Below are 115,343 nucleotides of genomic sequence, written 5' to 3' on the forward strand. Positions count from 1 at the left end.
ACCTTGATCGACGATTCGCGCGATTGGTGGGTCGGCACCCGCGATCTCTACTGGCGCTTCAACGCCCGCCTGAATCCCAAGGCCATGCAGAGCGTGAAGGTGCAAATGATGGTGGGGGAAGAGGACACCGACCGCTGGGAGGACGAGATCGAGAAAGGCTCCCCTTACCGCATGCCCGACACCCCGGGTGCCAGCTACAACGCCGCAGGAAACGACCGCATCGAGCGGCTGAAGACCCTGCGCGATAATTTCAAGGAACACGGCATCGACGTGCAGTTCGACCTGATCCCCGAAGCCGGGCACGACGAAACTCAGATGTTCCCGACCATGCAAAAATTCTTCCAGAAGCATTTGGAAGCGTCCCGCTCGTCAAATGCTGATCCAGCGAAGTCCGACACGGAAGGCGCTGAAGACTGATATCCGTGATTGGCCGCCTGAACGGATGCCGCTCTTGCATTATTTTTGTTATTGCACTCTGTTTGCGTTTGGTGAATTCATGGGTTCAGTCCGCGACGCGACACCGTCCATGATTTTTCCACCACTCCTTCCCTCGGCCTTCGCTGGTCCGCACTCGTCGGCCGCCAAGTCAGCAACCAAAGCCCCCTCGAAGCGCAACGACCGGATCGGGGTTATTGCCTCGGCATTGTGCGCGGTGCACTGCGCTCTGACACCGGTGCTGCTGCTCGCGCTTCCCTCCTTCGGGCAGATCTGGGCCCATCCGCTTTCCCACTGGGCAGCGGCTCTGCTGGTGGTTCCGCTGGCTGCGTGGTCGATGCTGAAGGGCTACCCCCGCCACCGCAGGAAATGGGTGGTCGCCGCTGGCATGAGCGGAATCGCGTTGGTCTTACTCGGCGCCGCCGCACCCTGGCTTTTCAGCGATCCGGCACCCGCAGCGGCCACTTGCACCGACGCGTGTTGCCCCTCCACTTACCTGGGAGACGACGGCAGTCAGCGCCTCCACATTCCCCTGGCAAGCATCCTCACCACCATCGGCGGCCTGTTTCTTATCATCAGTCATATCGGCAATCTGTGTCGCTGCAAATGCTGCGCACCGAAGCCTGCCAGCGAAAGACGATTCGGGATCTCATGAGCCGGACCGGCATCCCCGTTCTCATCGTCGCAGGCTTCCTCGGAGCGGGAAAAACCACCTTCATCCGAGACCTGCTACCGCGTCTTGCAGGCGGTCCGCTCAAGCCCTTCGTCATTCTCAATGACCACCTCAATGCCGAGATCGACGCCATCCGCCTTCGGAATCTTGGCGCTGAAATTGAGACGCTGCCTGCCGGCTGTGTGTGCTGCGAGGATTCCAGTGGACTGAGCGAGGCGGTGCTTGCCATTCCACCTTCTAACAATCCGCTGCTCATCATCGAAGCCAATGGGACCACCGACCCCTATCGACTGATCGAGATCCTCACCCTCACGCAGGCCCTGCGCGAGCGGGTCGGTCCGATCCTTCAACTCACGGTGCTCAACGAAGCCCGCTTTGGAAAGCGGCTCATGCAAGTCGATCAGCACCTCGAGAAGCTCCAGATCCGCACTGCCAGCGCGATTCTCACCACCCGCAGCGGAAGGGCATCCGAGGCCCAGAAGCAAAAGCTCCGCGAGACGCTCACAGCACTCAATCCCCACGCGCCTCTGCTCGGAGTCGAAGCTCTCGCCAATCTCCTTCGTCAGGAGAGCCACCAACTGCCCGCACCGGACATCCGTGCCGCACAGGAGCACACCCACCACCACATCGCATTGCGTGTCGATGTTCCAAGGATGAGCAAGGAGCGCCTCCACCGCTGGTTGCTTTCCCTGCCACCTGAAATTCTTCGGGCCAAGGGCGTCGTCCAGGTTTCCGAGGAACAGATCTGCTACTTCCAGCGCACCGACGATGCCATGGAATCCCCCACCTATCACCTCGCGCGCATCCCGAAAAATTATCGGGCCTGCGCCGTCTTCATCGGTCATGGCCTCAGCGAAAAGCTGGTCCACGCCACCCTCGAATCTTCCGCAAAGCCCCCCGCCTTCAGAATGTTCTAAGGCGGGTTTCTTTTACGCGATCAGAAGGAACCCCGCCCCTGCTGGAGCAGCTCCAGAGGTTTCGCGCGCCCGATTGATGACGCAGGCCAGGCCGCCGCGAGGGCGGCGAGCAGCAATGCCGCCGCGAGTCCCCCGATGACATAGGGCCAGGGAATGACAAGGTCCGGGTCCATGCCGCCGAAGAAGCTGACATAGCTCGACATCCCCGCGCCACACCAACCGGCAAGCACGCCGAACCCGAGACTCACACTCACCGCCACACCGCCAATCAGCAGGCCCTCGGCCATCACCAACCGGACCAAGGTGCCGCGGGTAAAACCGACCGAACGCAGCACACCCATTTCCCAACGCCGTGATTGCACCGAAGCCAGCAGCGCGTTGAGAACCCCTACCGAGGTGATCAGCAGCACCACCAGCGGCAACCGGCTCATGACCCACAGCCATCCGGTCGCATGCCCGTAAACCAGCGCGCGGATGTCGTGGATGGTGTTGACCTGCACGTAGGCGTCGTCGTTTCGCACCTCCTCCACCGCCACCGCCTTGCCGAGAGCGGTGGCGTAAAGATCGCGGGCAGCGGACTCCAGGGCGGACTTGTTCGTACGACTTTCATCGTAGTCCAGCCAGGCATGCGAGGCGGCATGGAAACCAAAGTCGTCGGCAACGCTATCGTAGCCGGCGAAGATCAGGGCGGCCGCCCGGTGGGTGCGGGTGCGGAAACCGGTCGGCTTCGTCTGCCAATGCCAGCCGGGAAGCCGGACGGATCCGGCAATCGTGTAGGCCACCGGCGCCTCGGGTCGCTCCGGCGGCACCATTTCAAACGAATCCCCGAGCTTCAGCCCGGTCTCGCGCAGGAAGTGGTCCGGGACGATGCATGCCCGCCCGCCGCGCAGCTGCGCCACGGCATCGGCGGCATTGCCCTCCGCCCAATCGAAGCGGATCAAGGGATCATTTCCGCCGAAGGCGCCCTCGGGATCGATACCGATGATGACAACGTTGTCCTGGCGGACCACGGTGGCGCGGCTGGCGCTGTTCGTCAGGTCTTCCCTGAGTCGGGGTTGTTCGACGATCATCGGCAGGGATTTTTCCACGCCGGTAAAGTCCGAGACCTTTCGTACTTCGTCCGCCGCGAGACCCTGGGGACGGAAACCGATCACCGCATCGGGCGCCCAGGTTCCGGGAAGAAAACCACTCAGCATCGAGTGCCCCCAAACCTGAATCCCGATGTAGAGACCCAGCCCGACGGTGAGCGCGATCGCCGTCGAGACCGTGCGGCCGAGATTGCCCGACAGCTGGCTGGCCAGCAGCTCGGGAGGCACGCCGCACACGCGGGCGAGCAGCGGACTGCCGAGCCGATCAATCAGGAGCACGACCGAAGGGGCCAGCAAGATGAAGCCCGCCGCCAGGGCGGCAAGACCGAGCACCATGTAGAGCACGAAGGGCGCGCCATCGTCGTGCGGAATCCCATGCGCCATCACCGGATAAAAGAGCACCAGCAGCAGGCCGATGATCACGCCGGGCCATGAGATGCTGCGCGAGCTGATCGAACGAGGCGGTGCCATCGCATCCAGAGGCTTCACCCGCATCGCACGAATCGCCGGCACCAGGGATGCCAGCAAGGCCCCGCCATAGGCACAAGCTGCCGCCAACAGAATGCTGTTTTTTCCCATCACCCCGGCACCCTCGAGCAGATTCGGCGACGACTTCTCCGCGAGCCACAGCAGCACCTTTCCAGCTCCCAGGCCGCCGATGAAACCAATCGTGCCCAGCAGCAGTCCCTCGATCGCCACCAGAGCGCCGACCTGACTGCGCGTGAGCGCCACGGCGCGCAGAATCGCCAGCTGCCGGACCCGCTCGCTGACGCCCATATTGAGCGTGCTGAAAATGATGAACAGCGCCGCAAGCATCGAAACGATGGTCGCCATCTGCGCTTGCAGTTTCACGTTCTCGGCCGAAGCACTCTCGTCGAGAGCCTCCTCGATTTCATAAGCCTCCTGAAACTGGCAGGGGGTCGAAAGGGAATTGAGCCGCGGCGCCCAGCTGTAGCGAAACTGGGTGACGTCCGCATCGGGGCGCAGGCCGACCCCGACGAAGCTGATCTTCGGGCTTTGTCCCGACAGCTTTTCCGCGAGCTGCGTGGGCAGGTAGAGACCGCCGATGCTCGGGGTGAGCAGCTGGGCACCGGCGACCGAGGCGCTCCAACCTTCGATGGCGGGGCCACCGACGATGCCGACCACCGTCAGCTTCGCCATGCGTTCGCCACTGCCGACAAGGATTTGTCCACCGACATCGACGCCCATGCCGGCCGCCGCATCCTCGGTCATCGCCCCCTCCAAAACCTCCGCCTGGCTTGCATCGATCCACTTTCCGCGCAGCAGGTCAAAGGGCGGCTCGGGAGCATCGGTGGCGAGGATTCGATCGGTGAAAAACCGCGAGGGTGGCGCGGGGGCATCGACTTCCAGAAACGGCCGGATCGACTCACGCAGCGCCCACATCGGGTCGGCGACAGCCACCGCCGGATCGGCTCGCAGCTCGGCCACCAACCCGTCCGGCACGAATTTCTCGGCGTAGGAAGGAATCGCTCCCGGCGCCTGCTGACTGAAGTGCTGGATCGGCGCGACGGAGAGCGGGTAGCGGCCGAGGGCGAGATCGGAGAACTCATCAAAGCTGCCGAGCAGGGCATCGTAGCCACTCACCACCCAGACCACCATCGTCGCCGCCGCGATCGTGGCCAGCGAGGTCAGAGCAATCCGGACCGGATGTTCGCGGAAGTACGACAGAGCTAGTAGCAGAACCGTTCTCATGCCTGCAGAGCGTGCTGGTAATCGACGGCGATCGACTCGGGGTCATGCTTGCCGGAAGTCTTGAATTCGGAGAGCCGCTTGCCGTCCTTGAGCACGATCACCCGATCGGCCCACATCGCGACGGCGGGTTCATGGGTGACGATGACAATCGTCCGGCCTTCCTCGCTGAGTTCCCGAAGCAAGCGGCACAACTCCTGACCACTCACGGAATCAAGACTGCCGGTGGGCTCATCGGCGAGCAGGATCGCCGGATCGGCGATCAGCGCCCGGGCAATCGCGAAGCGCTGCTGCTCGCCACCCGACATCGCATCCGGCTTGTGCTTGCGGCGCCCGGAAATCCCGAGGCGCTCCAGCAGACGGTCGACCTTCCCATCCAGCCCCTGACGCGAGCTCGCGGGCAAGCGGACATTGGCTTCCGCACTGAGCGTCGGGATCAGATTGAAGGACTGAAAGACCAGGCCGATCCGGTCGCGACGGAAACGCGTCAGCGCGGCATCGCGCATGCTGCTGAGATCCATCCCCTCCACCACGACGCTGCCGGAGTCCACGTCGGTCAGCCCGGCCATGGCATGCAGCAAGGTGCTTTTCCCCGATCCCGAGGCTCCCATGATGGCGACGAATTCACCCGCCTCCACCGTGAGATCAATCCCATCGAGCGCCCGCACCACGGCCGCTCCCTGAGTGTAGGTTTTCACCACCCCTGAGATTTTCAGCGGGACGAGATCGTTCGATGGAAGACTCATGTTAGATCGTGGGCTATGCTTGTCATTAATCGCAGAAATGCGGCAGCCGGAAAAATTCCGACCGCCGCAGAATGCGCAGCTAGGAAATGGAATCGGTCGGAAGAATCAGAATTCCACCTGGACCGAGAAGTTCGCTCCGATCGGCGCGCCGTAGGCGAGGTAGCCAGCGTCACCAGGGTAGAATTCACCCGACTCAAAGTAGCGGTTGTCGAGCACGTTCTCCAGATTGAGACGGAGCGTCCAGTCGGCATTGTCCGTCTGGAATCGATAGCGTGCCCCGAGGTCCACCACGGAGTAACCATCGATCTCAAACTGCTCCATCTGATCAAGATACTGGCCGTCGACAAAGCGGACACCCGCCGTCAATGCGAGACCTGGCACGGCGGGAATGTCGAGCACCGACCAGGCGTTGACCTGATACTCGGGAACATACTGCGGGCGCTTGCCGTCGGTCGCGAAATCACCGGTGTCGACCTGCTCGGCATCCAGCAGCATCGTCGAGATCCCGGCCTGCAAGGTGTCGGTCAGCTGACCACGAAGCGACAATTCCACGCCGCGGTGGCGTTGCAAGCCATCGAAAGCATCAATGCCCGTGGGCCCGAGCAGTGCCAAGTCCTGATCGATCTGGAAGATGGCAAGTTCGCTCGCAAACCGACCGTCGCACCACTCGGTTTTCACCCCGAGCTCGAATTGCTCGGATTCCTGCACGCCCAACGGCTGAAACGCGTTGGTCGCACCACGACGAGCAAAGCCTCCGTCCTGAAGTCCGCGGGTGTAGGTGGCATAGGTATGCACGTTCCGGATCGGCTCATACATCAGCGCCAGCACCGGCGACCAGTCGTGGACATTGTCGCCATCCGCCGGGTAACCCGGATAGGTATTCTCGTAAGCGCCGTAGCGGGTGCCGATCAGAGCCGACCAGCATTCGTTGAACTCGATGGTATCCGTCAGGAAAATGCCATACTCCTGATACTCGAAGTTAATGGTTTGGATTCGACCTGGTGCGGGAATCGGCTGAGGAGCGAGAACGAAGGCATTGTTAGGCCCCATGTAGCTGAAACTGCTCCGCTGGCCGAAGGTGTCGTAGGCTCGGTAGTCAGCGCCAACTACCACCTGGTGCCTGATCGAGCCCGTGTCGAAATTGCCCTCGAGGTGAATGTGCCCTCCTACGGATTCCCAGTTGATAGGTCCGTTCACGGATAGGAAGGCGGCCTCTTCGAAGTTTCCGTTGTTCTGCACGGAGTAGGGGTAGGTCAGTAGCGACTCCCGGTCCGAATTCTGATAATTGACCGAAGCACGCAATTTCCAGTCGTCATTGAAATCGATGTCCGTTCCGATCGCCGCATCAAACACATCCTGTTTGTTGCGCGCCCAGTCCTGCATGATGTTGGTCTCGACTCCGGTATCGAGAATCAGACCGCTGGAGGAAACCATCGGACCGTAGTAGCCGGTGCGATTCAGGTTCTGCACCCCGAACGAACTCCAGACCTTCAAATTGTCCGATGGGTTCCACTCGGTGTAGAGCGAGCCAAGCCAGCGCTCGCCGTCGGCATTGTCGTAAAAACTGTCGAACTCCTCACCCGCCAGCACCAAGCGATAACCAAATGCTCCGTCGGCAACGGTATCGCTCACATCGAGCTGACTGTAGACCCGACCGAAACTATCGACGTCGGCCTGAATGCTGGTCGAAAACTCCTGAGTCGGATGCTTGCGCACCAGATTGATCGCGCCACCCGGAGGCATGAACCCGAAGCGCAGCGCAGCGGGCCCTTTGAGCAACTCCACCCGCGACTTGTCGTCGAGGTAGGGCGCCACGGTATTCATCACCGGCAGGCCGTCGAGACGGTAGCCATTGAAATTATCCACCCGGAAACCACGCAGACCAAAATTCTGCACTCCGTAAAATCCACCCGGCATCTGGATGGAAACACTCGGATCGTTTTCCAACACATCCTGCAAAGTAAAGGCGCGCTGATCCTCGATCAGACGCTGATCGTAAACGCTCACACTGAAGGGCGTTTCAATCAGCGGGGTATCCGTAAACAAAGCCGCGGAAGACGACTCGACATCGTAAAGTATCGGCGAAGTTTCTTCGTTCGACTCCCCTTCCACCACCAGCGCGTCGAGCGTTCCGTGAGACTCTGCCCCGGTGTCCAGCGGCTGAAGGGCATCCTGAGCCAGAGCAGTCGAGCCGACGCTCAGGGCCGTCAGCGCGAGTGAAAGACGGGTTAATGGAAAAGTTGGATTCGGTTTCTTCATGGATTCTCGAAGGGATACGGTCAGACCGGCGGCAGGAGGACTGCTGTTATTGCGACGCAATGTCAATAGGTTTGACAAATTTCGTCCCGCATTCCACACGCCGCCGCTCCCAACGCGCTCAGGCATCGAATTCTTAGCCAACTTCTTGGGAGGTCTCACGATTTGAGCGGATTCGGATTGCCAATCCCAAATGCCGGCCTAGAACCCTCTTGCGACTCATTCGCAATAAGGTCTCACGCGTCTCCCCATGCCCGATCCGGAAACTTCCACCCAGCGCTCGAAGTCCAAGAAGCGAAAAGCTTTTTGGACAAAGCAGTTCTATGCCTGGCACTGGATCAGCAGCGCCCTGAGTCTGGTCGGCATCCTGCTGTTTGCGGTGACCGGCATCACGCTCAACCATGCCGCCGACATCCCGGCCAAGCCGGCGATCTCGACTCGTGAGCTGACCCTTCCGACCGAAATCGCGCAGGACCTCGCGGCCCAGCCAGACGAATCGGATCGCGACGCGCCTCTGCCTGAGCCGGTTGCCAGATGGCTCGGCAAGGAACTTCGCACTCCGCTGATAGGGAAAATCGCCGAGTGGACCGAGTATGAGATCTACCTGAGCCTCCCCCGCCCTGGCGGTGACGCCTGGCTTGCGATCGATCGCGAAAGCGCCGAGGTCAGCTACGAACTCACCACCCGCGGTGCCATTTCCTATCTCAACGACCTTCACAAAGGTCGCCACACCGGCCCGGTCTGGGCGTGGTTCATCGACATCTTCTCCGTCGCCACCGTGGTTTTCTCGCTGACCGGTCTCGCCCTGCTCTGGGTCCACGCCCGTCGCCGACCTCAAACCTGGCCGATCGTTGCCGCGGGCTTCGTCATTCCCCTGATCCTTATCCTCTTCTTCATCCACTGATTGTTAGACATGAAACGCCTCGCCCTTCTTTTACCCGCCAGTCTTGGCGCCGCTGATCTCGAGCTTTCCATCGAGGTCCCACGCCTCGACGTCGCCGAGTACCACCGCCCCTACGTGGCCGCCTGGATTGAAAAGCCCGACCGCTCCGTCGCCGCCGACCTCACGGTTTGGTACGACACCAAAATGAAAGACCAGGAAGGTGAAACCTGGCTCAAGGACCTCCGACAATGGTGGCGGAAATCCGGTCGCTCCAAAGAGCTGCCAATCGACGGTCTGAGCAGTCCGACCCGCCCGGTTGGCAAGCATCCCGTCAAAGTGTCCGACCTCGAACTGCCCGCGCTCGCTGAAGGCGAATACACTCTGATCGTCGAAGCCTCGCGAGAAGTCGGCGGACGGGAAATGGTGCGCATTCCCTTTTCCTGGGACGGAACCACCGCCGTCCAATCAACCGCCAGCGGCAAGTCCGAGCTCGGCGAAGTTACCCTCTCCATCATCAACCAAAAATAATCACATGAAACTCCGTTCCATCCTCCTTGCCTCATCCATCGTCGGCCTAGCCCTGCAGCCCGCCTTCGCCCACCGCTTCTGGATCATCCCTTCCACGAGCGTGCTTTCAGGCGATAAGCCCTGGGTCTGCTTCGATGCCGCCATCTCTAACGACCTGTTCTTCCCGAATCACGTCGCCCCCGAAGTCGAGGACTTCACCATCACCGGCCCTGATGGCTCGAGCGTCGAAAAGCAGAATGGCTGCGTCGGCGAACTGCGCACCACCTTCGACGCCCAACTCGAAAAGCCCGGCACCTATCAAATCGCCACCCTGCGCTCGATGCTCTTTGCATCGTGGGAGGAAGGCGGCGAGGAAAAGCGTTGGCGCGGATCGCTCGACAAGATCGCCGAAGTCGCTGACAAGCCAGACGTGCAGTTCATGCACTCCCATTCCCGCGTCGAATGCTTCGTCACCTCCGGCGAACCTACGACCCCGAAACCAAGCGGTAAGGGACTCGAGCTCATCTACGACAAGACCCATCCGAACGACCTCTACGCCGGAGAGGCCGCCACCTTCATTCTCCACAAGGACGGCAAACCCGTCGGCGACGTGGACGTCTATGTCATCAAGGGCGACGACCGCTACCGCGACGACTCCGGCGAAACCAAAACAACGACCGCCAAAGACGGAAGCTTCACCGTCGAATGGCCCGAAGCCGGCCGTTTCTGGCTCTACGCTTCCATCGAAGGTGAGGGCGCCAAAGTCGAGGGCAAGCCCGCCAAGGATCGCTCGGCCTACACGGCGACCTTCGAAGTGCTTCCCCAGTGAACCGCCAGGTCTACGTCCCTACCCGACTTTCTCCCTCCTCCCTTCGAGGAGCGGCCACCGGCCACACGGTGCATCACGCATCCGGAGAATCGATGGGGACGACTTGGCAGCTGAAGTATCAGCTCCCTGAGGATCTCAACGCCGACACGGTCCACAGCACCGTCGTCGGCGTGCTTTCCCGGATCATCGAACAGATGAGTCACTGGGACGAAAGCTCCGAGCTTTCCCGTTTCAACCGATCCCCCGCCAACACCTGGCACACCCTCTCACCGGAATTTTTTGAAGTCCTGGAGCGCGCCGTCGCCATCGCCCGCGACTCGGATGGCGCCTGCGATCCCACCCTTGGAAAGCTGGTCAACATCCACGGTTTCGGACCCCAGCACATCGACCAACTGCCCAACTTCGAAACCCTCCATCGAGCCCGCTCCCACGCCGGCTGGACGCGACTTCAGCTCGACCGCGAGCAGAGCCGGGCTTTGCAACCCGGCAGCTGCGAACTTGACCTTTCGTCGATTGCCAAAGGTTACGCCGTCGATCTCTGCTGCGAGAAACTTCTCGAGCTCGGAATTCGGAGCCTTCTTTTCGAACTCGGCGGCGAGGCCCGCGGCCACGGCTGCAAACCCGATGCCCAACCCTGGTGGGTGAAGCTCGAAACACCCTCGGATCTCCCCGAAAGTGTCGTCGCACTCTGCGACTTGTCCCTCGCCACTTCCGGCACCTCGGCTCGCAGCCTTATCCTCGACGGAAAGCAGATCAGCCATCTGATCTCTCCCCACACCGGTGCGCCCGCCCAGAGCACGCTCACCAGCGTCTCCGTCCTCGCCGAAAGCTGCACCGACGCCGACGCCTGGGCCACCGCGCTCTTCATCGCCGGTCTCGAACGAGGCCGCGAGCTGGCCGAAACCCGGAAACTCGCCGCGCGCTTCATCTCGCACGATGGCGATCAGTTCCACGCCTACTGCTCCAGCGAATTGGCCGCCATGGCGGACTGAGCTCAGGCACTGCGTCGACCTGGCGGCCGACCGGCAACGGGAGCTCCGCATCGCTCCGCGAAAAGCGACAAGCGTTCCCCACCTCCATCATTGCCACCCGGTCCTCGGGGACTCATGATCGCGACAATGCCCAAACGTCGCGCTATCTGGATCTTCGCCCTGATCCTGCTGTTTTATCCGGTCAGTTATTTGGTGATCATCTCCACGAAGGAACCAAGTTGGCATACCTATCCGTCAACAGGCCTTAACGAACTCATCTTTATAGCCGAATTGGAATGGCAACCGTTCAGCCACTTTATCGACGACAGCCCATGAAACGAACTCTCTATACTCCACTTATCAAACTTGATCGCCTAATCTGGCACCAGAACGAGACGATTACTAGAGGGCGTTCCAATTAGTACGTAGAGCCCTCCCCAAACCTTGGCGCACTTGGCGTCTTGGCGTTTCAAACTCCCTCTTATCCAAAATCCCCCAACTAAAAAACACATCCGTAGATTCCCGCATCGCTATCATTGATTGGAACCGTCCGCCGCCATGAAACCACTGCTCCTCGTCCTCGCCCTCATCTCCCCCGCCTTCGCCGACCCGCGACTTCACGTCCCGAACAGCGCGATCACCCCGGGCGTGGAAATCGAACTCGTCCTCGACAAGGCCGCCTGTCCTGACGACCGAATCGGCAAAGTCGCCGCCACCCCATGGCTGAAAACCGAGCCCGCCTGGCCGGGCAAAACCATATGGAAAGAAGCCAACGTCCTGCGCTTCGAACCCAGCGCCGCCCCCGCCATCGGCACCAAATACACCTTCACCCTCGTCGGAAACCACATCCACCTCGACGACTCGAAAATCCCCAACACCAATCTCGGCACCTACGCCACTCCCTCCTTCCAGATCGAGTATGCCACCATGCTCGAACGCTATGCTAACAACTGGACTCCGCGCACCGCCACCTGGTTCCTGCGCTTCAATGACGAGGTCGATCCCGCCAAAGCCGCGCCCTTTCTCGTCTTCGAAAGCGAAGAAGGAAAACGCGTCGCCGCCCGCACCACTCGCGCCACCATCGCCCGCGTCAAACACGCCGGCTACCAGGGCAAGACCTTCACCCAACTCTTCACCGAAGCCATCAGCGGCGAAGTCACCGAACCCGCTCTCACCCCCGAGTCCGAAATCCCTGGCGGCCTCATCATCGAGCCCTCCTCACCCCTCCCCATCGGCAAACAATGGCGACTCGCCATCCTCGCCGGCCTCCCCGGAAAAAGCAGCAAGCTCAGCGAAGACACCATCCGCCACATCGGCGATATCTCCCCCTTCTCCCTCAAAAAAGCGATCGCCCGAGTCTCCGCCGACAACCCACGCCGCATCGTTCTCGACTTCTCAGCTAACCTCCCCGCCGACATTGATCCCGCAGCGATCAAGCTCACTCCCGAAGTCCCCGAACTCCGTATCGAGTCCCGCAGCGACGAACTCCACCTCATCGGCGATTTCTCTTCCACCGACCAGTGGCATGTTGAAATCAAACCCACTCTAACATCCCGCGACGGACGCCCGCTCAGCAAAGCCGTTTCAGAACAGCTCAAGTTCGAGCACCTCACCCCGGCCCTCGGCCTGCCCAGCAAGGACGAAACCCAGCTCGCCGCCGGCTCCCGGAAGTACCGCCTCTCCACCGTCAACCTCCAGACCCTCAAGGTCCGCGTCAAACAACTCTCCGGCCGCCAACTCATCCGCGCCCAGCAAGGCTATCGTTACTACACCGGCAGCGGTCCCGACGGCGATTCCATCACCCCTACCCGCCTCATCCCCTACGAAATGATGGGCGGCAAGACCGTCGCCGAGTTCGAAGTCGCGCTCGACAACCCCATCGACACCTCGCGGCTCGTCGTCATCGATTGGAACAAGATCCTCTCCGGCGACAAGCAACCCTTCGAAATCGGCGAACCCGAAGAGAGCCCGGACACGCCCGCCAAGCTCGACAGCTCCGCCGCCTTCTTCCTCGAAATCATCGGCACGCCTACGGAAGGCGCACCTGCCAAAAAATCTCCCTCCGCCCAAGCCCTTGTCCAACTCACCGACATCGGCATGGCCTGGAAAACCACCGACACTCAGGCCCAGGTCTACGCCTTCTCCTGCCTAACAGGTCAGCCATTGCCGAACGTCAACATCGAGACCTTCGGCGAAGACGCCGAGCCACTCGACAGCTACAAAACCGACTCCAACGGCCTCGCCACGCTCCCACGCAACGAATCCGCGCGCCACCTCCGCGCCACCCTCGGCCGCGACCAGTTCACCGCCCCCTTCGACAGCGCCCTGCCCACCGTCGGCCTCTGGCGCTTCCCCGTCCGCTACTCATGGGACGAACCGCCACTCGCCACCCGCCGCGTCTTCCTTTTCACCGATCGCTCGCTCTATCGCCCGCAGGAAACCGTCCACCTCAAAGGCATCATCCGCCAACAAAACGGCAACCGCATCGAGGCCGCCGACTCCGACAAACCCAAGCTCACCGTGACCAACCCCACCGGCCACGAAATTCTCAGCCGCGAGCTTGAAGTCTCCGCCAACGGCTCGATCGACGCCTCCTTCCAGCTCCCCCCCGAAACCGTCGGCTACCACAGCATCAACGTCTCCTGGCCTGATGATCTCGAAGCTGCCAAGGAGATCGAAAGTTGGACCAAGCGCAGCCAGGCCGTCCAGAACGCCAGCTTCCAACTCGGCCTGCGCGTCGAGGAATTCCGCCGCAATGCCTTCGAAATCAATCACGATCTAACAGATCCCGCCCCCGGCGCCGCGGAAGTCATCCTCGACCTCAACGCCACCTACTACCAGGGCCAACCCGTCGCCAAGGGCAAAGCGCAGACCTGGACTCGCGTCACCGATCAGAATTTCTATCCCGACCGTTATCGCGACTTCCTCTTCGGCGATCACCGCACGCCCGACTTCAACTACTGGTTCCACTACTTCGGCTACCGCTGGGACGATGACCACGGCAACCGCAACAGCGACAGCCAAAGCACCGAACTCGAGCTCAGCGATGACGGCAGCACCCGCGTCACCGCCAACATCCCGGAAGCCGAATTCCCGATGGCCCGCGAAGTGAGCATCCAGACCGAAGTCACCGATGCCAACAACCAGACCCTCACCAAAACCACCAACGCCACCGTCCATCCGGCAGATGTCTACGCAGGCATTCGCCGTCTCGATCGACTCGTCCGCGTCGGCGACAAGCTCCCGCTCGAGATCATCGCCGTCACTCCCGAAGGGAAATCCTTCACCGGCAGCCTCGAGCTAACAGCCAACCTTTCGCGCGAAATCAACGAGCAGGTCCGCGTCCTGAACGAAGGCAGCGGCTCCGCCGTGCGCAATGAACCGCGCCGCGAAGAGCTTTCCACCACTCCACTCAGGATCACCGAAAACGGCAGCACCGAGTTCCTCTTCGCTCCCACCAAATCCGGTCTCCACACCCTCGAAGTCCGCGGCACCGACGCCGCCGGCCACCCTTTCGCCACCGCCATGACGATCCACGTCTACGGCAGCGACCAGTATCCATGGGCTTACGAGGACAGCATGCGCATCAAGCTCGTCCCCGAGAAAAAACTCTATCAACCCGGCGACACCGCCCGCGTCCTCGTCCTCTCCCCGATCGAAGGTACCGCCCTCATCACCGTCGAGCGTGAGGACGTCAGCAAATCCTTCCTCGTCGAGTTGAAAGCTACCGACCCCGTCATCGAAATCCCCGTCACCGACCTCGAAGCCCCCAACTGCTACGTCTCCGTCCTCGTCATCAAAGGCGCCCAGGACTCCCTGAGGAAACACAAAGAACCCCAACTTCGCCTCGGCTACTGCGAACTCACCGTCCAAAACCAGCGCGACAGCCTCGCAGTAACACTTAATCCAATCACCACTGGCGAAGACGCTGACTCATCACTGATCACTGATCACTCGGCACTTGGCACTCCGAGCGCTAGCGAGTTTCTCCCCTCCTCCGAAATCACCATCACCGGCCAAGTCTTATTAAATAACAAGCAACCCGCCACCGGCGCGGAAGTCACCCTCTACGCCGAAGACGAAGGCACGCTCGCCGTTCTCGGCTACGAAACCCCGGACCCCATGTCCCACTTCTACGACCCGCGTCTCCTCCGGGTGAACTGCGGCACCTCCCTCGGCAACTTCATCCCCGAAGCTCCCGACGAACAGACTTTCTACAATAAAGGCTTCTTCATCGGCGGAGGCGACGGCGAATACGGCCCACCGCTCGACATGCCGCGCCGCGACTTCAACCCCTGCGCCTTCTGGAAGCCCGCTCTAACCACCAACGCCACCGGCAAATTCACCGCCACCGTCAAGCTCCCCGACACCCTCACCCGCTACCGCCTCATTGCCGTCGCCCATCACCAAGGCTCCCGCTTCGGTCATGCCGAAAGCGAGTTCACCGTCGCCAAGCCCCTCATGATCGAACCGCAAACCCCGCGCTTCGCCCACGAAACCGACACCATCAACACCCAGGCCAAGATCACCAACGCCTCCGAATACGAAGGCACCTGGAACATCACCTTCACAGCAAATCCACCCGCTTCCGAAGCCATCGCAAAGCTCGCCCAGCAACAGGGGAGCGTGGGCGTCCCGCCCACTTCTTCATCCATAGAGACACAGATCACCCTAGCTCCCGGAAAATCCGAAGTCGTCACCTTCCCCGTCACCTTCACCAACACCGGCGAAGCCCTCTTCAAATGGGAAGCCGTCCCCGTCTCCCTCAGCACCGGCAATCTAACACCCGCCCTCACCCGACGCCTTTCCGACTCCGTCGAAAACCATTTCCAAGTCGAATACCCCGTCCCCCTTCAACGACAAACCAAACTGATCCGCCTCACCAAGGAAGGCGGAAACCTCAACCTTCTCGAAGAGCTCGACTCCGCCCTGTTAGATGGCCGCGGCCACATCGACATCGAAATGTCCCGCTCACTTCTCCTTGAAGCAGGCGGTGCCATCGATTTCCTCCTTCACTACCCTTACGGATGCGTCGAACAAACGACTTCCGCCCTGATCCCCTGGCTTGCCGTCGAGCAACTTCGCGCCGTATCCCCCGCCCTTGCCAAGCACAGCGAAGCCGAGGTGAAGAAGACCATCCAGGACGGCATCAACCGCCTCATTTCGATGCAGCAGCGCGACGGCGGATTTTCCTACTGGCCCGGCAGCACCGAATCCCTCTCATGGGCCAGCAGCTACGCCGGCCTCGGCCTGATCCTCGCCTCCGAACAAGGCGAGGTCCCACCCGCCGCCATCGCCGCCCTCAGCAACTATCTCATCAAGGATCTCCGCGACATCGGCAAGGCCGACAACAGCTACGAATACGAAATCGCCGCCCGCCACCTCTGGATTCTCGCCATCGCCGGAAAGCCACAAGACTCCTACGTCAACCTGCTCAAGGAACGCCTCCCACAACTCAACTCCCGCGCCCGAAGCCTCCTCGCCCTCGCCGAGAACGCCGCCGGTCACAAGGACGCCGCCATCGCCATCCTCCGCGACAAATCCCCCTTCACCGGCAAGGACAACTCGTGGATGCGTTGGCAGCCTGACCACGCCTACAGCCTGCTCGCCTGGTCCAGCATCGACGCCACCTCCGACGAAGCCACCACCGCCATCGACAAGCTCCTCCGCGATCGCAACCCCTACGGCCACTGGAACACCACCTGGACCAACGCCTGGTCCCTCGTCGCCCTCTCTGCCTACGCGAAAGCCGAGGAAAACCTCAGCCCCACCACCCTCTCCCTGCACGCTCAATCCTCGTTCCAGACCGCCACCGATCCGACTTCCCACTACTTGGATAGCACGCATCCCGTGACTCCCGAGCGATTCACCCTCGTCCCCGGCCTCAAACTAACAGCCACCGCCGACGGTCCCGCCTTCATCCGCATCAAGCTCGCCGCCAAACCCAAGATCGCCCCAATGCAACCCGTCGCCAAGAACGGCCTACAGGTCACCCGCTTCTACGAGCGCGTGAACTCCGACGGCACCAGCGAGCCCCTCGACACTCCGAAAGTCGGCGACCTCATCCGCGTCAAGCTCCGCGTCACCCTCCCCGACGACGACCTTCGCTACCTTGTCATTGAAGACATGCTCCCCTCGATCTTCGAGACCGTGAACAACTCCTTCGAATCCCAATCCGCCAACATGAATGCCGGCGGCACCTCCGAGAATGAATGGTCTGTCTCCCACAGCGAGCTCCGCGACGACCGCGCCCTCTTCTTCTTCGACCGCGCCTGGCGCAACGACACCAAGACCCTCAGCTATCTCGCCCGAGTCACCCAAAGCGGCAGCGCCCTCGCCCCACCCGCCAAAGTCGAATCCATGTACGACCCCGAAAACCTAGCCCTCTCCGCCTCCCGCCAGTTCGTCGTAAAGGAGTAGGCATGGCGCAAGGAGCGGTGGTTTTTAACCACCGGACAACCCCGGCAAGCAACCTCACGAGCCATCATCCCATCCGGATCCGTCAACATCGAAGCCCGATGATTGAACCTCATCGCTCCTTGGCCCCATGAAACCCCACCACCGCAAAATCCTCCTCCGCCTGCTCCTCGGAACAACGGCGTTGGCATTTGCGGCCTGGTATCTCCTCCCCCTAACCTTCCCCATCCCTCAAGATCTAACAAACACCCAAAAATCGCCCATCCTCCTCGACCGCCACGGCGAGCCTCTCCATCACCTCACCCTCCCCGACTTCACCCGCAGCCAACCCGTCCCGCTCGCCGAGATCCCCGACGAGCTCATCGCCTGCACTCTCGCCGCCGAAGACAAACGCTTCTACTCCCACAGCGGCATCGACCTCCTCGCCACCGCCCGCGCCGCCAAGGACCGCATTCAGAACGGCCGCACCATCTCCGGCGCCTCCACCATCACCCAGCAACTCGTCAAAATCACCTCACCCAAGTCCCCGCGCACCCTCAAAACCAAACTCCGCGAAGCCCTCACCGCCCGCCACCTGGAGCTCACCTGGTCCAAAGACCAGATCCTCGAAGCCTACCTCAACCGCCTCGACTACGGCCACAACCGTCTCGGCCCCAGCGAAGCCGCCCGCTACTATTTCCAAAAGCCCCTCGCCGACCTCTCCCTCGCCGAGAGCGCCCTCCTCGCCGGCCTCCCCCAGTCACCCAGCCGCCTCAATCCCACGCGCCACCCCGACCGCGCCCTCATCCGTCGCGACACCGTCCTCACCCGTCTCGCCGACGCCGGTAACTACGACGCTTCTAGTATTTCCGCTGCCAAAGCCGAACCCCTCCAGCTCCGACCCCTCAAAAAGGACTCAACCGCCCCTTGGCTTGCTTCTTTCCCTGATCTTCGACCTTCGACATCGGACCTTCAGACAAGCCTGGACGCCTCCCTCCAACGCCAGATCGAAAGCATCGTCACCGAAGAACTCGCTCCCCTCGCCAACAAGAACCTCCACCACGCCGCCGTGGTCGTCGTCCACAACCCCAGCGGCGAAATCCTCGCCCTCGTCTCGTCCGGCAACTGGCACGACCCGCGCGGCGGCCAAATCAATGGCGCGCTCACTCCGCGTTCTCCCGGCTCCGCCCTCAAGCCCTTCACCTATCTCCTCTCCTTCGAAAAATCCGGCCGCTTCCCCGGTTCCATCATCGCCGACATCCCGACCCGCTTCCGCACCCGGGAAGGCCTCGACCTCCCCGAGAACTTCGACCGCCATTTCCGCGGCCCCGTCACCATCCGCCAGGCCCTCGCCTGCTCCCTGAACGTCCCCGCCATGCGCGAGCTGAACGATCTCGGCGGCCCCGAACCTCTCCACACTTTTCTCCAACAACTCGGTATCAGCACCCTCGATCCCGACCCCATCCCCTACGGCCTCGGCCTCACCCTCGGCAACGCCCCCGTCACCCTGTTAGAACTTACCAATGCCTACGCCACCCTTGCAAGGAGTGGCCATTTCCAATCGCCGACTCTCATTCCCCATCCATCAACTTCCATCTCCCATCGCTGCTTTAGCAGCACGGCGGCTTTCCTGATCTCCGACATCCTCTCCGACCCCGCCGCCCGCGCCCCCGCCTTCGGCCGACACGGCCCGCTCGAACTCCCCTTCCGCTGTGCCGCCAAAACCGGCACCTCCTCCGATTTCCGCGACAACTGGTGCCTTGGCTACACGCCCGAATTCACCGTCGGCGTGTGGGCCGGAAACTTCGACAACTCGCCAATGAAAGGCACCACCGGTGTCGATGGTGCCGGCCCGATTTTCCACCGCAGCATGCGACTTCTGCATCGCGGCACCCCACCCACCTGGTTTGAAAAACCCAGCACCCTCACGGAAATCCCGATCGACCCGCGAACGGGAAAATCCGTCGTCACCACCCCGACCCGCCACCGCAGTCTCGAACTCTGCCCTACCACCTCCCTCCCGCTCCCCGCCTCCAAAACTGACTACTCCCCGAGCGGCCTCGCCCTGTTAGACCAGTCCTACTCCGAATGGCTCACCTCCTCCTACAACCAGCGTCGCGACGAATACGCCCTGACCCCGGAGCACCCGGCAATCACCCCGCTCCGCATTCTCGCTCCGCGCCCTGACGCCACCTACATCCTCGATCCCGAGCTCCCCAACGGCGGCCACCTTCACCTCGCCACCAATCTCCCCGGCCTTGCGAAGTGGCACTCCAAAACCCTCGCCCTCACTCCCGGCGACCAGGAACCCATCGCCACCCTCACTCTCGGCACGCACACCCTCACCGCCACCGACCCTCGCAGCGGCGAGACCATCCCGATTACGCTGAAAGTGGAAAGCCGCTGACTTCCGCCGCATCGACCCTTCCGGAGCATCGACCTTATTGTCGATGGACCTCGCCAGCGAATCACAAGCGACATTCCAAAACCAAGAACAGCCCCAATCCATCCTGCTCCGGACCGATCCATCGACAGTAAAGTCGATGCTCCGAAACAACGCGACAAACCTCACTTTCCGCTCTCTATTCCCGCCATGCGCCAACTCCTTTTCTTGCTTCTCGCCCCAGCCGCCTTCGCCCAAGTCGATCCCTTCGCCAACCTCGACACCAACAAGGACGGAAAACTCTCCGCCAGCGAACTCCCCAAGGAGGCCCGCCCGTTTCTCTCCATGGTCGATGGCAATGCCGACGGCTTTGTCACTCGCGAAGAGTTCCAACAAGTTGCCGCCAACTTCCTCACCCCCCCTCCGTCCCAGGCTCCCGATGCATCGGGCTTGAAAAATCTCGATTACGCCGGCAACGGCAATGTCCGCCAGACCCTCGATGTCTACCTTCCCGAGTCACCCTCTAACAAAAAGGTCCCGCTCGTCATCTACATCCACGGTGGCGGCTGGATGTCGGGCGACAAGAGTCATGGAAGATCCATCGCCGAGCTCATCACCTCGACCGGTGACTACGCCGCCGCATCGATCAACTACCGCCTCAGCCAGCACGCCCTATGGCCTGCCCAGATCCACGACTGCAAGGCCGCCGTGCGCTACCTCCGAGCCAACGCTGAAAAGTACGGCATCGACCCCGAGCGCATCGCCGTCATGGGCCACTCCGCCGGCGGGCATCTCGCCGCGATGCTCGGCACCACCAACAAGGAACGCTCGCTCGAGGGCAAGGTCGGCCCATACCCGAGCCAAAGCAGCGAGGTCCAGTGTGTCGTCAACTTCTTCGGCCCCACCGACTTCGAAACCTTCTTCGGCAAGGACATCGACCTTGCCAAGCTCAGTCGCGAAAACATGGCGATTCGTTTGTTAGGCCAGAACGAAGAAGAGATCCGCAAGAATGCGCGCCTCGCCTCCCCCATTCACTGGATCAGCAAGGATGACGCTCCCGTTTTCACCTCTCACGGCACCGCCGACAGGCTCGTGCCCTTTGCTCAGGCCGAAGAACTCGACGCTGCGTTGAAGGAGGCGGGAGTCGAAAGCCATCTCGTGGCCATGCAGGGAGCTGGCCACGGTTTCTCGAGCGACGAACTCAACCAACGCATCAAATCGTTTCTCGACCTCCATCTCCGTCAGATTCCCGGAAAGATTTCCGACGCGCCGATTAGCGCCAGGTGACGAAACTTCCGGAGCATCGACTTTATGGTCGATGGGCTTCCTCAGCGGATCGCCAAAAGGGCCACCCACCCTCATCCCACTGCTCTTCCCTAACGCCCATCTCCCAAGGTCACTCACCGGACCGATCCATCGACCATACGGTCGACGCTCCGAAAGCGCCCCCATTTCCTCCTCCCCCATCCGGGTCAAGCTGCTAGCCTCCCGCCGTCATGGCCGACCAACCCCGCCTGTTTACCAAAGGCTTTCTCTCACTCACGCTCGCCCAGTTCTTTGGAGCGGTGAATGACAACCTGCTCAAAGGGGTGCTTTCCTTCGCGGTTGCCTCCGGGGGCATCTGGTCCGGCCAACTCGGTGAGGGTGGGCAGGGCTACGTCGGACTTTGCCTGACCATTCCTTTCATTCTGTTGTCGGGCTTCGCCGGTCAGCTCGCCGACCGCAGCAGCAAACGCCGCATCACCGTGCTGGTGAAAGTCGCAGAAATTCTCATCGCTCTCGTCGGGTTCGCTGGATTCCTTGTTGGCAACCTGTGGCTCTCGCTCTCCGCCATGCTGCTGCTCGCCATTCAGAGCTCCTTTTTCGGCCCTGCCAAATACGGCATGATTCCGGAACTGGTTGAAGACTCCCAGCTCAGCCGGGCCAACGGTTCCATCAACATGTTCACCAATCTCGCGGTGATTGCAGGGACGCTCGCCGCCGGACCCGTTTACAGCCTCTACGCTCCTGACCCAGGAGCCAGCTACCTGCCGGTTCTGTGGCTTCCCGGCATTGCGATGATTCTGACCGCTGTGTTCGGCCTCCTGACCGCGCTGCCGATTCCACGCCTCGCCGCCATGGATCCCGATTTGAAAATCAACTGGAATCCCTTCAGCGTTTACTACCACGCCATTCGTGACATGGCGAAGTCACACCTTCTCCTCGTCGCTTCCGCCTGGGCTTTCTTCTACATGATCGGGATGCTCGCAATCCTGATCCTTCCCGACTACCGCGAGCTCCTTCAAGTATCGCCAACCAAAGCTAGCGTGCTGTTGGGCATTCTCGGGATTTCGATCGGGCTCGGCAGTGTCAGTGCCGGGCTCATTTCAGGAAAGCATATCGAGCCCCGCCTGATTCCGCTCGGAGCGATCGGCATGACGTTCTTTTTCGCCTTGTTAGGCACCACGCCGCTCCATTTTGCCCTCGTTGCCGTGCTCATTGCCGGAGCCGGGATCTTCGCCGGGTTCTACATCGTCCCGCTTCAGGCCCTTCTTCAGCATCTTTCTCCCGACGATGAACGGGGTCGATTCCTCGGCACGGCGAATGCGCTGTCTTTTGTTGCCAGCACAATCGGCTCGCTGATTTTCCTCTCCGCGCGTTCGCATTTTCACATCGCCTCGAACCACGTGTTCCTCATCTGTGCCGCCCTCGCACTGATCGGTTCCGGCCTGCTCATCTGGCGGCTCAAGCCCGTGATTACCGATCCCTCCCTGCGCGGAGGAGCCTGACCTGCCGCCATGCGCCAAGCACTCATCCTCACCAATGCTCTGCTCGCCATCTTCTTTGCTGCGGCCTTCGCTTACACCTTCATCGGCAAGGACCAGCTCGCGATCACCGCGCGTGACTTCGCGACCCTCAAGACCGCACAGTACGCCGCGCCGCTCGTCGATCACGCCGAAGATGCCGTCCGTTCAAACATCGCTTCCATGCTGGCGAGCAAGGCTCAGAAGCAAGCCGTCCTCGACGAAATCGCCGAATACCGCGCCGAACCGGAAGCCTACATTGCGGAGCTCACCGGCAAGGAGTCCGCGCCCGAACTCCGGTTCCCTGAAAACGCCCTGAGTCGGAAAATCGGTGGCTGGAAAGTGCAGATCCGGAGCTACTTCGATGAAGTCGTCGGCCGCATCACCTCCGACCTGCGCATTTTCACCGCCACGAATCTCGTCGCCGCCCTCGTGGCGCTCGGACTGGTCCTTGCCGCACGCACCCGGGAACTCAAGCCACTCCTCAAGCTCTCAGCCATGCTGTTAGTCGCCACCTTGCTTTCCCTCTACGCCTTCATCGACAGCTTTTCCTTCTATCAGTATCTTTTCAACTGGCACATGGGCTGGAGTTACCCGGCCCTCGTCTCCCTCAGCTACCTCTATATTGTCATGAAGACTTACCGACATCAGGGCTGAGCCGAAGGTTCCCAGACAAGGAACCTGCCATTTTCCCACAAGATCCGCGCAAGCTACGGCAGCCCGCGCGGAGCGGCATGCGGCGAAATCGTGAAGCATGAGCCATCGATCCAGCTCGACCCATGCCCGTCACCACACTCACCGAGTTCCATCACTGGCTCCTTGCCGAGGAAAGCACCGGCGCCCCCTTCGTGCTGCTCAACACTCCTCCCGACAGCCTGTGCGGCTGCGCGGCCGCAGTGGCATGTCTGCTGAACGAATTCGACGAAGAATCGGGCGGGAACTGGATCGCGATCACGCGACCGATCGTCCACGCCATCGCCTCCGACCCCGCGCAGCGCCGACTTCTTGGAATTGCTGATTCCAGCGAGGCCTGCCCGCCTACCAGCCGCGAGGGCCTGCGCAAAGTGCTGAATGCCATCGCAAAACGGGGTCACGTGGTTTTCGACGACCCGCTCGCCCTTGAGGCCACCGAAGATGATCTCAAAGGCTTTCGAGCCTCCATCGGCATTCCTCCTGATGTTCCGGAAAGCTTCCACATCATTCTCAGCCCCGCCCATTTTCACGCCCGCTGCCTCGCGCCCCTGATCGCCGACAGCTTCCTTGAATGGATGGCAAACCGTCAGCAGCAGTTCGCAGCTTGAACAATTCCGCGCACCTTCTGGCAATTCACGCGGCGACATTCCTCGCCGGTCCTGTTTCTGTATCCCCTCAATCATGAACGTCATCGGTCTAACGGTCCTTGTGAGTCTCTGCCTCGCCGGGATTTTCATCACCTGTTTCATCGGTGAATTCCGACGTTCGAAGAACTCCTCACCCGAGCGCGACTCACTCCTCCCCCTCGACGACCAAGCCGGCGAACCTTAAGCCAGAAATTTTCCAACCATGACCACATTGGCCTCCGCCCCTACCACCACCATCACCTACGACGACAAGACGGTTCGTCAGTTCATGATCGCCTCCATCTTCTGGGGGATCGTCGGCATGCTCGTCGGCGTGATCTGCGCCACCCAGCTCTCGTGGTGGCAAATGAACGGAAAATTCCTGGAAGCCCTGACCTTCGGCGCGATCAAGGCGGATGGGGTCTCCTTTCTAACATTCGGCCGCCTCCGCCCGCTCCACACCAATGCCGTCATTTTCGCCTTCGTGGGCAACATGATGTTCGCCGGCATCTACTACTCCACCCAGCGGCTCTGCAAATGCCGCACCGCCTCGGACCTGCTTTCCAAAATCCACTTCTGGGGCTGGCAATCCATCATCGTTTCCGCCGCGATCACCCTGCCAATCGGCCTTACCCGTTCGAAGGAATACGCCGAGCTCATCTGGCCGATCAATATCGCCGTCGTCATCATCTGGGTGATATTCGCGATCAACTTCTTCTGGACCCTCGCCAAACGCAACGAGCCCAGCCTCTACGTCGCCCTCTGGTTCTACATCGCGACGATCATCACCGTGGCGATGCTCTACATCGTCAACCACCTCTCGATTCCGACCTCCCTCACCCACTCCTACCCGATCTTTGGCGGCCTGCAGGACGCGCTCGTCCAGTGGTGGTATGGACACAACGCCGTGGCCTTCTTCCTCACCACGCCGATTCTCGGGATCATGTACTATTTCCTGCCGAAGGCAGCGAATCGCCCGGTTTACAGCTACCGTCTGTCGATCATTCACTTCTGGTCGCTGGTCTTCATCTACATCTGGGCGGGCCCTCACCACCTGCTCAACACGGCCCTCCCGCCCTGGTTGCAGATTCTCGGAATGCTCTTCTCGCTGATGCTCTGGGCTCCGTCCTGGGGCGGCATGCTCAACGGTCTCCTCACCCTCCGCGGCGCCTGGTCGAAGCTCCGCACCGACCCCGTCATCAAGTTCTTCGCCGCCGCGATTACCTTCTACGGCATGGCCACCTTCGAAGGTCCGCTTCTCTCGATCCGAGCCGTCAATGCCATCTCCCACTACACGGACTGGGGCATCGGCCACGTCCACTCCGGTGCCCTCGGCTGGAACGGCTTCATGGCCGCCGGCATGTTCTACTGGATGGCTCCTCGCCTTTGGAAAACCAAGCTCTACTCCGTCGCCGCCGCCAACATGCACTTCTGGGTTGGACTCGTTGGCATCCTTCTCTACGTCGCTTCGATGTGGACCGCCGGCATCATGCAGAGCCTGATGCTCGGCCAGATCGACACCGGTGGCACCACCCTCAAGTACACCTTCGTGGAAACGCTGGAGGCCATCCAGCTTCCCTACATCCTGCGCTCGCTCGGCGGCTTCCTTTTCCTCGTCGGATTCTTCATCTGCGCCTGGAACATCTGGAAAACCGCACGCTCTGGAGCGCCCTACAACGACACCGTCGAAGTCGCCGTTCCAGTCAAGGCATCGCGTGACACCATGAGCCTTCGCGAAGCATTCACCAACGACCCGGTCGCCCACACCCTGCTTGGCCTGGTCTTCATGTGTCTTTGGTTCTTCCTCCCTCCCCATGCCGACAAGGTTGCGCTGCTGTTCTCCATCCTACTGGTAGTGAAAGCCGTGCGCACTTTCCATCGTCGGGGCTCCGTCTGGAATGACTTCCACGAAAAACTGCTCCACAACTACATGCCTTTCACCGTGCTCGTCTTCATTGCCGTCGCCATCGGCGGCTCGGTGCAGATCATTCCCTCGCTCATCGTCAACCGCGACAAGAACATCGAAGGCCGTCTGCAGGAGCTCTACACCCCGCTCGAACTCGCCGGCCGCGACATCTACGTCAGCGAAGGCTGCTACAACTGCCACTCGCAGATGATCCGCACGCTCAAGCCCGACGTCATGCGCTACGGCCGTGCCGGCATCGCCGACGACTTCTCCCATCTGGGAGAATCGCTCTACGACTACCCGCACCAGTGGGGTTCCAAGCGCACCGGCCCGGACCTTGCCCGCGAAGGTGGCGACATCGTCCAAGGTGCCAAATACATGCGCTCCGGCGTGCGCGACAACGTCTGGCACTACAACCACTTCATGAACCCGCGCCAGACCTCGGAAGGCTCCAACATGCCCGCCTACCCATGGCTCTTCGACAAGAAGACCGACTTCAAGGCATTGAGTTCCAAGATCGCGGTGCAGCGCAAAATCGGGGTGCCCTACCCGGCCATGAACCAGCATGAGATCAACGACAAAGCCCGCGTCCAGGCGCGTGAGATCGCCGACAGCCTTGCCGCCGCTCAAGTGGTTCTGCCCGGTCAGGAAGAACTCTCCGGTGAAGCCCTCGCGCAGTACCTCGCCGACCGTGAGATCGTCGCACTGATTGCCTACGTTCAAAAAATCGGCAGCTATGAAATGGTGGAGCCTGAAGTGCCGAAAGAAACCATTCCGCTCAACCCCGACTCCTACCGCCCAAAGGAAACCGCCGCCCGGGAGGCCAGATAAGCCCGTTTCCCCCACTCTAACTTCCAATTCCTAACAGCCATGTTCTCGCGCGTTACCCATGAAGACTGGACGAACATCGTCCCGCTGATCGCCTTCGGCGTGTTGTTCACCGTCTTCGTTGTCACCACCATCCGTGCTCTTCGCCTGAAGCCCGAGGAACGGGAACGCCTTTCCACCATGCCCCTCGATCAAGACTCCGACCGCTGAAGCCATGCCCGAAGATAAATCATCATCCGAACCGGAAATCCGCCGCGGGGACTATGCCCGCGAGAAGGGCGAGATCATTCTCCGCGAACACGAGTACGACGGCATTCAGGAGTTCGACCAGAAGCTTCCGAATTGGTGGCTCTTCACCTTTTACGCGGCCGTCGCGTGGCTCGTGATCTACTGGGTGCTCTACTACAACACTCCGATCATCAAGACCGACCAGCAGAAGATCACCGAGGAAATCACCGCCCTTCATGAAAAGAAGGACGCGGACTTGGCCGCGGCCATGGAATCGATCACCGACGAAGCCCTGATCAACGAGTGGGCCACCGACGCCAGCAAGGTCGCCTCCGGCAAAACGATCTACACCACCAACTGCCTTCCCTGCCACGGAGCGGACCTCTCCGCCACCATGGCGGTGGGTGATCAGAGCATTCCGCTCCCCGGCATGCCTCTGAATGACGGTGAGTGGAAATACGGCGGCAAACCTCGTGAGATCTTCAAGCTGATCAACGAAGGCACCCCCCCGGATTCCCCCGGCCACAACGGCGCCAAAATGCAGGCCTGGGGCCAGATGCTGACCCCCATCCAGATCGCCGAAGTCACCGCCTACCTGATCGCCGAGAACCCCAAAGACTTCGCCCAATAGAGGGGCGCCAAGGCATCCCCCGCCACAAAGCCAGGCTTTCCCTGAAATCTCAGGACCAGAGCCTGGCTTTTTCACGCTTACTCCCAGCAACTTACAACTGCCGCCCTCGCCCCGACCGCCAAGCAGCAAAAAAACTAAACTTTCTTTGAACATTTCCAGACCTGAAGGGTCTTACACTTTGAAGACTACGCAATCTGTGTGCGTTTTCAGGGTGAACAGCAGATTGTCAGCCTGCGAGAGCCTCCGGGCGATCAGGGTTGATGGTTTCATTAGCCGCTCGGGGTGGGACCCGAGCGGCATTTCTTTGCCCCGACCCGAGCGTCGGCGACACGACCGCCGCGAGCCACCTCACTTTCCGACAACAAGTGAAACCTGTCGGTTTCCCTGGCTCTCCGGGTTCCGGTTTCAGACCTGGGGCTGGATGCACTCCGGAAGGTGCACGGTGAACGTGGTTCCCTTCAGAGCATCCGAAACAACTTCGACCGAGCCATCATGGGCTCTCACGATTTCGTAAACGATATGGAGTCCGAGCCGGATCGTTCCGTCGTTTCCAACCGCCCCACCCAAGGTATCCCGGAACATTCCTCGTCGAACTTCCGGATCAATCACCGGTCCGTGGTTGTGGACCCCGATAAACACGCTGTCCTCCTGAGACCATAGGCTGAGGGTGATCGGATCCGCGGCGTTGCCGTGTCGGATCGCGTTCTGAGTGAGGTTGGTCATCACCTGTGAAATCCTGACGGGATCGACCATGCATTCCATCGTCGTCGGGTTTTTGACAACCATGCAGGCGCTGGGATAACTCGTTCTGATTTCCTTCGTCACCCTCTCGCATAGAGCCACCAGATCCACGGCTCGACGCTCGATGGTCAGGCCGTTGCCCAAACGCAGACGGGTGAGTTCCAAGAGATTGGTGATGAGCTCCTTCATCTGCTCGCCGCTGGCCAGCATCTGCTGACAGAGGCGATCGTGAGGAGAGCCTTTCTCAAAGTACTCCGAAAGCACCCGCGATCCCACGGTGATGGCGGAAAGTGGACTTCGCAGATCGTGACCCAGCACACCCAGGAAATAATCGCGCATCTTGTCGCTCGTCATTTGGAAGCGATCGACCGAAAGGATCCATGCCTCATCGATCGCCTCATTGAACCTCACCAACTCGTCGAGATCCTTTTCGAGGCCCGCGTTTTCGCGGATCCAGATCCGAATCACGCTGGCCCGCAGAGCCCTGAATTCCGCACTGATGTCGAAGATACTGAAGCCCTGCTCCAGGCGTTGGGCTCCGTGCCGCATCGCCGCACGCTCCTCGCCTGGGTCGAGATCCTTGTCGCCTTTCGCCTTCTCGATCTGCTCCGCAGCCGATTGCGGTTCTTCAAGATCGCTCACGACGCGGTCCAGCAAGTCCAGGATGTGATCCTTCACCTCCGCGCGATCCAGATCCTCCGCCATTTCAATATGCGTCCGCGCGAAGATGTACCAATCCTCTACGATCTCGTCCGTGTGCTCCAGTATGGTCTCCTTAATCGTCATGGCTTCTCGCAATCCCTCCACAAGTCGCTCAGGCACGCCGCGCCGATGCAAGCTCCAGATGCGGAATCCCACGAAGCATCTTGGCGGACCACGGCCATCAATCGATCAGGAATCATCTGATTCACGAGCATTGAGAAAAGATGGGCGTACGTCAAACAGGGGACTCGGCCAATACAGCCGGGTCCCCTTTTTGAGATTGTATCTTAATCAATCAAGCAATCCTCAGGCTAATGCCTTAGGACTTGTAGCGGAGCCGCTTTTTGTGGCGGTTCTGCTTCGCGCGCTTCTTGCGCTTGTGCTTGTTGATCTTGGTCTTACGACGCTTTTTGAGCGAGCCCATGGATCTAATTCGGTTGGTGGTTTCAGGATTGCTGACTCGGTCAAGGAACGACCTTGTTCAGCGGAAATTCGATAATGCCTTCGGCGCCCAGCACCTTCAGCTCGGGGATGATGTCGCGAACGACCTTCTCACAGATGACAGTTTCCACCGCCACCCAGCCTTCTTCGGAAAGGGTCGACACCGTGGGACGGCGCAGCGAAGGAAGCTTGTCGAGCAGGGCCGGCAACTTGTCCTCGGGAAGGTTCATTTTCAAGCCAACTTTATCGCGCGCTTCAAGAGCGGCCTTCAAAAGCAGGCAAATGCGGTCCATTTTTTCACGCTTCCACGAGTCAGCCGCAGCTTCCGGACTGGCGTAGAAGTGAGGAAATGAAGTCAAAAGCGTGTCGACGATCCGCAGCTTGTTCGCACGCAGCGAAGAGCCGGTCTCGGTGATGTCAACGATGGCGTCGACCAAATCAGGCACCTTTACCTCGGTTGCCCCCCATGAAAATTCCACTTCGGCATTGATGCCGCGCTCCTTCAGGTAGCGCTCGGTAATCCCGACGCCTTCCGTCGCAATCCGCTTACCTTCGAGATCTTCAGGCTTCTTAATCGGAGAATCTTCAGGAACCACCAGCACCCAGCGTGTCGGACGAGCCGTCGCACGAGAGTAAGGAAGTTCCGCAAGATCCACGAGTTCGGTGCCACTTTCTGTCGCCCAATCGAGTCCGGTGATCCCGCAGTCGATGAATCCCTGGCCGATGTAGCGACCGATTTCCTGAGAACGGATCAGATAAATATCGAGCTCGGAATCATCCGAAGACGGACGATAGCCGCGCGAGGAAACGTAAATATCGTAGCCGGCCTTCTCGAGCAGATCGAGGGTCGGTTGCTGCAGACTCCCTTTGGGAATCGCAATCTTCAGTGTTTTGTCGGAGCTCTCAGACATCGCGCGGGCGGCGGGGATAGCTGGTGATCGCCTCGGGGGCAAGGGAAGTTTTGCAGAGTCTCGCATTCCAGGCACCTTTCGGGAGCGGAACGACCCTCCATCCCTTGGGAATCTCGCCATCGCCGCTTCTTTTCCCGCAAGGGTTGCCCCTGCTCCGCGATTCCGCTTCGATCGCCTTGATGCATTCCTCTCCCGGCGAATTTGCCACCATCATCCTCGCCTTTTTCGCAATCATGAACCCGATCGCGAACACCCCGATTTTCGTTGCCCTGACCGATGGGCTCGATTCTTCCACACGCAGGAACATCGCCATCCGCGCCCTCATCCTCGCCTTTGTCCTCATCTCCGCCTTTGCCATCGGCGGCAACATGCTTTTCGAAGCCTTCGGCATCACCCTATCAGCCCTGCGAATCTCCGGCGGCATCCTCGTCGGCCTGGTCGGCTTTCACCTGCTTCAAGGTGAGACGTCCACCGTCCACACGCCAAAGTCCGCCGCCTCCGGCACCACCACCGACTCTGCCCTGAGCATCGCCATCACGCCGCTCGCCCTCCCCATCCTCGCTGGCCCCGGCACCATCGCCACCGCCATGAGTTTTTCCGCAGGCTCATCTTTCAGCGTTTCCCTGCAGGTCATCGCCGCCTTCGGCATCGTCTGCCTGCTCACCCTTGTTTGCTTTCTCGGCGGGGAAAAGCTGGTCGTCTTCCTCGGACGCTCGGCGATCAAGGTCATCACCCGCCTGATGGGTCTCATTCTCACCGTCATCGGCATCCAAATGCTGATCGAAGGCGTCGGCGGGGCGGTCACGGATTACCAGGCAAAGACACCCGCCAAGGAAGCTTCCCAAAATACAAGCACCCCTTGAAGCCACCCATCCTTGGGCTGGCTTGAGTCACGGTGACCCCTCAGGATTCTCGAGTGAACTCGCTCGCCCGACTCGTCTGCTTCGGCATCCTGCCGATGGCAATCTCCGCCTGCACCCAAAGCCCGGCACCTGAAGTCATTCAAACGACCCCACCGGCGGAAGCACCCGCCGCCAGCCCGCCAACGGAAAAGCCCGATCGACCCGAGGCCGAGATCGAGACCGCCCCGATCAAGGAAATCGACATCACCCAGCTCTTCACCCTGAAGACCGACGGCAAAACCCTCATCTACGATGTCCGTCTTCCACTCTATTACCAACTCGGCCACATCGATGGCGCCATCCTCTTCTACCCGAAGCCCTTCGACGAAGCCTTCGACAAGGAAGAAGCCCAGATGAAGAACGCCCTCAGCGAAGGAAAAGAGATCGTCCTCTACTGCGGCGGCGCCGATTGCCACGACTCCCACATCGTCGCCAAAATGATCGCCGAGCGTGGCATCCCCGTCTCCGTCTACTCCGGCGGCTGGGCCGAGTGGAAGACCGTCGGAATCGAGTGAGTCTGAATTCAAGGGTTCGTAGTTCCGCCTTCAGGCGGTCGAGGCACCGAAAGACACCGCCACGTCTAGCAAGCCAAGAACCACCAAAGCCAGCCGTCACCCATCATCAAACTCCCAAGCAAAACCCCATGCCTTACCAATGGAGAAATCTCACCCCCGCCGAACGCGAAAAGCTCCTCGCCTTTCGAAAAAGACTCCGTCGCCCATGGCACCGCCCACCCCACTTCGGCGGCGGATCCGTCCACTACCATCTCACCGCCGCCTGCTACGAACACAAGCCGATCATCGGACACAGCCCCGAACGCTTGGAGGAATTCACCAACGAGCTACTAAACGCCCTGCCCATTGAACCCGCCGCCTGGTGCATCCTCCCCAATCACTACCATCTTCTCATTCGCTGCGACGACTTGAAGAACATGACCCGCACACTCGGCCAGCTCCACGGCCGCCTATCATTCCGTTGGAATGGTGAGGACGGAACGAGAGGAAGAAAAGTCTGGTACTCGGTCGCCGACCGAGCCATGCGCGGATCAGAGCACTATTGGGCGACATTAAACTACATCCACCACAACCCAGTGAAGCACGGCTACACAGACAACTGGTTGGATTGGCCATTCTCCAGCGCCCAAGATTACTTGAATGAAGTCGGACGAGCCGAAGCCATCAAGATCTGGAAGAACTTCCCGATCCTCGATTACGGCAAAGGCTGGGACGACCTTTGAGCCGAACATCAAGTGTAGGTAGTTCCGCCTTCAGGCGGTCGAGGCACCGAAAGGCACCGCCTGAAGGCGGAACTACCTACCCTTGAAAACAAGCCGCTTCCTACTAATCCACCTCCCCCGCTTCCCTCTCTAACAAAGTCCTCACCCTCAATCTCACCTTCTCCCCCGCCTGCCCTTCCGCCGACTTGCGCAAGGCTTCGATCAACAGCTCACCCGGCGCTTCCGGTCCCGCAATCTCAATGCTGATGAGCGGCTCTCCTCCCAACCTCGACTTCCGCAACTTTACCAAGCGGTAGCCGCCTTTCGCCGCCACCTCCGTCAGCGCTCTCTCCATCATCCGCGGCTCCGTCACCTTCCCGACCAGCACCGATGTTAGAGGCACCGCGAGCCCCGCGCAGGTCAGCGCAAACACAATAAACAAGCGCTGCGCCCACAGCCCGCCCGCACTCCGACCCCGGATACCCGCGAGGAAAAAGTTCGCCGCCGCACCCAGCACGATCGCCACCACGTTCGTGCCAAAAAGCAAAGCCGCGCCCCTGGCCGTCGCCACCTCTCCCAGCGACAAACAAATCCCCACCGTCGCAATCGGCGGCACCAAAGCCGCCGCAATCGCCACCCCGGCCAGCGCCCCGCTGAGCGCCGGCCTTGCCAGACAATAGGACGCCGCGATTCCCGAAACAAAGGCCACGCCGAGATCCAGCAAGGTCGGCTCCCCACGCGCCGCCAGCTCACCTGTTAGACCAAAACCCATCATCCGCGCGCCCCAACCTAACAGCAGTCCGATTCCCAGCGCCGCAAAGAATCCCATCAGCACCGCCCGCTGACTGCGCCGCCACAGCGGCCAGTTGCCCTGCACCAGCGAGAGCCCGCCACCGATCAGCGGCATCATCAGGGGCGCCACCAGCATCGCCCCGATCACCACCGCCGCCGAGTCCGCCAGCAGACCAAGTCCGGCAATCGAAGTCGCCAGAATCATCAAGGCCGCAAAATCAAAGGTCCACCGCGCCTTGCCCTCGACCTCATCAACCAGCGCCACCCGCTCCTCGCGTTCAAGTTGCGGCACCTTCAATCGCAAAAACTGTCCCAGCGCCTCCTTCATCCGACGCCCCGTCGGCAGCGCCGCCCTCACCACTCCCACCGCCAGACCACCCGGCCCCTGCAGCAGCTTGTCCGGCACCGTGCCGAAAAGCTTCGCCCGGATCGTCCCCGTATTGCTCGCCCCGATCAGCAGCAACTCGTAATCCCCCGATTCCACCTCTTTCCGGATCTCCTCCGAAACCCGATCACCCAGCACCACCTTGCGCGTCACGGATTCCGGCTCCACCCCCGCCTTCCGGACTGCCTTTTTCAGCATCCTCTCGCCGACATCGCGCGACACCTCGTCCGTATCCGGTTCCACGAAAAACGCCGTTGCCCCGGTGCCACCGAGCTTTTCCGCCAGCTTCAGCGCCGAGCGCGAATGCGGACCACCGGCGCAGGGCACCAGCACCTTGCCCGCCCAATCGTGACCTTCCTCCGGCAGCCTCAGAACCCCCACCGCACACGGCACCCGCGCAAATACCGCGCGCGAAAGCTTCCGCTCCGGCGAGTCGTTCAGCCCGCGACCCGAGTTGTGCTTTCCGATCAGCAGGAACGGCACCTTCGTCACCCGCACGTGAGACATCAGCGCCTCCACCGCCTTCTCCATCCGCACCCGACCCCAGCGCTCCTCCTCCAACAGCTCACCCAGATGATCCGGGCCCACCCCCTCCATCCATTCGATCTCCCCGCCCTTGGCTGCATCATCGCAGACCACGATCTCCATCGAAGTCTCCTGCGCCGCCGCCACCCGACGCCCCCAGGCTAACATTCCCGCCGCTTCCTCAGGATACCGAATCACCAAAACAAGTGGCATAACGACTAACTACCCATCCCAAGCCCGCTCCACAAGCGTTCGTCGTCCCCCCCATTGACTCTCCATTTCTTCTATCCGAGGGGCCCGCGGCCTTTCTAATAAACTACTTCCCTCCATTCAGGAGGACGCAGCACGCGGCACGCGACGCCCTAGCAAAAGCAATCCGAGCCATACAAGACTGGTCGGCTCTGGAATATTCGCCGCGATCCAATCGCCGTGCTCACTAAGATCCGTAAAGAGTGCGATATCACCGTAGCGGGAATCGGTTCGGGCGAAGCCATCGGACAACAAGGGATTCACGCCCCATGAGCTGATCCCGGCAAGTTGCCACTGCTGCGCTGATGCATCGAAAACGAACAATGCTCCGCCGCTATCACCCGCTGCGGTGGTTCCTTCGAGAAATTCATCCGGCATCCAGGGAAAAAAGCTGGAAGCCATCGGCAAGCCTCCCCAGTCGGCAATGCTGCTGCTTGGTGCAACATCGAGCAGTCGATCACTCAACCTCGGACCATCAAATCCGACATCAAAGTAGGTGCGACGCACCGTGGAAGCCTCAAGAGAATTGCGTGCCAAACTGCCGTCATCAAAATCCGTTGCCAGCAATCCGCCACCCGGAGCAGCAATCTGGCGATCGACCACATTCATCGCGAAGAGCAGCTCCGGCGAGCTCGTGGCACCAAGAATCCCATTGCCGCTGCGACCGTACCCGCCGAGAAAAGCGATCGCACCAGGCGAGACATTCGGAGCGATGACGGCAGGAGTCAGAGAGCTCGATTGGCCAAGCCGAACAAGAACCAGATCACCTCCTTGTGTTAGACCCGGACTGGGTGACGCCGCCCATCCGCCAGCGTAGCGAAGTTCGACCGCACCGATGGAGGTCCCACCGGCCCGAACCTGTACCGCGTGATTTCCCGCCCCAGCCGTGACGTGCGCCGCCGTGAGCACCCAGTGCTCATCAATCACCACGCCACTCCCGCGACGGATCCCAAAGCCCGTATCGACTTCAATTTCGACCACGCCGGAAAAGGCTTCAGCGCTTGCGAGCTGTCGGTAAGCCTGCCGATCCAGATCATGACGAATCACCACCGCACCCGCAGGCTGCAGCAGGGATAAAGTGCACATTACTTCGCCAAGGTGAAGTTTTCGGAACAAAATCCGCAGAGCATTCCTGAAAACGGTTAGATTTCCGGATATGTCATGAGGGAAGTGGCCGTAGCGCCCAAAGGAAGTGAGTTTCATTGCGCTGTATTCCTAGAAAAACTCGATTCCTTGAACTGAAGCGAGGAATAACCAAGGTAAACGCAATATGAAAACTGCGTTCTCCACCATCGGATTGATTTCCTCCCTCACCTTGTTTTCCAGTGCTGCGATTCAGATCCCCGGCGCCGATGGTTCCAGCGGAGTTCTCAATATCACAGCCGACACCACCATTGATTTGTCTCAGGCAGTCACCGGCAACTGGGACGATACCAACACCGCCAATGGGATCTACGATGCGGAAAAGTGGGCGGTGGTGTTCAACTACTCAAGCGTCAACATTGATCCAGGTGTGACGCTCACGTTCACCAACCACGAGAGTCGCGCACCGGTCGTCTGGCTGGTTACGGGAGATGTCGTCATCTCGGGCAATGTCAGCCTTGATGGTCAGGCCCACCAACCCGCGCCCCTTCTTTCCGAGCCGGGCCCCGGTGGCTTCCGGGGCGGCACCGCCAGCTATGCGGGAAACCCGAGTTCCAGTGCAGGGTTTGGACCGGGTGGTGGTTTAAGGCAGGGAAACGTTGGCAGCTCCGGAGCATTCGGGACGAACCTTGGTTCAGCCACACCTTATGGAAACCCTTCCCTGATCCCGCTCATCGGAGGGTCCGGAGGCGCCGGTGATCCCGAATTCACGGGCATCAGGCAGGGCGGGGGCGCGGGTGCGGGAGCCATTCTCATCGCCTGCGCAGGCACGGCTACCATTGATGGCCAGATCCACTGCAATGGTGGAGCCGGTCTTCATGACTTCTCCGGCATCGACCTCAACACCGGCGGCGGATCCGGTGGCGGCATTCGAATCGTCTGCGACACCCTCGCAGGAACCGGTCCGCTCAACGCCGTCGGTGGCGATGGCTGGCAGCAAGGGGGACTCGGACGAATCCGCATCGAACGTGTTGCTAGCAGCTCCTCGGGAAGCATCGTTCCGGACCCTTCCATCGTGCCATTGACTGCAGACGACACCGCACTGCTCTGGCCTCCACCAAGCGCCCCGCAAGTGGAAGTCGTCTCAATCGGAGGCGTCGCCGCGCCGGCTGACCCACGCGCCGCATTCGGTGCGACCGGAGCAGATGTCGCTCTCCCCGAAACGGCCACGACAGAAATCGTGATCCGCACCACCAACGTCGAGCAAGCTGCGGCCGTGAATGTCCGACTCACACCGCGTTCGGGTGCCGACTCCCAGGTCGTGAGCGCCGTCGTCTCCAGCGTGGTCAGCCCGACCGAGCCGATCATCGAGTGGACCGCCGACCTGCCCGTCAACACGGGCTACTCGGCCGTACAAGTCCACGTCGTCCGGCCATAAGTCCGCCAGATCCGGCAAAACCCCCATTCCCACGACGCGATGTCCCATTGGACAACCGCCCTCCTTTTCCGCCATCTGATGGCGGGCATGATCGCGTGCCTATGGATGGGCGCGGGACAACTCGACGCGCAAACCAACCTCTATCGCGAGGTCGTCTCCCGAGAGCTCTCGCTTCACGTCGAAAACGGCGCCGACTTCGGTGGGAGCGCCACCCGCGAGTTCTCGATGCGTATCGAGAATGGTTCCGAAAATCGCGAACTTGCATCCCGGGAATTTTCTCTGGCGGTTGGCGGTGCTGACGCGCCACCGGCCATTACCGAACTCGACATTACCGTCTCTGCCACCGGAGACGAGGTCGCCCTCGATTGGACCAGCTACAATCCGTGGCAGTTCCGGGATATCGCCGAGTTCCGCATTTATGTCACCGATGATGGACCCATCACGGATGTTTCTGGGCTGACTTCCGCAGGGTCCGTCGACGGCGAAACCACCTCCTTTCAGCTCTCTGGACTAAGCGAGTTTACCGACCACTTCATCGCCGTGGTCGCCGTCGATGCCCTGGGCAACTTCGATCCGATCGCCAACTACAGCGCCGCCTACGTCCTCTCGCCACAGAGCGTCTCTCGAGAACTCTCTCTTTTCATCGGCAACGAAGCCAATCCTCCGATCAGGAGAATCACTTCCCGCGAGTTCGACCTCGCCATTGCCGGCCCCACCCCGCCTCCCGCGATTGGCGGTTTCGATGTCACCGTCTCGCCCCTGGGCGACAGCGCCACCCTCGACTGGTCCTCCTACAACCAGTGGGCGGATCTCCCCGTTGATCGCTTCGAGATCTATCTCTCCGACAGCGGGCCCATCACCGATGTCAGCGGCCTCAGCCCCTTCGCCATCGCCCGCGGCGGCAACACCTCGATCACGCTCGATGGGCTCACGCCGAATACCGATCACTTTTTTGCCATCGTCCCGGTCGATCCGCTTGATCGCCGGGAAGCCGCCGTCAATTACGGCGCGGCGTATGTCATCAGCCCCGAAGCAGTATCGCGCGAATTCACCATCGGGATCGGCAATGAAACCACACCCCGTTTCCAGGAAATCGTCTCCCGCGAGTTCGACATCATCGTGCCTGATGCGGCCGCACCGCCGCCCGTCACCGGAATCGACAGCGGCTTCCTTGTCGAAACTTCAAACGACACCTTTGGATCCGTCATTCTGGACTTCAGCAGCTACAACGAAACGATCGTGGGCGATATCGTCAGCTATGCGGTCTACGTTGGCGGCAGCTACTTCGATGATGTTACGGGTCTGACCCCCTTCGCCACCCTGCCCTTGGGAGGGAAACGTCAGACACTTTCAGGACTACCCGGCGGGTCGATCAATCATTTCGCCGTGGTGGCCGTCGATTCTCTCGGCAACTTCGATCCGACCGTTCGCTCATTCTCGGCGCAAGCCTCCATCTCGGGCGTCGGAGAAGTCGAAAACCTCAGCGGCTCCAGCAGCTCGACAAGTCTGTCCTTTTTCTGGGACCCACCGATCGATGCCGCTGCCTTCCTCGACCGCTACCGCGTCTGGCTGGGCACCGATCCACCTGTCGATCTGCCACTCTCACAAACCAGCTTCGATGCCGGCGATCTGACACCCGGCACCGCATACCCATTCCGTGTTTCGACGGTCGACATTTTTGGAAATGTCAGCAGCGGCACCTCACTCAATGCTTCGACCTGGCTTGCGGCACCACCCAACCTGCGACTCACCCTCGTCGGTGGGCAGGTCGTGGCCAAGTGGGATCCCCCCGAACCCGAAGCACTCGTCGCTTTCTACCGGATCTACGATGCAGCTAGTAGTTTCTCCGATGTCGGCAGCCTGACACCGCTGACCTCAACTCTCGCCAACGAGGCGGTAGTGGGCGATCTCGCAAGTGTGCAGGGCCGCTGGTTCGGCGTCACCGCCGTCAATGAACTGGGAGACGCCGATCCTGCAGTGGTTTCGATTCAGGCCAGCAAGCAAGCACAGTCGATCGACTTCCCTCAACCTTCTCTCACCAACCCGCCGATTCCCCTCGCAGGCACCGCATCAAGCGGTCTGCCCGTTTCCTTCGAGATCTCCCCACCAAGTATTGCCACCCTCATCGATGCTAGCGGTCCGGCCATTGACATCATCCGGGGTGGCCCCATCTCGATTATCGCAGGGCAAAGCGGTGACTCCAACTGGTGGCCGGCCGAACCCGTCACCCGTGAGCTACGCCTGCCACCGGTGATCAGCTCTCTAACAGCCAACGGTCGCGAACTCCAGAACGGAGCCACGCTGGGAGAATTGGACGTCCTTCTCCGTGTCACCGCACTCGACGTCGATGGCATTGCCTCAGCCGAATTCTCGCTGAGACCCGATGGTGGAAACTTCTCTCCGATCGGTCGCGATCTCATTTCTGGCGACGGATTCACCGCGGTCCTTGCCACCGAGACCCTGAGCCCGGGAAATTATGAACTCAAAGTGGTGGTTGAAACCCCGAGTGGCTTCACCGCTCAGCGTGTCCATCCGGTAAGCATCCAACTACTGCCCCCGGCGGCTCCCAGCATCCTCTCTCCGACAAACGGCGATCGCTTTGAGGTCGCAGACGTCATGGTCAGCGGCACCGCCCAGCGGGGATCGGATGTTCGGCTCTTCCGCAGCGGGGCCGAAGTCGCCGGTCCGGTCACCGTGGATGCTTCAGGAAACTTCAGCGCCAGCGTCTCTCTTGTCCCCGGCAACAACCCGATCACCGCTCGGGCGACGAACGCCGCCGGCACCAGCCCGGACTCAGCGTCGCTAGGTATCGAGCTGCGGTCCACCCTTCAGCTCAGCCTCGATCTCCAGGTCTTTGCCGAAAGTGAAACCGCCACCTTGACGGTGAGTCGCAACCATTCCCAGGGGCAGGTCACGATTGCACTGGGCAGCCATTCAAGCGGGCAGCTCAGTTTCCCATCAAGCACCACCATCGCCGATGGGGCACGTCAGACGAGCGTCTCGATCACGGCGATCGATGACATGGTTGCGGAACTCGATTCGAGTGTCGTCATCAGTGCCTCTGCTGCCGGTTACAGCTCTGCCAATCTTCAAGCCACCATCCTTGATGATGACCGGCCGATGCTGACCCTTGCCACCAATCGCACAGTCGTGGCGGAAGGCTCCGACCCCGGCGAATTGATCGCCACGGTGACCCGCTCACCCATCAGTGATGCCAATCTCGCCGTCTCTATTGCATCGAGTCACCAGGGATCATTGATTTCCCCTTCAACCATCATGCTGCCCCCCTTTGTCGGGTCCGTCCAGGTCGTGATTGAAACGCCCGACAATAGTGAAACCGACGGCGACCGCAGCGTCTTCATCACAGCGGCGACCTTCGATGTCACAACCGACGAACTCCTCGCGCAGAGCAATGAGGTCGAGATCCTCGTCACCGACGATGATGGCCCATCGCTCAGCCTCAGCCTGCCAAAACTCGCCCTCCAGGAAGGTCAAACCAGCATCGCCACGCTTTCCAGAAATGGTGAATCCGGATCCTCACTCGAAGTCACCCTGAGCAGCTCCGACACCAGCGAAGCCACGGTGCCCGGCAGCGTGACGATCCCGTCCGGATCGGACTCGGTCGAGTTCCCGGTTAGCCTACTCGATGACGGTATCGATGATGGAAACCAGCAGGTGCTGATCACTGCCACCGCATCCGGCTTCTCACTCGCCCAACTGGCCACAACGGTGACGGATCTCAGTCTGCCTGACCTCGCCGTTTCATCGTTGACCGTTCCGCTCGACCCTCTGACCGAGGAAACGAGCTCGTTCATCTATCGGGTGGAAAACCAGGGCGCCACGGATATCCTCAGACCCATCGGTGTGCGCCTTTATCTGTCCAGAGACGCGATCATTGATCCCGGCGATCAAAGGCTCACCGTTTTCCAACACACTCAAGGGCTCGCTGCCGGCAGTTTCTTCGAGCAATCCCATAGCTTCTTCACGCCCCGTGAACCGGGTAATTACCGAATCCTCGCCGAACTCGATCCGGATTTGGCAATTGAGGAGATCCTCGAAACCAACAACGTCGGAGCCAGCTCGATGTTCAGCATCCGTTCCGCCTACAGCGCCACGATTTCGGCCGATGTGGAAGTCGCCGCTAGCGGAACACCCGTGACTTTCAGAGGACAAGCGACGCTCGCCAACGGTGATCCAGCCGCAGCAAAACGAGTCAACATTCACCTCTTGGTGCGGGGCACCACTCGCGTCATTGAAACGCAGACCGACGCAGGAGGGAACTTCAGTGAAATATTCACCCCTCTGCCAGGCGAAGGAGGAATCTACTGCGTCGGCGCCGTCCATCCTGGATCTCCGTCGGCAAGCCCTCAAGACAGCTTTGCGCTGCTTGGGTTCAGCACCAATCCTCATGCCCTCGAGTTAAGCTTAATCCGTGAAGGAGCTGAGGTGACCGGCACCGTCGTGCTCACAAATTTGACCGATCTCCCTCTGCAGAGTGTCAGCGCCGCCGGCCTCAATCTGCCAGACGGCATCCATGTCAGCGTTGCGCCCACCGGGTCTGCCGAAGTCGGCTCATTGGGCAGCATCGAGATGGAATACCGAGTCAGCGCTTCGGCCGGCTCTCCTGCCACGGCGGATGGCAGTATCCGCTTCACCAGCCCCGAAGGAGCCCTGCTCGACCTCCCGATCAGCATCGTCGTGCGCGACCATGAAAGCCGGTTGTCACGCTCACCGGGGACCATATCCGGCGGCATGATCCCTGGGGAACAGAGCTTCGTGAGCTTTACGCTTCGAAACGATGGCGGCGCACCCAGCGGACCGATTCAGGTCCTCACCCCCAGCAGCTTCAGCTGGATGAAAGTCGTCAACGGCTCCCCATCAGCGTCGATTCTCCCGGGTGAGAGTGCAACAATCTCCCTCCAGCTCTGCCCACCCGACGACTTTCCACTCGGCCTAACTACTGGAACTTTAGTAGTGGTGGGCTCCCACAATTCGCTGAGTGTCCCATTCTCGATCCGCTCAGTCTCGGACGAAACGGGTGACCTCGTCGTGCGCTGTGAAGATGAATACACCTACTTTGCTGCGGGAAACCCGCCATTGGCCGGCGTGACCGTGCAGGCCCTGGATCCCATCACCAAAGCAGTCGTCGCCACAGGAATCTCGGATGGGAAGGGCGAAGTGCGTTTCGACGATCTCCCTGAGAGCAGTTACGAGATCCGGGGCTCGGCGGAGCAGCACGCCTCGGTCAGGCAGACGGTGAGCGTTCGACCTGGAGTCGAGAGCACGGTATCCTTGTTCCTCCAACGGCGCACCGTCAGCTACTCATGGACCGTCGTTCCGACCGAAACGAAGGACCGCTATCGCATCGTCATTGAAAGCGAGTTCGAAACGAACGTTCCCGCCCCGGTGATCACCGTCGAACCCAATTTCATCGATCTCACGGAACTCACCGAGGAAGTCAGCCAGATCGACATCACCCTCACGAACCACGGACTGATCGCCGCTGATGACGTCAACATTGCCTTCAACTCCAGCGCCGACTGGCAGATCGATTCCCTGACCGGGAACATCCCGAGAATGGCAGCAAAGAGCCGTTATGTGATTCCGGTCAAGATCACCAAACTCAATGCCGGACGCGCCGGAGGGTGCGGACCATCGGGAGGAGTCGACTGGAGTTACAAATGTGGCGATCTCGTCGTGGGTGGGCGCGCCGGAGTCGGCTTCCGGGGCGGAGGCACTCCGTGCGGGGGCGGCACCGGCGGGAGCGGCGGCGGCGGCGGCACCGGCGGCCCCGGAGGAGCCTTCAATCCGGTTGGCTCAGCGGCCTTCGGAAGCTGTGATCCATGCATTTTGATCGCCCTCATCGATTGCGGCGTGAGTTTTGCCGCAGGCCCCTTCGGCTGCGCCTATGCTGCCGGACGTTTCGTCATGGATTGCGAAGGTAAGGGCTTTGATCCCAATTGCATTGTCGATGCCCTTCAACTCGGCGGCGGCTGCGCCTGCAGCGTCACTCCCTACGGTAATGCATGCAATGCCGTAAATTGTTTCATCGACATCCTTCAATGCGTCGCCAACTCCAGCGAAAACGGAGATGGTCGCGCCCGTTCCTACGCGGAAATCCTGGCGACCTTCGATGATCGGGGCCGGTCAGTCATGGCGATGGTCGAGTTCGACCTCGCGCTGCTCGGCGATCCCGCATGGTCCATCGTGCTGGAAAGTGAAGGCATGCCGGCATTCTTCGAACTCTACAAGGAAGTCGTTGGCGGGCAGAGCCTCCCATCTCAGTGCATCGATGGCACGGAGGAATCCGCGATGCTCGCTTCGCTCATCGGTCAGCAATACCCTCAACTGGTGCGAGAACTGGTCGCACGATGGAACCGCACGATGGACTACTGGAGTGCCGGTATTTTCGAAGCCGAGGACTTGGGTCCGGGACAGAATGACGATTTCATCACGGGGACTGAACTCAGCGAAGCTGCCGCCAGAGTGGTCAATGCCTTCGACGAAGTCAGGGCCGACGGATTCGACGATCCGGTGGAAGCCTTCGGGGATTCGACTCGTGACCTATTCCGTTTCCTAAGCTCCGGCGACGGGGTTTGCGCACGTGTCCGGCTTCAGATCGAACAGGAAGCCGTGATGACCCGTGACGCCTTCGACGCCCGGTTGACCTTGGAAAATACCGGGAACATGCCATTGGAAAATGTGGAAGTCGACTTGCGGGTCCTCGACCTCGACGGCTTTGACGCGACCGATCGCTTCGGCATCGATGGACCGAACCTCACGGGTATCTCCAATGGAAGCCTATCCGGTCAGTCCAATGGAGAAATCCAGTGGACCTTCCATCCCGCCGAGGATGCGGCTCCAACGGAAGCCACGGTTTATGAAATTTACGGCGAGGCTCGCTACACCATCGATGGCGTGGTCACGACTCTGCCACTCTTGCCTCAGGCGATCACCGTTTATCCAAATCCCAACCTGAGACTGAAGTACTTCCACCAGCGAGACGTTTACTCGGACGACCCCTTCACCGATCCAGTGGAGCCATCCATCCCCTATTCGCTCGGCGTAATGGTCGAGAACACGGGCGCCGGCGTGGCACGCGATTTTTCCATCACTTCCAATCAGCCCAAGATCATCGAGAATGACAAGGGACTGCTCATCGACTTCCAGATCATCGGCACGACGGTTGGAGGAGAACCCGTAACTCCGTCCTTAGCTGTCAATTTTGGCAATATCGAACCTGGTGAAGTTGAAGTCGCGGAATGGCTTCTAACATCAACTCTGCAGGGCCTATTCATCGGATACTCGGCAGAGTTCGAGCATCTCGACGACTTCGGCGGATTGCGTTCATCGTTGATCGAAAGCGTCGACATTTACGAAACCATCCGTGCGGTGAATGCGCTTGGCCCCAAGGACGATGGAACTCCTGATTTCCTGGTCAACGCGACCTTCGATGTGCTGGACCTCCCCGATGAGATTCATTTGAGCGACGGTTCGGTCGAACCCGTTTCCACCAGCCTGAATGCTAGCGCCGGAATTCCCGAAGCAGGGAATCTCACCATCACGCTCAACAATACCGGCCTCGGTGCCGGTTGGGGATATCTGCGTGTGCCCGATCCTGGTGATGGGAATTTCCATCTTGTCTCCTGCCAGCGCTCCGACGGCCTTTCCATTCCGGTCGGCACCAATGTTTGGACCACTGACCGAAGCTTCCTCGGGCTTGGACTCGGGGCAATCAAAGAAAACCTGCTTCATCTCGTCGATTGCGATAGCACCGGAAGCTACACGCTGACATTTGCTGAAGCGGCTCCGACCGACATCACACCGCCATCGAGCAGGGTCGCCACACTTCCTGCCAACAGTGGCAGCTTCATTCCCGTTTCATGGTCCGGCAATGATGACGCCGGCGTGGCTCGGTACAGTGTGTTCGTATCGGTGAATGGTGGCCCCTTTGAGCCTTGGCAAACCCGAACGACCGCGACCTCAGCACTCTTTTCCGGAGAGATCGGCTCTACCTACGACTTTTATAGTATTGCCATCGATGCCGCCGGCAACGTGGAGGCCGCCAAAACCGCCGCTGAAGCGAGCACCGCGGTGAACCAACAGAACCAGGCTCCGACGATCCATTCCTCCGACCCTCTCACAGTCGAAGAAGGCGGGACCCTGAATTACCAGTTCACTGCCACCGATCCGGATGGCCCTAACAGCGCCCTGTCCTACTCGCTAACGACCCCAAATCCAGGCATTACGCTCAATCCTTCGACCGGTAGACTTCGCTGGCTGACCGGTGAAGAAGACGGTGGAACTACCACCGAGGTCACGGTCACGGTGACTGACGGGGACCCCGCCCCGCTGTCCGACAGCATCACCCTCAGCATTGCAGTGGTGGACACAAACTTGCCGCCATCCCTCCTGAACCCCGGAAGCTACACCATCGACGTCGGCGAATCACTCAACGTGCAACTGGTCGCAAGCGACGGCGACCTGCCGACCCAGACAGTCCGTTACCGACTTGCAGGAGGACAGCCTCCAGGAATGACGATTGACCCCTCCAGCGGTCTGATTCAATGGGTCGCGAGCGAAGACGCGGAAGAGCAGACCTTTGCGGTGTCCGTTCAAGCTTACGACGATCAGACTCCAGAGGGCCTTGCGACACGAACGCTCTATGTTGAGGTTTTGAAAAAGCCCGGACTGGAGCCGTTCTTTGATCCCTTCCCGACACTCGTTTGGGCAACAGACGGAGTCCAGCAGGTGAAGCTGAAGGCCAGCGATCCTGAAGGCGAACCCGTCACCATCACCGCCGACCTCTCATCGTTGACGGCTGGATGGCCCTCGTATCGTGCGGAAGCAAACGCCGGCACGGGAACCATCACCTGGGGCACGTGGGGCGTGACACCAGGCACCTATCAAGTGACTTTGAACGCCTCGACCGAGCGCCAATCGAGCAGCGCCCAGTTGACGATCGAAGTTGTCGAGCGGGATGCCTTTACCGACTTCACAGGCTGGGCTGGCGCCTACGATCTGAATCCCTTGGAATCGCTGGTCGACCGTAGCCTCAATCCTCTCGGTCTCGACAATCTGTTTGTCTACGCATTCGGCATCGATCCACGCTGGGCCATTGCTCCCGGGCAGCCTGCACCAGCTCCCCGACCACTGCGCGACGCCAAAGGCCTCAGTTTCATCCTGCCGGAATCAGGGCTGGGGCGCGCCGACTTGGAGTATGTCATCGAACAATCCGATGCCAGCCTGGGCAATTGGCAGCCCGTCGCCACGAAATCCGGGCACAGTCCATGGACGGGGAGTGATATCTCGATCGACCAAGAAGCCCTCCAAGGTCACTTGACCATGGTCAGCATTTCCTTCGACACTCTGCCACCGGGCGGATCCGCATTTTTCCGTTTGCGGATCGGATTTCCCGGCACCGAGGCGAGCGCCTTCGATTCCTGGATGGCAGGCTTTCTGACTCCAAACAGAGGTCCGGAAGAGGATGCGAACCACGATCGCATTCCGAATCTTCTCGCCTGGTCGCTCGGTCACGAATCACCACTGCTGCTCACCGAGACGGCCCGGAAAAGCCTGCCCCACCTTGTCGGAGCCCCCCATGAACTGGGCTTTCGGGTCACGATTCTCGGGGGATCAAAAGCAGATGTCCGCTACCTCATCGAGACGAGCCCCAACCTGAAAGACTGGCAAGCCATTGCAGTTAAACAAGGTACACAACCCTGGCATGCGGATGTCAACTTCTCGTCGAACGGTGCGAACTCTCCCGATGAAGCTTGGGACTTCGAGCTTTCGCTTGGCCCCGGCGGTTTCGTCCGTCTCAGAGTCGACCCTCTAAGCCATCCTTGATTCCTCACTTGGAAAAAGCTCGCAGAGTCCTGAAACACAAGGCTTTTGGCCTTGCCATCCCCGCTCCTGACCCTAGTTTCGCCGCCCGTTTCTCTTTCCTAAAGCTGATGCGCGTGTCGGAGCCCCGTAGCGCAGCAGTCGAAAAATCGGGGCACATCGGAGGGAAAAGCGATCAACCAAACTAACCAAACCATTAACCAGTATGAGCACCGCAGTGCTTGAAAACACCAACCAGGAACTCAACGATCTCATTGATTCGAAGTTCCGTGAGTTCAAAGAAGGCAGCATCGTCCACGGCACGATCATCGAGATCCGCCCGCAGGTGATCCTCGTCGACATCGGCTACAAGTCCGAAGGCACCATCGCCGTCTCTGAATTCGAAGACGAGGAAATCGAAGTGGGCGACGAAGTCGAAGTCCTCCTCGAAAAACTCGAAAATGATGAAGGCATGGTCGTCCTTTCCAAGGAAAAGGCCGCCTACAAACAGAACTGGGACAAGATCGTCAAAGTCTACGAAGACGGCGGACTCGTTCGCGGCAAGGTCAAGGCAGTCGTCAAAGGCGGACTCACCGTCAACGTCGGCGTCGAAGCATTCCTTCCCGGCTCCCAGGTCGACATCATCCCACCAAAGGATCTCAGCGAATACGTCGGCAACGTCTACGAATTCAAAATCGTCAAGGTCAACGACGAGCGCAAGAACATCGTTCTTTCCCGCCGCGAGGTCATCGAAGCCGAGCGCGCCGAACTCCGCCAGCGCTTCCTTCAGACCGTCAAGGTCGGCGACCGCGTCACCGGAGCGATCAAGAACATCACCGACTTCGGTGCCTTCGTCGATCTTCAGGGCATGGACGGACTCCTTCACGTCACCGACATGTCGTGGGGCCGCATCAATCACCCATCGGAGATGCTCATCATCGGCCAGTCCGTGGATGTCATCATCCTCGACGTCGACCGCGAGAAAGAGCGTGTTTCGCTCGGCCTCAAGCAGATGACCGAAAACCCATGGGAAGACATCGAACGCAAGTTCGCGATCGGCACCAACGTCAAAGGCAAGATCACCAAACTCCTTCCTTACGGCGCATTCGTCGAAATCGAGAAGGGCGTCGAAGGTCTCGTCCACGTCTCCGAACTCTCCTGGGTCAAGCGCATCACTCGTCCGAGCGATGTTCTCGAACTCGATCAGGAAATCGAAGCCGTCGTGCTCGGCATCAGCATCGAAGAGCAGAAGATCTCCCTCGGAGTTCGCCAGCTCGAGCCGAATCCATGGGACGAAATCGAAACCCGCTACCCGATCGGTGCGACTATCAAGGGCCCTGTCCGCAACCTCACCGCCTATGGCGCCTTCGTCGAACTCGAAGAAGGCATCGACGGCATGGTGCACGTTTCCGACATGTCCTGGACGCGCAAGATCAACCACCCCTCCGAAGTCCTCAAGAAGGGCGACGAAGTGGAAGCGATCGTCATCTCCATCGACAAGGCCAACCAGCGTGTCTCGCTCGGCTGCAAGCAGCTTGAAGACGATCCATGGAGCCTCATCGACGACCGCTTCAAGGTCGGCGACCTGGTCAAGGGCACCGTGGCGAAGATCGCTTCGTTCGGCGCATTCGTCAGCCTCGACGGCGACATCGACGGCCTCATCCACATCTCGCAACTCAGCGAAGACCACGTGGAGAAGGTCAAGGACGTCATCAAGGTCGGCGACGAAATCGAAGCCCGCGTGATCAAGGTCGACAAGGTCGAGCGTCGCATCGGACTTTCGATCAAGGCCGTCAGCTACTCCGAGGAAGACCTCAAGAAGGAGAGCGCCAGCTTCGAAAGCCTCAAGCCATCCTCCGAGATGGTCGGTCTCGAGCAGGCCTTCAACCTCGCCACCGCAGCGGCCGAGGAGTGGAGCCCGACCGACGAAGCCGACGACGAGAAGTAATTCTCGAGTCCATTCATTCCCAAGCCGGACCCGCGAAAGCGGGCCCGGCTTTTTTATGGCCATATTCGAGAAGTGCCAGGGAGAGCCAGAAGTCCCATTCTTCCCATTCTTCCCATTCTTCCTATAGGACTTATGGGAATTATAGCACCTAGTTCTCGGCCAGCCGGCGCCTCCGCCACCACCCCACCCACACCAGGAACCCCGCGGAGCTCAAGGCGCCCACCAAATAGCACACCAGCTGAATCGTCTGCGTCGTGATCAGGGGTCGCGTCTCCTCCGGATAAATGATCTCAGGAAAAATCATCTCTCCTGTCCTCCAGGCATACGCGCCGGCTGCCAAACCCGCCAATTCCGTGATCACGATCAACCCGGCCACCACTTTGAGCATCCGTTTCACCGGCATCTTCGGCCTCGTTCCCGCGCGGCCCACGAACACCGCCGCCAAGCCTAACAGCAAGCCCGGACCAATCGACGCCTTGAACGCCCAAGCAAAGGCCAGCAGTGTCAGGTTTGTGTTTTCAATCCCCCACACCGGCGCATGGTAAACCGTGAAGTGCTCCGGCGCGATCCGGATCAAGTACTGGTCGTGCAGGACACAGTAGAGGAACACCTCAAGCCAGATCCCGCAGGTGATCGCGTAAACCACCGAACGTCGCTCGCGGAGCATGCTACCCGTCAACCATTTCATCGTTCTCGAACGTCCCACAAATGCGCCTCATGCACTCACAAAAAAACGCCCGGCCGCTTTCGAGCGGACGGACGTTTTGGAAAACTCGGAAAGTTGGATTCCGAATCAGGCGCCAAGCTTTGGTTTGCTGACGCGGCGCACGGCGCCGAAACGCTTTTGGAACTTGTCGATGCGTCCTTCGGTATCGACGAACTGCTTCTGACCAGTGAAGAACGGGTGGGAGTCGGAGGTGACACCCATCGAGATCACGTTGTATTCCACACCGTCGATCGTTTCCTTCTTCTCAGAAGTCTTGGTCGAGGTCGTGATGAACTTGGTGCCCGTCGTCATATCGACGAAAATGGCGGGATGGTTTTCGGGATGAAGATCCTTTTTCATGGCGGTAGGAGAAAAACGCCACGTTCCAACGCGGCGGGGAGCGGGAGAATGCACGGCAAAATCCGGCTGTCAAGCCACCAAGCCCTGAATTCGAGCGCCTTTCCGAGCTCCTCACGCCACAACCCAGCTTCCGGGCAGCCCGCCAAACCCGCGGCTCGGCTCCCGCCCGATGCGACTTTTCCCAACCCTCAACAGGCAAGACTTCAGCCGTCCGTATCAGTAAGTCGGCAGGTTGTCTTCGTGACTCGGATCCGAACTGTTGAAAGGCCTACCGTGGGCCTTGTTTTCCATGCCTTCTCCCAGTTGGCGGAAATCGCGTCCCATGCCAATCATGGTGTTGCATGAGCTCAGGGCGAACAGGGCAAGCATTGCGAGCGCAACTTTCTTCATACGCCCAAGCCCATAGCCTCGGCACTGGTCGGGCGCAATCCCGAATAATCAGGAGCCCTTAAGTTCTTTTCGCAGATCGGTCAGCCGTTGGCGCAGGAGAAAAACCTCATCCCTGAGCGATTCCAGCGCCCTCTCCTTATCGTTGTCCGATTCCAGCTCGATCAAGTGGCGGCAGGCAGCCAGCGCCTCATTCAGCCACTGCTGGCAGCGCTTCAGGATTGCCAAAATGTAGCCGGTCTCGCGCTCATAGGTGCCATTGAGGGCTCCGGCCAGCTTGGCAGCCACCTTAGTCAGGGCCGAGGTCAGCTCACAGGCGTCCGGAATCTCCCGCGAATCCTCCCTTACCAGGTCATAGGAGCGCATCGCGAGTTCATGGGCCTCCAGCTGCAGCGGATGGGCTTTGAAAGGATCATCATCCTCATCCATCCAGGATTCGGACTCCGGCTCATCGTCCTCCTCGCTGTCCTCATCCAGCCAATCCGGACTCACCGATCCCTTGCCTTCGGACTCCGCTGCCATCGCCTCCAGGAGTCCGTCCCATCCCATCACAAAGGCCTCCTTCTGCTCGGCGTCCGGATCGTCCATGTACTTCTCCAGCACCTCCTGGTAGGCATCGGTCAGCCGGTCGGACTCCTTGAGGCGCTCCTCCCATTCGAATTCATCATCCTTCGGCCTGCCCCCCTCGGGCGTTGCCGGACGCCGGCCGATAACGCCCTCGAGGAAATCCCGCATCGCCTGCAGATTCGCCAGCTTCTGCGCTTCTTCGGCGTCCGAGTCCATTCGCCATTCGTTGTCCGAGAGCTCCAGTTCGAAATCCGTGGTCTCGATCACCACCCGCCCATCCACATCACTGAACCACTCGAGGTAGAGGCTGTTTTTCCAGACCAGCGGCACATCTTCGCCCGCGTCGCAGCGGGCTGCGAACTCGTCGAGCGGACAATCCGGCACCTTGGCCTTTCTCGAAGCCGTCATGTCACCGACCACCCCCTTCTGGATCCGACTGAGCTCTTCGCCAGCCCCTCGGCGGGGGGCCTGATTCCGAAACTTCAAGCGAGCTCCAGCCAGATCCCGCCAGCAGTCCCCGACCAAATCCAGCGTGACCGGCTCTGACCGACCGAGCAGCCAAAGCCACCCGGTAGTCTTACCTTCCTGCGTGTTGTCGATCTCGCCGCGAACGAGCACTTCATCGATGCGATGGGCCACGTCCTCGATACTCGGATTTCTGAACCCGTGCCGTCAATTCCCGTTGCCAATTTCCCCCTCACAATGTCCGCAAAACGACCGTCTTCTCGTAAACTTTAACTTCTTGAAGCATTTCCCGCCCACCGTAGGCTCCGCGCGAAAGCCGCCATGCCCGCAGAACCGACTCCTTTCCAATTCGCGCTCCTGATCTTCGTCGTGATCATGATCTTCAACCTGATCATCTTCATCCACGAACTCGGTCACTTCTGGGCCGCCAAATGGCGTGGCCTGAAGATCGATCGCTTCCAAATCTGGTTCGGCAAACCGATCTGGAGCAAGACCATCAACGGCGTTCAGTATGGCCTCGGCTGGATTCCAGCAGGGGGATTCGTCGCGCTCCCTCAAATGGCCCCAATGCAGGCCATCGAAGGAGATAACCGCGAGGAAAGCGAACCACTTCCACCCATTTCCCCGCTCGACAAGATCATCGTCGCCTTCGCCGGTCCGCTCTTTTCATTCCTCCTCGCCCTCACCGCCGCCTGCGTGATTACGGTGGTTGGTAAGCCGCTCGAAACCGTCCCGACCACCACCATCGGGTGGGTCGAAGCCGGCAGCCCGGGCGAAGACGCCGGTCTCAAACGCGGTGACAAGATCCTCGCCATCGATGGCCAAACCGTCGACACGTGGCACGGCACGAACAACAGCGTCGTCATCCGCACCGTCACGGGTCGCAACGACCAACTCACCTACTCAATCGAGCGACCGGGCGTCGGTCCGATGGAAATCGTTTCCGAGTTTGAAATCCCGGAAACGGCCTGGTGGCAACGCCGCGCCACCCGCCAAGTCGGCATTTCTCCCATGAGTGGGCCGGTGGAAATCGTCGCCATCACCGGTGAAAACGCGCCGATTGAAAATGCCGGCCTCAAGGTTGGCGACACCATCCTGTCCTTGAACGGCACCGAAGCCTTCACCCCAAGGCAGGTCACCGACCTCATCGGAAAGAACGGCGAGAACCCTCTCACCATCGTTTACCGCCCGAAGGGCGAAAGCAGTGAGAAGACCGCAACGGTCACCCCCGTCAAACCGCTCAATCCGACGCCCGAAATGGATCGCCCCATGATCGGCGCGCAGTTTGGTTCCAGCGGAGAGCTCAAGGAGGAATGGGTTCACCCCGGCCCATTCAAGCAAATCAAGGAGACCCTCGAATCCATGTGGCTCACCATCACCAGTGTGGCGTCCCCGAATTCCAGCATTGGCATCCAGCACCTCAGTGGTCCCGTTGGCATCGGAAAGATTCAGTACTACACCCTGCTGATGGATTACCCACTCAACCGCATTCTCGGGTTCCTGGTGCTGATCAACATCAACCTCGCGATCCTCAACATGCTCCCCTTCCCGGTGCTCGATGGCGGACACATCACCATCGCCATGATGGAGTCCATCGCCAAGCGACCAGTGAATTTCAAGGTCCTCGAGACCATCCAGCTGATCTTCGTATTCCTGCTCTTCAGCATCATGATCTACGTCACCACCAAAGACATCCCCGACAACTTCGGCATGGGTGGCGGAGGCGGTGGCAAGCCCACCAAGATCGTCTTCCCCAAGCCGGCCGAGTAAATCACACGCCGCCCACCTGCCGTACGGCTTCGTAGAGCACGATGCCGACCGCGGTGGAGAGATTCAGGCTGCGCGTGCCGCCTTCCTTCATCGGTATCCGCACGGCCTGCTCACCCGCCTCGTGGATCAGGCCTTCCGGCAATCCGCGCGACTCACATCCGAATACCAGGTAGTCGCCATCGCGGAACTCCGCGTCCCAGTGGCTCCGTTGGGCCTTGGTGCTTAGAAACCAGAAGCGAGCTCCCGCATCAGCCGCGATGCGCAGCTCATCGAAGCTGTCCCAGACCCTCAGGTCGACGTCCTTCCAGTAATCGAGCCCCGTGCGACGCACGTGCTTATCCTCGAGGGAAAAGCCCAGCGGCTTCACCAGATGGAGCCGCGCCCCCGTCGCCAAAGCCAGCCTCCCCGCCGCCCCCGCATTATGCGGAATCTCCGGCTCGATCATTACAACATGCAGCATAGCTCAATCTCAATTTTTCCAGCTTTCCAGCTTCTCAAAAAAAGTGCTCCCACCCCCCGCTCAGCTCGCCACCTTCATTTGTTAGAAAACCGATCTTCGTCAAGTTCGCGAATTCTTCCGGCCACTCCTTCAACCCCGCCTCCCACTTCTGCGGCGGGATCGCGACCAGCAACTCATAATCCTCCCCATCCCCCACCGCCTTCTCGAGCGATGATCCCCGCGTTCTCGGAACCCATTCGGAATTCACTTCAAATCCACACCCGCTCGCCTTCACCAATCTCGGCAAATCCTTCGCCAAGCCATCGGACAAATCCATCATCGCCCGAGCCCCCATCCTTCCGAGCCACTGCCCCTCTAACAACCGGGGGGTAAAACTCAGATGCTTGCCGGCGATCGATCCACCCAGGCGCCCGGTCACCGCCAGCACATCGCCCGGCTTGCCTCCCGACCTCAGAACCAATTCGCCGCGCGCCACGCTCCCCTCACCGGCCACCGAAATTACCGCTGCCGATCCTTCCGGAACGGCCGTCGTCTCACCGCCCGACAACACCCCACCGTGCGTCTCCAGACAGCGCCGGATCCCCCGATAGAGCCCCTCCACCCACTTCACCGGCGTCTCCGGCGGCAAGGCCACCGTGACCATCAGATACTCCGGCCTGCCACCCATCGCCGCGAAGTCACTGAGCACCCGCGCCACCGCCTTCCAGCCGACTTTGGCAGCCGCCGCCTCCGGCAAAAAGTGCACTCCTGCGACGATCGCATCCGTTTTCAATAGCCGCAGCCGACCGCGCCCCGGATCCACCACCGCACAGTCATCACCCGGACCCGTGTGCAGATTTCCCGACGGAAAACCCTTGAGTAACTTTCCGATCAGGGCGTCCTCACCGATGTCCCGCAAGCACTTCATAATCCCGGATCCTGGAGCAATCCGTACTTGATCGCAAGCTGAGCGCCCACCGTCGCCCCATTGAACAGAGCATGAATCCCAATCGGCGCCCAGATCGACCCCGTGAATTCATATGCCAAAGCCAGAAGCACCGCCAGGATGAAGAGCGGCACCAAGGCCATCGCATTGTGATGGATCACCGCAAAAATCAGCGAACTGAAAACGATCGCCTCCACCCGGCCGATGTATCGCTTCGCCACCGGATAGAAGTATCCCCGGAACATCACCTCCTCTGTTAGAGGCGCAATCACCACCGCCATCACGACCAGGGTTCCCAGCACCAGCGGGCTGTCCGTTTCCGAAAACGCCTTCACCACATCCTGCTTGCCATCATTCCCTAGCAGCCCTTGAAGCCATTCGATGAAGCCCAGCATCTGCAATGCCCCCAGCACCGCCCAGGTGAGCAGCACGCCGACGATTGCAATCGGGAACACCAACGGCCACATCGGCCAGCGCAAGCCAAGCCAACGCGATGGATTCTGCCGCCACGCGACAAAGCCGATCACCAGCGTCATCAGGAACAGCTGCATCATGATCGTGATCAAAGCCATGCTGAAGGTGACCTTCACCTCGGGTTGCGGCCCCATGAACATCGGCAGCAGATAGATCATCGCGATGAAGCCTGCCAGAAGCAGGTCATACCAGTTGTAGATTCCCGAGGAAACCCGCCACCACCCAGGCGTCATCGGACCCGACAAGGGCGGCGGAGTTTGCGCTCCGGCCCAGCTCGATCCCGGAGCGTAAGGAGTCCAGGTCTCCGGAAGCGGCGGCGGCCCCACCGCCTCATCATTCACATCCGGCGGGCTGATCGGCTCGGTCAGCGCCTGTTGAGAAGCGCCCACTACCCGCTGACGCATCCAGCCGAAAACAAACACGACCACAGCCAGGAGCAAAGCCCCCAACACGATCCAGAAACCCACATCATTCGGCATCGCGCGGACTTTGCGAAGCTACGCCCCCAGCGGCGAGCGGAAATGGCCGGCGACCCTGAATTAGTGACTCACTCCAGAGCTCCCAAAGCTTGCAGGATCAGCCCGGAAACGCAAATCTCCGACTATTCAATCATCCCATCCAAGTCCAAATCGCTGCCACCCACTGCTTCGGTGCCGCGTTCCCGCCGCCCGGTGGCGAGCGATCACTCTCGCGTCTGGCGCTTGGATTGGGACCGAAGCTGGCCGGGGTCTTTCCCAAAGAGCCGCGCTCCACGTCGATGACACGACGGCCATCAAAAATCCAGAATGGATTGTCTCCCATGCCTCGCTCCCTTAGCAACAGCAGTAGCCAAGCCCTCCCCTCTAAGTAAGGAACCCATACCACTTATCTCAAACCCATGAGTCACGAGACTTTCAAAGCTCCAGAACTGGAACATCTTGCGGAACTCCTCCCAGCCTATGACTTCGAGTCATTCATTGCCCAAGGTGGCATGGGAGCCGTCTACAAAGCGACTCAACGATCCCTCGATCGCACCGTTGCCATCAAGATCCTCCCCCGTGAGTTTGGAGAAGACCCCGAGTTCCGCGAATCCTTCGAGACCGAGGCCAAAGCCATGGCCAAGCTCAATCACCCGAACCTTCTTGGCGTCTACGACTACGGCGATATCGAGGGCATGCCCTACATCGTCATGGAATTTGTCGACGGCAAATCCCTCTACCACTCCGCTTGGAACAAGGTCATCGAACCGGAACAAGCCATCCAGATCGTTCGCGGCATCTGCGAGGGACTCGGTCATGCCCACGAACACGGCATTCTCCATCGTGACATCAAACCAGCCAACATTCTACTCAACTCAAAAGCACAACCCAAGATCGGCGACTTCGGCCTCGCCCAGCAAACCGATGCGGCTGGCACCGGCGAAGTTATGGGCACCCCGGGCTACGCCGCCCCCGAGCTCATCCACAGCCCGGACCAGGCAGGCATCGGCACGGATATCTACGCCGTCGGGATCATCCTCCACGAGCTCATCACAGGCCAGCGACCCGATCCCCAGGGCATCGAGAAACCCGAGCCCTCCGGAGACCGCGGACTTGATGCCATCTGGCAGAAGGCCACCGATCCCGTGATCTCCAAGCGCTACCAATCCGCTGCTGAAATGGCCGCAGCCCTTGCCGCCTGGAAACCCAGCGCCGTCAAGTTGGCCACCGGCGGAAATCCCGCTCCTCGCTCACTCGTCGTCGCACCTGCGCCAAAAAACGCGTCCTCTTCCACCCCGGCCAAGCCGGGCACCGCGCCTGCCAGATCAAGCAGCGCACCCGCCGGCGCGGGCGCATCCCGACCCGTTCCCCAACTCGTCGTTCCTGAAGGAACCAACTGGTCCCTCGCACGCAACATGCTCATCATCGCCTTCCTGATCGCGGTGATCGGCTTTGGCTTCAAAATGCTGCAACGCGCCAAGAAAAACAGCACCTCAGAAAGCGATGCCGCCAAGAAGGAGCTCTTCGAGAAGAAGCAAAAAGCGGCAGCCGAGCTGAAAAAGCAGGAACTCACCAGCACCACGGACAGCACGCCAAGCACCCTTCCACCGTCCAGCCCAGCCAGCTCACCCGCCACGACTTCTCCGACTTCCGACCCGAAACCACCCGTCACCCCTCCACCCGTCACCGAAATCAAGGAGTCTCCTGCCGAGTCCCTCGCACGACTCAAGGATGACCTCGCCAAGGGCAATCGCGACGAAATGCCCAAAGGCTCGAAACGCCGGGGAACCAACGACTACTTCATCGTCGAAACTCCCATGACCTGGTACGCCGCCCAGGCATTCGCCGAAGAACACGGTGCCCAGCTCGCCATTCTCGAATCCAGCGAAGAACTCACCTGGCTTTCCCAGATCCTCCCGGACGACATCAACGTCTGGCTCGGATCCGGTCGCGCCGAACGCAATTCCTGGGTCGACAACGATGGCTCCGACTGGTCCCTCGAAGAGGAACCCAAGGGCGTCGGCTCCTTTGCCACCCTCAACAAACTCGGCATTCTCCGCGCCGGCAAAGTCACCGACAGCCTGCCCTTCGTCATCCAGTGGCATCGCGATGGCAGCAACCCGGGCACCCTGAAAACCATCCTCGAGCGCACCCGCGAAACCCTCGATACCCCGAACCCCATCTACCCACCCGGCACCATCTCGCTCGGGGCACGCCAAATCCTCTTCCTCCCGCTACCCGTCAACCGCAGCGAAGCCGAAGCCCTCGCCAGCATCGCCTCCGGCATCCTCGCCGTGCCATCCAGCCGTGAGGAAATGGGCTGGATCGAGGACCAAAGCGAATCCCTCGAAGCCTCCGCCGGCTACTGGCTCGGCGGACAGCGCAAAGACGGTACCTGGACCTGGGACAGCGGTGAAGCTTGGGAAAAAGCAAAGTGGATCGACGACAGCGAGCCCACCGACGGCGGCGACGCCTTGATCCTCATTCCCGGAAAAGGCTGGAGCAACGCCGACCCATCAGCTCCCGCCGCCGGCCTCGTCATTGAATGGAGTCGCGACGCCTCGACCGAGTAGGCCTCATCCCTCGTTGCGCATGAAATCCGCAACCTGAAAAAAGAATGCCTCCAGCATCGCCCGAAGCTCATCGGGCACTTCGGTTTCCACCATCGCGGCGGACATCAGCGCCACCCAGCGGTCACGCTCCGTTTCGCCGATCGAGAACCCCGCATGGCGCATCCGTAAGCGCGGATGCCCGCGCTTAAACGTGTACGTCGGATCACCTAACAAGCGGAATTTCAGAAAGTCCCGCAGACGCTCCTCCGAGCCCTCCCAATCGCCCTCCGGATACATCGGTCCGATCAGATCGTCCGTTCGCACCTTCTGATAGAAGGCCGCCACCATCGTTGCGATTCCCTCCGCTCCCAATTCCCGGGCCACCTTCACTTCAAGCGTTTCCACGCCTCCGGCATAGCCTCATAAAACTCCACTGGCAACCCTTCGACTCCCGCTTAGTCTTTCCCCGTGCCCGCCAGGAAATCCACCAACTCCCAAGCTCCAGCCTCCATCCAGATCCGAGGTGCCCGCCAGCACAACCTCAAGGACGTCGACATCGACATCCCCCTCGGCCAGCTCACCGTCGTCACCGGACCCTCCGGCTGCGGAAAATCCTCGCTCGCCTTCCACACCCTCTACGCCGAAGGCCAGCGCCGCTACGTCGAAACCTTCTCCCCCTACGTCCGTCAGTTCTTCGACCGCATGGACAAGCCCGATGTCGATCGCATCGACGGCATCCCGCCCGCCATCGCCATCGAGCAAAAGAACACCATCCGCACCTCGCGTTCGACTGTCGGCACGCTCACGGAAATCAACGACTACCTGAAACTCCTCTTCGCCCGTGCCGCCATCGGCTACGACCCAAAAACCGGTGAAGAAATCCGCCCCGACTCCCCCGAGTCCGCCGCTGCCTGGACCCTCGAAAACCTCGATGGCCAGGCCGTCCTCATCACCTTCCCCGTCCCGATCCCGGTGGAAACCAAAACCGAGGACCTCTTCCCCTTCCTCAATCAACAAGGCTACCTCCGCATCCTCACCCCAGGCGGCGAAGTTCTCCGCACCGACGAAGAGCCAGCCACCATCTCACATCTACCATCCACCATCTCGGTCATCCAGGACCGCATCACGGTCTCCCCAAAAAGCCAAACCCGCCTTCTCGAAGCCCTCGAAGCCGCCTTCACCCTTGGCAAAGGCCTTGCCTCAATCACAAATCTCAAATCTCAAATTTCCCGCGCCTTCAGCGCCACCTGGACCAACCCCGCCACCGGCCACACCCTCCGCGCGCCCACCCCCGCCCTCTTTTCGTTCAACAACCCGCTCGGCGCCTGCCCCGAATGCCGAGGCTTTGGGAAAACCATCGGCCTCGACCTCGAGAAATCCGTCCCCGACCCCTCGCTCTCCATCAAACAGGGAGCCATCAAGCCCTTCCAAGGCGAACGCGGCGAAGAATGCCAGCGCGACCTCGTCCGCAACTGCAAGGAACGCGGCATCGACATCACCCTCCCCTGGTTCGAACTCGAAGAGGACATCCAGGAATGGATCTACTATGGAGACCGTAGGAGCGACGACCCCGAGGCCCTCGAAGAGCTCTGGCAGTCCGGCGGATGGTATGGCGTTAAAGGATTCTTCGACTGGCTCGAAACCAAATCCTACAAGATGCACGTCCGCATCTTCCTCAGCCGCTACCGTTCCTACACCGCCTGTCCCGCCTGCCGAGGAAAGCGCCTCCAACCCGAAGCCCTTTGCTTCAAGATCAACGGCAGAACCCTTCCCGACCTCTGGCAACTTCCCGTCGCCGAGCTTCTTCCTTTCTTCCAACCACTTCTCACTTCTCACACGGCACCCGGCACTCAGGACCCCTCCCTGAAACTCATCCTCACCGAGATCACCAACCGCCTCGACTACCTCGACCAGGTCGGCCTCAGCTACCTCACCCTCGACCGCCCCGCCCGCACCCTCTCTGGCGGGGAAATCGAACGCGTCAACCTCACCGCCTGCCTCGGTGCCTCTCTAACAAACACGCTCTTCGTTCTCGACGAACCGACCGTCGGCCTCCACGCACGCGACATCCAGCGCCTCGTCGGCATCATGCACAAGCTCCGCGACCGCGGAAACACCCTCGTCGTCGTCGAGCACGAGGAGACCGTCATGCAGGCCGCCGACAACCTCATCGACCTCGGCCCCGCCTCCGGCGAGAACGGCGGCACCATCTTGTGGAGCGGCGGCATTCCCGCAGGCGGATCTCGCAAGCGCGACAAAGAAGCAGTCGGCACCCTCCCGTGGCTTAGCGGCGAGAAATCCATCCCCACGCCGAAAACCCGCCGCCCGCCCACCGACCAGAGCATCGAGGTCAAAGGAGCCACCCTGCACAACCTCAGGAAGCTCGACGTCACCATCCCGCTCAAGCTCTTCGTCTGCATCACCGGCGTTTCCGGCTCGGGAAAATCCACCCTCGCCCACGCCGTCCTCCATTCCAACCTCTGCAAGAAACTCGGGCTCCCCCTCGGCGAAGACACTCCCGCGCCCATCCGAGAAATACTAGGTTCCCAGTACCTCAGCGAAGTCCTGCTCGTCGATCAGTCACCTCTCGCCCGCACTCCTCGCTCCACCCCAGCCGTTCTTCTGGGTGCCTTCAACTTCATCCGCCAACTCTTCGCTCAGGAACCCGCCGCCCAGGCCCGCGGCGCCAATGCCGGCTATTTCTCCTTCAACTCCGGCGACGGCCGCTGCGACCGCTGCGCCGGGGCCGGCAGCGAGAAAGTTGAAATGCAGTTCCTCTCCGACCTCCAGGTCACCTGTCCCGACTGCGCCGGCCGTCGCTACAAGCCCTCCGCCCTCGACATCACCTACTTCGGGAAATCCATCGCCGACGTCCTCGAACTCACCATCGACCAGGCCATCGACTTCTACGATGACCGCAAAGGCCTCCGTGCCTCCTCCAAAAAACGCCACCGCCAGATCCGCGAAATCCTTAGCCCGCTTTCCGAGGTCGGCCTCGGCTACATCAAACTCGGCCAACCGCTCAACACCCTCTCCGGCGGCGAATCCCAGCGCCTCAAACTCTGCCAGATTCTTTCCAAATCCCCTAATAACCCCAAAGCCGACAACCAATCCGCTCTGCTGATCCTCGACGAACCCACCACCGGCCTCCACTTCTCCGACATCGAGCGCCTGTTAGGCGTCCTCCAGCGCCTCGTAGACAGCGGCCACTCGCTCGTCGTCATCGAGCACAATCTCGACGTCATCAAATCCGCCGACTGGATCATCGACCTCGGCCCCGAAGCCGGCACCTACGGCGGCCAACTCGTCGGCGAAGGCCCACCCGAACACATCGCCACCCTCAAAACCGAAACCGCCCGCTACCTCAAAGGCAGCATCAAGGGGAGCAAGGGCATTCCTGCCCTGTCTTCAACCAAACGCGGCAAAGCCGCCAATCCCCCACTTCTCACTTCTCACTCGGAACTCGGCACTCCCGCGCAGCGGGCCTCCATCTCCCTGAAAGGCGCTCGCGAACACAACCTCAAGAACATCTCCGTCGACATCCCGCGCGACCAACTCGTCGTCATCTCCGGCCTCTCCGGATCCGGAAAGTCGACCATCGCCTTCGACATCCTTTTCGCCGAAGGCCAGCGCCGTTTCCTCGACTCCATGTCGACCTACGCCCGCCAGTTCGCCGAGCAGTTGGAAAAGCCTGACATCGACCTCCTCGCCGGACTCCCTCCCACCGTCGCCATCGAGCAGCGCATCTCGCAGGGCGGCATCAAATCCACCGTCGCTACCGTCACCGAAATCTGGAACTTCATCCGCCTGCTCTACGCCAAACTCGGCACCCGCTATTGTCCGGACTGCGATGTGCCGGTCGAAAAGCAATCCATCGCCGCGATCGAGAAAACCATCCGCACCTACCTCAAAAAGGGCCCCATCTCCATCCTTGCCCCCATCATCCGCGGCCGCAAAGGCTACCATACCGACATCGCCGAGTGGGCCCTCAAACAAGGATATACTAAACTCCTGGTAGATCGGCAGTTCAAGGAAGCCGAAGGCTTCGAACGCCTCGCCCGTTTCAAGGAGCACGACATCGACGTCGTCGTGGCCGAGGCTTCCCGCCTCGTCGCCGAATCCACCATCTCCCATCTAACATCCGCCATCACCAAGGCCCTCGACCTCGGAAAAGGCACCCTCCGCCTGTTCACCCCCGACAAGAAATTCATCCTTCTCTCCACCGAAGCCTCCTGCCCGTCCTGCCACACCTCCTTCGACGAGCTCGACCCCCGACTCTTCTCCTTCAACTCCCCTCACGGCTGGTGTCGCGAGTGTCGTGGTCACGGAAAGGTCCCCAAAAAGCGTCATCATCTCGACATCTCACGCTTCGACTCGGTGCTCGCCGCCGAGATCGATGCCGACCGCAGGGTCTCGCGCATGGATCACGAGGAACTCGTGGTCTGCCCCGCCTGTCACGGCGCCCGCCTCAACCCCGAGTCCCGAGCCGTGCGGCTCGGTTCCAACAAGCGCAACGCCATCGCCATCGCCGAGCTCTCAAACCAGACGGTCATCGAATCCTCCGCCCACTTCGCCAAACTCAACTTCACCGACAGCCGCCAGAAGCTCATATCCCGGGACATCCTGCCCGAGGTCACCCAGCGCCTCGCCTTCCTCGAACACGTCGGCCTCGGCTACCTCCAGCTCGATCGCTCCGCCAAAACCCTCTCCGGAGGCGAATCCCAACGCATCCGCCTCGCCGCCCAGCTCGGCTCGAACCTGCGAGGCGTCCTCTACGTCCTCGACGAACCGACCATCGGCCTTCACCCACGTGACAACGAAGCGCTGTTAGACACCCTCATCGCCCTCCGCGACCGGGGCAACTCGCTCGTCGTCGTCGAGCACGACGAAGACACCATCGCCCGCGCCGACCACCTCATCGACCTTGGTCCGGGGGCGGGAAGACTCGGAGGTGAGATCGTGTATCAGGGACCGCCACCGGAAGTGCCAAGTGAGAAGTGCCAAGTGAGAAGTGGAAAGACAAAGACCTCCACCAAACGCGGCGCAGCCGCCAAAAAAGCACTTCTCACTTCTAACTCGCCTGCCCGCCATAGCCTTGGCGACGGCGGGGCACTCGGCACTCCTGCCCAGCAGGCCTCCCCCACCTACCAAGCCCTCGTCAACCCCATCGCCCACCCCATCCGCGGCCAGCGCCGCAATGTCCCAAAGAATCACAAGCGCCTGAAACTCACCGGCTGTCACGCCAACAACCTCAAGAACATCGACGTCTCCATTCCTCTCGCCCGACTCAACGTCCTAACAGGCATCTCCGGTTCGGGAAAATCCTCCCTCATGCGTCAGTGCGTCGCCACCGCCGCCGACGCAAAGGACAAATCCAAAAAGCCTTTCAAAAAGGCCACCGGCTTCAACGCGATCAAATCCTGCTACATCGTCGACCAATCGCCGATCGGCAAGACCTCGCGTTCCTGCCCCGCCACCTACGTCAAGGTTTTCGACGACATCCGGAAGCTCTTCGCCCAGCTTCCGGAGTCCCGCATGCGTGGCTACGATGCTTCGCGCTTCTCCTTCAATACCGGCGACGGACGCTGCCCCGACTGTGAAGGGAATGGCCGCATCAAACTCGAAATGGACTTCCTGCCCACCACCTGGGTTCCCTGCGAGACCTGCGATGAACTCCGCTACAACCCCGCCACCCTCGAAGTCCGATTCCGCGAAAAGAACATCGGCCAGGTCCTCGCCTTAACCATCGAGCAAGCCGCCGAGTTCTTCGAATCCCAGCCGCGGATCGCCACCCCACTGAAGCTCCTCGCCGACACCGGCCTCGGCTACCTCCAACTCGGCCAGCCTTCCCCCACCTTGTCCGGCGGTGAAGCTCAGCGCATCAAGCTCGTCTCCCAACTCATCAAAGGCCGCTCCGCGAAAGCCCAACTCACCAACAAGGCCCTCAAGGCCACCAATCTCTACTTGATTGAAGAGCCCACCGTCGGGCTCCATCTGGATGATGTTAGAAAGCTCATTGATGTCCTTCACCGACTCGTCGAAGAGGGCCACACCGTCATCGTCATCGAGCACCACATGGCCGTCGCCGCCGAAGCCGACTGGATCCTCGACCTCGGTCCCGAAGCGGGCGAAAACGGCGGCACCATCGTCGCCCAGGGCCCGCCCGAAAAAATCGCCCAATCCAAACGCTCCGCCACCGCCCCCTTCCTCAAGAAGGAGCTCGCTCACAAGGATTCGTAGTTCCCCCTTTAGGGGGCCGAAGTGCCAAACAGCGCCGTTTTTTCCCTTATGACCTCCCACCTTGACCACGAAAGCAGTGCGCACTACTTTTGTGCAATGAAGAACATCACCCTCAGTGCTGATGAACGGACCATCGAGCTCGCCCGCCAGGAGGCCCGCTCCCGAAATACCACGCTCAACGCCCTCTTCCGCGAGTGGCTCCACGACCTCGCCGCCCGCGACGAACGCCGACAGAGAATTTCAAAACTCATGGAGGACATGAAGCAGTATGACCTCGGTGGGCCCTACACTCGGGACGAAATGAACGAGCGATGAGCGCCCCTTCATCCTACTTTCTCGACACCAACATTCTCGTCTACGCCTTCACCGAGCAGGACGAGGAAAAGAAGCAAATCACCCAGCAACTCATTCACGACGATCAGCCTTGGCTGATCAGCTGGCAGGTGGTGCAGGAGTTCTGCTCGGTTGCCCTACACAATCGAATCCAGGCTCTTCCAAAGGATGTCACTGAGACGCTTATCGAACTTCTACTTGGCCCGAGGTGCCGCGTCTTCCCATCCCCGGCGATTTGGCAAAACGCTATCGGCATCCATGCGCAAACCCAATACCGCTTCTACGATTCCCTGATCGTCGCCGCCGCCATGGAAGCCGGCGTCGCGACCCTCTACTCGGAGGACCTCCAACACGGTCGACGCTTCGGCCAAATGACCATCGCCAACCCCTTCCTCTGAGCTCCCTCGATTTAGTCAACTGGCTTCGCTAGTGATAAAATCCGGGCGGAGTTCAATTTCAAAATCCACGAAGCTCAAACTTACCTCTCCGTCCTATCAAACAAGGGAAGACCGGAGAATCCGTCGAAATGATCGTGGAGACATAGAAATCTTATGTCTACCCCCACGCTTGTCCCACCCTACGGGTTAGGATTAGGTTCTTAACGCTGAAATGCCAGACCTCCCCCCGATCACCCTCGAAGACTGCTGGGCCAAGACCGACCCAATGACGGGCGAACCCGCGCTCACCGTGCGGGATCACTGTCTCGCTGCAGGAGCGGTAGCGGAAGCCCTTCTAATCCATCTCCCACGGGAGATTCGAAGATTCCTGCCTCATTCGGCGCCACTCCTTTGCGCACTGCACGATATTGGGAAACTTACGGTAGGCTTCCAAGCGAAATGCCCTAGGTGGCTTCCGCAGATTTCCCCAGACATCCTCTCCTCCGTCGCTTGCGATTCGGTTACCTCTCACGGTCTCGTTTCCGAGGCTGATCTCCGGCAACGCCTCTCGAGTCAGGCTGGATTATGGGCTGCTGCCATCGGTTCTCATCATGGGCGTTATCAAAACCTAGACCGAGCTCCTTTCGAAAAACACAAAGAGTTGTTCGCCCCGCTGCGCGACGAACTCTTCAAGTTTCTCTCCGAAACCTTTCCCGCCGATCTTCCCGCCGACTCTCCAATCAATTTCCGCAAGCCTACCCTTCCTCACCACGTCTTCCTCCTCGGTGGACTCGTCGTCTTCGCCGATTGGATCGCCTCCAATGATCGTTTTTTCCCGCTCCACACGATCTTCGATCCCGTCTCCGCACGCAGGCTTGCTGCCGATGCCATCCGGACGCTCCGTATCGACTCCGGCCCGCTTCGTGAGCGCCCTTTCCAAGAACTCTTCGCTACAGACAAGAGCCCCAATGGCTTCTCTCCAAACAGTCTTCAACTAGATTGCCTCAACCGCATCACTCACCCCGGCCTTTACCTCATTGAAGCGCCAATGGGCATGGGAAAAACCGAAGCCGCCCTCACCGCAGCACACCGGCTGATCTGCTCCGGTCACGCACGCGGAATCTATTTCGCCCTGCCCACCCAACTCACCTCCAACGCGATCCACCGTCGCCTCGCGCCCTTCCTCGCCAACGTCCTCGAAACTCCCGCTCCACTCGCCCTCGCTCATTCGTCTTCCTGGCTCGCCGATCCCGACAGCCGCCTTGTCCGCCCGCTGAATAATCTCCCCAAATCCAACAACTCCGCCGACGAAGCGGCCCGCTGGTTCACTTCGCGTCGCGCGCTCCTCGCCGACTACGGGGTCGGCACCATTGATCAGGCGTTGCTCGCCGTCCTCCCGGTAAAATTCCACCAACTTCGCTGTTACGGTTTGGCGGGCAAGGTCGTGATCTTCGACGAAGTCCACAGCTACGACGCCTACACCGGTTCCCTACTGGAGGTCCTCATCGACCATCTCCTCAATACAGGCAGCACCGTCCTCGTTCTTTCAGCCACCCTTGCCGCCCCTCAACGCGCCCGCCTCCTAGCCGTTGGGCACAAGAACAATCTCCCGACAGAAAGTATCCGCGTCCTATCCCCAAAACCAAAGGCCATCGAGATCTCTCCCGCCACCGGACAAGGTGCCGATAAGCATCTCCTCGACCGCGCCGTCAACGCCGCCCAGAATGGAGCCTGCGTCCTATGGATCCGCAATACCGTCGATCTCGCCCAAGCAACCTTCAAGGCCGTCGCTGAAGCCCGGCAAGGGGACTCCTTCGAAATCGGCCTCCTTCACAGCCGCTTCACTCTCCGCGAACGCCACGGCGATCCCACGAACGCCGAGGAATCCGGCCGCGAGGATCAGTGGGTTGAACGTCTCGGCAAACACGCCGTGAACCGCCCCCACGGCTGCATTCTTGTCTCCACTCAGATCGCCGAACAGAGCCTCGATATCGACGCCGATCTTCTCATTACCGACCTCGCCCCTACCGACATGCTTTGGCAGCGCATCGGGCGTCTCCACCGCCATGATCGCACCCGACCGCCCGGCTTCGACGAACCCACCTGCCACATCCACTTCCCGGAAATCGAACCGCTCGCCGATGCCGATGCTCTCAAGCAATCACTCAAGCCCCACTCCCACATCTACGACCCCTTCATTCTCCTCCTGAGTCATCGTCTTTGGTCGGAAAGAGCGAGCGTCCAGCTCCCCTGCGACATCGAACCCATGGTCGATGCCACCTATCCAGACGAACTCCCTCCAGATCTTCCCCCCGCAGGGTCTGACCTCCACGCCGAACTCCGTGAGCGCATTTTGCGGCACGCTCAAAAAGCTACCCTCCTCGCGAAGCCTTCCGCCCGCCCCCAAGGCAGCGATGACGAACTCATCGCCGCCACCCGCCTCACCGAAATCCGCTACCTTCCCATCCTCCTGCTCCGCTCCCGCCCGGTTCGCCGTGGCTTCCTGCTGGAAGCCATCGCGCACGATGGTCAGCCCCTCAAAATCGAGATTGGAGCGCCCTGGCAACACTCCGCCGCGCGGATCATCTACCTGAACTCACTTCGCATCGCCGACTACAAGCTGCGCGACCTCATCCCCTTTGATTCGCCCGACTGGCTCACTCCCTTCCAGAACCTCGCCCGCCTCGCCTTCTATCTCGATGAGCGCTGCATTCTCCGCTGCGTCAGCACCGACCAAATGCTTCCCTTCTCCTATAAATCCGACATTGGCATCCACCCGATTGAACTCGCCGGAGGTCTAGCCGACGAAGATGATGATTTAGCCCTTCCGCCACCTGATGAAATCGCCGGATAACTCTCCACCTGAATCGACCCAACACTCATTTGCTCCTCAATTTAGATGAACTTTAATCTCATCCTCGATCCTTGGATTTCGGTCGCCTGCGGGAATTGCACTAAACTCCTCTCCCTTAACGAAACCTTCGCTAGAGCTGCAGAAATCACCGACCTCGCCATGCCTCCACACGAGCGAATCTCCATTCTCCGTCTCCTGCTTTGCATCTCCCAAGCAGCGCTTGACGAGCATCTCGACTATGACGACGCCATCCCCGGTCTTCGGGAAAAACTCTCGGCCTCCGCCATCCCCTACCTCGACCAATGGCAACCCGCCTTCGAACTTTTCGGTGATGGTCAGAGATTCCTGCAAGGCCTCTCAAAGAAACATGGGACAATGCGTGCATCAAAATTAGATCTTCATCTGTCGACCGGAAACAACTCAACTCTCCTTGATCATAGAAACCTAAACTCGAGAGAAATTGGCTTCGACCGTTTGGCGACAACACTGATTTCCTTTCAGAACTTTGCACCAGCAATGGGGGGATACGAAGGCTTAGGGCCTGCGGTTGCACGAGACATGCGTCACTGCTTTCTTCACGGTAGATCTCTACTTGAGACACTAAACCTGAACCTATTGAGTTACGAAAACCTCAGCAATTGGACCGGCGAGGGAATGGGCCGCCCTATTTGGGAAAACATGACCGAATTGTTGGACTACAGGTCCGAAGCATTGCGGAACGCTCGATCTACATACCTCGGTCGGCTATGCCCTTTCACAAGAGAGATCTGGATCCAAAGCCCAACATGCATCTTAATCGCTAGCAATGATTCAGGGCTGCCCAAGCCTCCGGAGATTATTGAGCCTTCGGCGTCATCATTATTAGTCAAGAAGTCGAATGGGTCCGAAACAACAGAGCTTCGATCAATCAACCCTTCCAGATCAGTATGGAGAGAACTCGACGCCATCCTCGCTCAAGGTGAAGGAGCCAAGCGCCCTCTCTATTTTGAAAACGCACGGACCTTCGGCTTGCAAGCCGTCGCAGTTTGGAGTGGTGGCCTTTCAACCGACAAGGGTGCTGTAAAAACAGCATCGAGCTCACTTTTCGCAGGTGAGATATCAATTCCATCGAAATTCTTCGACGGCCCTCCCGAGTATCTCGTGCGCTATCGGGGTGCAATCAAAGCTGCGAGTGTTTGGGCAGATGCGATTGGGAAAGCCACCGCAGAATTCGCTTGGCGATTACAAAGTTCTGAAGCGGACAAGGCAAAAAAACGGAAGAAGCCAAAAGACCCCTTCAAAGCCCCCGCCCAAGCCGACTTCTGGAACCGCCTCGAACAGCATTTGCCTATCCTTTACAATTTCGCGCTCGATCCCACCAAGAGCATCTCTGACAAGCCGGATACCCTCGGTTTCGCCTACAACTCGGAGAACCCCTACAATCCCTCCGCGTGGCATCAACTCGCGGGACGCCTCGCCCGCGAATGTTACCGCCGCACCTGTGATCCCGACCGCAGTCGCAACCTCATCGCCTATGTCCAAGGCGAGTCCCAGCTTTGGCCAAAGAACCCGCAGAAAAAGGAAATCGAAGCCTACAAAAAGGAACTTAAAAACACGACCGCCGCATGAACCACGAAAACAAATCACAGGCCCGCAAGGTGCTCGTAACCAAACTCCTTGCCTGCATCGATCCTGCCAGCGGCGAGACTCTGCCGCACGCCCGCGGCAAGCTCGCCGATCTCAAGATGTTTCTCCGCAGCACCGACACCGCGCGCAATCGTGCCATTCCCGCCTTCGCCCGCCTCGCCGATGCCGACCTGATCGGTGACGTCCCGGCGGAAACCGTCGCCACGCTTTTCAGCCTCTATCCGCACCGCGCGGCACAAAAGACATGGAACTTCGGCACCACATGCCGGGGCATTGCCGACAGGTTCAATGAAGACGCCTTCGACAAGCACTTCGAGCGCCTCCTCGCCGCCCGCACCGCCGCCGATGCCGCCAAAGTCATCCTCAAGGTCGGCCCGATGGCCCGATCAAAAGGAATCGACATCAACTACTTCAAACTCGCCGAAGACCTCAGCTCTTGGAGTCAGAAAGTGCGTCTCGATTGGGCGCGCAGCTATTTCAAAGTCCGCACCACCGACGCGTCATGAACACTGAATCCGCCACTCTCCACCTAGCCCGTATCGTCCTGCCATACGAGACCGCCGCCAAGCGCGGCATCCACGATCCTTACCACTGGCACCAACGCGCATGGGACGCCTTCCCGGGTCGGGAGAAAGACACCCGCAATTTCCTCACCCGCATCGACCAAAAGGAACAGGGATGGCAGCTTTTACTACTCTCATCGTGGCACCCGGAACGACCCGATTGGTGTCCCGATCATCCCCAGAACTGGGGCGTAAAAGCAATTGCCGACTCGTTCCTCACCCATGATCGCTACCGCTTCAGCATCCGCGCTAACCCGGTAATCAAGCGCGTTCAGAGAAATGCCGCAGGAGAGAGAATCCGCAGCAACAAACGCGAACCCCTACGCACGCCGGGTGAGCTTCTGCCGTGGCTCGAACGCCAAGCCGAATCCCACGGCTTCGAACTCATCGGCACGCCACGCATCGACCAGACCGACCACCTCCACTTTTCACGCGCCAAGGACCAACGCCACGGCGTCCATCATCTCGTCGACTTCTCAGGCATCCTCAGACCCATTGATCCCATATCATTCCGCCAAGCCTTTGAAGACGGCATCGGCCCCGCCAAAGCCTTCGGCTTCGGCATGCTTTGTCTCTCCCCGTTGTCATGAAACCCCAACCTCAACCACCGGACCGCCGCCCCCTAAGCCAGGCCGATGACCCCGCATCAGTGCTTCGCGACGCGGAAATCCCCTACCGTTTCGGAAGCGGCAGCGACTCCGACAGCGATCTAGCGGAAGCAACCCGCTGCTTCGTTCAGAGCCTCAATTCCGAGAGCATCCCACATGTCCTCGTCGGCGCGCTCGCCATGCTCCAGTACGTCGATGGCCGTACCACCCGCGACATCGACCTGATCATCGCACTCGAAGACCTCGACCGGTTACCCGGATTCCAACTTGAAGAACGCAACGAATGGTTCGCCACCGGCACCGTCGGCCCACTCCGCGTCGATCTCCTCTTCACCGCTAATCCGCTTTTCGCCCTCGTGCTTGAGCAGCACTCCGAACTGCGGGATTTCCTCGACGGAAAGCTCAATTGCGCCACACCAAAAGGGATCATCCTGCTCAAGCTCTTTGCCCTGCCATCCCTCTACCGGCAGGGCAATGTCCAACGTGCCGCCCTTTACGAAACTGACATTCTTCAGCTCCTCCACAGTCAGCCGACAGAAGCCGAAGCCCTTTTATCCGTTCTCAAGAACCACATGCCCCCCTCAGACATCAACGCCCTCTCCGATGTCCTCTCCGACATCCAGCAACGCATCGACCATCAATCTCGCTTCGACCAACCCACCCCTGAAAACTGAACACTGAATCCTTACAAACTTTTATCTTATGAACCTCATCGAACTCCACATCCTGCAATCCGTCCCCGTCTCATGCCTCAATCGCGACGACGCCGGGAATCCGAAATCCGCCGTCTTTGGTGGAGCCAATCGCGCCCGTGTCTCCAGCCAAGCGTGGAAGCGCGCAATCCGCGTCCACGCCCGCGAGAACTTCCCTGAGCTTCCCTTCAAGGGCATTCGTTCCCGCTTCCTACTCGAACCACTCACCGAGGCTTTGAAAAAACACGGAGCCGAAAAGCCCGAAGAAGCCGCTGAGACCATCGCAAAGGTTTTTTCATCCCTTCAAAGCGAGAAGAATCGGGGTAGCTCGGACGTGACGACTGCCGTCTTCCTTTCCCCTGCTGAGATCGACTCGATCGCCGCTGCCGTCGTTGCTGGGAAAACACCCTCTGCCGCCGCCAAGAAAGCCCAGCGCAACGACGCTGCCGACATCGCCCTCTTCGGCCGCATGGTTGCCAACGATTCCAGCCTCAACGTCGAAGCGGCCGCCCTCTTCGCCCACGCGCTCTCGACCCACTCCGTCGATCACGAACTCGATTTCTATACCGCGGTGGAGGAAAACCCACGTCGATCGGATGGCGAATCCAGCACCGATCCCGGTGCCGCCATGATGGGCAACCTGGGCTTCACCTCAGCCACCTACTACCGCTACATCGCCCTCAATATCGATCAACTCGCCATGAACCTCCCCGGCCTAGAGCCTGAGATCCTGCAGAAAATCGTCGAAGCCTTCCTGCGCAGCTCCCTCGAAGCCATCCCCGGCGCTCGTGAAGCCACTATGAACGGCCAGACACGCCCCGGCTTCGTGCTCGGAGTTCGGCGCCAAAAAGGTTCTCCCGTTCAACTCGTCAACGCCTTTGAACGTCCCGTAATTTCTGCCAACGGCGTCCTCGAAAAATCCGCAAGCCTCCTGCTCAAAGAGCATGCCTATCTTGGTGATGCCTGGGGCGTTCAACCCGACCTCGCTCTCGTCATCAAGCACCGCCTTGAGCTCGACGAGGACACTCCGACACAACCGGAACGAGTCGGACTTGAGGACTTCGTCGGCCGCCTTGCTTCAGCTACCTCACTCACTCCTGCCTGACCCTCACCATGTCGGATAACACCGCAACGCTGGCCCTGCTGCTCGACGCTCCGCTGCAAAGCTGGGGTGATTCGAGCCGCTTCAACCACCGAGGCACTGCCGCCTTCCCATCGAAAAGCGGTGTCCTCGGACTCATCGCCGCCGCCATCGGCATCGACAAATACCATCCTACGGAGACCGAGCGCATTGCCCCACTTTCCGCTCTTCACTTTCACGTAGCCCGCCTTCCCCGCATGACTCCATGGGGCCCACGCCCCGCACATCGGCTCCGGGACTACCATACCATCGGAGCCAACTACGACCGCAAAAACCCATGGGAAGCCGGAATGATCCTACGGAACGCCGAAGGCAAAATGAAATCTGTCGCCGGAAATCCCGAGCAATCTCACACCGAAGTCACCGAACGCGAATACCTCTTGGATTCTCGCTTCGCCGTCATCCTGGAGGGAAAACTGGACACTCTTCAGAAAATTCAAACCGCCCTTGAAAACCCCGTCTGGGGAGTCTGGCTGGGGCGAAAGTCCTGCCCGCCTGCCTTACCCGTCGTCGCTTTTCTTGCCGCCACGAACGACGAAGCCTTTGCTCAAATCATCGCAGCCATTCGCCGCCACGAAGCCCGGCAAAATGATTCACCACAGACTCCAGAGACCGCCCGCTGGCGGGACTTTGACCGACTGGAAGAGGTCGCAAACGATAGGTACGATCAACTGCTTTACGACCAACCCCGCAGTTTTCAACATCGCGAGTTTCACGCCCGCCCCATCCGCCACCATCGGCCCTGACCCGTGCGGATTCAAGAACGGACACTTTGAAAGCTTCGGGATCGGCAGGCATCGGCGCCGCACCATCACATATAATCCTTCCACACCAAATCAACTGAAGCATGCCAATCTTCGAACGACCGCCCCTCGACACCCTCGCGCCCGCCAAAGACCGGTGGACGCCAATCTACCTCGAAAAAGGCCGCATCGAAGTCGACGACTCGTCGATCAAGTGGGTAGGCGCCGACGGGCTCATTACTAGACTCCCCGTAGGAACCATCTCTGCGCTGATTCTCGGACCCGGCACGACCGTCACTCACGCGGCCATCAAAGCTGCCGCACAGTGCAACTGCCCGCTCTTCTGGCTCGGTGAGGACGGCCTCCGATTCTACGCTTTCGGCGTCACGCCGAATCATGACAACTCGATGGCGCGCATTCACGCCACGGCCTGGGCAAACAAACGCTCTCAGAACGAGATTGCCCGCCGGATGTTCCTGCAACGCTTTCCTCAAGCCTCAGTCCACGGCGTATCCATCAAGCAACTCCGTGGAATGGAAGGAAAACGAGTTAAGGAAACCTATGCCCGGCTCGCCCTCCAGTATGGCGTCACCTGGAAAGGACGCGACTACAAGACTTCCAACTGGAACCTCGCCGATGGCATCAACCGTGCCCTATCCGCTTCAAATGCCTCTCTCTATGCCCTCACCGCCGCCGTCTGCTGCTCGATGGGTTTCATTCCCCAGCTTGGTTTTGTTCATCAGGCCGGCACCCTTCCTTTCATCTACGATGCAGCCGACCTGTACAAACACGAAACTTCCTGGCCCGCCGCCTTCGAGGCCATCTCCATCGACCCCAAGGACGACGGGACCCTCGTCAGAAAACTCCTGAAAAAGAAAATCGAAGATACCCGCATGCTCCGTCGCATGCCCGGCGATCTCAAAAAGCTCTTCGAAGGTCTGGGGGAGGCGCCCGACGACGCCCCGCCCAATCACCCCCTTCAACCCCGTAGCGAGGCATGACGGTTCTAGTTTGCAACGATGTCCCGCCCGCCATCCGAGGGCATCTCAAACGCTGGTTTATTGAACCCAAACCAAATGTTTTTGTCGGAACCCTCAACGTGCGAACTCATCGAAAGGTCACCGACTTTATTCTGAGGAACGCCCCGAAGGACTTCGGCATGCTCGTCATCTCATCCGCGCCCAATTGCCAAGGTTATCAAATCGAACGCATAGGTCCCGAAGGCAAAACAGGGCGCCGAGAAATCAATTTTTCCGGCATCCCATTAATTGCCGAGAGCTGGATCGATCCCGAAAACTGCCCCTTTTAGACAGCGCTGCATTCAGCTCATAGCCCGACTGCCTCTTGCATTTAGGGACAATTTGACACACCCATCAAAGGATTGCGGAAACCGTTCGCTTCGACCATAACTCACTGAAAGCAGCAGAGCTTTCCCCACACACGTGGGGATGACCCGGCGGCGAGATGGGAGGAGCGCGACCATGTGCGGCTTTCCCCACACACGTGGGGATGACCCGGCTGCAGGATGAGCTTGCCCGGAGCCAATCAAGCTTTCCCCACACACGTGGGGATGACCCGCGTAGGTGATCGCACCAGTGATCCGCAGCGAGGCTTTCCCCACACACGTGGGGATGACCCGGTATTCGCGATACCCGCCAGCGGAATCATGAGGCTTTCCCCACACACGTGGGGATGACCCGCGATCCGCTTCCTACTCGACAAAGAGCAGCTGGCTTTCCCCACACACGTGGGGATGACCCGCTGCCGCGCATCAGGCGATGGAGGGTAAAACAGCTTTCCCCACACACGTGGGGATGACCCGTCTGTCATTGATCCTTTCTCGACTGAGTGGTGGCTTTCCCCACACACGTGGGGATGACCCGCGCCATGGGTCTCACTCATGGCGCTTTTTTGTGCTTTCCCCACACACGTGGGGATGACCCGCGATTCCCGGCCGCGAGACTGGTCCGGGTTCGGCTTTCCCCACACACGTGGGGATGACCCGGCTGCATTAGTTAATGCTTTGGCACTTGCTGTGCTTTCCCCACACACGTGGGGATGACCCGCAGTGATCCAGACGGCGAGAATCCACCATGATGCTTTCCCCACACACGTGGGGATGACCCGAGCGGTTCGGTGTCGAGCCCCAACATGTCTTCGCTTTCCCCACACACGTGGGGATGACCCGTGGCAGACTGTTACTACGTCGTTGATTTCGTTGCTTTCCCCACACACGTGGGGATGACCCGTTCGCGGCGGGTGCGACCGGGTATGCTGACGAGCTTTCCCCACACACGTGGGGATGACCCGTGATTTCAGGTATCTCTTCAACCTCAATAAAGGCTTTCCCCACACACGTGGGGATGACCCGTGAAACAGGCGAGTCTATTATTCGTCGCTCCAGCTTTCCCCACACACGTGGGGATGACCCGAAACCAAAGCGAAGCTTGAAGGCATGGATGATGCTTTCCCCACACACGTGGGGATGACCCGGGGGCTCTGATCGTCTCACGCCGCTACCTGAAGCTTTCCCCACACACGTGGGGATGACCCGCAGGTCAACAACAACACTGGCGCTCAACTGATGCTTTCCCCACACACGTGGGGATGACCCGAGCTGATAGATATATGCTATCAGTCTGGTTTTGCTTTCCCCACACACGTGGGGATGACCCGAAATCATCGAGAAGACCACGCTTCTCGGTGGCGCTTTCCCCACACACGTGGGGATGACCCGGATAGAGCGGAGGCGCAGAACCTCATTTCCCGGCTTTCCCCACACACGTGGGGATGACCCGATACATCCACCCTCTTTTCCCGACGTCCACGAGCTTTCCCCACACACGTGGGGATGACCCGGGGTTTCAGCACCACTCCTAACAAATCCCGAAGCTTTCCCCACACACGTGGGGATGACCCGCGGCGTTGACATCCCGACCGTCGCCAAATGGTGCTTTCCCCACACACGTGGGGATGACCCGCAACGCGGCTCTCAGTGGCCGACGTTGACGACGCTTTCCCCACACACGTGGGGATGACCCGCGCAACGAGTGCAGCGCGAACAGGAGGCAGAGGCTTTCCCCACACACGTGGGGATGACCCGGTCGGCAGGGTCAAAATCAAGATCGTGCTGAAGCTTTCCCCACACACGTGGGGATGACCCGGGATCCGCATTTCGGCCCCAAACTTGATAAAAGCTTTCCCCACACACGTGGGGATGACCCGCAGCTGCCCCAGCCCGCCAGGGTCCTGGTCGAGCTTTCCCCACACACGTGGGGATGACCCGTCCAGGGGGAAGGTTGCGCCGCATCTCCGGAGGCTTTCCCCACACACGTGGGGATGACCCGATCATCACCGGCGCGTGCAAACCCTCAACCCAGCTTTCCCCACACACGTGGGGATGACCCGGGACTTACGATGTGATCGCACTCTCAAATGGCGCTTTCCCCACACACGTGGGGATGACCCGGTATTGCTCCAGCGACAACGGGACGGGGTATTGCTTTCCCCACACACGTGGGGATGACCCGAAAGCGGCCCCGACCGCCCCCAAATCCCTAGTGCTTTCCCCACACACGTGGGGATGACCCGTGTCTTGTATAGCAGTCCATGCGCTTTCGTGCGCTTTCCCCACACACGTGGATGACCCAGGCCAATTTCCTCGAGCAGATGACGGACACCCGCTTTCCCCACACACGTGGGGATGACCCGCGTCTCTGAGGGCCACCGCCTCTACAAGACACGCTTTCCCCACACACGTGGGGATGACCCGACTTGGCCAACTGCGGAAAAGCTCATGATTTAGCTTTCCCCACACACGTGGGGATGACCCGCTGGGGCAGCAGATCGCCCGACGAGATGAGGCGCTTTCCCCACACACGTGGGGATGACCCGCGGATGGTGTTGCCGGTGGCGGGGAGGCCCATGCTTTCCCCACACACGTGGGGATGACCCGAGGGAGCGGTTTACGGTTTCGCTGCCGTTGTAGCTTTCCCCACACACGTGGGGATGACCCGCCGAGCAGGACAAAGCCCAGCCCGCTTTCCCCACACATGTGAGGATCATTTGCGTGCCTTCCTAGGGTCACAAAACTGTCGGGTTATTGGCTTTCCATGGAAAACACGGAGCGGATATATTCCACCAATCATGAAGTCTCGCCATCTCATCATCGGAACCTTGGCTCCACTTGTTAGCAGCTCTCTTTGTTTCGCTGATATCAAGGGAAAGACTGACGAGGCGATCGCCGAAACCGAGGAGGCTTCACCTGCCGGCGCCGACGAAACCGGGCCTAATGAAACCGGAGATGAGCCTGAAGTTCCCTCATCCAAGGAAAAATCCGTGCTCGCAAAAGATATCGTCCAAAAGAACTTCAGCAGCATTGCGATCATTGAGGGCGACGCCGGCAGCGGAACCGGCTTCATCATCAACGAAGGCGATGCCACCCGGCTCTACACCGCCGCCCACGTGATCGCCGGCAACAAAAGGCTGACCGTGAAAAACTCCGACGGACGCAAGTTCTCCAAGTTCGGGACCTTCGAAGTTGCGGGAAATTCCGACCTCGCACGCATCCAGTTGTTAGAAGACTTCAAGTCGGACATCACCATCGCGAAGCACGGCACCGCCAAGGTCTCGGCTCCCCTGCTGGCCATCGGCAACAGTGGCGGAGCGGGCGTGCTGACTGTCATCGAAGGCCAGGCCAAAGCACTTGGCCCGGACTCGATCGAGGTCTCCAATCAAGTCATCCAGGGCAACAGTGGCGGCCCGATTTTCTCCGGTGAAACGGGAGAGCTTCTCGGGCTCGTCACGCACGCCACCGCCGCCCGCGAGGACATCTGGGCGGAGGGCACCGAGTTTGAAGAAGTCCGGCGCTTTGCCACCCGCCTTGATCGTCCGATCAAGTGGCGGACGATGAAGATCGGCAGTTTCCTTCAGGAGACGGAGCGCATGGAGACCTTCAATCGCAACACCCGGATCCTCTACGCCATCTCGGCCCTTCATCCGACCCAGGAGGGCCTGCGGCTCGACACCCGCGTCAGTGAGTCCGGCCCAACCATTCTTAGCATCATTGAGGAGAACAAGGACGTCCCGGCCGTCTCGCAACTGCTGGACATGAACATCGAACTGGGTGACAAGCGGATGCGCATTTCTGAAAACGATCTGAAGAAACGGTTCTCCCGCTACTACGGTGGGGCGCTTCTGGAGTTGAACAAGGACTCGAAGAACTTCATGCCCACCAGCTTCTCAGGCTACCGACAAGCCGAGGCCAAGCAGGCCCTCGAGTGGCGCACGGATGCCGTCAACCGAGTGGAGTCGGCGACCAACAACCTGCGCTGAGTTTCTCGGCTCCATCGCTTGAAATGCGAAAAGGCTCCCGCTTCACGGCAGGAGCCTTCTTCGCCGGATCCGAGAGCGATCAGTCTTCATCAAGTCCTTCGAAGCCATCGAGGGACTCGGGAACGATGACCTTGTCGATCACGTGGATGACGCCGTTGGAAGCCATCAGATCGGCATTCACGACATTCGCATCATCTTCGATTTCCACTTTGCCATCGTCGACATCGACCTCGATGTCTTCGCCATTCATCGAGGTGATTTTTTCATCCTTCAGGGAAGCCGCGGGGCGTGTGCCGGCGACGACGTGATAGAGCAAGAGCGAGCGCAGCTTCTCCTTGTTGGCAGGAAGCATCAGCGCATCCAGGGTTTCCTTATCGAGTTTGTTGAATGCTTCGTCGGTAGGCGCGAAGACCGTGAAGGGGCCTTTCCCCTCGAAGGTTTCGGCAATCCCTGCAGCCTCCACTGCGGCTTTCAGAATTGAGAAGTTCTGACTGTCCTTCACCATTTTGGCGATGGTTCCCAGTTCCGGGAGTTCCATCTCTCCTTTCGCGATCTTTTGTTTGGTTTCCGGTTGCTCGGCGAAGGCCATCGGCAGGAACATGAGAAAGAGAGCTGTTTTGGTAAGTTTCATGATGGTGGTTGGATTGTTTCAGAGGTGCAGAGATCGGAGCTCCGCGGTCACTGCCCATCGCAAAATCAGTGCCAGCCGCTATCCACGCCCGAGATACGACAATCAAAACTCCATGATAACCAAGGAATCACGTATCCCGCCCATTCGAATTTGATGGATGAGGGAAAGGTAAAAAACCTCCGATCTGCCGCGGGTTTCGTGCAGGGTGCAGGATGACGGGTTTCAAATTGCTCGATCCGCTCAGTTCGTCCCATAACGAGCGAGCAGCGTGGCCTGTCGGGTTAATCTCCCGACTTCAGCACCTTGATGAAGGCATCCTGAGGGATGTTCACCTTGCCGAAGGCCTTCATCTTCTCCTTACCCTTCTTCTGCTTCTCGAGCAGCTTGCGCTTACGCGAAATGTCACCGCCGTAACACTTGGCCGTCACGTTTTTCCGCATCGCGGAGATCCGCTCGGAGGCGATGATCTTGCCACCGATGCAGGCCTGGATCGCGACGACGAAAAGCTGCTGAGGAATCACATCCTTCAAGCGGATGGCCAGCGCACGGCCGTAGCCTTCCGCCTTGTCGCGGTGAACGATCGTCGAAAACGCTTCGACCGGCTCACTCGCAATCATGATGTCCATCTTGACCATCTTCGCAGGGCGGTAACCGCAGTGCTCATAGTCCATCGATCCGTATCCGCGGGTCATCGACTTCATGCGGTCGTTGAAATCAATCAGGATCTCGGCCAGCGGCAACTCGGCGGTCAGCATGATCCGCATGTCATCGATCGTCTCGGTGTGCGTGACCTCGCCACGCTTCTCCATCACCAGCGCCATGATGTCGCCGATGTAATCGCCGGGAATCATGATGAAGATCCGCACCATGGGTTCGCGGATTTCCTGGATCACCTGCTGCTCGGGGAGCATCGTCGGGTTATCGACGATTTCTTCCTCGCCGTTCGTCTTCGTCACCTGATAGATGACCGAAGGGTAGGTCGAAATCACATCCATGTTGAACTCACGGCGGAGACGTTCCTGGATGATTTCCATGTGGAGCAGACCGAGGAATCCGCAGCGGAAGCCAAAGCCGAGCGCCGTCGAACTCTCGGATGAAAAGGTGAAGGCCGCATCGTTGATCTGCAGCTTGCCCATCGCCATCTTGAGCGCTTCGTAGTCGGATGAATCCACCGGATAGATGCCCGAGAAGACCATCGGCTGGATCTCCTTATAACCCGGCAGTGCTTCCGGGCAGGGATGCGTCGAGTCAGTAACCGTATCACCAATTTTCGCTTCGTCCGCGGTCTTCATGTTGGCGATGAAGTATCCCACATCACCTGCGACAAGTTCGTCGCGCTTGGTCATCTTCGGCGTGAAGACACCGCACTCCTTCACCTCGTAGGTCTTGCCGGTTGCAAAGAGTTTGATGCGCTGACCCTTGCGGATCGAGCCGGAGAACACCCGCACGTAGGAGACCACCCCGCGGAAGGCATCATAAATCGAGTCGAAGACCGTGGCGCGCAGAAGCTTGTCGGGGTTCTCGACAGGTGCGGGCACCCGGGCGACGACCGCTTCGAGAATGTCTTCGATACCGATGCCATTTTTCGCCGAAGCGGGAATCGCATCCTCCGCGGGGATCGCGAGGATGTCCTCGAGCTGCTGCTTGCACTTGTCGACGTCTGCGGCGGGCAGGTCGATCTTGTTGAGCACGGGGATGATCAGAAGGTTCTGATCGAGCGCGAGGTGAAGGTTGGCCATCGTTTGCGCCTCCACGCCCTGCGCGGCATCGATCATCAGGATCGCGCCCTCACAGGCTGCGAGCGAGCGAGCGACCTCGTAGGAGAAGTCGACGTGGCCCGGTGTATCGAGCAGGTTCAGGTTGTACGTCTTCCCATCCTTGGCCTTGTATTTCATGGCCACCGGGTGGGATTTGATCGTGATCCCTTTTTCCCGCTCCAGATCCATCGCATCGAGCAGCTGGTCCTGCTTCTGGCGATCCGAAATCGTGCTCGTGAACTCCAACAAACGGTCCGAGAGGGTCGTTTTGCCGTGATCAATGTGGGCGATGATCGAAAAATTGCGTGTAAGCTCGGTGGACATGGTCAGATCAATGACACCGGAGTTACCCCCGGGCGGGCGGAGGAAAGCCCGGACTCGCGGGAAAATCACGGAAAAAGAACGTGGTAAGCCTCAAACCCTTCCGTAGCATTGCCGACCCCCCATTTCCTCTGCTAATTCTCAGCCAAGTGACCAATCGCTACGAAATCCTCGACATCCTCAGCCAGGACGGCAGCGGCGTGTCCTTCCACGCCACCGATCGCGAAACCGGCAGGGAAGTCGTGCTGCGCCGGTTTTTCCCCTTCGGCCCCGATGGAGGCGGACTCGAGGATGAGGAAAAAAAGGCCTACGAAGCGGGCGTCAAGCGCCTCCAAGGCATCTCACACCCCGCCCTGAGGACCGTCATCGATGGTGGCAGCGACCCCGTCGACGGCATGCCGTTCCTCGTGACTGAGTGGCTGGAGGGAGAAATGCTCAGCCAGCGCCTCCATGACGGCTCGCTCAGCTCGGAATCCGTCCGCACCCTGGCCGATCTGGCCTTGGAGACGTCACAGGTGCTCTCAGAGATTTTCGGCGAAGACGCCATCTGGGTGGAGACCGATCCCCGCACGATCATCATTTCCGATGAGGACCCCGATCGTCCCATCACGTTCTGGATTTGTCCGATCCGCTGGCTCGGAGATTCCAGCGCCCGTTCGAACCTCAAGCCCCTGCTCGAAATGGTCGAAGAGCTCATGGGCTGGCGCGGCCAAATGATCTCCAGAAACTCCGGCGGGGGTCTCGGCGCCTGGGTGAAGACGCTGCGCGACGAGCCGAACGTCTGGAACCTTGCGCAAGCGAGAGCCGCCCTCCACGAACCCGCCACGATTGTGGAAGCCTCTGCCGCGCAAGGCGCCGCCGCTCCGGCCATGAACCCTCCACCGCCCCAACAGGTCGTTTTCGTCAACCGTCCGGTCGTCTGGCCGTGGGTCCTCGCCAGTCTCCTCGCGCTCAGCGTGGCAGGCATCCTCGGCTGGAAACATTTCACTCCTCCTGCGGGAACCGCGCCGGTCGTTGCAGAAAATCCGCCTCCCGCTCAAGCTCCCGCAGCCGCGCCCGCTGAGCCCGAATCGAGTTCGTCCGACCAAGAAGTCGATGCCGGTTCGAAAGCTCCAGCCGTCGCGTCCACTCCTGCCCCGAGCGCGAAACCCGCCCCGGCTGCCGAGTCCGCCGTCGAGGCCATGAACCGCCGCGCCGCGGAAATGGCGGCCAAAGCCGAAGCCAACGCGCTCATCACCCTCGGTGAAAAAGCCACCGTCGAGGGGACCATCGCGGCGATCGAGACCAGCCGCACCGGGAAAACAAAATACATCCGTTTCACGACCACCGAGGGAAACCAAACACTTTGGGCGATGTTCCGACTCTCCGATTGGGAGGACTTTGACCTCAGCACTCTTGACGGGCTCGCGGGCAGACATGCCCGCTTCTCCGGCCGCTGGACCTCGGAAAACAGCCCGAGAAAGTTCCTCCTTAGAATGACCGCGCCTCGTCAGCTCGAAGTCCTCGATTGAGCCTCCCACCGCCCTCACGCGCCCCACCTTGATCCCCGCCGACTCCGAACTCGCCGCCTGCGATTTCCTGACACCCAAGGAAGTCCTCGCACTTTCCGCCGTCGGCCTGCGCTGCGCCCGTCAGGTCCTCGACTGGTTGCCGAAACGCTACGAAGACCGACGCCGCTTCGATGCCTTTCCCGCCGCACCCGGCGGCCCGCCGATCTGCATTCGCGGCACCGTCATCGATACCCGCAACCGCTTCGGCGGCCGGGTGCGCTTCTACGAGGCCATCGTGGCCGACGCTTCCGGCCAACCCGCACTTGGCCCAGCGACGATCACCTGCCGCTGGTTCAACATGCCTTTCCTGAGCAAAGTGCTCGCCGCAGGTCAGGAAGTCATCCTCCACGGAAAACCGAAGGATTTCCAAGGCCGCATCGTCATCGATCACCCGGAGTTCGAGGTCATCAGGGACGACGCCGGACCCTCCATCCATCTCGAACGCATCGTTCCGATCTACAGGAACATCTCCGGCATCGCCCAGCGCCGACTACGAGAGATCCAGTACTTCCTGCTCAAGGAGATCGATCCTGACAGCCTTGCTCCCGCCTTCGACGCCGACCCCACCTATCCGCGCCACGAAGCCTACCGGGAGGTCCATTTCCCCGATGCCATGGAGCAAAGAGAAGCCGCCCGACGCCGCTTCGCCCTCGAAGAATTCTTCGCCCTCCAGCTCAACGTCGTCTGGCGCCGCTCACGCATCATCCACTCCAGCGGTCGCGTGCTTGGCAAGAAGACCACCCACCTCAAAGCCTTCTACGAAAGCCTCCCTTTTGACCTGACAGGCGCCCAGAAGCGCTCCATCAAGGAGATCATCGGCGACCTCCGCCAGCCGCGACCGATGAACCGGCTTCTTCAGGGAGATGTCGGCTCGGGAAAGACCTTCGTCGCCATGGCCAGCATGCTTCTCGCCATTGATTCCGGCGTGCAGGCCGCGCTCATGGCGCCCACCCAGATCCTCGCGGAGCAGCATTACCTCACTTTCAGGAAATGGCTCGAACCGCTCGGCATCCGCGTCGCCCTGCGCACCGCCAACCGCCAGGAAAACTCGCACATCGACCTCGAAGGAGAACCGCAGGTCATCATCGGCACCCACGCCCTGCTCTACGACTCCGTCGCCTTCGAGGACCTCGGCCTGATCGTCATCGATGAGCAGCACAAGTTCGGCGTCATCCAGCGCGGCCGACTCATCGCTCAAGGCACGCGCCCGGACGTCCTCGTCATGACCGCCACGCCGATCCCGCGCACGCTGACCATGACGATCTACGGCGACCTCGATGTCTCCATTCTCGATGAGCGCCCCGCCGGACGCGGGAAAATGGTCACCGCCCTGCGCGTCAAACCGAAGCAGAGTGACCTCACCCAATTCGTCAAAGACCAGCTCGACGCCGGACGCCAGGCCTACCTCGTCTACCCGCTCGTCGAGGAAAGCGAAAAGCTCAAAGCCGAGTCCGCCACCGCCGCCTATGAGAAATGGCAAAAGCGTCTCTCCAAATACCAGGTCGGTCTCATCCACGGCAAAGTCGACCCCGAGGAAAAGGAATCCATCATGCGGCGTTTCCGCGATGGCGAGATCGACGTGCTCGTCGCCACCACCGTCATCGAAGTCGGCGTCGATGTCCCGAACGCCAACCTGATGATCATCAACCACGCCGAACGCTTCGGGCTCGCCCAGCTTCACCAGCTGCGCGGCCGCATCGGTCGTGGCGAACACAAGAGCTACTGCATCCTTCTAACCGACGGGAAAAGCGAGGACGCCATGGAAAAGCTCGGCGTCATGGCCAAGACCAGCGACGGATTTCTGATCGCCGAAGAAGACCTCCGCCTGCGCGGACCCGGGGACGTTCTGGGCACCATGCAAAGCGGCCTCGGCGACCTGCGCTTTCCCGACTTCCTCGCCGACACCGCCCTGCTCCGCGAAGCCCGCGCTCTGGCCGACGAAGTCATCGCCGCCGACCCCACCCTAACAGGTCCTCACGCCAAGCTCCTCCCCCTCATCCACGAGCCCCCCGCCGACCCCATCGCCTCGGCATGAACCCCTTCCGGAGCATCGACCTTATTGTCGATGGATCGGTCCGGGGTAGGATGGATGGCGTCATCGATGAGGCGCTGGGGCGGCCCATCGACAGTAAGGTCGATGCTCCATAAGAAGCCGTCGGATATTCCAAACGACCTATCCGCTTGGAATAGCCGTAGCACTCCGCGTCAGCGAAGCTCTCCGGCATGACGAACACCACTCCTCATACTTTCGAGATCGCCATCGATCGGGACGAATTCATCCGTCATCACGCTACTCTGGAAGCAATCGCCTTCAGCCTCCTTTTAAGTATCGTCATGTTCATCGTCGCGCTTTTTTGCCAAAACCTGATTGTTGAAGAAACCACGCATTCGTGGCTTCCCATGATCAGCATGTTGGCCTGTGTCTCCGCCGCCGCGATCATCACGTTCCTCATGGGATGCCTCTACAAACGCACCATCGGCCACTACCGCGCTTCCCGCCGGGCTGATCAGTTCAAAGCTTCCGTCGAAGGAGCTTTCCTAAGAATCATCGACCTCAAGTCCGACCGCAAAATCCACTTCCGTCAGATCGTGGATTATCAAATCAAGGATCGAAACGATTCAGACATCGGCCTCCTCTCGATGATGACGACCGCTGGTGGCCAGCAGAATTCAACGATCACCATTCCCGCCATCAAGAACGCCCTCGCAACCCGCGACCTCCTCGCCGAGGTCGATGCTCAGCGCGAGTAGTCTAGCCCTCTTCCCAATCCTCTAACACCAAGCCATCAACCCGGCCGAACTCGCGGGTATTGTGCGTCACCAAAGTCACATCCAAGGCCAATGCCTGACCCGCAAGATGAAGATCATAGGGCCCGATCCTGTTCCCTCCCTTCTCCAAAATCCATCGCAGCCCCGCCGACTTCATCGCCGAATCCCAATCAAAGGGCAGGAGATGAAGCGGCTCCAAAAAGCTCATCACCTTGCGGGCTTCCGTCTCCGGATCGCGGCACCGCTCCACACCCGCGAAGAGTTCGAACACACTCACCATCGACACCCCGCAATCATCCGGCGTGCAGGCGCGCATCCGACCAATCACCCTCGCATTTCCCCGCATCGCACGGATGCAGACATTCGTATCGAGCAGGTACTTCATTCACCCAGATCGACCAGTTTCGGAAGCTCCCCCTGATCGCCCCTTTCGAAGCCAGGATCATCAATCCGGATCGCTTCAAAATACCCCTCCGGCCAAGCCCCCGCCTTCAGTGGCTCGAGCAGCACCCCGTCGCCAACACGGCGCACCGACACCTCCTTCCCCTCAAAGCGAAAATCCTTCGGAATCCGCACCGCCTGCGAGCGCCCATTCAGAAAAACCGTGGTTGTCATATCCGGTATATACCATCAGAGAACATCGGCGTCAACCTAGTGAACGGAGCGTGTTCATTCTGAACGCTGCGGCTCGCGGAATTCCTGTCCGCCTAGTAACAGTCGAGAGAATCTCGATGCTTTCTCACCTCCCCCAGACCCCACGTCCGCTCTTCCGGGCCTCGCTTTCCAGGTCCTTCAAATGCCGCTCCTGCGCGTCGCGCCGCAATCCCCCCGGTACATCCTGGCCTTTCGTGTGAATCCGCACCAGGCCACGCTCGACCAGATCCTCATGCAGCCAGCCACCGTCCGGCATCTCGACAAACGCATGATAGCGATGATCTCCGAAGGGATCATCCCACTCGGTGAAGACCGTGAACGATTCGCCTTTTAAACGATCGTGCACGAATCTCTTCGCCTCCACACCGATCTCCACCGCCCGCTCCGATGAAACGCCGAGATTCCTTCCCTGATCGGCAATCCGATCGTGGTTGTTACGACCTCCCCCATAACTTTTGAAGGCCGACTCCGGCGCATCCACGAAGTACAACCTCATCTCCTCCACCCGACCGTTCGGGAACTTCACACTGAAGCTATCGCCATCGTTGCGGCGGTTCTCGAGCAGGTGGCATCCCTCAAAGCGCTCGTAGCGTCCATCCACCGCAGCCGCCTTCTCTTCTCCGGCAATCGCCGCCACCAGATCCCGCTTGTGATCTTTCAGCCACAGCACGAAGGCCAGGATGACCAGCACCAACACCGGCCACGAAGTCTGCTTCGCCTTGACGCCCATCGGTTAGAGGCCTTTGAAGCCTTTGTACTCCGGACAAGTTCCGATCGGCACCGCCTGCTTGCTCCACTCCTTGTTGAGCCGGCGGTATTTGTTGATGAAAACCGTGGGGTCCGCCCAGTTGTTCAAGTCCCGGGACACGTTGTTGCGCAGCATGCCGATGTGGAGATTGTGCCGGATTTCGAAATGCAAGTGAGCGGCATACATGCCGCGGTTGTTCCCGATGGTTCCGATCTTGTCACCGCGTTTCACGGTGCTCCCCACCTTGACGTTCATCTCGCGCAAATGCCCATAGAGCGAATCGCAGTGCTTCACCTGCCCGGTGCCCGGATCACGGTAAGCATGACGGATGATCACCACGTTTCCCCACCCCGCCCGGACATCATAGGCCCACACGACGATGCCGTTGGCAATCGAGTAGACCGGATCACCCATATCGCTATCGCCACCGCCCCGGCCATTCCAGTCCTCGCCAAAGTGCACCGGCGCACGCAGACGCATCCCGCGCGCCTTGTAGTAGCCGGCGGCATTGGGCTTCCCGACAGGGAAATCAAATCCGTCTGAAATCGCGATTCTTACCGTATTGGCTCCCTGAAGAGTGGCTCCTAGGCTCAGCCAAAGTGCCAGCAACACGAGTAAGGCTGGCAGGCGAGCGATGGGTTTGGTCTGACAAAACGTCACGTCACAAGTCCACGCGTGCAAGGCCCGACGGGCAAGCGAAATCAGGCGCCGCCAAGAACCGTAATATTCACACTTCCTAACAAAAAAACCGAGCTGCCCGTCGGTTCTCCGTGCCCCCAATCGCCCTCAGATCCTCGGGAGGGATCCTCGTCAATCTCCCCAGTCCAGAGTTTCTTCGTCCCGCATGCGGGTCAATTCCATGCTGACCCGTTGTTTCAAGCACTCGGGTCCCACGACTTTCGCCTTGCTGCCCCAGCTGAGCACCCAGCGCAGCAGTTCTTCCGGCCGGCTGACTTGAAAGCGCAGCTCGACGAGTTCGCCGGCTGTGTCCAGCCGCTTGAGTTCCTGGGTCGGATGCCAGCGCCGCTCCTGAGCCATCCGTGCCGCATAGCCGCGAAGCTTCACCTGCACCAGCTGGGCTGTCTCGCCCTCCTGCACCGACCAGACGCTGAACGAGCGATCAAGGTAACCCGCGCCGTCAAACTCCGCAGGCCGAACGAATGACACCGTTTCCACGTGAACTCGAGAAATCCGAGGAAGGGCAAATGTCCGCAAGGCATTCCTCTTCAAATCCATGCCGATCAGGTACCAGCAGCCGTCGACCTCGCCGAGATGGTAGGGTTGCACCCTTCGCGGCTCGGTTCGCTCGGCACCGATCTTGTGATAATGGAAGCTCGCCTCAAGCTGCCCGAGCAGCGCTTCGGCCAATCGCCCGAAGGTCTCCGGATCAGTCCGCGCCAGCCCCCTGGTCCGCCGGGAAATGAGCTGCTCAACGTGGTCACAAGGGACGTTCACCTGATACTCCACCATCCGGTTCAGCTGCGAAAACATCTCGCGCACCACCTGCTCGATCCCCGTGCCCCTCACCGCTCCAATCGCCTCACGCGCAAGCAGATACCCCGCCAGCTCCTTGGCCCCCATGCCGATCGTGGTGTGCTCATCGACCGCCCCCGTGTAGACGTACCCATGCATCCGCCGGTCGTACTCCAGTGGCAGACCGAGATCGCAGCGCATGAAAGTCACGTCGCGCTGAATGGTCTTGTCGGTCACCTCCAGACGCTCCGCCAAGCTCCGGCAATTCGGGTAGCCGCCCTCCTTCACCGCCTCATGGATCAGGTGAATGCGGTGGATCGGGCGGCGAGAGCCACCGACCCGGCGATTGCCGTGCTCCGACATAAATCCGAGCCTAATAAGCTATTTTTCACGCACAAGAAGTATCCCCCCGTATTTGTCCGATACCAAAGTGCATGGTAGTGACGCATTCTCCCCGAGAACCGATCTCCCCCTGAAATCCCCCCGAAATCCCCCCAGAGCGTCAGAGATTTTTTGCCCCCAGCCACCCAATTTGGCTAAAAATCGCTGGCGCTCTCCCTTTTCGGGATGGCCCTTCTGCTCGGGATGGCCCTGGGGACGGCCTTTCTGCCAAGCGCTTGGCTCGCCCTCTTGAAGCTCAGCCGACAGTCGACGTGAGGGAGTCCCCCTCGGCAGGCATCAGACGCAGCGCTTCTATCGGGGCACGACGTAAAGGTACAACAGCGCGCCGAATGCCACGGCGGACGCGACGAGGCTCAATGCCGCAGCGAAGAGGAACGCGTGCACCAATCCTGCGATCCCAGTAAGCAACAAGCCGATGATCGCCAATCCCGGGATCGCGGATAATCGTGGACCGGGTTTGCTCTCCATGATCGGTTCATGCCATTTTCTCCGCGGAACGTCGATGGAAACCTGCTGCCTCCGAAGAGGCCTTCATGAACACTAGGGAGGCCTAGAGACCTTTCACCCTCGCGCCCCCACAGGACTCAGGCCGAGGCAAAGCCGTGGAAGTCTGTTAGAATCAAAATACCCACTCCGATGGCTGCGGCAATTCGATACCAGCCGAAGACACCCAGGCCCTTGCGGTTCAAGTAGCCGACCATCCACTTCACGGCGATCGCCGCGGAAATCGTCGCCGCGACCACTCCAACAAAGAGAGGCATGAGACCGTACTCATCCCACATCAGGAGTGCCCCGCCACCCCAGGCATCATACTTTTCCCCAATCCCCTCGATCTTCCACACCGCTTTCTTCGCCGTGGCGGCGCCGAGCGTGAGCACCCCAAGCAAGAACGAGAACTCGACCGCCGCGCTCAAGCGCAAACCAATAAGCAGCCCACCCAAAATCGTCATCAGACTACGGCTCGTCCCCGGCAGCATCGCCACGCATTGGGCAAAGCCGATCACCAGCGCCATCTTGATCGTGATCTCGGCCAGTTCGACCCCCTTGCTGCCGCCGCCTTTCTTCATCCAGCGATCGACGAATAGAATCGCCACGCCGCCGACCAACCAGGCTCCGACGATCGGCTTCAGACCGAAGAGCCGTTCTTCGATCCAGTCATTTGCCAACAGACCGATCACGGCGGCAGGCAGGAATCCGGCCACCAGAGCCATCGCGAGCTTCAAGCCCACCGAATCTTTTCCCAGCACGCCGAGAATCATCTGCTTCACCCGCGGCCAGTAGAGCCCGAGCACCGCCATGATCGCGCCAGCTTGAATGCAGATCGCAAAACAATCCGCCGCCGCCTTGTCCTTCCCCTCCAGGCCGATGCCCATGAAGCGCTGAACAACAATAAGATGCCCGGTCGAACTAACCGGCAGGTATTCCGTGAGCCCCTCGACGATGCCGAGGATGAATGCCTGAATCCAGGTCATTGACGACTCTCCAACGTTTCCAAGGGTGCAAGCTTCAATCAAAGTCATGGGCGTGATGGCGCGCGCAGCATGGAGACTCGGCGCCCCACGGCAAGGGATTTGCGGTTGATAGTTGCTCCTGCCCGGATGAGGGTGCGGCGTGCCTCTGAGAGTTTGGAAAATTCGCTACTTGAGGCTGGTGCGAAAAGTCCATCGACTTCTTCGGCACCGGCGGCTCCGTCATCGGGGTTGGTGGAAGCCGATTCTTCACCAGCTCCTCGATCGGCGACTCTGGCACCCCTGCCGCGACACCGTCGCCGGCGGCATTTCCATCGGGCTGTTTTTCTCGATGATGCCGATGCCCTTTCAGTCGCTGGCCGCCGCCGCCATTGCGACCCGCGCCAAAGTGAACATCCCCTTCACGATCGCCGCCTGCTTCGTGACCAATCCACTCACCGAGATTCCGATTCGCGCCGCTCAGCTCGGCTTCGGAGCCTGGCTGCGCGAGACCTTTGGCATCACCGTGCCCCGCATCGCCGACGCCTCGCTCCCGGAAGGTTTCTCCAACTTCATCATCGGCTTCCTGATGATGGGCGTACTGCTCTCGCTGATCGCCTACCCCCTTGTCCATCTTTTCTCCGCTCTCCTGCCGCACCATCTGCCCATCAAACGCCATCGGGTCCGTCCTCCTCGCGAGCCGGCGCGGCGCGGCTCCGCGAACTGACCGCTTCCGCAGCTCAGCCACCGCGCCTTCGATCAGAAATCCCTGAGGCTTTCTCCTCCCCATCTCACAAAGCTGGACTAGACTAGCCATTGTGATGCGTTTCATTCTTACCCTCGGAGTCGCTGGCCTCGCGCTTTCCCCGCCCTCCCAAGCCGCCGAACTCGAACTCAAGGCGCCAGGAATCGACGACACCATCCTCGTCTCCCTCCCTGAAAATCATGACCCGGCCAAATCCTGGCCCGCCGTATTCAACTATCACGGCTTCAACGGCCGGCCGAATACCAAGAGCACCCGCGAACACACCGGAACAAGTGACTGGATTGTCGTCGGCATGGGCTACACGCAACCGGGAAAATACCAACTCCAAGAGGAGGATATCGCTGCCGAGCTCAAGGCCTTCCGTCACGTGCGCGACGAACTTGCTCGAAGTCAGGGACTCGATTCCAAGCGCGTTTACGTCAGCGGCTATAGCAAAGGCGGCTGGATGAGCGACGCCCTCCTGCAGGCCGAGCCAAGCCTCAGAGGCGGCGCCATCCTGATGGGTGGGCACATCCCCACGCCGCTGAAAAACCCAGCACCACTTTCCAAAGACAGCCACATCTTCATCGGCATCGGCCGCAAGGATCCGAACTACATCCCCTCGCTCAAGGCCCTCGTCCACTACCGAGGACTCGGCCTCCCCACCAGCTTCGAAGCCTGGCCCGAACTCGGCCACGATTTCCCGCCTGAGGGATCCACCGGCTTGCGCGAATGGTTCACCCTTCAGAATGGCGGAAAGCCCGACGATCGCGCGCTCGAAATGGAGTTCAAAAAACTCCTCACCCTTCCCCCCGCCGAAGCCTGGCTCGCACTTGCCGATTTCAAGGAACGACCATTCTGCAACACCCCGGAGAGCCCATGGCCAGAGACCATCTCCACCGCCCAGACCAAGCTCGAAGAAGACCCCCCGGCTGCCCGGGAGTCGAAAATCCATCGCAGCCACCGTCAACTCCTCGGGCGCGAAGTTATGATGCGCACCCTCGACGACCTCCGCCAGATCGACGCCGGCTACATGAAGCTCGCCGCCACCAGCAGCGACAGCCCGCAGAACGCCACCATCCAGCTCGACCACCGCCGCATCCTCGCCGTTCTGGAGCAAGCCAGAGCCGTGCCCGTCCCCACCCCTCAGCCCAAGCCATCCCCCACCCGGCCCAAGCCCCCGAACGACAAACTCGATTTTCCGACCAATCCCCTCATCCGATGAGTCAGACCAAGATCTTCGAACGCGAAATCGTTGCACGAAATGATGCTGATCACGCGAGCTAACATCGTGACTCTGGAATACGATTTACAATAACTCCCCCATGGCCGCAGCCGAATCCAGACCCGACGGCCTTTGGAAGCATTACTGGGCCACGTGGCGGACGATGTTCGCCATTCAGACGGTAACGCTTGTCCTCAGCCTGAGCATCGCCATTCCGATCATTTCGCTGGCCACCAGCCGCGCACTGACATCATCGGAAGACGCCCGACTCAGTGACATCGATCTGCTCGACTTCCTCACGGGACCGAGCGTTCCCTTCATTGTCGCCGCCATCATCACGCCCTGGATCATCGTTCACATCTTCGGCTACTCCGCCCAGCTCTACGCAGCCCACGCATCGCTTCACGACGCCGATGTGTCCTTCTTCACCGCCCTTAGAAAAACCACCCGAGCCTGCCCGTCCCTGATCCGGCTAGCGTGCCGTTTCTTTCTCAAAGTATTCATCGTCGCCCTGCCCTTCCTGCTCGTCATGGCTGGCGTCATCATGGTGCAATTTCGCAACGAAGGACTCACCTACTTCCTCATCCACCGCCCCCCTGACTTCCTCTTCGCCGTCGCCCTCCTGCTCAGCGTGGGAGTGCTCATGATGATTGCCATTCTGCGAATCACCGTCACCTGGGTGCACGCCCTTCCACTCGTTCTATTCCGCGCAGAAAATCCCGCCACCGCCTACCACATCAGCCAAAAGAAATCCCGGCCTGATCGCCGAAAGGCATTCTTCTCCTTTGCCCTGTGGGCCTTCGGCACTCCCCTCCTCGTCATCCTCCTGAACTCCGTCTGGCTGCCGCTCGCCCTCTGGGCTTCCGAAGTTCTCGGCCACCGTCTGGGGCTCCTTGCCCTGCTTCTCAGCCTGCTGATTCTCTGCGCCTTCGTCATCGCCACCCTCGTCGGTTTCATCAACCTCACACTGCTCGCCATCCAGCACGTTCGAATCTACCGGCACGCCGGGCTCGATCACGACGATCCACCCGCGACTCCCGATCCCATCGTATCATCCCTCGTCAGGTGGGGCATCGTCGTCGCACTTGCCGTCATCGGCATCTTCACGATCGGACTATCCTACCGCTGGCTCGACCGCCTGCGCATCGCCGATGACGCCCGCATCATCGCCCTCCGGGGTGCCTCCGACGATTCCCCTGAAAACACCGTCACCGCGATTCGCCGCGCCATTGATCTCGGCGCTCACGATGTCGCCATCGATGTCCAGTCACTCTCTAACAAAGTGCTCGTCGTTTTCGCGGACTCCGACTTTATCCGCATCGCAAACGATCCGCTGAAGCTTCGCGATGCCACGGAAGAGGAGCTCGCCGCCATCGACATCGGCTCCTGGATGCACCCGAAATACCGCGAAGAACGCGTCCCACGACTCGATACCGCCATCGGCCTCCTCGATGACCACTCCGGCCTCATGCTCTTACTTCCCGAGATTGCCGATCAGAAGGAGCGTCGCGCATTTTTCGCCAAGCTCATCGAACTCCTGGATTGGACCGGGATCAGCCCGCGAACTCGACTCGTCTGCGCAAGCCTTGAGCACGTCCCCGAGCTTCACGCCATTCGCCCCAATTTGAAGGTCGGATTCCTGTCCACCACGCCGCTTGACCGCCCCATCAAGGTTCCGGTCAATTTCGTCATCGTCCCCGCCGAAACTCTGAGCAACGAGCTCATCAAAAAACTCCATCGTCAGGACATCGAAGTCATCGGCACGGACACCAGGGATCCGGTCATCATGTCCGCCGTCCTCAGTCGCGGCGCCGATGGCCTGCTCGTCAAGGTGCCTCGAATCGGCAGGAAAGTCCTCGAAGAACGAGCCACCCTCAATCCGGGCGAACGCCTGCTCATCGAGTTTGTCACCCGCATTCGGGAATTCTTGCCTAGCTCCAAAACCCCAGTCAGCGTCTCCGAGTGACTCGACTCATCGCCCTGACTCTGGTTCTCACCCTCAGCTCCTGTGGTCTCATTCAGATGCCCTTCCGAGTCGTCGGCGGCGTCACCAAGGGCACAGCCCAGGCGGTGAGAAAACCCATCGACGCCCATAAGGAGCGAAAGGCAAGGAAGGAGGCACAGAAGGCCAAGGAAGAGGCCAAAAAGAAACGAGAGGAAGCCAGCAAGCAAAGCGACGACCACCTTCCTCCCGAACTCCTTCCCCCTTCAAACGACGGCAACCCCGATCTCGAAGCCCTCGAATCTCTCGACCCCAATCTTCCGCCCCTCCCATCCGAATACCAGGACCTCCCACCCATCGGCGAGGAGTGATCGATAAGAAGGATTGTTATCCATTATCGACCCCCAATGCTTCAAAAACGGGACCGACCCGGATGGCAAGATTGGCAGGCGCGAGGGCGGCAACGCTCGCCGACAGGTGCTCGGACCCCGGCGCCATGAACAGACCTACGTCGACTGCCAAAGCCTTCTCCCCGCTCCCGGCTCCCCCAGCCCGTGCCGTGACACAAGGCCGATAGAACGGCTCTATTGTGGCGGAAATGGCCAAGACCACCGCCACCTCAATCAGCTCGACCTCGAGCATCGAACGTGCAAGCGATCCCGACGGTTCTAGGCCCTGCGAGGCCTTAAAACGGTGGCATTCTTGACTGACCCCTTTTCCCTGATTCGCAGGCGAGCCGGCTCGAGGAGGCAAATCGCATCTACTAGATTTGCCGTAAATAAAAAACTTGTGATCGTTTTCTTGGACCAACCCCAAACCCACGACCCCAAATACCTAACAATGACGAGATTCTTGCGCGGAAGGAAAGCGCATTTTACGAGCGCAGTTTTGCCACCACCATCACCCCCGGTCCGCCACAAACAGCGTGTGCGAAAACTTCTTCGCCGCCGGATACGCCTTCGCTCCGACCGATCGCACATTGACGAACTCCTTCGCGAGTTCCCTCTCGAAGCCCTTGTCGCGGTTTGCCGACCAGTAAACCACCCGGCCCTTGGCAGAGAGCGCCGACTTCACCTTCTTGAATCCCCGGCGGCCATAGAGCCGGTCGTTGTCGCGATGCACCAGCGAGTCGGGACCATTGTCCACATCCAACATCACCGCATCGAACTTTCCGCCCGATGCTCGATCGATGCACTCCTTCACATCGCCGACATGGATTGTCACCCGCGGGTCGTCCAACAAGGCCCCATTGACTTCCCGAAGAAACTCCCGGTTCCAGGCCACCACCTCCGGTAAGAGCTCGGCCACTTCCACTTTTGCATCCGGACCGCAGAGTTCGAGTACTTTTCGCAGCGTAAAACCAAATCCCAGCCCACCGATCAGCACCCGTCGTGCTCCCGACTCGCAAGCCAGCTCCGCCATCAATTGCTCGGATGCCGTGGCGATCGTGCTCATCAGGGTCACGCCATCGACCTTCATGAAAAACTCGCCATCGTGTTCTTGAAGCACCATCAGGCTCCCATCCGGTGCGCTGCACCGCGCAAGATTCTTTGTCTCCTTCATCTCAATCCGCTGATCGGCGCTTCTGGGTCATCATGAACTCATTCCCCTCGGGATCGATGCACATCGCGAGATGCAGCGGATCCTCTTCGGTATCGACCGGTTCGCGGGTCAGATCACCGCCGTGCTTTTTCAGTAACTCGATGCCTTCACGCAAGTCATCGAGTTGGAACGACAAGCCTGTCCAGGTGCGTTTCCCTTCGCCTCCACCATGAATCCCGATCGTGGATCCGGCGACGATCACCTCGCTCCACACTTCCATCTCCATTGTGACCTCCCCGTCGAACAGATCACGATAAAAGGCGACACAGCGTCGCCAATCCGCCGCCCACAACACGTATTTCACCTTTTCCACTTTCATAACATATCATTTCCCAATCATTCCCAAAATCAGGCCCAGGACGGATGGGATGAATCGAAGAGAAACTCAAATCCCCATCCTGCCGATCCTATTCGCGTGTCCCATCGCCCTGGTGGCGGGGGATCCTGGTCCACCATCGCCAAGGTCTCATGCTCAGCGCCGTTGCTCGCGCTTTTGATCGATCTTTGCCGCTGGCATTTTGCGAACGGCTTCCAGATCCGGGAGCTTCACGCGCACCATCTTATCTCCATAGTCATCCAAATTCTCGTTGAGCTGGTCTTCCGTCACCTTCTCGGACTTCACGCCGCCTTCCGGCACTTCCATGCCCGCGCACCAGACAATCGCGTTGAGCACGACGGTACGGAATCCATCCAATCCCCAATTGCAGTGATAATGGCCACCGGTGAAGCCCACGCCCCGTCCGCCATCTTCTCGCTCGTACCCCCACATCAGGGACTGCGGAGAATCCATGCCCTCGGCACCATGCCAGTTCCACATGTTGATGTAGCGGCGCATCCTCTCGCGTGTCGGAGTGGCCGTCACCAAATCGAGCACCTTCTCACGATCCTCGATGAAGCGCATGTTGTAGTAAAACTCATCAAAGCTCTCGAATTTCTCCGGCACGCCTTCCGAAATCGGATGACCGGGCATCACCTTGAGTTCGGCAAGCCAGTGGGGGTTCACCGAGAAGTTATCCTCCATCGCGGCACCCATCCACGGGCGGTAGTATTTTTCCCCAACCTCAGCCGTCGGGTGCACGGCGTAGTGCATGAACATCAGCCCAACGCCCTTCTTCGCAAGCCCATCGAGGTACTCCATGTCGTTCTTGATAGCGCTCGAAGCATCGCAGTAAACGACCACGCCATCCACGCCATCCATCACCGACTTATCCTTGCCCCAGTTCGGCCCGACGACTTCGGCCTTCACCGGGAGCCCACTCTGCTCATTGAGGGCTTTGGCCAGAAGCATGCAGCCGGCGCGGAATTCGTGGTCACCTGATGCGTGACTCTTGGCCCCCGCGATGAAGACGATCTTCTTCGGTGCCGCTTCTTCACAGGCTGCCGGCACGGACATCAGGGCTGTCATGGCGAGAATTGAGGCAATTCGTTTCATCATTGGACCGAAGGATACGGCGAATTTCGCCAACCCTTCCAATCCAGAAACGGACATTTTTCAGAAAAACACCCGGTTTCTCACGAGCCCCATTGAATAATCCCCGGTTAGATGCGTCATTATGGGGTGAACTTGATCCAGAAACCGATGAAATCCCATTTCAGCAAACTCGCCGCTCTCACGCTCATCCCAGCGCTCGCGACTTCCTGCATGACGACCTACGACGCCTACGGCAACCCGGTTCAATCCGTTGATCCCGGAGTCGCTGTCGCAGGGGCTGCCGCTGCGGCACTTGTCGGTGCTGCTGTCGCCAACAATAACGACAACCACTACTACTATGGTCGCCCCTATCACAAGCCGCGTCCCCCGCGTCCCTACTACCCGCCTCACGGTCATCGCCGCCACTGAGCGAGGCTGAATAAGGGCGTTCGGTCCGCCGCGGATGGCCACTAGACTTCAGCCCATCAAGCGCTCCACCGCCCAGTAGAGGCCGGTCACAGCGATCAGCGCCGACGCCCCTTTTCGAAATACTTGGAAGCCCTCTTTTTTCAGGAACAAAAAGCAGATCAGGAAAGCCAAGCCAAGCACCGTCACCTGGCCCGCTTCCACTCCGAGATTGAAGGCCAGCAGTGGCTTCAGCACTTCTCCTTCCGGCAGCCGCAGCTCTTTCATCACCGATGCGAAACCCATCCCGTGGAGGAGCCCGAGAGCGAAAACCACGCTCACGCGCCACGGCTTCAACTCCTTGACCCAGAGATTCTCGATGCCGACATACGCAATGCTCAACGCGATCATCGACTCGACGAATTTCGCTGGCACCGTCAGGAACCCCAGCACCACCAGAGCCAGGGTCATCGAGTGGGCGACCGTGAAAGCACTTGTCTGCCAGAGCAGCGGTCGCGCTTTCGGCTGAAGCAGGAAAAGCCCCAGGATGAAAAGAATATGATCGAGTCCCTTCGGCAGGATGTGCTCAAAGCCGGCGACGATCCAGCTCCACAAAGATGACTCCTCTCCCTCGGCCACCTCTCCCGATGCTTCGAGCACCATCAACTCGACGGGATCCTCATTCGCCGCGATCCGCATCAGCCGCGTTCGCAGCTTTTCACCCGTCTTGGCCAAGCGCACCTGAACGGCCAGCGGATGCAGGAACTCATCCTGCCAAACCAATTCCAGCGGACCTTCCGCCCCGTCGGGAAAGCGTCCCTTCAGATCGATCCTGATCAAGGCGTTGCCGTCCCCATTTTCGACCAGCTCGGGCGTCTCCCCGCCCTGATAATCCGGAAACGAGCAATCGAAATCCATGCGTTCTTCCGCCAGATTGAGGACAAAGCAGTCCCTAACATACTCTTCCCCGAAGTCTCGCATCTGTGCGTGATCCGCCGCATTCAGCGTCGAGACCCACACCGTTCCCCAGCGGTCCGGGTGGCCCGGCACCCCGTCCCCAAGCGCCGGACCATGGTCGGGATAAAGCGCCCAGGCTTCGAACCAGACCGTGGCATCCCAGCTCGCGCCGTCGCTCGAAATCACCGCGCGCACCTGCTTCATCGTGTGCCCATCGACCACCCCCCAGAGGCCCAGAATTCCCAGCATCAACATGCAGATCCTCCGAGCCGTTCCCTTCATTTCCTCCACCACTACCCGCTGAGGGGACAAATACCATCCATTGATTTTGGCATCTCGAGATGGAATTTCATGTTCACGATTCCCGGTTCTCGGTTACAGCCACCCCCACATGCAGTCACCCGCACCCGGACAACGCTGGATTTCCACCTCCGAAACCTCTCTCGGCCTTGGAATCGTCCTCACCACCGAGTTCAACCGCGTCGAAATCCACTTTCCAGCCGCCGAGGAAACCCGCCTCTACGCCCTCGATACCGCCCCTCTCATCCGTGTCCGTTTCAAGCCAGGCGACACGATTGCCAACGCTGAAGGAAAGGAATTCAAGGTCACCAAAGTCACCGAGGCAGAGGACCAAACGCTCACCTACCACGGCGAAGGCATCGAAATCCCGGAGTCATGCCTGTTAGACACCCTGACCTTCAGTTCACCGAGCGACCGTCTGCTCGCCGGCATGTGCGATGATCCGCGCGACTTCGACCTGCGTCTGAACGCCCTTGAATGGAACTCCCGCCTCCGCCAGTCGGATGCCCGCGGCTTTACCGGCGCGCGCATCGACCTGATCCCGCACCAGCTCGCCATCGTCGCCGAAACGGCCAACCGCCTCCACCCGCGCGTCCTGCTCGCCGATGAAGTCGGCCTCGGAAAGACCATCGAAGCCTGCCTCATCCTCCACCGCCTCCACCTCACCGGACGCGCCGAGCGCATTCTCATCCTCGTCCCCGAGCCGCTCGTCCATCAGTGGTTCGTCGAGCTCCTGCGCCGCTTCAACCTGCTCTTCGCGCTCTTCGATGAAGCGCGCTGCGTCTCGATCGATGCCAACGATCCCGACGGCAACCCATTCCTCGACTCGCAACTCCTCCTCTGCGCCACATCCTTTTTCACCGACAATCCGGACCGCGCCGCGCAAGCCCGCGAAGCTGGCTTCGACCTGTTGATCGTCGATGAAGCCCACCACCTCGAATGGTCGCCCGAAGAAAGCTCCGCCGAGTACCAACTCGTCGAGTCGTTCGCCTCGATCATCCCCAGCCTGCTTCTTCTAACAGCCACGCCCCAACAGCTCGGGCCCGCCGGCCATTTCGCCCGGCTCCGCCTGCTCGATCCCGATCGCTACGGGGACCTCGATGCCTTCCTGGCTGAAGCCGAGTCCTACGCACCGCTCGCCGCCGCCGTGGAGGCCTTGCAGAATGGTGAGCTTCCCGACGACATCAAAAGTTTCGCCGACAAATCCGAGCGTGCCTCCGCCTTGCTCGGAAAAGTCAAACTCGGTCAGGAAGCTGCGCGCAGCCATCTCATCGCCGAGCTTATCGACACTTTCGGCACCGGCCGCGTGCTCTTCCGCAACACCCGCGAGCAGCTCACCGGCTTCCCCGAGCGTCTCCCGCATCTGCACCCGCTCGAACCCGGCAGCTCTCCCTACAGCTGGCTTGCCGAACTCATCCGCAGCCTGCCAGAGGATGAGAAAATCCTGCTCATCACCGGTTCGCCCGACGCCGCCATCGGCACCAAGGAAAAGCTGCTCGAGGAGATCCACCTCGACTGCGCGCTCTTCCACGAGGATCTCTCGCTGCTCGAACGCGACCGCAACGCCGCCTACTTCGCCGAACCGGACGGCGCGCGCATTCTGATCTGCTCGGAGATCGGCAGCGAAGGCCGCAACTTCCAGTTCGCCCGCCACCTCGTCCTCTTCGGCCTGCCACGCGACCCCGAGCTACTCGAGCAACGCATCGGCCGCCTCGACCGCATCGGCCAGACCGGCACCATCCACATCCACGTCCCTTACGGCGTCGGCAGCGGCTCCGAGCTTCAGGCCCGCTGGCTGCATGAAGGCATCGATGCCTTCACCCACCCGCTCAAGGGTGCCACCACTCTCGCTGCCGAGCTCCTTCCCGGACTCGATGCGCTCGACCCCGAGGACAGCGCCGCCTTCGACGCCTTTCTCAAGAAATCCCGTGAACTCAGCGCCCAGGTCATCCACGACCTCGCCACCGGTCACGACCGACTGCTAGAGCTCGGCGCACCGAAACCCGAGAAAGCCGCCGCCCTGTTAGAGACGATCGAGAAAGCCGACCACGACCCCGCCTTCGAACGCTTTACCGTCCGCCTCTTTGATCGCCTCGGCCTCAACGTCTCCGATCTCTCCCTGCGCTCCTACATCTTCAAGCGCAGTCACCGCCTCAGCGAAGCCTTTTCGGAAATCCCGGACGACGGACTCTCCGTCACCTTCGACCGAGAAACCGCGCTCTCCCGTGAAGATCTCACCTTCATCAGCGCCGACCACCCGATGCTGCTCGGCGCCATCGACCACCTTCTCAGCTCCGAATACGGCAACGCCTCCTTCGCCCGTTGGGAAACCGGCAAAGGAAAAGCCATTTTGTTAGAGTGCTGCTTTGTTCTGGAAGTCCTCGCGCCAAACCGCCTTCACGTCGACCGATTCCTACCGCCGACCACCATCCGCGTGCTCGTCGATCACTCTGGAAACGATCTCAGTGACAAGCCCAAGCCGACTCCGCTCCAGCAGGGCGACGCCCGCCGCCTGATCTCGCAGCCGACTTTCCGTCAGGACCTCCTGCCGAAGCTCCTCGAGCGCACCGAGGAGCTTGCCAAAGTCCAGGCCGAACCGAGCAGCAAAGCCGCCCGAGCCCTCGCCAAAAAATCGATCACCGCCGAGATCACCCGCCTCAAGGAGCTCGCCAAGCGCAACCCGCAAGTCAACGATTCCGAGGTCACCGCCCTCGAAGCCACCCTCAAGGAAACCCTAACAGCCCTCAAATCCCCGCGCCTCCGTCTCGACTCCCTGCGCCTCATCTGGCGGACCTAGGAAGTGGCACGGCTTTCCCAAAGTATTCTCAATCAGCCACCCCAACTCGTCCAACCCAGCAAGTTTTGGCATGGGAACATTGAGCATTGGAAATTCGAACCCCTACCTCACCGCATAGTACTCCGGCGGCTCGGTCTCCCACAACAGGTGCTTGGCCCCAAAAGCGACCAGGCCGCGTCCATAGCGACTGCGCGTGCTCACTCCTGAGACCATCCGCGTGATATGCCGGGTCATGTGTCTCTCCATCAAGTGTGGCAAGGCGTATTTCCCGTAAAGCTCGCTCATCTTCGAACCCCCTTCATACATCGAGAAAATCCGGCCATCATAGAAATACTCAATGATGTTCGCCCAAGCCTCATGCCAATCGAGCATCTCCTTTTCGACCTTCGCGAATCCCCTGGCCAATGCCTCGGGTCGATCCAGCACCTTCCGACCCGCCGAGAAAACCACTTGGTCTAACAAGTCTGCCATATACATCGCCATGAACAGACCGGGTGAAAGCATCGGGTCGACGAATCCATACGAATCCCCCGCCGCCACCCAGCCCGGCCCATGACCACGATCGGAGATCAGCTGGTAGTTCGTGTAGGTCATCACCTCGCTCACCCGCTTCCGTCCTTTTCCCGCCTGGCGTAGAATCGGCTCGGACTCGATCAAGGACTCCAGTCGTTCTTCGGGCGTCGCGCCATGCTTCTTCGCCACATCCTTGTGCAGAACCATGCCTACCGACACCCGGCCCGGCAGCGGAATCCGCCACGACCAGCCGTGTTCCTGCACGGAAATGACCACCTGTCCGTCCTTCGAACTCTCGGCATCGAAATTCTCGTAGTGGGCGAAGTAGGCGACGTCATTCCGCCCGCCCCTTTTCGAAGTGATCCCCAGTTCGCGGGCAAACACCCGCGCCCGACCGGTGGAATCCACCAGCAGCTTCGGCTGCCTTCCTCCCAGCTCCGGCGTCGCCTCGAGGCACTCCCGGGTCAGACGGATCTCCCGCTCGCCATCGCCCTTCTCCACGGCCGCGCGGCGTTTCACGAAAGTGACGCCCAACTCCTCTGCGCGCGTCCTCAGCAGATTGTCGTATTCCGGCCGCGGGATGTTGTAGGAATAGTTCGGAGTCTTCCCGAGCGTCTTTTCCGGAAAGAAAAAATCCAGACGGAGCCCTCCGCGATGGACGAAGGCCACGCCCGGTTTGCAGGTTGAGAATTTCTTTACCCGGTCCTCGATCCCAAGGCGGCGCATCAGATCCACCACCGTTGGTAAAAGCGACTCACCCACCAGCAGCGACGGCCGCTTGTCATCATCGAAGACCAGCACGTCAAATCCCCTGAGCCTCAACAACGATGCCAGCGTGCAGCCCGCAGGCCCCGCCCCCACAATCGCGATCTCAAATCCCGCCTTCACTGCCGCCTACCTACCCACGATCACCCGGAACGAAAAGACGAAATCCGATCAATGCGGCGTGCTTTCGCAATCTTTTCTCTGGCCTCCTGTCACATGAATCGGGACTGTCGGACACATGCGCAGCGCACCTCTGGGCTTTTTCGATTCCGGCGTCGGCGGCCTCACCGTCGTCCGAGCCGCCCAGCAGCTCCTCCCCCACGAGAACATCATCTATCTCGGCGATACCGCGCGCGTTCCCTACGGCTCGAAAAGCCCGCAAACCATTCGTGAATTCGCCGCCCAGGACGTCGAGTTCCTCATTTCCCACGGCGTCAAAGCGATCGTTATCGCCTGCAACACCGCCACCGCCCACGCGCTGCCGACCCTCCGTCGGAAATACAAGATTCCGATCGTCGGCGTCATCGAGTCGGGCGTGAAAGCTGCCCTTTCCGATCCTGCGACCGACCGGGTCGGCATCATCGCCACCCGTGGCACGATCCGCTCCCACGCCTATCAGCACGCGCTCGCGCTAAAAAAAACCGGCATCCTCATCCACGATCAAGCCGCCCCCTTGCTCGTCCCACTCATCGAAGAGGACTGGCTCGATCACCCCGCTACCGACTCCGTCCTTCACACCTATCTCGACCCGATGGTCGAAAAGGGCATCGATGCCCTGCTGCTCGCCTGCACGCACTACCCGCTGCTCATTCCCAAACTGAAGAGCTTCCTCCCCGCCGAGATTCGACTCGTCGACTCCGCCACCACCTGCGCCGAGGACCTGAAAGCTCGGCTCACCAAACTCGACCTGCTCAACGCGTCGAAAAAGGACGGATCCCTCCAGATCCACCTAACCGACCTCTCCGAGCAATTCGAAGCCCTCGCCAAGCGCTTCCTCTCCCGCCCCCCCGGAAAAATCCGCCGCGCGATCCTGTAAGAGTCGCAATAGGAGTGGCGACTTCTCCCAGGCGCCATAGGATGGAAAGGCGGCTTTCAGTCGCTCAACCCACCTCCATTCACAAAGCTGCTCAGCAAGTCCACCGTCTTCTCGCTCACGAAGCCCGTGTCCTCATAGTCCTCATGACAAGTCGCACATTTGGTGAGTTCTTCCGGCTTTCCTTCAGCTTTGTTGCCTCCCAACTTCCTCGCTGAAAACACCCAATCGCCGACGACGAGAAAAAGGACTCCAATAGGTCTCATGCTCGCTTTCTACCCACAAATCCAAGGGCACTCCAGCCATTCCTCAAATGGGCCAAGGCCCTGAAAGGCAGTTACCCCACCCCCCCGCAGCCTTGCACTGCTCACTGCTCACTGCTCACTGATCACTGATCACTGATCACTGATCACTGATCACTCGGCACTTCGCCGCCACCGCCTCCGCCACCTTCATTCCATCCAGCGCCGCGCTCACAATCCCTCCCGCGTAACCCGCACCTTCCCCGCAGGGATAGAGTCCCTTCACCTCCGGATGCTGCAGCGTCTCATCCCTCGGCACCCGCACCGGCGAGCTCGTCCGTGTTTCAAAACCTAACAGCAAGGCATCCGCTCCGGCATAACCTCGAATCTTCCGGTCAAACAATCGCAGTCCGTCCTTCATCCGACTGACCACCCCACGTGGCATGATCTCATGCAGCGGCGACGACTTTCCTCCGGGGAAATAGCTCATCTCCGGCAAGTCCTGCGACACTCTCGCCCGCAAAAAGTCCGCCACCCGCTGGCCCGGCGCGACCTGACCTCCGCCGCCCGCCTTCTTCGCCTTTACCTCCAGATCCTTCTGATAAGCGATCCCCGCCAGCACGCCGTGCTCCTTCTTGAAACGCTCCGTGTCCTCCGGCTCCACCGTCACCACCAACCCCGAATTCGCGAACGGCGAGTCGCGACGTGATAGGCTCATCCCATTCACCACGACTTCATCATTCTCCGTCGCCGCCGGCACGATCCAGCCACCCGGACACATGCAGAACGAGTGCACGCCGCGTCCATCGATCTTCGTCGCCACACCATACTTCGCCGCCGGCAACAGGCGCGGGCGTTCTTCGCCTTTCGCCAGGTGATACTGCTGCGCATCAATGAAGGGCTGTGGATGCTCGATTCGCACCCCCACAGCAAAGGCCTTCTGCTCCATCAGGATGCCTTCCTTCTGAAGCAGCTGATAGATGTCTCGCGCGCTGTGCCCCGTCGCCAGAATCACCGCATCGCCGACGAACTCGCGCCCATCGGCCGTCACCACCCCGCGCATCGCATGCCCCTCTCTAACAAAGCCGCTGACCTTCGCCTGAAAGTGTACCTCTCCTCCGGCTTTCAAAATCGATTCGCGCATCGCCTTCACCACGTTCGGCAAAAGGTTCGAGCCGATGTGCGGATGCGCATCGACCATGATTCTCGGCGGGGCACCGTGTGCCACAAGCGTCTCATACACTTTCCTAACAGGCCCCCGCTTCGTTGCCCGCGTGTAGAGCTTTCCATCGGAAAAGGTTCCCGCGCCGCCTTCGCCAAAACAGTAGTTCGAGTCCTCGATCACCGTCCCCTGGCGCAGGATCGGCGCCAGATCGAAGCGACGCGCACTCGCGTCCTTGCCGCGTTCCAGCACGACCGGCTTCATCCCCATTTCCAGGCAGCTCAGCGCCGCAAACATCCCCGCCGGCCCGCAGCCAACGATCACCACCGTCTTCGCATTCTTTGGCAAAGGTGGTGCTTCCCAGCTCGGCTCCACCGCCTCCGGAAGCGGTGCATCCAGCCCAACCTCCAGGCGCAGCTGCACCTTCACTTTCCTCTGCCGGGCATCGATCGAATGCTTCAGCAAGCGCACTTCGCACACTTTTGCCACGCCCAGCTTCTTCGCTGCCGCCTTCTCCCACTCACCCACATCTTCCGATGCCTCAAGCGGCAGTACGATATCGACCGTTTCCACGCCGCCAGCATGCGCAAAGCCCTGCCCACTGGCAAAGCCGATTCCCACCTTCCGGAGCATCGACCTTATTGTCGATGGATCTTGCCGGGGTAGGATGGACTGGCGTTTTGCTGGGGAGGCGCTGGGGAGGCCCATCGACAGTAAGGTCGATGCTGCGGAAACCCTTCTTTTGGCTCGAAAAATCGTCTCGAAGCCCTAAACCCACGGAAACCTCATGATTTCTCTCCAGCTTTTCAAAGCCATCGTCCTTGCCGGGTTCGCGACACTTGCTCTCGTGAGCTGCAGTTCCTCGCCATCCACTGTCCCTTACACCGGCATGGAGGCTCCTTTCATTCCCGATGCCAAACCGATCCGGAATGCCAACTCCACCGACCTGTTGACCCTCGCCGAAACGCTGCCCATCTTCAATTCCGGCGACTCGAAAGCCTGGGTAAGAAACAGCAATCCCGAAGATGGCGAGTGGCTGACACGCGTCGGCGACCCCAACACACCCGTCCGCATCAAACGACTTCCCCGAGGCCCAAGCGGCGCCCAGCGCATCATGGTCATGGTCGGTCCGAGCAAAAACTCCTCGGAGAACCCGCCACCGACCTGGGTCTATGATCTTGAGCGAGTCAGCGGCGGCTGGAAGCAGGTCTTCTAAAAACGCGACCTAAGAGGCAGGTTCAGCGAATCGCGCTCTTCTTCCCCGCATCATCGACGCTCACGTAGGTCACTTGGGTGCCGAAAATCGGTGGCGATCCGGGGCTACGTCGATCGATCACTTCCACCCGATAGGTGACCGAGGTTTTGCCCTCGCGTTCCATTTCACAGCGGATCGATAGGATCGCGCCCTCACGCACCGAATGGTGGAACTCCACCTTGTCCATTCCTACGGTCACGAACTGACAGTGAGGAAAATCCAGCGATGCGGCAATCCAGCACGCCTCATCGACCCACGCCAGCAGTCGCCCACCGAACAGAAAGCCCAGGTGGTTGAGATCCTCCGGCAAGACCAGTCGCTGCGTCTCCATCAGTCAGCAAAGAAACGCCGTTTCTTCTCTTTGTAGAGCAGTGCATCTGCCGACCACCTGCCCGCGCCTGAGATGATCAGAGCGATGCACGGAATGGCATAGAGCAGCGCGGGCTCCTTGGACGCACCACCCGCCATGAAGAAGGGATCGCCGCCGTGAATCTGGAATGCGGCCACGAGCATCGTGAAGGCAAAGATGAACGCCGCCGGGCGGGTCATCAGCCCGAGAATCAACAAGCCCGCGCAGCCAACTTCCGCAAAGATCGTCACCAACATGCTGACCGGGGACGACATCAGAGAGAGCAGCGGCAGATCCGGCTTCGGCCAGGAATCCTTGGCCTGTTCGAACTTCGCGATCTTCCCCCAGCCGTGACCGACCAGCATCATCAGGCCGAAACCGATGCGCAAAACTAACAGCCCGGCGGAGGCGATCGAGTCGCGCGTGCCGCAGTCGAAAAGGAACTTCTTCATGATTGTTTGGCTTTCTTCATCCGGATGGTGATTTGCTTGAGTCGATCATCACCGCCGGGAGAGACACTCTCCACCTCGGGCAGATCAACCAGCGCGTTGTGCACCAGCCGGCGATAGTAGGCATTGAGCGGGCGCATCTTCAACGGCTTGCCGGACGCCTTCACCCGCTCCGCCAGCGCGTGGACTTCCTCCACGAGATGATCTTCCTGGATGGCGCGGTAGTGCTCGCAGTCCACGCGCACTCTTGGCGCCTTCGGGAAATGCCTTTTGAGCACGCGGTTCACCAGGTACTGGAGGTCGTCAAGCCGTTCTCCATCTTTGCCGATGAGATACTTACTCTCGCTCGTGAGGATCTGAAGGCACGAACCTTCCTCGTCCTCATGGAGTTCGATGTTTACCATGAATCCCAGATGCCCGAGCATCGTATCGAGGATTTTCTTGGCAGCTTCCGCCGGTTTCATGGCCCCACGCTAACAGCCGCACCGCATCGGTCAATCGTTGGAAATGACGCGCGGCTCAAGCGCTCACCTTCCATCATGCCTCCCAAGCACGCGCCACCTCACAAGCCACCTCCGCCAGGCGTTCTTTTTCCGCATCGGAAAAATCATAGGGCACCACTTTTCCAATCCCGAGCGTTCCCAGCACCACCTCGCCATTGCTTGAAAATACCGGCACCGCCAGAGAACCCGCGACCTTGGTTTGTCGCGCTCCCTCTTTCGCCACGCCCCCAAGATCCTGCTGCAGGTTGCACAGCTCGACCGGCTCACGAGTCGCGGCCGCGGCTCCTGCGATCCCCTTGCCAAATGGAATCCGCGTGATCATCGGCATCAGCTGATCAGGAACCCCCTGCGCCACCACCAGGTCCAGCCACTCGCCATCCGCGCGATGCAGCGTGCCCGTCTGACAATCAAAGTCCGCCAGCAAAGCCGACAACCAGTCTGCCGAACCCAACCCCGATGTAAGCTCCCTCGTCATGCCCACTTCAAGCACGTGACTCGCCCTGCAAGAAGCGGATTCTTGATTCTTCGACCACTCCACCCGGCAATTTGCACCCGCCTTCCATCACGCGCTCACCGCCATGACCTTTCTCCTGCTGAAAACCCCAGCTCGCGAAAAATCTCGCCTCAATCCCCCGTTTCCATGCTAAGCCCATTCATCAGGATGCACGACAACAACTCCGCACCCCACATGATCCAGGCAGCCGACTTTGGCCGCCTCGCCGATGGCCGCAGCGCCCAAGTCTTCACCCTCGAGCATCCCAGCGGCATGCGCATCCGCCTTACCGACTTTGGCGCCACGCTCGTGTCCTGCGAGATCCCCGCAGCGGACGGCAAGCTCGTCGACCTGACGCTCGGATACGACTCGGTCGAAGGCTACGCCGGAGAGAGCAATCCCTACTTTGGAGCTTCGGTCGGGCGTTTCGGAAATCGCATCGCGAACGGACGCTTCATCCTCGATGGCAAGGAATACACCCTCGCCGAGAATAACGAACCGAACGGCGTCGCCTGCCACCTTCATGGTGGGCGAACCGGCTTCAGCCACGTCCTCTGGACGGCCGAGCCCTCAGCCGATGGACGCTCCGTGACTTTCAGCTATCTCTCGAAAGATGGCGAAGAAGGTTATCCTGGGAATCTCAATGTCCGGGTCACCTACACCCTCACCGAGGAGGCCGAACTCGTCTGGGAATGCGTCGCCACCACGGATGCACCCACCGTCCTGAATATTATCAACCACTGCTACTGGAACCTCTCCGGTGATCATGGCACCTCCATCACCGATCACGAATTGACCCTCCACGCGGATCGCTACCTCCCCACTAGCCCCGGAATGATCCCGACCGGTGAGCTTGCTCCTGTGACGGGCACCCCCATGGATTTCACCAAGCCGCATATCATCGGAGACCGGATCGATGCCGACTTCGAAGCCCTGAAATTCGGGGCCGGCTACGACCACTGCTGGGTGCTCAGCGAACCGAAGCCCGAGAGCTCCGCCCTCGCCGCCCGCCTCAAGGATCCGAAAAGCGGTCGCGTCCTCGAAGTCTCCACCAATCAGCCCGCCGTTCAGTTCTACGCCGCCAACTGGGTTAGCGAAGAACTCTTCCAAGGCGGAAATGCACCGGGCAAAGGTGGCGCCGCCTACGGCAAACGAAGCGCCTGCTGCCTGGAGACCGAGAATTTCCCGGACGCGCCCAACCAAGCCAACTTCCCCAGCCCCGTGCTGCGCCCCGGCGACACCTATCGACACGTCCTCATTCACCGGTTTTCCCAAGAATAGGAAGCACGGCACCGCCCTTCAGGACATTCCCCATAAGCAATCCTAACAATCAGGGCAAAGGACGCCTGAAGAGTGGCGTGACCCGCGGGCAATGACGTCACACTCCATCCTTGCGGCATTGCAAAACGCTCCGTTCAATCCCTCCACCCAAGCTTCTCAAACCCATCGAACCCAGCTAACCAAATCCATGGAAATCATCCTGTTCACTATATTCGTCGTCGGCGTCATCGGCCTCGGAATCTATCAAGGCAACAAAACCAGCGGCGAATCGGAGGGCGGAGGTGCTTCAGGCTATTTCCTCGCAGGTCGCGGACTTACGTGGTGGCTTGTAGGCTTTTCCCTCATCGCTGCCAATATTTCGACCGAACAATTCGTCGGCATGTCCGGCCAAGCGGCCGGCAATCTCGGTATGGCCATTGCCTCCTACGAATGGATGGCGGCCGTCACGCTCGTCGTTGTCGCCTTCGTCTTCCTTCCGAAGTTTCTCAAAGCAGGTATCTACACGGCCCCGGAATTCCTCGAATACCGCTACGGCCTTCTTTCCCGCATGGTCATGGCCGTCGCGACACTCGTCATACTCGTAGGCGTCCCCACTGCATCCGTGATCTTCTCCGGTGCCAAGGTCATCTCGGTTTACTATCCTGACGTTCCTCTCCTTGGAAACCTCACCGCCGCGTGTTGGCTCATCGCACTCATCGCAGCAGCCTACGTATTCGTCGGCGGCCTGAAAGCCTGTGCATGGACCGACCTCGTTTGGGGAGCATCGCTGATCCTTGGTGGAGCCATTGTCGCCTACCTTGCCTTCAAACATCTCGGCTCTATGGAAGCCTCTGACCTCGCCAAAACAGCCACATTGAAAGACATCGATGTTGCCAAACTTGGAGAAGCTGGTTCCTGGGAGCGCTTCAAAATGCTCAATGCCGGAACGGCAGAGGAAGGTGGCAAGCTCCACATGCAGCGTCCGCTTTCCGATCCTGACATTCCTTGGACGGCACTTGTCCTCGGACTTTGGATTCCCAACTTCTTCTACTGGGGCCTCAACCAGTACATCATTCAGCGCACCTTGGGATCCAAGTCACTCGCTGAAGGCCAGAAGGGCATCATCTTCGCCGCTTTCCTCAAGCTCATCGTTCCCTTCGTCGTCGTCATCCCGGGCATCCTTGCCTTCAACATGTTTGCCACAGAAATGGCCAACAACGCCGGTGGCCACGATCTCGATGCCTCATTCCCACTGCTCCTCAAGAATCTCGTCAAGCCGCACCCATGGCTCTCATGGTTCGTCCTCGCCGCAATCTTCGGTGCCGTCATTTCCTCACTCGCCTCGATGCTGAACTCCGCGTCCACCATCGCGACCATGGACCTCTATCACAAAGCCAAGCCCAATGCCTCCGAGAAGCAACTCGTAGGCGTCGGCAAAGTGTTCGTGGTTCTCTTCGTCATCATCGCTGCGGCAATCGCACCATCCCTGGCCAATCCCAAGTTCGGAGGAATCTTTGCCTTCATTCAGGAATTCCAAGGCTTCATCTCGCCAGGCGTGCTCGCGGTCTTCATCTTCGGCGTGCTCGTTCCAAAGGCCCCTCGATTCCTTGGCTGGTCCGGCATTCTCTTGAACGCCATCCTCTACGGAGCCATCAAATTCGTGCTGGCCGATATTATCATCGCCCAAGGTTGGTGGTTTGCGGAATCGATCTCGTTCCTTGATCGCATGGGGCTCTGCTTCATCCTCGTGATGATCTACTGCGGCATCATGACTTTGATAAAGCCACTACCTTCCCCAATCGTACTCCCGGAGAACAAGGCCATGAATCTCGATTCCTCGCCATTCGCCAAGTTTGCTGGCGCTGGAGTGATCGTTCTCACGATCATTCTCTACATCGTCTTCTGGTAAGAGCTTCCATTCCAAACAAAGAACCCCGCCCGGTCGATCCGGGCGGGGTTCTTTCGTTAAGGACTATCGCTTCTTCCAATCAAGGAACCCGGAAAAACTTGTTCTCAGAGGCGTCGTACTGAGGGTCGCGCACCTTGGTTCCTTTCGGGAAGCCCTTCACATCGATCATCTTGTTGTTGTAGGGACTGAATACAAAGCCTTCCCGGCCCGGCACCTTTCTGGCCACTGGCACACTCGTCGCCTCCTGACGGGGCGCGGCGGGTGCGGGCGCTGGTGCGGATTGAGTCTTCGGCTTCTCCGCAGGCTTCGAACTTGTCACCGGCGGCTTCGCTTTCTCGAGTTCCTCCTGCTCCCGCTGCGCCTTCAGCTCATCCAGAGTCCCCGGGACCGGCGCCTGCTGCTGGGCACCAGAACCAGCCGAACCATAGCGGACCGGCTCCTGCCAGACATAGAAGCAGGAAGTCGACAGCAGACTCATCACGACCACTCCCGCAAAACCCATCGGTCTCACCCTTGCACAAAAATCTGGCTTCATGCCGCTACCCCATCACAAGCTCGACCCATGGTCAAGTCTTAAATGCTGGTTTTCCAGCACTTGGACATCTGTGTTCGCGTCCTTGGATCCCCTCACCGTCGCAGCGGGCGTCGAATCGCGACCGGCCGATTCATGCCTTCGTCGCCACGTATACCGTGCTCTCCGACATCCGTTCCAGATGCGGGTTCTCGAACGACACCACATGCGACTCACAGGAAGCAAACACTTCGCTCAGGGCCTCCATGAAGGACTCCTCCGGTGGGTCATCCGACCACAGCGCGAACACCCCGCCCGAATGAATCTTTGCCGCGAGCTTCTCCAATCCCTCCGCCGCATAAAATTCCCCATGCCGCTCATGCAGCAGGTTCGCCGGCGAGTGATCGATATCCAGCAGCACCGCATGAAACTTCCGCTCTGCATCCTCAGGATCGAAACTTTTCTCCCCACTCAGCGAGAGCTCGAAAAAGTCACCATGCACATAGCGACAGCGCGGATCATCGTTCAGCCCCTTGCCCAGTGGAACCATCTCCTTTTCATGCCACTCGATCACCGGGGCCAGATAATCGACCACTAACAGCGATCCCAGCTGCGCTTCCTCCAAAGCTGCGCGCGCCGTGTAGCCGAGTCCCAGTCCGCCCACCACCACATCGAGCTTATCATCGAAACCTTCCTTTGCTGCCGCCAGCCCCAGTCGGGAAAGCGCCTGCTCCACTTCCGTGAACAAACTCGACATCAGATAGGCGTCGCCGAGGATCACCTCATACACCTCCAGATTATCGAGCGTTGGAATGGTCCGCCGCCGAAGGATCAGTTCGCCCAGCGGCGTCTTGCGGTAATCGAGTTCTTGAAATCGTGTCGATGCAGGCACGCCCACTTCTAGGTCCCCTTTTCGCCCCTGCCCACCGATTAAATTCGCAAAGCAAAGCGGAGCCCCCAGCCTTCTCATTCCTAAAACCAGAATCAGAGCCCGACTCCCCATCGATATTGCTTGGCCCAGCGCCGATCCTCGCCATTGCTATGGCCATGCGCTGGCTGTCCTCACTCGAATCCCGACTCCAATGGGTCGCCTTTCCCGGACTCTTCAAATACCTCACCTTCCTCGGCGTCATCGTCTTCGCCTGGCAATGGGTCGACCCCACCGTCGTTGAACGCATTGCATTCGATCGCGAAAAGATCCTGTCCGGAGAGTTTTGGCGAGTCCTGACATTCGCCTTCACTCCCGCCGGCACCGCCGGCTTCACCCCGATCGGTGCACTGTTTCTCTTCTTCGCCGTCATGATCGCCTTTCTGATCAACGACTCCCTGGAAAGTGTCTGGGGCCCTACGCGAACGACTCTCTACATTCTCACCGCCTGGATCTGCCTGGTGCTTGGCATGTTCATCTTTGATCCCGGCACCCTGTCTGCAGGACGCTACATCTACACCTCGATGTTCCTCGCGTTCGCGACTTACTTCCCGAACTATGAGTTCCGACTCTTCTTTTTCATCCCCGTCAAAGTCCGCTTCCTCGGCTGGCTCGCGCTCGGCATGATGATTTTCTCCGCCATTGCCACTCCCATTTTGCTGTGTGTCGTGGTGCCGACCCTGATTCCCTACCTCCTCTGGGTCCTGCCAGCAGAAATACGCGGCCAGGCCACTCTCGCAAAAGCCGCAAAACGCCGGCAGCAATTCACCCTTGCCAAAAAATCCGACGCCGAGGCCTTCCATTCCTGCGCCACCTGCAAACGCACCGAACACGATGACGACGATCTCCAGTTCCGCGTCATGCCCGATGGCACCGAGTACTGCATCGAGCACCTTCCCGTCGACGACACCACGGCAAAATGAGCCACCAATCGAATTTGCAATCCCGTCGATAGACTTTAAAAAGCTCCAGCCATGTCAAAACTCGTTCCACTCATCAGCTCCGGCATCGCCGGCCCTCTCGGCGTTCTCCACCTCCCCCGCCTTTGGTTGAAAGCTTCTCTCGAAGCCGCAGGCAAGCTCGCCGACGGCTACCCCGGCTGCGGTCAGGGCTATGACCAAATGGTCCTCGACGGCCTCGGTCTCGATCGCGACGCCTTCCTCGTATTCATCGCCACCAAACCGACCTACATTCAGTGCGAAAAGTGGGTCTCCGAGAATGGCAGCAAAGTCAACGAAGCCTCCATCAAGGAACTCAATGCGGCCATCGTCGGCTACATCCACGCCGATGAGACCCGTCAGAGCATCCTCAGTGCCGCCGGACTTCCCGATGGAGACCCGCGCGACGCCATCAACCTGAACAACCTCGACGACTGGGACGAGTTCCACAAAGCGACACTCGCCTAACATGTCCTTCGAGCTTCATCCCCGCCTCGCCGCCGGAACCCATCCAATCGCGGTCCTCAACGGATGCCATGTCCTGCTCAAGGACAATGCCTGTTTCCCCTGGATCCTGATTGTTCCCGAAGTCGAGGAAGGGATTGAAGACCTCCATCAACTCGATGCCGCCCGCTACGAGGAAGTCACATCCCTCGTGCGGACGATTTCGATCTTTGTCTCCGAGCATTTCAGCCCGGACAAGCTCAACGTCGCCTGCATCGGCAACGTCGTCCGGCAAATGCATATCCACCTCGTCGGCCGCTCCGAGTCCGACCCCGCCTGGCCCGGCACCGTCTGGGCCAGCGATGTCAAAAAGCCCTACCTCCCGGATGAGATCGCATCCATCCGCCACGCCGCACGCAGATTTCTAAATGAGGAATTGGACCAAGATGATTAGGATGGATAAGAATCCTGATTCATAAGCCTCAATCACAAATCGGTTTTGATTCCGGTGCCTTTGTCCAATCCATCCAATCCATCCTGGTCCCAAAACTCCAAAAGCCCGACCCATCCTATGAAACTCCAACAAGGCCAGCTCTGGAAAAAGGGCAACGAATACATCCGCATCGTCAACTGGGCGCGTCTCGATATCGAATACAAGCTCATTACCGATCTCGAATCGGGCGAAGGAACTTTTCACGAACTCAGTAAGAAAGAGTTCTGCAGGCTGCTCAGAGGCGCCGAATTGATTGAACCGCCAACGGATCAGGACTCCGACGAGGAAACCCTCGAGCCGTAATTTCAAGGCACCCGCCAGAGGACAGCCGGGTGTAGCTTCCGAGTGAAAGGAGAAGCAATCCCATGAGTGAGGCGCAATTCAATGCCATCCATTACGCAGCCATGGCCGCCTACAAGATGTTCATCATCGCTGCCAATCTGGTTCCGTATCCAGCATTGAGGATCGCCTCCTGATCACGGTCACGGCCTGGTGACCCTAAGGCGCACAAAGCACCGGGTCGTTCACTACGAGTTGATCTGCTACGATTTTCAGATCGAAAGAGACCACGACCGATGGGTATGCAGACCCATTCCAGCAAGCTGAGTGCCGAAGCGACCTTCGTCTTGATCATCGCTCGCCATCTCTAACAGGTCCGTTCGAAATCGCGCTTCGTC

At 59.9% G+C, this 115,343-nt stretch carries 94 protein-coding genes and 2 CRISPR repeat arrays (1 of these 96 cut by a window edge); of the genes, 57 read left to right on the forward strand and 37 right to left on the reverse strand.

The window, feature by feature from the left end; translation table 11 throughout:
• From ACFQY0_RS14210 to ACFQY0_RS14220, 3 genes are all read left to right on the forward strand, one after another.
• A protein-coding gene (locus ACFQY0_RS14210; protein WP_379713571.1) for an alpha/beta hydrolase crosses the window boundary here: on the forward strand, positions 1–417 show its 3' end. 534 nt of this gene lie to the left of the window's left edge; only the last 417 of its 951 coding nucleotides appear in the window; its start codon lies beyond the left edge, outside the window; its stop codon occupies positions 415–417.
• A gap of 109 nt (positions 418–526) precedes the next feature.
• Positions 527–1,090 carry a MerC domain-containing protein gene (locus ACFQY0_RS14215; protein WP_379713573.1) on the forward strand — a complete coding sequence of 188 codons (564 nt, stop codon included), beginning with the start codon at positions 527–529 and terminating at the stop codon, positions 1,088–1,090.
• Entirely contained in the window at positions 1,042–2,025 is a 984-nt protein-coding gene (locus tag ACFQY0_RS14220; protein WP_379713575.1) for a CobW family GTP-binding protein, read from the forward strand. Before ACFQY0_RS14215 ends, ACFQY0_RS14220 begins: the two co-directional genes overlap by 49 nt.
• 20 nt (positions 2,026–2,045) lie before the next feature.
• Here the strand turns inward: ACFQY0_RS14220 and ACFQY0_RS14225 are convergent, their stop codons facing one another.
• The 3 genes from ACFQY0_RS14225 to ACFQY0_RS14235 form a co-directional block, all read right to left on the reverse strand.
• A complete protein-coding gene (locus ACFQY0_RS14225) occupies positions 2,046–4,826 on the reverse strand; it encodes an ABC transporter permease (RefSeq protein ID WP_379713577.1) in 2,781 nt (926 codons plus the stop codon).
• Positions 4,823–5,569 (reverse strand): ABC transporter ATP-binding protein, encoded by a 747-nt coding sequence (locus ACFQY0_RS14230; protein ID WP_379713579.1) that lies wholly within the window; start codon positions 5,567–5,569, stop codon positions 4,823–4,825. The genes ACFQY0_RS14225 and ACFQY0_RS14230 overlap by 4 nt, the downstream gene beginning before the upstream one ends.
• A 105-nt stretch (positions 5,570–5,674) precedes the next feature.
• Entirely contained in the window at positions 5,675–7,828 is a 2,154-nt protein-coding gene (locus ACFQY0_RS14235) for a TonB-dependent siderophore receptor (protein ID WP_379713581.1), read from the reverse strand.
• Between the two features lie 247 nt (positions 7,829–8,075).
• Here ACFQY0_RS14235 and ACFQY0_RS14240 point away from each other — a divergent pair, with 247 nt between their 5' ends.
• The 15 genes from ACFQY0_RS14240 (at position 8,076) to ACFQY0_RS14310 (ending at position 27,489) form a co-directional block, all read left to right on the forward strand.
• Complete coding sequence (locus tag ACFQY0_RS14240; RefSeq protein ID WP_379713583.1) at positions 8,076–8,729, forward strand: PepSY-associated TM helix domain-containing protein; 654 nt, start codon at positions 8,076–8,078, stop codon at positions 8,727–8,729.
• A 9-nt stretch (positions 8,730–8,738) separates the two neighbouring features.
• Positions 8,739–9,236, forward strand: a complete 498-nt coding sequence (locus ACFQY0_RS14245; protein ID WP_379713585.1) for a DUF2271 domain-containing protein — start codon at positions 8,739–8,741, stop codon at positions 9,234–9,236.
• Between the two features lie 4 nt (positions 9,237–9,240).
• Positions 9,241–10,044 carry a DUF4198 domain-containing protein gene (locus tag ACFQY0_RS14250; RefSeq protein ID WP_379713587.1) on the forward strand — a complete coding sequence of 268 codons (804 nt, stop codon included), beginning with the start codon at positions 9,241–9,243 and terminating at the stop codon, positions 10,042–10,044.
• Positions 10,041–11,036 carry an FAD:protein FMN transferase gene (locus ACFQY0_RS14255; RefSeq protein WP_379713589.1) on the forward strand — a complete coding sequence of 332 codons (996 nt, stop codon included), beginning with the start codon at positions 10,041–10,043 and terminating at the stop codon, positions 11,034–11,036. Before ACFQY0_RS14250 ends, ACFQY0_RS14255 begins: the two co-directional genes overlap by 4 nt.
• Positions 11,037–11,162: 126 nt before the next feature.
• A complete protein-coding gene (locus ACFQY0_RS14260; protein WP_379713591.1) occupies positions 11,163–11,351 on the forward strand; it encodes a hypothetical protein in 189 nt (62 codons plus the stop codon).
• 222 nt (positions 11,352–11,573) lie between these two features.
• A complete protein-coding gene (locus ACFQY0_RS14265; protein WP_379713593.1) occupies positions 11,574–17,435 on the forward strand; it encodes an alpha-2-macroglobulin family protein in 5,862 nt (1,953 codons plus the stop codon).
• Between the two features lie 127 nt (positions 17,436–17,562).
• Positions 17,563–19,818, forward strand: a complete 2,256-nt coding sequence (gene pbpC / locus ACFQY0_RS14270; protein WP_379713595.1) for a penicillin-binding protein 1C — start codon at positions 17,563–17,565, stop codon at positions 19,816–19,818.
• Between the two features lie 186 nt (positions 19,819–20,004).
• Positions 20,005–21,081 carry an alpha/beta hydrolase fold domain-containing protein gene (locus ACFQY0_RS14275; RefSeq protein ID WP_379713597.1) on the forward strand — a complete coding sequence of 359 codons (1,077 nt, stop codon included), beginning with the start codon at positions 20,005–20,007 and terminating at the stop codon, positions 21,079–21,081.
• A gap of 209 nt (positions 21,082–21,290) precedes the next feature.
• Positions 21,291–22,562, forward strand: a complete 1,272-nt coding sequence (locus tag ACFQY0_RS14280) for an MFS transporter (protein WP_379713599.1) — start codon at positions 21,291–21,293, stop codon at positions 22,560–22,562.
• Positions 22,563–22,571: 9 nt separating this feature from the next.
• A complete protein-coding gene (locus ACFQY0_RS14285; RefSeq protein ID WP_379713601.1) occupies positions 22,572–23,234 on the forward strand; it encodes a hypothetical protein in 663 nt (220 codons plus the stop codon).
• Positions 23,235–23,356: 122 nt separating this feature from the next.
• Complete coding sequence (locus ACFQY0_RS14290; protein WP_379713603.1) at positions 23,357–23,878, forward strand: hypothetical protein; 522 nt, start codon at positions 23,357–23,359, stop codon at positions 23,876–23,878.
• A gap of 73 nt (positions 23,879–23,951) precedes the next feature.
• Positions 23,952–24,101, forward strand: a complete 150-nt coding sequence (locus ACFQY0_RS14295) for a hypothetical protein (RefSeq protein WP_379713605.1) — start codon at positions 23,952–23,954, stop codon at positions 24,099–24,101.
• 18 nt (positions 24,102–24,119) lie between these two features.
• Positions 24,120–26,633 (forward strand): cytochrome-c oxidase, cbb3-type subunit I, encoded by a 2,514-nt coding sequence (gene ccoN, locus ACFQY0_RS14300; protein WP_379713607.1) that lies wholly within the window; start codon positions 24,120–24,122, stop codon positions 26,631–26,633.
• Positions 26,634–26,672: 39 nt separating this feature from the next.
• Complete coding sequence (locus ACFQY0_RS14305) at positions 26,673–26,840, forward strand: hypothetical protein (protein ID WP_379713609.1); 168 nt, start codon at positions 26,673–26,675, stop codon at positions 26,838–26,840.
• Positions 26,841–26,844: 4 nt separating this feature from the next.
• Entirely contained in the window at positions 26,845–27,489 is a 645-nt protein-coding gene (locus tag ACFQY0_RS14310; RefSeq protein WP_379713611.1) for a cbb3-type cytochrome c oxidase N-terminal domain-containing protein, read from the forward strand.
• A 405-nt stretch (positions 27,490–27,894) separates the two neighbouring features.
• Here the strand turns inward: ACFQY0_RS14310 and ACFQY0_RS14315 are convergent, their stop codons facing one another.
• The 3 genes from ACFQY0_RS14315 to hisG form a co-directional block, all read right to left on the reverse strand.
• Positions 27,895–29,016 carry an ATP-binding protein gene (locus ACFQY0_RS14315; RefSeq protein WP_379713613.1) on the reverse strand — a complete coding sequence of 374 codons (1,122 nt, stop codon included), beginning with the start codon at positions 29,014–29,016 and terminating at the stop codon, positions 27,895–27,897.
• 235 nt (positions 29,017–29,251) lie between these two features.
• Complete coding sequence (locus ACFQY0_RS14320) at positions 29,252–29,356, reverse strand: AURKAIP1/COX24 domain-containing protein (protein ID WP_379713615.1); 105 nt, start codon at positions 29,354–29,356, stop codon at positions 29,252–29,254.
• 40 nt (positions 29,357–29,396) lie between these two features.
• Positions 29,397–30,284 carry an ATP phosphoribosyltransferase gene (gene hisG, locus ACFQY0_RS14325; protein ID WP_379713617.1) on the reverse strand — a complete coding sequence of 296 codons (888 nt, stop codon included), beginning with the start codon at positions 30,282–30,284 and terminating at the stop codon, positions 29,397–29,399.
• 179 nt (positions 30,285–30,463) lie between these two features.
• Between hisG and ACFQY0_RS14330 the strand changes: the two genes are divergently transcribed.
• The 3 genes from ACFQY0_RS14330 to ACFQY0_RS14340 all read left to right on the forward strand — a co-directional run bounded on the left by ACFQY0_RS14330 (position 30,464) and on the right by ACFQY0_RS14340 (position 32,423).
• Positions 30,464–31,147 carry a MarC family protein gene (locus ACFQY0_RS14330; protein ID WP_379713619.1) on the forward strand — a complete coding sequence of 228 codons (684 nt, stop codon included), beginning with the start codon at positions 30,464–30,466 and terminating at the stop codon, positions 31,145–31,147.
• Positions 31,148–31,200: 53 nt separating this feature from the next.
• Positions 31,201–31,701 (forward strand): rhodanese-like domain-containing protein, encoded by a 501-nt coding sequence (locus tag ACFQY0_RS14335; protein ID WP_379713621.1) that lies wholly within the window; start codon positions 31,201–31,203, stop codon positions 31,699–31,701.
• 128 nt (positions 31,702–31,829) lie between these two features.
• A complete protein-coding gene (locus tag ACFQY0_RS14340) occupies positions 31,830–32,423 on the forward strand; it encodes a transposase (RefSeq protein WP_379713623.1) in 594 nt (197 codons plus the stop codon).
• 103 nt (positions 32,424–32,526) lie between these two features.
• On the opposite strand, the gene ACFQY0_RS14345 is transcribed toward ACFQY0_RS14340, so the two are convergent.
• Together ACFQY0_RS14345 and ACFQY0_RS14350 are read right to left on the reverse strand one after the other, a co-directional pair.
• Complete coding sequence (locus ACFQY0_RS14345; protein ID WP_379713625.1) at positions 32,527–34,317, reverse strand: DUF389 domain-containing protein; 1,791 nt, start codon at positions 34,315–34,317, stop codon at positions 32,527–32,529.
• Positions 34,318–34,434: 117 nt separating this feature from the next.
• Positions 34,435–35,556 carry a trypsin-like serine protease gene (locus tag ACFQY0_RS14350; protein ID WP_379713627.1) on the reverse strand — a complete coding sequence of 374 codons (1,122 nt, stop codon included), beginning with the start codon at positions 35,554–35,556 and terminating at the stop codon, positions 34,435–34,437.
• A 67-nt stretch (positions 35,557–35,623) separates the two neighbouring features.
• On the opposite strand from ACFQY0_RS14350, the gene ACFQY0_RS14355 reads away from it, so the two are divergent.
• The 3 genes from ACFQY0_RS14355 (at position 35,624) to rpsA (ending at position 48,647) form a co-directional block, all read left to right on the forward strand.
• Positions 35,624–36,874, forward strand: coding sequence for a hypothetical protein (locus ACFQY0_RS14355; protein WP_379713629.1), 1,251 nt, complete (start codon positions 35,624–35,626; stop codon positions 36,872–36,874).
• Positions 36,875–36,913: 39 nt separating this feature from the next.
• Complete coding sequence (locus tag ACFQY0_RS14360) at positions 36,914–46,723, forward strand: CARDB domain-containing protein (protein ID WP_379713631.1); 9,810 nt, start codon at positions 36,914–36,916, stop codon at positions 46,721–46,723.
• Between the two features lie 202 nt (positions 46,724–46,925).
• On the forward strand, positions 46,926–48,647 hold the full coding sequence (gene rpsA / locus ACFQY0_RS14365; RefSeq protein WP_379713633.1) for a 30S ribosomal protein S1: 1,722 nt from the start codon (positions 46,926–46,928) through the stop codon (positions 48,645–48,647).
• A gap of 148 nt (positions 48,648–48,795) precedes the next feature.
• Here rpsA and ACFQY0_RS14370 read toward each other — a convergent pair whose 3' ends face one another.
• The 4 genes from ACFQY0_RS14370 to ACFQY0_RS14385 all read right to left on the reverse strand — a co-directional run bounded on the left by ACFQY0_RS14370 (position 48,796) and on the right by ACFQY0_RS14385 (position 51,306).
• Positions 48,796–49,335, reverse strand: coding sequence for a hypothetical protein (locus tag ACFQY0_RS14370; protein ID WP_379713635.1), 540 nt, complete (start codon positions 49,333–49,335; stop codon positions 48,796–48,798).
• 105 nt (positions 49,336–49,440) lie between these two features.
• On the reverse strand, positions 49,441–49,713 hold the full coding sequence (locus ACFQY0_RS14375; protein ID WP_379713637.1) for a type B 50S ribosomal protein L31: 273 nt from the start codon (positions 49,711–49,713) through the stop codon (positions 49,441–49,443).
• Between the two features lie 216 nt (positions 49,714–49,929).
• Entirely contained in the window at positions 49,930–50,103 is a 174-nt protein-coding gene (locus ACFQY0_RS14380; protein ID WP_379713639.1) for an entericidin, read from the reverse strand.
• 48 nt (positions 50,104–50,151) lie between these two features.
• The gene (locus ACFQY0_RS14385) at positions 50,152–51,306 is read right to left on the reverse strand and encodes a hypothetical protein (protein WP_379713641.1); all 1,155 of its coding nucleotides are present in this window, start codon (positions 51,304–51,306) and stop codon (positions 50,152–50,154) included.
• 147 nt (positions 51,307–51,453) lie between these two features.
• Between ACFQY0_RS14385 and rseP the strand changes: the two genes are divergently transcribed.
• On the forward strand, positions 51,454–52,902 hold the full coding sequence (rseP, locus tag ACFQY0_RS14390) for an RIP metalloprotease RseP (RefSeq protein ID WP_379713643.1): 1,449 nt from the start codon (positions 51,454–51,456) through the stop codon (positions 52,900–52,902).
• Position 52,903: 1 nt separating this feature from the next.
• Here rseP and ACFQY0_RS14395 read toward each other — a convergent pair whose 3' ends face one another.
• Genes ACFQY0_RS14395 through ACFQY0_RS14405 form a run of 3 tightly spaced genes read right to left on the reverse strand, consistent with a single transcriptional unit; the run spans position 52,904 to position 55,240 of the window.
• The gene (locus ACFQY0_RS14395; RefSeq protein ID WP_379713645.1) at positions 52,904–53,362 is read right to left on the reverse strand and encodes a tRNA (cytidine(34)-2'-O)-methyltransferase; all 459 of its coding nucleotides are present in this window, start codon (positions 53,360–53,362) and stop codon (positions 52,904–52,906) included.
• A gap of 34 nt (positions 53,363–53,396) precedes the next feature.
• Positions 53,397–54,269 carry a thiamine-phosphate kinase gene (locus ACFQY0_RS14400; protein WP_379713647.1) on the reverse strand — a complete coding sequence of 291 codons (873 nt, stop codon included), beginning with the start codon at positions 54,267–54,269 and terminating at the stop codon, positions 53,397–53,399.
• The gene (locus ACFQY0_RS14405) at positions 54,266–55,240 is read right to left on the reverse strand and encodes a CPBP family intramembrane glutamic endopeptidase (RefSeq protein ID WP_379713649.1); all 975 of its coding nucleotides are present in this window, start codon (positions 55,238–55,240) and stop codon (positions 54,266–54,268) included. The genes ACFQY0_RS14400 and ACFQY0_RS14405 overlap by 4 nt, the downstream gene beginning before the upstream one ends.
• Before the next feature lie 398 nt (positions 55,241–55,638).
• Between ACFQY0_RS14405 and ACFQY0_RS14410 the strand changes: the two genes are divergently transcribed.
• On the forward strand, positions 55,639–57,792 hold the full coding sequence (locus ACFQY0_RS14410; RefSeq protein WP_379713651.1) for a protein kinase domain-containing protein: 2,154 nt from the start codon (positions 55,639–55,641) through the stop codon (positions 57,790–57,792).
• Positions 57,793–57,795: 3 nt separating this feature from the next.
• Here the strand turns inward: ACFQY0_RS14410 and ACFQY0_RS14415 are convergent, their stop codons facing one another.
• A complete protein-coding gene (locus tag ACFQY0_RS14415; RefSeq protein WP_379713653.1) occupies positions 57,796–58,176 on the reverse strand; it encodes a globin domain-containing protein in 381 nt (126 codons plus the stop codon).
• Positions 58,177–58,239: 63 nt separating this feature from the next.
• Between ACFQY0_RS14415 and uvrA the strand changes: the two genes are divergently transcribed.
• The 13 genes from uvrA (at position 58,240) to ACFQY0_RS14480 (ending at position 78,282) form a co-directional block, all read left to right on the forward strand.
• A complete protein-coding gene (gene uvrA, locus ACFQY0_RS14420; RefSeq protein ID WP_379713655.1) occupies positions 58,240–64,011 on the forward strand; it encodes an excinuclease ABC subunit UvrA in 5,772 nt (1,923 codons plus the stop codon).
• Positions 64,012–64,059: 48 nt separating this feature from the next.
• On the forward strand, positions 64,060–64,326 hold the full coding sequence (locus ACFQY0_RS14425; RefSeq protein WP_379713657.1) for a hypothetical protein: 267 nt from the start codon (positions 64,060–64,062) through the stop codon (positions 64,324–64,326).
• On the forward strand, positions 64,323–64,742 hold the full coding sequence (locus ACFQY0_RS14430; RefSeq protein ID WP_379713659.1) for a PIN domain-containing protein: 420 nt from the start codon (positions 64,323–64,325) through the stop codon (positions 64,740–64,742). Before ACFQY0_RS14425 ends, ACFQY0_RS14430 begins: the two co-directional genes overlap by 4 nt.
• Before the next feature lie 211 nt (positions 64,743–64,953).
• On the forward strand, positions 64,954–67,575 hold the full coding sequence (cas3, locus tag ACFQY0_RS14435; RefSeq protein WP_379713661.1) for a CRISPR-associated helicase Cas3': 2,622 nt from the start codon (positions 64,954–64,956) through the stop codon (positions 67,573–67,575).
• A gap of 45 nt (positions 67,576–67,620) precedes the next feature.
• The gene (locus ACFQY0_RS14440; RefSeq protein WP_379713663.1) at positions 67,621–69,183 is read left to right on the forward strand and encodes a type I-E CRISPR-associated protein Cse1/CasA; all 1,563 of its coding nucleotides are present in this window, start codon (positions 67,621–67,623) and stop codon (positions 69,181–69,183) included.
• Positions 69,180–69,707, forward strand: a complete 528-nt coding sequence (casB, locus tag ACFQY0_RS14445; RefSeq protein WP_379713665.1) for a type I-E CRISPR-associated protein Cse2/CasB — start codon at positions 69,180–69,182, stop codon at positions 69,705–69,707. Before ACFQY0_RS14440 ends, casB begins: the two co-directional genes overlap by 4 nt.
• A complete protein-coding gene (cas6e, locus tag ACFQY0_RS14450; protein WP_379713667.1) occupies positions 69,704–70,354 on the forward strand; it encodes a type I-E CRISPR-associated protein Cas6/Cse3/CasE in 651 nt (216 codons plus the stop codon). Before casB ends, cas6e begins: the two co-directional genes overlap by 4 nt.
• A complete protein-coding gene (locus tag ACFQY0_RS14455) occupies positions 70,351–71,046 on the forward strand; it encodes a hypothetical protein (protein ID WP_379713669.1) in 696 nt (231 codons plus the stop codon). Before cas6e ends, ACFQY0_RS14455 begins: the two co-directional genes overlap by 4 nt.
• Before the next feature lie 28 nt (positions 71,047–71,074).
• Positions 71,075–72,169 (forward strand): type I-E CRISPR-associated protein Cas7/Cse4/CasC, encoded by a 1,095-nt coding sequence (cas7e, locus tag ACFQY0_RS14460; RefSeq protein WP_379713671.1) that lies wholly within the window; start codon positions 71,075–71,077, stop codon positions 72,167–72,169.
• A gap of 8 nt (positions 72,170–72,177) precedes the next feature.
• Positions 72,178–72,951, forward strand: coding sequence for a type I-E CRISPR-associated protein Cas5/CasD (gene cas5e / locus ACFQY0_RS14465; RefSeq protein ID WP_379713673.1), 774 nt, complete (start codon positions 72,178–72,180; stop codon positions 72,949–72,951).
• Positions 72,952–73,052: 101 nt separating this feature from the next.
• Positions 73,053–73,949: a type I-E CRISPR-associated endonuclease Cas1e gene (cas1e, locus tag ACFQY0_RS14470; protein WP_379713675.1), complete on the forward strand. Its 897-nt coding sequence runs from the start codon at positions 73,053–73,055 to the stop codon at positions 73,947–73,949.
• On the forward strand, positions 73,946–74,257 hold the full coding sequence (gene cas2e, locus ACFQY0_RS14475; RefSeq protein WP_379713677.1) for a type I-E CRISPR-associated endoribonuclease Cas2e: 312 nt from the start codon (positions 73,946–73,948) through the stop codon (positions 74,255–74,257). Before cas1e ends, cas2e begins: the two co-directional genes overlap by 4 nt.
• 118 nt (positions 74,258–74,375) lie before the next feature.
• Positions 74,376–76,540: a CRISPR direct-repeat array (repeat unit 29 nt; unit sequence GCTTTCCCCACACACGTGGGGATGACCCG).
• Between the two features lie 90 nt (positions 76,541–76,630).
• Positions 76,631–76,964: a CRISPR direct-repeat array (repeat unit 29 nt; unit sequence GCTTTCCCCACACACGTGGGGATGACCCG).
• A 130-nt stretch (positions 76,965–77,094) separates the two neighbouring features.
• Positions 77,095–78,282: a S1 family peptidase gene (locus ACFQY0_RS14480; protein ID WP_379713679.1), complete on the forward strand. Its 1,188-nt coding sequence runs from the start codon at positions 77,095–77,097 to the stop codon at positions 78,280–78,282.
• Positions 78,283–78,361: 79 nt separating this feature from the next.
• On the opposite strand, the gene ACFQY0_RS14485 is transcribed toward ACFQY0_RS14480, so the two are convergent.
• Positions 78,362–78,913, reverse strand: a complete 552-nt coding sequence (locus ACFQY0_RS14485; RefSeq protein WP_379713681.1) for a fasciclin domain-containing protein — start codon at positions 78,911–78,913, stop codon at positions 78,362–78,364.
• Positions 78,914–79,194: 281 nt separating this feature from the next.
• The gene (gene lepA / locus ACFQY0_RS14490) at positions 79,195–80,994 is read right to left on the reverse strand and encodes a translation elongation factor 4 (RefSeq protein WP_379713683.1); all 1,800 of its coding nucleotides are present in this window, start codon (positions 80,992–80,994) and stop codon (positions 79,195–79,197) included.
• 146 nt (positions 80,995–81,140) lie between these two features.
• Here lepA and ACFQY0_RS14495 point away from each other — a divergent pair, with 146 nt between their 5' ends.
• From ACFQY0_RS14495 to ACFQY0_RS14505, 3 genes are all read left to right on the forward strand, one after another.
• Positions 81,141–82,502 carry a serine/threonine-protein kinase gene (locus ACFQY0_RS14495; RefSeq protein ID WP_379713685.1) on the forward strand — a complete coding sequence of 454 codons (1,362 nt, stop codon included), beginning with the start codon at positions 81,141–81,143 and terminating at the stop codon, positions 82,500–82,502.
• 28 nt (positions 82,503–82,530) lie between these two features.
• Positions 82,531–84,576, forward strand: a complete 2,046-nt coding sequence (gene recG / locus ACFQY0_RS14500) for an ATP-dependent DNA helicase RecG (RefSeq protein WP_379713687.1) — start codon at positions 82,531–82,533, stop codon at positions 84,574–84,576.
• A 188-nt stretch (positions 84,577–84,764) separates the two neighbouring features.
• Entirely contained in the window at positions 84,765–85,292 is a 528-nt protein-coding gene (locus tag ACFQY0_RS14505) for a hypothetical protein (protein WP_379713689.1), read from the forward strand.
• Between the two features lies 1 nt (position 85,293).
• Here the strand turns inward: ACFQY0_RS14505 and ACFQY0_RS14510 are convergent, their stop codons facing one another.
• The 6 genes from ACFQY0_RS14510 to ACFQY0_RS14535 all read right to left on the reverse strand — a co-directional run bounded on the left by ACFQY0_RS14510 (position 85,294) and on the right by ACFQY0_RS14535 (position 90,107).
• Complete coding sequence (locus ACFQY0_RS14510) at positions 85,294–85,695, reverse strand: PIN domain-containing protein (protein ID WP_379713691.1); 402 nt, start codon at positions 85,693–85,695, stop codon at positions 85,294–85,296.
• Positions 85,692–85,925, reverse strand: coding sequence for an antitoxin (locus tag ACFQY0_RS14515; protein ID WP_379713693.1), 234 nt, complete (start codon positions 85,923–85,925; stop codon positions 85,692–85,694). Before ACFQY0_RS14515 ends, ACFQY0_RS14510 begins: the two co-directional genes overlap by 4 nt.
• 124 nt (positions 85,926–86,049) lie before the next feature.
• Positions 86,050–86,694: a thermonuclease family protein gene (locus ACFQY0_RS14520; protein ID WP_379713695.1), complete on the reverse strand. Its 645-nt coding sequence runs from the start codon at positions 86,692–86,694 to the stop codon at positions 86,050–86,052.
• A gap of 3 nt (positions 86,695–86,697) precedes the next feature.
• Positions 86,698–87,324: a murein hydrolase activator EnvC family protein gene (locus ACFQY0_RS14525; protein ID WP_379713697.1), complete on the reverse strand. Its 627-nt coding sequence runs from the start codon at positions 87,322–87,324 to the stop codon at positions 86,698–86,700.
• Between the two features lie 198 nt (positions 87,325–87,522).
• Positions 87,523–88,548, reverse strand: a complete 1,026-nt coding sequence (locus ACFQY0_RS14530; protein ID WP_379713699.1) for a helix-turn-helix transcriptional regulator — start codon at positions 88,546–88,548, stop codon at positions 87,523–87,525.
• 623 nt (positions 88,549–89,171) lie between these two features.
• The gene (locus ACFQY0_RS14535) at positions 89,172–90,107 is read right to left on the reverse strand and encodes an undecaprenyl-diphosphate phosphatase (protein ID WP_379713701.1); all 936 of its coding nucleotides are present in this window, start codon (positions 90,105–90,107) and stop codon (positions 89,172–89,174) included.
• 130 nt (positions 90,108–90,237) lie between these two features.
• Here ACFQY0_RS14535 and ACFQY0_RS14540 point away from each other — a divergent pair, with 130 nt between their 5' ends.
• The 4 genes from ACFQY0_RS14540 (at position 90,238) to ACFQY0_RS14555 (ending at position 94,318) form a co-directional block, all read left to right on the forward strand.
• On the forward strand, positions 90,238–90,762 hold the full coding sequence (locus tag ACFQY0_RS14540) for a DUF2062 domain-containing protein (RefSeq protein WP_379713703.1): 525 nt from the start codon (positions 90,238–90,240) through the stop codon (positions 90,760–90,762).
• A gap of 94 nt (positions 90,763–90,856) precedes the next feature.
• Entirely contained in the window at positions 90,857–92,005 is a 1,149-nt protein-coding gene (locus ACFQY0_RS14545; protein ID WP_379713705.1) for a hypothetical protein, read from the forward strand.
• A 100-nt stretch (positions 92,006–92,105) separates the two neighbouring features.
• On the forward strand, positions 92,106–93,971 hold the full coding sequence (locus ACFQY0_RS14550) for a glycerophosphodiester phosphodiesterase (protein ID WP_379713707.1): 1,866 nt from the start codon (positions 92,106–92,108) through the stop codon (positions 93,969–93,971).
• Positions 93,968–94,318 (forward strand): hypothetical protein, encoded by a 351-nt coding sequence (locus tag ACFQY0_RS14555; RefSeq protein WP_379713708.1) that lies wholly within the window; start codon positions 93,968–93,970, stop codon positions 94,316–94,318. The genes ACFQY0_RS14550 and ACFQY0_RS14555 overlap by 4 nt, the downstream gene beginning before the upstream one ends.
• 529 nt (positions 94,319–94,847) lie before the next feature.
• Here the strand turns inward: ACFQY0_RS14555 and ACFQY0_RS14560 are convergent.
• The 3 genes from ACFQY0_RS14560 to ACFQY0_RS14570 all read right to left on the reverse strand — a co-directional run bounded on the left by ACFQY0_RS14560 (position 94,848) and on the right by ACFQY0_RS14570 (position 96,984).
• On the reverse strand, positions 94,848–95,459 hold the full coding sequence (locus tag ACFQY0_RS14560) for a spermine/spermidine synthase domain-containing protein (RefSeq protein WP_379713709.1): 612 nt from the start codon (positions 95,457–95,459) through the stop codon (positions 94,848–94,850).
• Positions 95,460–95,511: 52 nt separating this feature from the next.
• On the reverse strand, positions 95,512–95,868 hold the full coding sequence (locus ACFQY0_RS14565) for a VOC family protein (RefSeq protein ID WP_379713711.1): 357 nt from the start codon (positions 95,866–95,868) through the stop codon (positions 95,512–95,514).
• Between the two features lie 153 nt (positions 95,869–96,021).
• Positions 96,022–96,984: a ThuA domain-containing protein gene (locus ACFQY0_RS14570; RefSeq protein WP_379713713.1), complete on the reverse strand. Its 963-nt coding sequence runs from the start codon at positions 96,982–96,984 to the stop codon at positions 96,022–96,024.
• Between the two features lie 144 nt (positions 96,985–97,128).
• Between ACFQY0_RS14570 and ACFQY0_RS14575 the strand changes: the two genes are divergently transcribed.
• Positions 97,129–97,389 (forward strand): hypothetical protein, encoded by a 261-nt coding sequence (locus ACFQY0_RS14575; protein WP_379713715.1) that lies wholly within the window; start codon positions 97,129–97,131, stop codon positions 97,387–97,389.
• Positions 97,390–97,437: 48 nt separating this feature from the next.
• Here the strand turns inward: ACFQY0_RS14575 and ACFQY0_RS14580 are convergent, their stop codons facing one another.
• Positions 97,438–98,571: a HupE/UreJ family protein gene (locus ACFQY0_RS14580; protein ID WP_379713717.1), complete on the reverse strand. Its 1,134-nt coding sequence runs from the start codon at positions 98,569–98,571 to the stop codon at positions 97,438–97,440.
• A gap of 142 nt (positions 98,572–98,713) precedes the next feature.
• Here ACFQY0_RS14580 and ACFQY0_RS14585 point away from each other — a divergent pair, with 142 nt between their 5' ends.
• Positions 98,714–101,419: a helicase-related protein gene (locus tag ACFQY0_RS14585; RefSeq protein WP_379713719.1), complete on the forward strand. Its 2,706-nt coding sequence runs from the start codon at positions 98,714–98,716 to the stop codon at positions 101,417–101,419.
• Between the two features lie 102 nt (positions 101,420–101,521).
• On the opposite strand, the gene ACFQY0_RS14590 is transcribed toward ACFQY0_RS14585, so the two are convergent.
• On the reverse strand, positions 101,522–102,820 hold the full coding sequence (locus ACFQY0_RS14590) for an NAD(P)/FAD-dependent oxidoreductase (protein WP_379713721.1): 1,299 nt from the start codon (positions 102,818–102,820) through the stop codon (positions 101,522–101,524).
• 115 nt (positions 102,821–102,935) lie between these two features.
• Between ACFQY0_RS14590 and murI the strand changes: the two genes are divergently transcribed.
• Positions 102,936–103,733, forward strand: coding sequence for a glutamate racemase (gene murI / locus ACFQY0_RS14595; RefSeq protein ID WP_379713723.1), 798 nt, complete (start codon positions 102,936–102,938; stop codon positions 103,731–103,733).
• Between the two features lie 56 nt (positions 103,734–103,789).
• On the opposite strand, the gene ACFQY0_RS14600 is transcribed toward murI, so the two are convergent.
• Positions 103,790–103,996: a hypothetical protein gene (locus ACFQY0_RS14600; RefSeq protein ID WP_379713725.1), complete on the reverse strand. Its 207-nt coding sequence runs from the start codon at positions 103,994–103,996 to the stop codon at positions 103,790–103,792.
• Between the two features lie 136 nt (positions 103,997–104,132).
• Positions 104,133–105,767, reverse strand: coding sequence for an NAD(P)/FAD-dependent oxidoreductase (locus tag ACFQY0_RS14605; protein ID WP_379713727.1), 1,635 nt, complete (start codon positions 105,765–105,767; stop codon positions 104,133–104,135).
• A 154-nt stretch (positions 105,768–105,921) separates the two neighbouring features.
• Here ACFQY0_RS14605 and ACFQY0_RS14610 point away from each other — a divergent pair, with 154 nt between their 5' ends.
• Entirely contained in the window at positions 105,922–106,350 is a 429-nt protein-coding gene (locus ACFQY0_RS14610; RefSeq protein WP_379713729.1) for a hypothetical protein, read from the forward strand.
• 22 nt (positions 106,351–106,372) lie between these two features.
• Here ACFQY0_RS14610 and ACFQY0_RS14615 read toward each other — a convergent pair whose 3' ends face one another.
• The 4 genes from ACFQY0_RS14615 to ACFQY0_RS14630 all read right to left on the reverse strand — a co-directional run bounded on the left by ACFQY0_RS14615 (position 106,373) and on the right by ACFQY0_RS14630 (position 108,165).
• A complete protein-coding gene (locus ACFQY0_RS14615; RefSeq protein ID WP_379713731.1) occupies positions 106,373–106,720 on the reverse strand; it encodes an acyl-CoA thioesterase in 348 nt (115 codons plus the stop codon).
• Entirely contained in the window at positions 106,720–107,190 is a 471-nt protein-coding gene (locus tag ACFQY0_RS14620; RefSeq protein ID WP_379713733.1) for a DoxX family protein, read from the reverse strand. Before ACFQY0_RS14620 ends, ACFQY0_RS14615 begins: the two co-directional genes overlap by 1 nt.
• The gene (locus tag ACFQY0_RS14625) at positions 107,187–107,651 is read right to left on the reverse strand and encodes a Jag family protein (protein WP_379713735.1); all 465 of its coding nucleotides are present in this window, start codon (positions 107,649–107,651) and stop codon (positions 107,187–107,189) included. Before ACFQY0_RS14625 ends, ACFQY0_RS14620 begins: the two co-directional genes overlap by 4 nt.
• A 73-nt stretch (positions 107,652–107,724) precedes the next feature.
• On the reverse strand, positions 107,725–108,165 hold the full coding sequence (locus ACFQY0_RS14630; RefSeq protein ID WP_379713737.1) for a GAF domain-containing protein: 441 nt from the start codon (positions 108,163–108,165) through the stop codon (positions 107,725–107,727).
• A 165-nt stretch (positions 108,166–108,330) separates the two neighbouring features.
• Here ACFQY0_RS14630 and ACFQY0_RS14635 point away from each other — a divergent pair, with 165 nt between their 5' ends.
• Together ACFQY0_RS14635 and ACFQY0_RS14640 are read left to right on the forward strand one after the other, a co-directional pair.
• Positions 108,331–109,464 carry an aldose epimerase family protein gene (locus ACFQY0_RS14635; RefSeq protein WP_379713739.1) on the forward strand — a complete coding sequence of 378 codons (1,134 nt, stop codon included), beginning with the start codon at positions 108,331–108,333 and terminating at the stop codon, positions 109,462–109,464.
• Between the two features lie 187 nt (positions 109,465–109,651).
• Positions 109,652–111,352, forward strand: coding sequence for a sodium:solute symporter family transporter (locus tag ACFQY0_RS14640; protein WP_379713741.1), 1,701 nt, complete (start codon positions 109,652–109,654; stop codon positions 111,350–111,352).
• A gap of 79 nt (positions 111,353–111,431) precedes the next feature.
• Here ACFQY0_RS14640 and ACFQY0_RS14645 read toward each other — a convergent pair whose 3' ends face one another.
• Together ACFQY0_RS14645 and ACFQY0_RS14650 are read right to left on the reverse strand one after the other, a co-directional pair.
• Complete coding sequence (locus tag ACFQY0_RS14645) at positions 111,432–111,854, reverse strand: hypothetical protein (RefSeq protein ID WP_379713743.1); 423 nt, start codon at positions 111,852–111,854, stop codon at positions 111,432–111,434.
• 163 nt (positions 111,855–112,017) lie between these two features.
• Positions 112,018–112,755, reverse strand: a complete 738-nt coding sequence (locus tag ACFQY0_RS14650; RefSeq protein WP_379713745.1) for a polyamine aminopropyltransferase — start codon at positions 112,753–112,755, stop codon at positions 112,018–112,020.
• A gap of 155 nt (positions 112,756–112,910) precedes the next feature.
• Here ACFQY0_RS14650 and ACFQY0_RS14655 point away from each other — a divergent pair, with 155 nt between their 5' ends.
• From ACFQY0_RS14655 to ACFQY0_RS14675, 5 genes are all read left to right on the forward strand, one after another.
• Positions 112,911–113,714: a hypothetical protein gene (locus tag ACFQY0_RS14655; protein WP_379713747.1), complete on the forward strand. Its 804-nt coding sequence runs from the start codon at positions 112,911–112,913 to the stop codon at positions 113,712–113,714.
• A gap of 51 nt (positions 113,715–113,765) precedes the next feature.
• Positions 113,766–114,197, forward strand: a complete 432-nt coding sequence (locus ACFQY0_RS14660) for a DUF5069 domain-containing protein (RefSeq protein WP_379713749.1) — start codon at positions 113,766–113,768, stop codon at positions 114,195–114,197.
• 1 nt (position 114,198) lies between these two features.
• Entirely contained in the window at positions 114,199–114,627 is a 429-nt protein-coding gene (locus ACFQY0_RS14665; RefSeq protein WP_379713751.1) for an HIT family protein, read from the forward strand.
• A 117-nt stretch (positions 114,628–114,744) separates the two neighbouring features.
• Positions 114,745–114,969, forward strand: coding sequence for a hypothetical protein (locus ACFQY0_RS14670; RefSeq protein ID WP_379713753.1), 225 nt, complete (start codon positions 114,745–114,747; stop codon positions 114,967–114,969).
• Between the two features lie 62 nt (positions 114,970–115,031).
• Positions 115,032–115,142, forward strand: a complete 111-nt coding sequence (locus ACFQY0_RS14675) for a DUF6868 family protein (protein WP_379713755.1) — start codon at positions 115,032–115,034, stop codon at positions 115,140–115,142.
• Positions 115,143–115,343: the final 201 nt, after the last annotated feature.

The sequence above is a fragment of the Haloferula chungangensis genome, assembly GCF_042664875.1.
Classification (GTDB): domain Bacteria; phylum Verrucomicrobiota; class Verrucomicrobiia; order Verrucomicrobiales; family Akkermansiaceae; genus Haloferula; species Haloferula chungangensis.

Excerpts from the sequence above, each read along its gene's own strand:
- ACFQY0_RS14550 (WP_379713707.1), top strand. The coding sequence starts at position 92,106 with ATGGCCGCAGCCGAATCCAGACCCGACGGCCTTTGGAAGCATTACTGG.
- ACFQY0_RS14275 (WP_379713597.1), top strand. The coding sequence starts at position 20,005 with ATGCGCCAACTCCTTTTCTTGCTTCTCGCCCCAGCCGCCTTCGCCCAA.
- ACFQY0_RS14345 (WP_379713625.1), bottom strand. The coding sequence starts at position 34,317 with ATGCCACTTGTTTTGGTGATTCGGTATCCTGAGGAAGCGGCGGGAATG.
- ACFQY0_RS14245 (WP_379713585.1), top strand. The coding sequence starts at position 8,739 with ATGAAACGCCTCGCCCTTCTTTTACCCGCCAGTCTTGGCGCCGCTGAT.
- ACFQY0_RS14515 (WP_379713693.1), bottom strand. The coding sequence starts at position 85,925 with ATGACAACCACGGTTTTTCTGAATGGGCGCTCGCAGGCGGTGCGGATT.
- ACFQY0_RS14440 (WP_379713663.1), top strand. The coding sequence starts at position 67,621 with ATGAACTTTAATCTCATCCTCGATCCTTGGATTTCGGTCGCCTGCGGG.
- ACFQY0_RS14640 (WP_379713741.1), top strand. The coding sequence starts at position 109,652 with ATGGAAATCATCCTGTTCACTATATTCGTCGTCGGCGTCATCGGCCTC.
- ACFQY0_RS14280 (WP_379713599.1), top strand. The coding sequence starts at position 21,291 with ATGGCCGACCAACCCCGCCTGTTTACCAAAGGCTTTCTCTCACTCACG.
- ACFQY0_RS14350 (WP_379713627.1), bottom strand. The coding sequence starts at position 35,556 with ATGAAACTCACTTCCTTTGGGCGCTACGGCCACTTCCCTCATGACATA.
- murI (WP_379713723.1), top strand. The coding sequence starts at position 102,936 with ATGCGCAGCGCACCTCTGGGCTTTTTCGATTCCGGCGTCGGCGGCCTC.
- ACFQY0_RS14400 (WP_379713647.1), bottom strand. The coding sequence starts at position 54,269 with ATGAAGTGCTTGCGGGACATCGGTGAGGACGCCCTGATCGGAAAGTTA.
- ACFQY0_RS14605 (WP_379713727.1), bottom strand. The coding sequence starts at position 105,767 with ATGCTCCGGAAGGTGGGAATCGGCTTTGCCAGTGGGCAGGGCTTTGCG.
- ACFQY0_RS14455 (WP_379713669.1), top strand. The coding sequence starts at position 70,351 with ATGAAACCCCAACCTCAACCACCGGACCGCCGCCCCCTAAGCCAGGCC.
- cas3 (WP_379713661.1), top strand. The coding sequence starts at position 64,954 with ATGCCAGACCTCCCCCCGATCACCCTCGAAGACTGCTGGGCCAAGACC.
- ACFQY0_RS14305 (WP_379713609.1), top strand. The coding sequence starts at position 26,673 with ATGTTCTCGCGCGTTACCCATGAAGACTGGACGAACATCGTCCCGCTG.
- ACFQY0_RS14655 (WP_379713747.1), top strand. The coding sequence starts at position 112,911 with ATGCGCTGGCTGTCCTCACTCGAATCCCGACTCCAATGGGTCGCCTTT.
- ACFQY0_RS14370 (WP_379713635.1), bottom strand. The coding sequence starts at position 49,335 with ATGAAATGGTTGACGGGTAGCATGCTCCGCGAGCGACGTTCGGTGGTT.
- ACFQY0_RS14485 (WP_379713681.1), bottom strand. The coding sequence starts at position 78,913 with ATGAAACTTACCAAAACAGCTCTCTTTCTCATGTTCCTGCCGATGGCC.
- hisG (WP_379713617.1), bottom strand. The coding sequence starts at position 30,284 with ATGTCTGAGAGCTCCGACAAAACACTGAAGATTGCGATTCCCAAAGGG.
- ccoN (WP_379713607.1), top strand. The coding sequence starts at position 24,120 with ATGACCACATTGGCCTCCGCCCCTACCACCACCATCACCTACGACGAC.
- ACFQY0_RS14310 (WP_379713611.1), top strand. The coding sequence starts at position 26,845 with ATGCCCGAAGATAAATCATCATCCGAACCGGAAATCCGCCGCGGGGAC.
- ACFQY0_RS14320 (WP_379713615.1), bottom strand. The coding sequence starts at position 29,356 with ATGGGCTCGCTCAAAAAGCGTCGTAAGACCAAGATCAACAAGCACAAG.
- ACFQY0_RS14375 (WP_379713637.1), bottom strand. The coding sequence starts at position 49,713 with ATGAAAAAGGATCTTCATCCCGAAAACCATCCCGCCATTTTCGTCGAT.
- ACFQY0_RS14665 (WP_379713751.1), top strand. The coding sequence starts at position 114,199 with ATGTCCTTCGAGCTTCATCCCCGCCTCGCCGCCGGAACCCATCCAATC.
- ACFQY0_RS14535 (WP_379713701.1), bottom strand. The coding sequence starts at position 90,107 with ATGACTTTGATTGAAGCTTGCACCCTTGGAAACGTTGGAGAGTCGTCA.
- ACFQY0_RS14610 (WP_379713729.1), top strand. The coding sequence starts at position 105,922 with ATGATTTCTCTCCAGCTTTTCAAAGCCATCGTCCTTGCCGGGTTCGCG.
- ACFQY0_RS14560 (WP_379713709.1), bottom strand. The coding sequence starts at position 95,459 with ATGGTGCTTCAAGAACACGATGGCGAGTTTTTCATGAAGGTCGATGGC.
- ACFQY0_RS14395 (WP_379713645.1), bottom strand. The coding sequence starts at position 53,362 with ATGCTGCATGTTGTAATGATCGAGCCGGAGATTCCGCATAATGCGGGG.
- ACFQY0_RS14625 (WP_379713735.1), bottom strand. The coding sequence starts at position 107,651 with ATGAAACCGGCGGAAGCTGCCAAGAAAATCCTCGATACGATGCTCGGG.
- ACFQY0_RS14355 (WP_379713629.1), top strand. The coding sequence starts at position 35,624 with ATGAAAACTGCGTTCTCCACCATCGGATTGATTTCCTCCCTCACCTTG.
- ACFQY0_RS14405 (WP_379713649.1), bottom strand. The coding sequence starts at position 55,240 with ATGCCGAATGATGTGGGTTTCTGGATCGTGTTGGGGGCTTTGCTCCTG.
- ACFQY0_RS14480 (WP_379713679.1), top strand. The coding sequence starts at position 77,095 with ATGAAGTCTCGCCATCTCATCATCGGAACCTTGGCTCCACTTGTTAGC.
- ACFQY0_RS14380 (WP_379713639.1), bottom strand. The coding sequence starts at position 50,103 with ATGAAGAAAGTTGCGCTCGCAATGCTTGCCCTGTTCGCCCTGAGCTCA.
- ACFQY0_RS14615 (WP_379713731.1), bottom strand. The coding sequence starts at position 106,720 with ATGGAGACGCAGCGACTGGTCTTGCCGGAGGATCTCAACCACCTGGGC.
- pbpC (WP_379713595.1), top strand. The coding sequence starts at position 17,563 with ATGAAACCCCACCACCGCAAAATCCTCCTCCGCCTGCTCCTCGGAACA.
- cas7e (WP_379713671.1), top strand. The coding sequence starts at position 71,075 with ATGAACCTCATCGAACTCCACATCCTGCAATCCGTCCCCGTCTCATGC.
- ACFQY0_RS14260 (WP_379713591.1), top strand. The coding sequence starts at position 11,163 with ATGCCCAAACGTCGCGCTATCTGGATCTTCGCCCTGATCCTGCTGTTT.
- cas5e (WP_379713673.1), top strand. The coding sequence starts at position 72,178 with ATGTCGGATAACACCGCAACGCTGGCCCTGCTGCTCGACGCTCCGCTG.
- ACFQY0_RS14565 (WP_379713711.1), bottom strand. The coding sequence starts at position 95,868 with ATGAAAGTGGAAAAGGTGAAATACGTGTTGTGGGCGGCGGATTGGCGA.
- ACFQY0_RS14585 (WP_379713719.1), top strand. The coding sequence starts at position 98,714 with ATGCAGTCACCCGCACCCGGACAACGCTGGATTTCCACCTCCGAAACC.
- ACFQY0_RS14360 (WP_379713631.1), top strand. The coding sequence starts at position 36,914 with ATGTCCCATTGGACAACCGCCCTCCTTTTCCGCCATCTGATGGCGGGC.
- casB (WP_379713665.1), top strand. The coding sequence starts at position 69,180 with ATGAACCACGAAAACAAATCACAGGCCCGCAAGGTGCTCGTAACCAAA.
- ACFQY0_RS14575 (WP_379713715.1), top strand. The coding sequence starts at position 97,129 with ATGAAATCCCATTTCAGCAAACTCGCCGCTCTCACGCTCATCCCAGCG.
- ACFQY0_RS14505 (WP_379713689.1), top strand. The coding sequence starts at position 84,765 with ATGACGAACACCACTCCTCATACTTTCGAGATCGCCATCGATCGGGAC.
- ACFQY0_RS14240 (WP_379713583.1), top strand. The coding sequence starts at position 8,076 with ATGCCCGATCCGGAAACTTCCACCCAGCGCTCGAAGTCCAAGAAGCGA.
- ACFQY0_RS14425 (WP_379713657.1), top strand. The coding sequence starts at position 64,060 with ATGACCTCCCACCTTGACCACGAAAGCAGTGCGCACTACTTTTGTGCA.
- ACFQY0_RS14630 (WP_379713737.1), bottom strand. The coding sequence starts at position 108,165 with ATGACGAGGGAGCTTACATCGGGGTTGGGTTCGGCAGACTGGTTGTCG.
- ACFQY0_RS14670 (WP_379713753.1), top strand. The coding sequence starts at position 114,745 with ATGAAACTCCAACAAGGCCAGCTCTGGAAAAAGGGCAACGAATACATC.
- cas2e (WP_379713677.1), top strand. The coding sequence starts at position 73,946 with ATGACGGTTCTAGTTTGCAACGATGTCCCGCCCGCCATCCGAGGGCAT.
- ACFQY0_RS14545 (WP_379713705.1), top strand. The coding sequence starts at position 90,857 with ATGCGTTTCATTCTTACCCTCGGAGTCGCTGGCCTCGCGCTTTCCCCG.
- ACFQY0_RS14620 (WP_379713733.1), bottom strand. The coding sequence starts at position 107,190 with ATGAAGAAGTTCCTTTTCGACTGCGGCACGCGCGACTCGATCGCCTCC.
- ACFQY0_RS14215 (WP_379713573.1), top strand. The coding sequence starts at position 527 with ATGATTTTTCCACCACTCCTTCCCTCGGCCTTCGCTGGTCCGCACTCG.
- ACFQY0_RS14220 (WP_379713575.1), top strand. The coding sequence starts at position 1,042 with ATGCTGCGCACCGAAGCCTGCCAGCGAAAGACGATTCGGGATCTCATG.
- ACFQY0_RS14530 (WP_379713699.1), bottom strand. The coding sequence starts at position 88,548 with ATGTCGGAGCACGGCAATCGCCGGGTCGGTGGCTCTCGCCGCCCGATC.
- ACFQY0_RS14285 (WP_379713601.1), top strand. The coding sequence starts at position 22,572 with ATGCGCCAAGCACTCATCCTCACCAATGCTCTGCTCGCCATCTTCTTT.
- ACFQY0_RS14635 (WP_379713739.1), top strand. The coding sequence starts at position 108,331 with ATGCTAAGCCCATTCATCAGGATGCACGACAACAACTCCGCACCCCAC.
- ACFQY0_RS14250 (WP_379713587.1), top strand. The coding sequence starts at position 9,241 with ATGAAACTCCGTTCCATCCTCCTTGCCTCATCCATCGTCGGCCTAGCC.
- ACFQY0_RS14510 (WP_379713691.1), bottom strand. The coding sequence starts at position 85,695 with ATGAAGTACCTGCTCGATACGAATGTCTGCATCCGTGCGATGCGGGGA.
- ACFQY0_RS14580 (WP_379713717.1), bottom strand. The coding sequence starts at position 98,571 with ATGCTGGGAATTCTGGGCCTCTGGGGGGTGGTCGATGGGCACACGATG.
- ACFQY0_RS14290 (WP_379713603.1), top strand. The coding sequence starts at position 23,357 with ATGCCCGTCACCACACTCACCGAGTTCCATCACTGGCTCCTTGCCGAG.
- ACFQY0_RS14230 (WP_379713579.1), bottom strand. The coding sequence starts at position 5,569 with ATGAGTCTTCCATCGAACGATCTCGTCCCGCTGAAAATCTCAGGGGTG.
- ACFQY0_RS14430 (WP_379713659.1), top strand. The coding sequence starts at position 64,323 with ATGAGCGCCCCTTCATCCTACTTTCTCGACACCAACATTCTCGTCTAC.
- ACFQY0_RS14235 (WP_379713581.1), bottom strand. The coding sequence starts at position 7,828 with ATGAAGAAACCGAATCCAACTTTTCCATTAACCCGTCTTTCACTCGCG.
- ACFQY0_RS14265 (WP_379713593.1), top strand. The coding sequence starts at position 11,574 with ATGAAACCACTGCTCCTCGTCCTCGCCCTCATCTCCCCCGCCTTCGCC.
- rseP (WP_379713643.1), top strand. The coding sequence starts at position 51,454 with ATGCCCGCAGAACCGACTCCTTTCCAATTCGCGCTCCTGATCTTCGTC.
- ACFQY0_RS14520 (WP_379713695.1), bottom strand. The coding sequence starts at position 86,694 with ATGGGCGTCAAGGCGAAGCAGACTTCGTGGCCGGTGTTGGTGCTGGTC.
- lepA (WP_379713683.1), bottom strand. The coding sequence starts at position 80,994 with ATGTCCACCGAGCTTACACGCAATTTTTCGATCATCGCCCACATTGAT.
- ACFQY0_RS14410 (WP_379713651.1), top strand. The coding sequence starts at position 55,639 with ATGAGTCACGAGACTTTCAAAGCTCCAGAACTGGAACATCTTGCGGAA.
- rpsA (WP_379713633.1), top strand. The coding sequence starts at position 46,926 with ATGAGCACCGCAGTGCTTGAAAACACCAACCAGGAACTCAACGATCTC.
- ACFQY0_RS14660 (WP_379713749.1), top strand. The coding sequence starts at position 113,766 with ATGTCAAAACTCGTTCCACTCATCAGCTCCGGCATCGCCGGCCCTCTC.
- ACFQY0_RS14295 (WP_379713605.1), top strand. The coding sequence starts at position 23,952 with ATGAACGTCATCGGTCTAACGGTCCTTGTGAGTCTCTGCCTCGCCGGG.
- ACFQY0_RS14645 (WP_379713743.1), bottom strand. The coding sequence starts at position 111,854 with ATGGGTTTTGCGGGAGTGGTCGTGATGAGTCTGCTGTCGACTTCCTGC.
- cas1e (WP_379713675.1), top strand. The coding sequence starts at position 73,053 with ATGCCAATCTTCGAACGACCGCCCCTCGACACCCTCGCGCCCGCCAAA.
- ACFQY0_RS14570 (WP_379713713.1), bottom strand. The coding sequence starts at position 96,984 with ATGATGAAACGAATTGCCTCAATTCTCGCCATGACAGCCCTGATGTCC.
- ACFQY0_RS14315 (WP_379713613.1), bottom strand. The coding sequence starts at position 29,016 with ATGACGATTAAGGAGACCATACTGGAGCACACGGACGAGATCGTAGAG.
- ACFQY0_RS14600 (WP_379713725.1), bottom strand. The coding sequence starts at position 103,996 with ATGAGACCTATTGGAGTCCTTTTTCTCGTCGTCGGCGATTGGGTGTTT.
- ACFQY0_RS14330 (WP_379713619.1), top strand. The coding sequence starts at position 30,464 with ATGCATTCCTCTCCCGGCGAATTTGCCACCATCATCCTCGCCTTTTTC.
- cas6e (WP_379713667.1), top strand. The coding sequence starts at position 69,704 with ATGAACACTGAATCCGCCACTCTCCACCTAGCCCGTATCGTCCTGCCA.
- ACFQY0_RS14675 (WP_379713755.1), top strand. The coding sequence starts at position 115,032 with ATGAGTGAGGCGCAATTCAATGCCATCCATTACGCAGCCATGGCCGCC.
- ACFQY0_RS14340 (WP_379713623.1), top strand. The coding sequence starts at position 31,830 with ATGCCTTACCAATGGAGAAATCTCACCCCCGCCGAACGCGAAAAGCTC.
- ACFQY0_RS14225 (WP_379713577.1), bottom strand. The coding sequence starts at position 4,826 with ATGAGAACGGTTCTGCTACTAGCTCTGTCGTACTTCCGCGAACATCCG.